Raw genomic sequence first — 115,343 nt, 5'->3', positions numbered from 1 at the left:
CTCCAGCACATCCTGCCCATCCAGGGTGATCGACCCGGAAGTGACGGTGTACTTGGGATGCCCGGCGATGGCGTAGGACAGCGTGGACTTACCGGAGCCGTTGGGGCCCATCACGGCGTGGGTCTCCCCCGACTTCACGGTCAGGTTCACACCCTTGAGGATCGGTACTTCCTCGTTCTCGGGGGTGAACACCGAGGCGTGCAGGTCCTTGATTTCCAGAGTCGTCATATCAGTTGGTTTCCGATTCAGTGATGGCCAGCTCTTTTTCGATGGCTTCGGTGAGGCGCTCGCGGACGGCGGGCACGGCGATCTTGGCGATGATCTCGTTGAAGAAGCCGCGCACCACCAGGCGGCGGGCCTGCTCTTCGGGGATGCCGCGGGCACGCAGGTAGAACAACTGCTCGTCGTCGAATCGTCCGGTGGCACTGGCGTGTCCGGCACCGGCGATCTCGCCGGTCTCGATTTCGAGGTTGGGTACCGAATCGGCGCGCGCGCCGTCGGTGAGCACCAGGTTGCGGTTGATCTCGAAGGTGTCGGTGCCGGTGGCCTCGGCGCGGATCAGGACGTCACCGACCCACACCGTGTGCGCGTCGGGCTTGTGGGACTTCGGATCTCCCTGCAGCGCACCCTTGTACAACACATCGGACTTGCAATTGGGATGCGCGTGATCGACCAGCAGGCGGGACTCGAAGAACTGCCCGTCGTCGGCGAAGTAGGTGCCCAGAAGTTTCGCGTCCCCGCCGGGCGCGGTGAAACGCACGGTGGCCGCGGTGCGGACCACATCGCCACCGAGGGTGACGGCGACATGGCTCAGCGTGGCGTCCTTGCCGAGCTTGGCGTGGTGCGCGCTGACGTGGACGGTGTCATCGGCCCAGTCGGCGATCCAGATGACCCCGAGCGCGGCCGCATCACCGACGATCAGTTCGACGTTGTCGGCGTAGACACCGCTGCCGCGCAGGTCGACGACGACGGTGGCGCGAGCGAGTTCCTCGACGCGGATCTGCAGGTGCCCGTAGGCCACGGTGTCCACTCCGGGACCGGCGATCGTGATCTCGATGGGCTCGGCCACCTCGGCGGCCCGGGCGACCGTCACGATGGTCGCCTGGTTGAACGCCGAGTACGCCTGTGCCGCAACGCGGTCGGCGGGCACGCCGCCCGCGCCGAGGCGCTCGTCGTCGCGCGCGACGGTCTCGACCGTGACACCGGGGCGCTCGCTGACCTCGATCGGCGCCGAACCGGTCGCCGGGGCCGAGCCGTCGTGCAGGCCGCGCAGCCGCTTGAGCGGGGTGAAACGCCACACCTCGTCGCGCCCGGCGGGCACCTCGAAGGCGTTGACGTCGAACGAGGCGAACTGCTCGCCCTTGTTGAGGTTGAGCACCGAGCCGCTCTTAGCCGAGCCCTCCACTGCCTGGGTGATACCTGAACTCACTTGATCATCTTCCCGTCGCGTCGCTCGCCCACTAACCGACCGCGCCTTCCATCTGCAGTTCGATCAGCCGATTGAGCTCCAGGGCGTACTCCATGGGCAGCTCCTTGGCGATCGGCTCGACGAACCCGCGCACCACCATGGCCATCGCCTCGTCCTCGGTGAGGCCGCGGCTCATCAGGTAGAAGAGCTGATCTTCGCTGACCTTGGACACCGTCGCCTCGTGACCCATCGTGACATCGTCCTCGCGGATGTCGACATAGGGGTAGGTGTCGGACCGGCTGATCGTATCGACAAGCAGCGCATCGCATTTCACGCTGGACTTCGAGCCGTGCGCACCCTTGTTCACCTGGACCAGCCCGCGGTAGGAGGCACGGCCACCACCGCGCGCCACCGACTTGGACACGATGTTGCTCGACGTGTTCGGAGCCAGGTGCAGCATCTTGGCACCGGTGTCCTGGTGCTGGCCCTCACCGGCGAACGCGACCGAAAGCACCTCACCCTTGGCGTGCTCACCGGTCATCCAGACCGCCGGATACTTCATGGTGACCTTGGACCCGATGTTGCCATCGACCCATTCCATGGTGGCGCCGGCCTCGGCGCGGGCCCGCTTGGTCACCAGGTTGTAGACGTTGTTCGACCAGTTCTGGATGGTCGTGTACCGCACTCGCGCATTGGGTTTGCAGATGATTTCCACCACCGCCGAGTGCAGCGAATCGCTCTTGTAGATCGGCGCCGTGCAGCCCTCGACGTAGTGCACGTAGGAGCCCTCGTCGGCGATGATCAGGGTGCGCTCGAACTGGCCCATGTTCTCGGTGTTGATCCGGAAGTAGGCCTGCAGCGGGATGTCGACGTGCACGCCCGGCGGGACATAGATGAACGAACCACCCGACCACACGGCGGTGTTGAGAGCGGAGAACTTGTTGTCACCGGCCGGGATCACGGTGCCGAAGTACTTCTGGAAGATCTCGGGATGCTCGCGCAGACCCGAGTCGGTGTCCAGGAAGATCACGCCCTGGGCCTCGAGGTCCTCACGGATCGAGTGGTAGACCACTTCGGACTCATACTGGGCCGCGACACCGGAGACCAGCCGCTGCTTCTCCGCCTCGGGGATACCCAGCTTGTCGTAGGTGTTCTTGATATCTGCGGGCAGGTCGTCCCACGTGGCGGCCTGCTTCTCGCTGGAGCGCACGAAGTACTTGATGTTGTCGAAGTAGATGCCGTCCAGATCCGATCCCCAATTGGGCATCGGCTTCTTGTCGAAGGTCCGCAGCGCCTTCAACCGGATGTCGAGCATCCATTCTGGCTCGTTCTTCTTGGCCGAGATGTCGCGGACCACCGCCTCGGACAGACCGCGCTGGGCACTGGCGCCGGCGACGTCGGAATCCGACCAGCCGTAACCGTAATTGCCCAGGGAGGCAATGGTTTCCTCCTGGGTCAATGGTGTCTCGGGGGTGAGGGTCATCGCGACACTCCTTGTGTGGTGGTGGAATCGGCGCGGGCTGCGTGCCGATCATCGGTGGGCTCGCCGGCGGTGGCCGGAGTCGAGCTCAGTGGAACGTGGGTGGTGCAGGCGAAATCACCGTTGCTGATGGTGGCCAGCCGCTGGACATGGGTGCCCAGAATCTCCGCGAAGGCCTCCTGCTCGGCCTCACACAGCTCCGGGAACTCCTCGGCCACATGCGATACCGGGCAATGATGCTGACAGAGCTGCACGCCGGGCAACGGCCCGGCCACCGGTGCCGTGGACGTCGCGTAACCGGCCTCGGTCAACGCCGCGGCGACCTCGTTGGCGGTCCGCTCGACGTCGCCGGTGGATACGGCATCGTCGATCCCGGCCAGCAGATCGTCGATCCGGCGGCGTGCGAACGTGCGCACGGCGTCATCGCCACCGATCTCCCGTAGCTGACGCATGGCCGCCGCGGCGAGATCGTCGTAGGCGTGGGTGAGCTTTCCGCGCCCCGCTGCGGTGAGCCGATAGCGCTTGGCCGGCCTGCCGCGACCGTTGTGCTGCCAGGCCGCCGCCGCACTCGCCTCGGCGTCACCGGCCTCGATCAGCGCGTCGAGGTGCCGACGCACGCCGGCGGCCGAGATACCCAATCGGGTTCCGATATCGCCGGCGGTGACCGGCCCTTCCAGCAGCAGCTGGACGATGGCACCGCGGGTGTGCCCATCGGTGGAGACCGAAGACAGCGCACCACCGGTGGCGGCGGAAGTCTCCGGACGTAATTTCACAACACCATTGTGACGGAATTCGATCGGCGCTTCCACCAAGGTAACCCTTACCCGGAAGGGTCGCTTGGCGGCGGCCGTTACGCTGCTCGAATGACCGCCCTCGGGTCCTTCAGTTCCGCGGTCGCCCGTTGGCATGCCGACGAGCGAGCCGTTGGTTCGCCGCTGAACAATGCCGAGGTCGTCTCACTGCGCCGGACCAGGGTTTTCGGCGCGACCGGGACGGTCCTGATGGCCATCGGCGCGCTGGGCGCTGGTGCTCGGCCCGTCGTCCAGGACCCGACATTCGGCGTCCGGCTGCTCAACCTGCCCTCGCGCATCCAGACCGTATCGCTGACCATGACGACGACCGGTGCGGTGATGATGGCGCTGGCCTGGCTGATGCTGGGCCGCTTCGCGCTCGGCCCGCACAGGATGTCCCGCAGCCAGCTCGACCGCACCCTGCTGCTGTGGTTGCTGCCGCTGCTGTTCGCCCCACCGATGTACAGCAAGGACGTCTACTCCTATCTGGCGCAGAGTCAGATCGCCCGGATCGGACTCGACCCGTATCAGGTCGGGCCGGCACCCGGGCTCGGGCTCGACCATGTCTTCACCTTGTCGGTGCCCAGCCTGTGGCGCGAAACCCCGGCGCCCTACGGACCGCTGTTCCTGTGGATCGGCGAGGGCATCTCGGTGCTCACCGGGGACAACATCGTCGCCGCGGTGCTGTGCCACCGGCTGGTGGTGCTCGTCGGCGTCGGCCTGATCGTCTGGGCCACCCCGCGGCTGGCCCAGCGGTGCGGCGTCGCCGAGGTCAGCGCGCTCTGGCTGGGTCCGTGCAACCCGTTGTTGTTCATGCACCTTGTCGCGGGCATCCACAACGAGGCACTGATGCTCGGCCTGATGCTGGCCGGCACCGAGTTCGCGCTACGCGGTATCGACGGAGTGCGCGCACACAGTTGGCGGCTGCCACCACACGCCGCCGCGATGCTCGCCGCGGGCACCGTGCTCATCACGATGTCCTCCCAGGTGAAGCTGCCCGCTCTGCTGGCGATGGGCTTCGTGGTGATGGCACTGGCCTGGCAGTGGGGTGGCACCGTGAAGGCGTTCCTCGCCGCGAGCTTCTCACTGGGCGCACTGTCCCTGGCGGTGATGGCGATCATCGGGTGGGCCAGCGGCCTGGGCTTCGGCTGGGTCTTCACCCTCGGCACCGCCAACGTCGTCCGATCCTGGATGTCGCCACCGACGCTGATCGCCCTCGGCACCGGCCAGGTCGGCATCTTGCTCGGCCTCGGCGACCACACGACATCGGTGCTCGGCCTCACGCGCGGTATCGGTGTGATGATCATCGCGGTCCTGGTGACCTGGCTGCTGCTGGCCGTGCTGCGCGGCCGTCTGCATCCGGTCGGCGGTCTCGGCGTCGCGCTGGGTGCCAGCGTGTTGTTGTTTCCGGTGGTGCAGCCCTGGTACCTGCTGTGGGCGATCATCCCGCTGGCCACCTGGGCCACCCGACCCGGTTTCCGCGGGTCCGCCATCGGTATCACGCTGGTGGTGGGCATCTTCGGGCCGACCGCGAACGGCGACCGGTTCGCGCTGTTCCAGATTCTGGACGCCACGCTGGCCAGCGCGGTGATCGTGCTGATCATCATCGCCATCACCTACCGGCATCTGCCGTGGCGCGCGCTGCCACCGCCGGGCCCCGACGACCCGCGACCCGGACCAGAGCCACCGGCTGCCAAACCCGACGCCTACGCTGAATCTCCGTGACCACCGGTTCTGACGCTGTCGTACGCCTGCTCGGGGTGACCAAACGCTACGGACCGGCCTCGGCACCCGCCGCCGTCGACAACCTCGATCTGGAGGTGCGTCGCGCCGAGGTGTTCGCCCTACTCGGACCCAACGGTGCGGGCAAGACCACGACCGTGGAGATGTGCGAGGGATTCCTGCGGCCGGATGCCGGCCGCATCGAGATCCTCGGCCTGGATCCCACGGCGGACAACGCCCGGCTGCGCGAGCGGATCGGGGTCATGTTGCAGGGTGGCGGCGGTTACCCGGCCGCGCGTGCCGGCGAGATGCTGAATCTGGTTGCCTCCTATGCCGCCGACCCCCTCGACCCGCAGTGGTTGCTCGACACTCTCGGCCTCACCGATGCCGCCCGCACCACCTACCGCAGGCTCTCCGGCGGGCAACAGCAGCGACTGGCGCTGGCCTGCGCCGTGGTGGGGCGCCCCGAGCTGGTGTTCCTCGACGAACCGACCGCGGGCATGGACGCCCACGCCCGCATCGTGGTGTGGGAACTCATCGAAGCGCTGCGCCGCGACGGCGTCACCGTCGTGCTGACCACCCATCACCTGAGCGAGGCCGAGGAGCTGGCCGACCGGCTGGTCATCATCGATCACGGCCGCACCGTCGCCGCGGGCACCCCCGCCGAGTTGATGCGCAGCGGAGCCGAGAACCAACTGCGATTCACGGCCCCACCCCGGCTCGACCTTTCGCTACTCGTCTCGGCGCTGCCGGAGAACTACCGGGCCAGCGAGACCACCGCGGGTGAGTACCTCGTGGAGGGGCGCATCGATCCCCAGGTGCTGGCCACCGTCACCGCATGGTGCGCCCGGGTGAACGTGCTGGCCACCGACATGAGGGTGGAGCAACGCAGCCTGGAGGACGTCTTCCTCGATCTGACCGGCCGGGAGCTGAGATGAGCACCAATCGTTTTGCCGCGGGGACCTTCTCCCCCGATCCCCGGCCCGCCGCTGTCGGTGCGATGCTGACCGCCCAGTTCGGCCTTGAGCTCAAGCTGCTGCTGCGCAACGGAGAGCAGTTGCTGCTCACCATGTTCATCCCGATCACCCTGCTGGTCGGCCTCACGCTGCTGCCGCTGGGCGAGTTCGGGGACAACCGCGCGGCGACCTTCACACCGGCCATCATGGCGCTGGCGGTCATCTCCACGGCGTTCACCGGGCAGGCCATCGCCGTCGCGTTCGACCGCCGATACGGGGCGCTCAAGCGGCTGGGCGCCACCGCGCTGCCGGTGTGGGGTGTCATCGCCGGGAAGTCGCTGGCCGTCGTGACCGTGGTCTTCCTGCAGTCGATCCTGTTGGGCGCCATCGGCGTCGCACTGGGCTGGCGACCGCCGGTCGCTGCCCTGGCGTTGGGAGCGATCGTGATCGCCCTGGGCACGGCGACGTTCGCCGCCCTCGGTCTACTCCTCGGCGGCACGCTGCGCTCGGAGATCGTGCTGGCGCTGGCGAACCTGCTGTGGTTCGTCTTCGCCGGGCTCGGCGCGCTGACCCTCGACGGCGGCCCGGTTCCGGCGGCACTGCGCTGGGTCGCCCGATTGACCCCGTCCGGGGCGCTGACCGAGGCACTGACGCAGGCGATGACGCTGTCGGTCGATTGGTTCGGGGTTGCCGTACTCGCCGGGTGGGGTGCGTTGTCGGCGCTGGCCGCGCTGCGCTGGTTCCGGTTCACCTGAAGCCGGTGATCACCCTTGGTGTCGACGGCTGGAAGGGCGGCTGGGTCGGCATCGAGCTGCGGGACGGCCGTTATCGCGGGGCACATGTCGACCCGCGTCTGGCCGCACTCATCGCGGCGGTGCCCGATGCCCGGGTGGTCGGCGTCGACATTCCGCTGGGTCTGCTCGACGACGCGGTGCGGACCTCCGACCGGGCGGCCCAGCGCCGACTGGGCGCGCGGTCGTCGAGTCTGTTCCTGATGCCGCCGCGGCCGGTGTTCGATGCACCCGACCATGCAGCCGCGTGCGTGACGGCAAGAGAAATCACCGGAGCCGGGATCAGCATCCAGACCTGGGGTCTACGGCAGAAATTCCTGGAAGCCGAGGCGCTGCACGCCGATTCCGCGCTACCGCTGTTCGAGGTACATCCCGAGCTGTCCTTCCGCGAGATGGGTCTGACGACCGAGGACGGCAAGAAGAAGAGCTGGCGTGGTCAGCGGGCCCGATTGCGTGTGCTGGCCCGGCACGGGATCGATATCCCCGAGGACCTCGGCGCCGCCGCGGGCGTCCCCGCCGATGACGTGCTCGATGCGGCCGCCGCCGCGTGGAGTGCGCAGCGCATCGCGACAGGGGTGGCGTTCAGCCTCCCCGACCCGCCGCAACTCGATTCGCGGGGGCGACCACTGGCGATCTGGTGTTGAGGCCGGGCCGCGTTCGTCGCCCCTACTACATCGCGTAGTTAGCGCTGCTCTACCATCGGATCCGTGGCTGTCGGACGACTCTTCCTGCGACTTGTCGACATGCTGCCGATGCCCAGCCTGGGCACCCAGCGCATCGCGGCCTTCCTGGTCATCCTGACCCAGGGCGGAATCGCCGTCACCGGTGCCATCGTGCGTGTCACGGCGTCGGGTCTGGGCTGCCCGACCTGGCCGCAGTGTTTTCCGGGGAGTTTCACCCCGGTGCCACATCCCGAGGTGCCCGGCATCCACCAGGCGGTGGAATTCGGTAATCGGATGCTGACCTTCCTGGTGGTGCTCACCGCGGCGGCCGCGGTCATCGCCGTGACCCGTGCCCGCCGCCGCCGTGAGGTCCTCTGCTATGCGTGGCTGATGCCGGCCTCCACGGTCCTGCAGGCGGTCATCGGCGGTATCACCGTGCTCACCGGATTGCTGTGGTGGACCGTGGCGATCCACCTGCTGGTGTCGATGGCGATGGTCTGGCTTGCGGTGTTGTTGTTCGCCAAGATCGGCGAACCCGATGACGGCACACCGACCGCGGTGGTGCCCAGACCGCTGCGGCAGCTGACGGCACTGAGCGGGCTGGCACTCTCGGCGGTCCTGGTGACCGGAACGATGGTCACCGGCGCGGGCCCGCACGCCGGCGACAAGAGCCCCGAGCGACCGGTACCCCGCCTGGAGGTGGAGATCACCACGCTGGTGCACATGCACTCCACCCTGCTGATCGGTTATCTGTCGCTGGTGGTGGGGCTGGGCTTCGCCCTGCTTGCCGTCGGCGCACCGCGGCCGGTGCGGATCCGGTTGGTCGCGGTCGTCGTGCTGGTGATCGCCCAGGGCGCGCTGGGCGCCGTGCAGTTCTTCACCGGTGTCCCGGAGGCACTCGTCGCGCTGCACGTGGCCGGAGCGGGCGCCTGCACGGCCGCCACCGCGGCGCTGTGGGCGTCGATGCGAGAGCGGCGGACCATCCCGGCGCCGAAACCCGTTGCGGCCTGAGCCCGCCATATCCGATCTCGTGTGATTGATTCACATCTTTCACATACACTTCCGTCATGACCGCCGGCCTCAGCGCGCACGCCCGGCGGGCGGCCATCGCCGCCCGGATCCACACCGACCGTGAGGTCGACTTCGCCACGCTGGCGGGCGAATTCGACGTCTCGGAGATGACGATCCGCCGCGATATCGAGCGGTTGGAGGAACAGGGCATCGCCCGCCGCGTCCTCGGTGGCGCCATCGCCTACGGCGGCAAATCCACCGAACCGTCCTTCGATGCGCGCGCCGCCGACTCCGCCGACGAAAAACTGCACATCGCCCATGCGGTGGCCGATCTGCTGCGCCCCCGCGAGACGGTGATCCTCGACAGCGGCAGCACGGTGCTGGCGGTGGCCCGCGCCGTCAAGGGCCGCAATCTCGGCCTGACGGTGATCACCCCCAGCGTGCTGGTCGCCGTCGAACTGGCCGACGAACCGGACACCACGATCCTGCTGACCGGCGGCAAGGTGCGCCCCGGTGAGCTGAGCCTGATCGGCGCCGAAGCCGAGGACTTCTATCTGCGCTACAACTGCGACACCTACGTCATGGGGATCGCCGGTGTCGACGGAAAGCGCGGAGCCTCCGAATATCACCGCGAGGAAGGCAACGTCAAGCAGGCCGCCATGCGGTCGGCGGACCGGGTGATCGTCGCCGCCGACGCGTCCAAGCTCGGGCGGGTGCAGTTGATCAATGTCGCACCGGTGTCGGCGATCTCGATCCTGGTCACCGATGGACCGTCGTCCCATCCGACCGTGGAGGCATTGCGCGCGTCGGGGGTCTCCGTGGTGTGTGTCAACGCCGAACGTTCAGCGTCGACGCGCTGAGACCCCGCCATCCTCGGCCCGCGCCACCGTCACGCCGGCCTCCTCGGCGATGAGCGCACCGGCGGCCCAATCGTGCACTGCCAGATCATCTTCGACGAAGGCGTCGAGGCTGCCCTGGGCCAGCAGGCACAGGTCGAGTGCGGCGGCCCCGAAGCGGCGCATATCCGTGTACCCGGTCATCACCGCCCCCAGATCGCGAAGCTGGCGGCGCCGGTGGCCCGGGTCATACGACAGCCCGGTGCCGAGCAGTCGCACCGAGGACTCCATGAGCGGTAGTGGCAGCGAGACTTCGCCGCCACCCGAATCGACCCGGGCGCCATACCCTTTTGCCGCGCTCCAGGTGGTGCCCAGGGCCGGCGCGCACACCGCGCCGGCCAACCAGGACCCGTCCACTCGTGAACGCGCCGCCACCGAGGTACCGAAGAACGGCAGGCGCCGAACGTAATTCGTCGTCCCATCGAGCGGGTCGACGACCCACTGAACCGGCCCCGTACCGATCTGTTCGGCCAGTTCCTCACCGAGCACACCATCATCGGGACGGGCCGCGAGCAGGATCTCCCGGACGGTCTGTTCGGCGGCGGTGTCCACCGCGGTCACCACGTCACCCGCGGCTGCCTTGGTGGTGATGGGTACCTGCGCACCCCAGTGCTGCATGCATACCGCTGCGCCGTGGCGCGCCGCCTCGATCGCCAGGAGCCGCAAGTCCTCGCTCATAACGAGGTACGGAATTCCTTGACCGCGTCCATCAATTCGGCGGCCCGCGACGCCACAGCGCGGTTCTCGAACTTGCCGTCCTCCTTGAAGTACGTGCCGACGACCGCACCGTCGGCGATCGACAGCTGTTCGGCCGCATTGTGGGCGCGCACCCCGGTGTTGACGAAAACCGGTACCGCTCCGGCGTTGTCCTTGACCACCCGCAATGCCTGGGTGTCGGTCGAGGCACCGGCGGTCAGACCGGAGACGCAGATCGCGTCCGGCTTGGTCGCGAAGACGGTGGTGGCCGTGACCGAGGCCAGGTCCCGCTGGGCCAGGTACACCGCGGACTCCGGCACGATGTTGAACAACAGCTTCACGCCGGCACCGCCGATGCGGGCCCGATGCCGGGCCACCTCACCGACGTTGGTGTCCCAGAGTCCGAAATCGCTGGCGTATACGCCGGTGAAGATCTCGCGCACCCACTGTGCGCCGGTGGCCACCGCCAGATCGATCGACGCCCGGCCGTCCCACAGCACGTTGACGCCATAGGGCACCGTGAAGTCCCCGAGCAGCTCGCCGATCACCCGGGCCATCGTGATCGCCGTGATCGGCTCGGTCTTGGTCAGGTACGGCAGGCTGAACTCGTTGGAGACCATGACGCCGTCGACACCGCCGGACTGCAGCGCATCCAACTCTTGCTTCGCGCGCTCGACCACGGCCTTGATCCCGGCCGCCGAGTCGAATCCGGGGTCGCCGGGCAGCGCGGCCAGGTGCAGCATGGCGATTACCGGCTTCTGCACGCCGAATACGTCATCGAGCCAACTGGTCATGGGGATTGCCTCTCCGCTTCATGGGTTTTCAGAGCTTCACGGGATGGAAGAGCGTCGCGATCAGATGCGCTGGTGGTTAAACCTATGTTACTTAATCACATAAATCCAGCGGGATTGCGTGATTATTCGTGATTGACGCTCACCTGTTGTGAGAATATAACAGAGTCAGTATTGTGGTCCCACCCCCAGAAACATCCAGCGACCGACCGAAGGGATGGCATGCCGGAGTTCACCATCGGCATCGATATCGGCACCACCGGCACCAAGACCGTGCTCGTCGACATCGCTCGCGCACGCATCATCGCCCAGGCGACCCACGAGAGCCGGCTGTTCTCGGACGCCCCGGGCCATGCCGAGGCCGATCCCGCCCAATGGCTGCGCAATGTCCATGCCGGAATCCGCGAGGTGCTGGCCGAGTCCGGTGTCGCCAGCGATCGCATCGCCGCGTTGTCCACCACCGGTATGGTCCCGGCCGTCATCGCGGTCGATCGCGACGGCGCACCAATACGGCGGGCCCTGCTACAGAACGACGCCCGCGCCACCGCCGAGATCGTCGAGCTGAAGAACACCCTGGACGACGCGACGGTCCTGCGCGCTACCGGTTCGGCCATCACCCAGCAATCGGTGGCGCCGACGGCATTGTGGCTGCAACACCACGAGCCGCAGCACTGGGCGGCCACCGCCCATCTCGTCGGCTCCTACGACTGGGCATTGATGGCGCTCGGCGCCCCCGCCCACGTCGAGCTGAACTGGGCGCTGGAGTCCGGGCTGGGCACCGTCGAGGGTGAGCGCTTCGAACCGATGTACACCGCGGCGGGGTTGTCCCCCGAGCTGGTGCCCGCGGTACTGGCGCCGGGTACCCAGGCCGGCGAACTGAGCGCCGCGGCCGCCGCGGCCACCGGACTGAATGCCGGACTTCCGCTCATCGTCGGCGGCGCCGATCACGTCCTCTCGGCCTACGCCGCGGGCATCAACACCGCAGGCGACTGGCTGGTCAAACTCGGCGGTGCCGGGGATATCCTGGCCGCCGCCGATACACCGGTCATCGACGCCCGGCTCTACCTCGATGCCCATCCGGTACCGGGCCGCTGGCTGCCCAACGGATGCATGGCCACCAGCGGCAGCCTGATCCGCTGGTTCCAGACGCTGTCCGGCGGTATCGACCTGGTCGCCCTCGACGATGAGGCCGACACCCGCAATCCGGCCGAAATCCTCTGCCTTCCCTACTTTCTCGGCGAGAAGAGCCCGCTGCACGATCCCGACCTGCGTGGCGCGTTCGTCGGCCTGGACCTGGCACACACCCGCGCCGACATGTACCGCTCGGTCCTGGAGGCGATCGCCTTCGGCTTCAAGCACCACACCGAAGTCTTCGCCGCCATGGGTGTCGGGTTGCAGCGTGCGCTGGTGACCAACGGCGGCAGTAAATCGGTGCTGTGGAAGCAGATCCTCGCCGATGTCCTCGACACACCGCTGTCGCCCGTCGTCGGGCACCCCGGTGCCTCACTCGGTGCGGCCGTCATCGCCGCGGTCGGCACGGGACTGCTGGACGGCTGGGACAGCACCGCGAAGTTCCAGACCCTCGGCGAGCCCGTCCTGCCCAACCCGAAGAACGTCGACCGATACGCCGAGGCCTACACCCAATGGCGCGAACTCGGCGACGTGCTCACCCCGATATCCCACCGCATCGCCCGAAAGGCCCGGCCATGACCACCCTCGACAACCCCACCAACCAGACCGCCGTCGTCACCGGCGCCGGCTCGGGGATCGGCCGGGCCATCGCCACCACCCTCGCCGAGCGCGGATGGCGGGTGGTGGTCTCCGATATCGATGCCGCGGCCGCCGAGCAGACCCGTGCAGGTCTCACCGGGTCCGGGCACGAGGCTTCCCGCCTCGATGTCACCGATGCCGCCGCCGCCTCCGCCCTGGCCGACGATGTGGCCGACCGCCTCGGCCTGCACGCATGGGTCAGCAATGCCGGCATCTCGGCGATGGCCCGTTTCGTCGACGTCTCGATCGAACAGCTCGACCGCAGCCTGGACATCAATCTCAAGGGCGTGTTCCTGTGCGGGCAGGCAGCCGCCAGGGCGATGATCCGGACCGGGGTCAACGGGACGATCGTCAACACCGCGTCGATGGCCGCCAAACAGGGCCGGGTGCCCTTCCTCGCCGACTATGTCGCTTCCAAGTTCGGCGTGCTCGGCCTCACCCAGGCGATGGCCTTCGAATTGGCGGCCAACGACATCACGGTCAACTGTGTGTGCCCCGGCTTTGTGGCCACCCCGATGCAGAGCCGCGAGCTGGAATGGGAGGCCACCCTCAGCGGCTCCACCCCCGACGGGGTGCGCCAGTCCTGGATCGACGCCACCCCGCTGGGCCGCCTGCAAACCCCCGATGACGTGGCACGGGCGGTGGCCTTCCTGGTCTCCGAGGACGCCCGCTTCATCACCGGCGAAGCACTGTCCGTCAACGGCGGTGCCTACATGGACTGAGACGTCGCCATCGCCTGGCCGATCCCCTGCACGCTCGATCCCCCGCTCGACCCCACGGACACAGAAAAGTGAGGACCATGAAAATACCGACCTCGCGCTGGTTGACCGCGATCATCGCCGCCACCAGCCTCACCCTCGCCGGCTGCGCAGGCAGCGGCGGCTCCGGCGAGCAGAGCTCCTCCGGCGTGGGCGATGTGCCCACCGACACCAACGCCACCGTGCGGGTGCTGATGGAGAACGTCCCGGATACCGATATCGTCAAAGGCCTTGTCGGACAGTTCAATCAGAAGTATCCCGGTATCAAGGTCGAGATCGAGACCATGACGTTCGACCAGATGCGCGACCGGCTGGTGTCCTCCTTCCAGGCCTCCGAGCCGGCCTACGACCTGATCGTGGTGGACAACCCGTGGATGGACGATTTCGCTGACGCCGGCTTCCTGGAGCCGCTGAACGACCGTATCGCCGCCACCACCGACTACCGGCCGGACGACTTCTTCGACTCGCTGACCGAGATCACCGATGTCGAGGGCACCACCTACGGTGTGCCGTTCTACAACTACGCCCTCGGCTACATCTACAACACCGGTGATCTCACTGCCGCCGGGCTGAGCGCACCGACCGATCTGGACGCGCTGGTCTCCACCTCACAACGCCTGAAGACCCCCGAACGCGCCGGTATCGCGATGCAACCCCAGCGCGGTTACAAGATCTTCGAGGAATGGGCCAACTGGTTGTTCGCGGCGGGCGGCTCGATCTACGGCTCCGACGGCAAGCCCACCCTGGACACCCCCGAGGCCGCCCGCGCGCTGGAGGCCTATATCGAGACCTACCGGACCGCCGCCCCTGCCAACAGCCTGTCCTGGGGTTTCGACGAGGCATTCCGTTCGGTCTCCGGTGGCAACGCGGCCTCGATGATCGGCTACAACTGGAACCTGCCCGCGCTCAACGATCCCGAGGGTGCCTCCGGCCCGCGAGCCGGCCAGTTCGCGCTGGCTCCCATCCCCGGCGGCAAATCCGCACTCGGGCTGTGGAGCTGGGCCATTCCGGCCAACTCCGGTGCCGCCGACGCGGCGTGGGCGTTCGCCTCCTGGGTGACCTCGCCGGATATCGACGCCGAACGCGTCGCCGACGGTGGTGCGGTCATCCGGCAGAGCTCGCTGACCAACCAGAAGGTGCTGTCCGACGGTTATGGTGCCGACTACTACAAGACCGTCGGTGAGATCCTGGCCGACGCGTCGCCGCTCACCCAGGGCAAGGGCGGCGAGGAGATGATCCAGGCTGTCGGCACCGAGCTCAACGATGCCGCCGCCGGGAACAAGAGCGTCGCCGACGCCCTGCGCGACGCGCAGGCAGCAGCGGAGCGGATCCAGCAGTGACCGTAGGGAATCCGGCGGTCCCGACCGGCATGCGGCGGGGGTGGCACCGATGAATTTCACGCGTGGCATGTTGATGCCGTTGCTCGCCCTGTTTGCCGTGGCCGTCGGATTCCCGCTCTGTTACGCGGCGTATCTGTCAGTGACCGACTACAAGCTGACCGATCGCGGCCAGCCCGACTTCGTCGGCGTCGCCAATTTCACCTCCGCCCTGTCCAATTCGGCGTTCTGGGAGGCCTTCGCCACCACCGGCGGCTACGTGTTGATCGCCGTCAGCGCCGAACTGGTGCTCGGTTTCGCCCTGGCGTTGGCCCTGCACCAGCAGCGCTGGGCCAAGGACCTGTCCCGGGCCATCGTGCTGGCGCCGATGTTCATCACTCCCATTGCCGTCGGCCTGATCTTCCGCTTCCTGCTCAATGACCAGATCGGCGCTGTCCCGGCGCTGTTGCACGCCGTCGGTGCCGACTACGACTTCTTCGGCGCCGGAAAGGCATTGCTGACACTGGCCTTCGTCGATGTCTGGCAGTGGACGCCGTTCATGGTTCTGCTGATCCTTGCCGGCCTGGAGTCCATGCCCAAGCAACCCATGGAGGCCGCCAAGGTCGACGGGGCCGGTCCGGTGTACCGGCTGCGCAGGGTTCTCATCCCGATGCTCGCCCCGGTGCTGACGGTGGCGGTGCTGTTGCGGGGCCTGGACGCACTGCGGGTGTTCGAATACGTCTACGCCACCACCCGTGGCGGGCCGGGCACCGAAACCCAGACCCTGCAGTTCTACATGTACCTGGAGGGCATCCAGTTCTTCCGGCTGGCCCAGGCCAGTGCGATGGCCTTCATCGTGCTGGTACTCGTGCTGGCCGTCATCGTGGTGGCCTTCCGTGCCATGGAGCGCAACCGCGCGGCGGAACGGAGCACAGCCCGATGAGCACAGCTCGCACCGGAGTGCGCCCGTTACAGGTGCTGCGGCTGGCATTTCTGACCGCGGCCTTTGTCTTCGTGCTCTTCCCGATCGCCTGGGTGGCGCTGGCCAGTTTCAAGACACCCGAGCAGATGTCGGAACCCTTCCTCATCGCCTTCACACCCAGCCTGGCCAACTGGCAGGCGGTGTTCGACTCCGGGGTGTTCGCCGCAGCGGGACGCAGCGCGCTGGTCGGTGTGATCACCGTGGCGATCAGCCTGGTGGTGGGCAGCATGGGTGCCTACGTGATCGCCAAGTACCGCGCGGGCGGATCGCTGACCCGTTTCGGGATGCTTGCCGCGCAGGTGGTTCCGCCGGCGGTGATGGTGTTCCCGTTCCTGACCATGGCGCATGCACTGCGGTTGACCGACACCATCGTCCCGGTCATCTTCGCGCATCTGTCCTTCGTCCTGCCGCTGGTGACCTGGTTCCTGATCGGGTTCTTCGAGGCCGTACCCGCGTCGCTGGAGGAGCAGGCTCGCGTGGACGGGTTCACCCGCTGGCAGGCCTTCCGGATGGTGGTGCTGCCGCAGGTGTTCCCGGGGATCGGCGCCGCTGGGATCTTCGGTTTCACGCTGTCCTGGAACGACCTGTTCTACGGGCTGATCCTGGCACCCGGAAACGCCGCGATCCTGCCGGTGGCGATCGCGAACTTCAACACCTTCCGCGGTGTGCAGATCGGCACCATGAGTGCGGCGATCATGATCGCGATCATCCCGGTCGTGGTTGCGAGCTTCTTCATCCAGCGACGCCTGGTCCAAGGGATCAGCGGCGGCGCGGTCAAGTACTAGACAAGTGAGGTTGCATTTTCCATGGCATCGGTGACGTTCACGGGAGTCGGCAAATCCTACGGATCGGCCACAGTCGTCTCGGATCTCGATCTGGAGCTGGCCGACGGCAGCATGACAGTCCTGGTCGGCCCCTCGGGGTGCGGTAAGACCACCTCGCTGCGCATGCTCGCCGGTCTGGAACAGGTCAGCAGCGGCACCATCCACATCGGCGACCGGGACGTCACCCACCTGGAGCCCAAGGATCGCGATATCGCGATGGTGTTCCAGAACTATGCGCTCTACCCGCATCTGACTGTGCGGGAGAACATCGCTTTCCCGTTGCGTGCCAAGAAGATCGGGCGTGACGAGGCACTGCGTCGGGCCGACGAGGTCGCCGAATCACTCGGTCTGGGAAAGCTGGTCGAACGCAAGCCAAAGGATTTGTCCGGCGGCCAGCAGCAGCGTGTCGCGATCGGCCGGGCCATCATCCGCGAGCCCGCGGTGTTCCTGTTCGACGAGCCCCTGAGCAATCTCGATGCCAAGTTGCGGGTGGAGACCCGCACCGAATTGCTGCGCCTGCAACGCAAATTGGGCATCACCTCGCTGTATGTGACCCATGACCAGGAAGAGGCGATGACCCTCTCGGACCGCATCGTGGTGATGCGCGAAGGTCGCATCGCCCAGGCCGGGCCGCCCGCGGAGGTTTACCGGCGACCGGCGGACACCTTCGTGGCGACTTTCGTCGGCAGCCCGAAGATGAACCTGATCGATGGCGCGGTAACCGGTGGGCAACTGCGCACGGATGCCGGCGTGCGGATCGATGTCGGTGGACCGGATGCCGCCGCGGTCACCATCGGGGTACGAGCCGACGATCTGCTCCTGACCCCGGACGCACAGGCCTCGGTGGTGGTCGAACTCGTCGAACTGCTCGGTCCGCGCGCCATCGTCACGCTGCGTGCAGCCGATCAGCAGCTGACCAGCGTGGTCGACGCGCCGGCTCTGAGCGATATTCCCGTCGGCACGCCCGTCGCCCTGTCCGCCCGCGACGTGCACCGGTTCGACGTGCAGACCGGTGTACGCCTCGCCGACTCGGCCTAGCGGTCCCGGTGCGACAGCGGACCGAGACCCAGCCGCTGTAGCGCGGATTCGACGCCCACGGCGTATTCGCGCTCGGCACGCTGCTTTTCGGTCGCCGGGAGCTGACGGAAGCCCAGGGACGGCTCGACAAGTTCCAGTTCCAGCAGCCGAGGATCCTCGGCGCCGCCGATGACGTCGACCCTGGCGTAGAGCAGATCGCCGGTGGCGATGCCGAACCGATGGGTGGCGGCGGCCACCGCGGCATGGCCGAGCTCCCACACCTCCTCGGCCGGGTCCGCGGACCCGAGCTTCTCGGCGGCGAACGTACCGGTCTCCTCGAACTCGGGCTCGCGCCCGGCGGGCGGCAGGATCGGCCCCTTCGTGAAGGCGTGCGAGGGTTGGCCGTTGAGGAAGACCAGCGCGGTCTCACCCACGGCGATGCGCGGGTCGTAGGGCTGCACCAGCACCGCCCGCCCGTCGGCCTGCAACCGGGCGGCGTGGGCCAATGCGGATTCGGCGTCGACGAACCGCTGAGCGCCCGCGGAACCGGCACCGACGGCGGGTTTGACCACCACCTCCCCGTCGGGCACCCGGACAGCCTGATCGGCCGCGAAGTACCGGGTCGGCACGATTGGCAGTCCGTCATCGGCCAGGTCCAGCAGATAGTGCTTATCGGTGTTCCAGGCGACCATCTCCGGTGGGTTCAGCAGATTGCGCACCGCCCGCGTCCAGGCCAGGAACTCACCGATGCGCTCGGTGTAGTCCCAGGTTGCGCGCAGCACCACCAGGTCGACTTCCAACGTCGCCGGATCGTCCCAGGCACACCATTGCACGTGCAGACCACGCCCACGCAGCGCATTGACCAGCCCGTCGTCATCGCTGTCCCCTTCGGGCAGGGCGGCACAACTGGCCAGAACGATGCGCGGATGGAAGAGATCAGGCCGGGCGAGCTTCACACGTGGATGATAGGGGGTATGCATGCCATCGAAGTCGCCCAGACCGGCGGACCTGAGGTCCTGACCTACGTCGAGAAGCCCGAGCCCTCCCCCGGCCCCGGCCAGGTGCTGATCCGCGCCGAAGCGATCGGCGTGAACTTCATCGACACCTACTTCCGGTCGGGGCTGTACCCGCGGGAGACGCCGTTCATCTCCGGCACCGAGGTATGCGGCACCATCGCCGCCGTCGGCGATGACGTCGCCGCGCTCAGCGTCGGTGACCGGGTGGTCACCGCCAATGCGGTCGGGGCCTATGCCGACTATTGTGTGGCCCCAGCCGATTTCGTGGCCTACGTGCCCGAGGGCGTGGCCCCCGACCAGGTGGCCTCGGCGCTGCTGAAGGGCATGACGGCGCACTATCTGCTCAAGTCGGTGTACGCGGTGCAACCGGGCGACACCATCCTGGTGCACGCGGGCGCGGGCGGGGTCGGGCTGATCCTGACCCAGTGGGCCACCAGCCTGGGCACCAAGGTGATCACCACCGCGTCGACACCGGAGAAGGCCGAGCTGTCCCGGCGGGCCGGTGCGGTCGAGGTTCTCGATTATCCCGAGGATGCCGAGCAGTTCGGCGCGACCGTCAAGAAGCTTTCCGGCGGCGGAGTGGCCGCGGTGTACGACGGTGTCGGCGCGTCGACGTTCGAGGCCAGCCTGGCCAGCCTTGCCGTGCGCGGAACGCTGGCGCTGTTCGGTGCCGCCAGCGGCCCGGTGCCGCCGTTCGACCCGCAGCGCCTCAACGCCGCGGGTTCGGTGTTCCTGACCCGGCCCAGCCTCGGCGCCTACACCCGGACCGCCGACGAATTCTCTTGGCGGGCAGGCGAACTCATCAATGCCATCGCCGACGGGTCGATCACCATCACCGTCAGCGAGCGTTACCCGCTGGCCGAGGCGGCCCGCGCGCACACCGATCTGCAGGGTCGCCGCACCGTCGGCTCGATCGTGCTCGTGCCCTAACGGCGCAGCCGGGCCACCCGGATCACGGCATAGACGAGGGCCAGCAGCACCAGCGCCGCGCCCGCCCACGGCAGCATCAGTCCGACGAGCAGGAACATATGGGTTCCGGTGTCCACCAGGGCATCCCAGCCCCGCTGGACCTGACCGAAGAAACCCTGGTACTGCCGAGGTGCCGGTCCGCCGGCGACCGGCGCGACAAGGTCCACGGTGATGGAGCTCAGCGCGATCTGATCGCCGAGTGCCGCCCGCTGGGCACGCAGACTGTCCAGATCCGCCTGGCGCTGCGACAGCGCGTTCTCGGCCTCGATCAGCGCCGAGGGGTCACGCGCGTCACGCATGATCGCCAATAGCCGATCCACCGAAGTCTGCAATGCCGCGATCCGGGCGTCCAGGTCGACGCGCTGGCTGGTGACGTCCTCGGCCCGAATGTCCAGCGCATCCACGGTGCCCAGGCCCTTGAGGTCCTCGATCACCCCGTCCAGTTTGTCGGCGGGCACGCGCAACATCAGCGCGACGCGAGCGGGGTCGGTCTCCGAGCCGCCGTACTCGGTGCGACTGTCGACGCGACCGCCCGCGTCACCGGCGATGCCGGCGGCCTTGTCCGCGGCGATGACCGGATCGCCCGGATCAGCCACCGTGACGGTCATGGTTGCGGTTTTGACGATGTCTCTCGGGACGGCCTGCGGTGCTTGCGGGGCCTGCGGCGCGGGCGCCTTCTGCGCCGGCCCGGTCAGCGGAGCCGGTGCCGCGGTGGCACCACCGGCCGCGAAGTCCTCGGCGGTGCCGGGTTGTCCGGGTGGCGCACCGCCCGAACATGCCGTCAACGCCAGCATCACCATGATTCCGGCCAGCCCCCGCACCGACCACTGCACCGTCATACCGCCAGATGGTAGCCAGCGCTCAGTCCACCGCGTCGGCGCGCGCCATCACGTCCTGATACTCGTCGAGGTCGATCTCCTCGGCAGTCACGGTCTTGTTGCCGTAGTACACGTCGCGGTCGATCTCGTCGTCGGCGTCGGCAACCAGCATCGCGACGAAGGTGTCACCGTTGACGTTGAGGAAGGTGCGGAAGATCCCCGCGAACCAGTCCACGGCGATCAGCAGGCCGACGGCTTGGAACGGCAGCCCCAGCGATGTCGCGAGGAACATCGCCACGACGGGGAATCCGCCGGGAACGGTGATGGTGCCCATGTTGAGCAGGATGGCCAACCCCATGCCGAGCACGATCTGCCCAATGCTCAGCTCGATGTCGCCGGCCTGCGCCAGGAACATGACCACGATCATGTAGTTGAGGACCGCCCCGTAGGAGCCCATGGTCAGCCCCACCGACAGGGTGAAGTTGGCCACCTTCTGACTCACCCCGACCTTCTCGACGGTGTTACGCAGCACCGTGGGGAAGGTCACCGCCGAACTGGTGGTGGTGACGGCGATGGCGGTCTGTTCGGTGAGCTTGCCCGGCAACAGCCATGGATTGAGCCGGGTCCGGACGGTCACCACGGCGACGAACACCACGAACAGGATGAGCACGCCGGCGAGAGTGGCGCCCAGATACTTCAGCGCGGTGGTCACCACGGCGAACCCGACATCGCCCGCCAACGCCGCCAGCAGACAGAAAACACCGACCGGGGCGATGTACATCACCAGCCGGATCATCGTCAGCACGATCTGCTGGATCTGGTCGACGAAGCTCAGCACCCGGGTGTCCCCGGTCTTGGTGACCTGGATGCGCAGCGCGATCCCGAACAGAAGTGAGAACACGATGATGGGCACCATGGTCGCCGTCGACATCGCGGCGAAGATGTTGGTGGAGACGAAGTTGAGCAGAGTGTCCTGCCAGCCGAGGGCCTCCTGCGCGGACTCCTGCAACCCGGCGTCGACGGGACCGGTGAACTCGATACCGGCCCCTGGCCGGATCAGCACGCTCAGTCCCCACGCCAGCAGCGCCGCGATCACCGAGAACCCGAGCATCCAGCCGAAGGTGCGGGCGGCGATCTTGCCGGTGCCGGTGCCGGTCATCGATCCGGTCGCGACGATCACCGATGCCATCACCAACGGGACGATCGACATCTGGATAAGCCGGATGAACAAGTCGCCGACGAACTTCAGGTTCGCCGCCCAGTCACCGACCGCCAGCCCGAACAGGATGCCGCCGATCGCGGCGACCCCAATCTGCATCGCCGGATGAGTCAGAATTTTCCGCATAGGTCCCAGACCATAGGCCCGGACGGCTACCGCGATATTTCGCCCGAGTTACGGCAGGACGGGCTAGAACAGTTGGGGCAGCGCCAGGGCCGAGTCGACCGCGAGCGCGCAGAACACCACGGCGAGGTAGTTGTTCGACTGCAGGAACAGTCGCAGCGGTTTCACCGGCTCACCGCGCTTGACCCCGGAGTAGAGCTGATGGGCCATGACCAGGAACCACACACCGGCCAGGGTGGCGACCGCGGCGTAGAGCCAACCGGTGGCCAGCACCAGGGTCAGGGTGGTGAGCACGGTCAACCAGGTGTAGATCAGGATCTGCCGGGTGACCTGGCGCTCGGTCGCCACCACGGGCAGCATCGGCACACCGGCGGCTTTGTAATCTTCCTTGTACCGCATGGCCAGCGCCCAGGTGTGCGGTGGCGTCCAGAAGAAGATGATGAGGAACATCACCAACGCCGGCCACTGGATGGTGCCGGTGACGGCCGACCAGCCGATCATCACCGGCATGCAGCCCGCTGCCCCGCCCCATACGACGTTCTGCGAGGTGCGACGCTTGAGCAGCAACGTGTAGACGAACACGTAGAACGCGATGGTCACCAGGCCCAGTACGCCGGAGAGCAGGTTGGTGGTCCACCACAGCCAGGCGAACGATCCGACGGTGAGCAGCAGCCCGAAGATCAGGGCGTTGCGCGTGGGTACCGAGGCTTTGGCCAGCGGCCGCAGCGCCGTGCGTTTCATGACCTTGTCGATATCGGCATCAGCCACGCAGTTGAGCGTGTTGGCGCCTGCCGCGGCCATCATGCCGCCGATCAGGGTGTTCAGGATGAGTACCGGATCGACGGTGCCACGGTTGGCCAACAACATGGCCGGGATGGCTGTCACCAGCAACAACTCGATGACGCGCGGCTTGGTCAACGCCACGTATGCCAACACTGTGGTGCGGATCCGACTCGGTTCCCTACTGACCGACCGGCGCTCGCGAATGCTCACGCAAATAACTCCTCGGGCAGCGGTCACGCGGGCTTCTACTACAGACGATGGTAGACCGCACCCCGATCGGCCCGACACCGCAGGGTCGGTTCCCGGGTGAATCCCACGGTGAACACTGTCCCCGCGGGCCCTGACCGGCCTGCGCCGGATGATTCGACGGCATTAGGGTGGTTCAGGTAGCCAGTCCACCGTTTTGTGAAAGTAGGAGTGAAGGTAGTGACCACCGTCGAAGAAATCTCTGCCCTCACACAACCGAACCATCCCGACGACTGGACCGAGGTCGATTCGGCCGCCGTGGATACCGTGCGGGTACTGGCCGCCGACGCCGTGCAGAAGGTCGGTAACGGCCACCCCGGTACCGCCATGAGCCTCGCCCCGTTGGCGTACACCCTGTTCCAGCGCCAGCTGCGCCATGACCCGTCCGACACCCATTGGATCGGCCGCGACCGCTTCGTGCTGTCCTGCGGCCATTCCAGCCTGACCATCTATCTGCAGCTGTTCTTGGGCGGCTTCGGTCTGGAACTGGAGGACATCGAGGCGCTACGCACCTGGAAGTCCAAGACGCCCGGGCACCCGGAGTTCCGGCACACCAAGGGTGTCGAGATCACGACCGGGCCGCTCGGCCAGGGCCTGGCCTCGGCGGTCGGCATGGCGATGGCCGCCCGCTACGAGCGCGGCCTGTTCGATCCCGATGCTCCGGCGGGCACCAGCCCGTTCGACCACTACATCTACGTGATCGCCTCCGATGGAGACATCGAGGAGGGCGTCACCAGCGAGGCCTCGTCGCTGGCCGGTACCCAGCAGCTGGGCAACTTGATCGTCTTCTATGACAAGAACCACATCTCCATCGAGCACGACACCGATATCGCGCTGAGCGAGAATGTGGCCGACCGCTACCGCGCCTACGGCTGGCACGTCCAGGAGGTCGAGGGCGGCGAGAACGTCGTCGGGATCGAGGCGGCCATCGCCGAGGCCAAGAAGGTCACCGACAAGCCGTCGTTCATCTCATTGCGCACCATCATCGGCTACCCCGCCCCCACCAAGATGAACACCGGCGGCGTGCACGGCTCGGCGCTCGGCGATGACGAGGTCGCCGCGACCAAGAAGATCCTCGGCTTCGACCCGGAGAAGAAGTTCGAGGTGCGGCCCGAGGTCATCGAGCACACCCGCAAGCTCGTCGACCGCGGCCGCGAGGCGCACGAGAAGTGGCAGACCGATTTCGACGCCTGGGCCCAGCGTGAGCCCGAGCGCAAGAAGCTCCTGGACCGGCTCACCGCAGAGGAACTGCCCGAGGGGTGGGACGCCGACCTGACGTACTGGGAGCCGGGTTCCAAGGCGGTGGCCACCCGTGCCGCGTTCGGCCAGGTTCTCAACGACGTCGCGCCGAAGCTGCCCGAACTGTGGGGTGGCTCAGCCGATCTCGCCGGCAGCAACAACACCACCATCAAGGGTGTGAAGTCCTTCGGACCGCCTAGCATCTCGACCGACGATTTCAGCGCCGACTGGTACGGCCGGGTGCTGCACTTCGGCATCCGCGAGCACGCGATGGGCTCGATCCTGTCCGGCATCGTGTTGCACGGTCCCACCCGCGCATTCGGTGGCACCTTCCTACAGTTCTCCGATTACATGCGTCCCGCGGTGCGGTTGGCCTCGCTGATGGACATCGACACCATCTACATCTGGACGCACGATTCGATCGGCCTGGGCGAGGACGGCCCCACCCACCAGCCGATCGAGCACCTCGCGGCGCTACGCGCCATCCCCAATCTGTCCGTCGTGCGTCCCGGCGACCCGAACGAGACCGCCTACGCCTGGCGCAGCATCATCGCCCGCGGCAACGGCAGCGGCCCGGTCGGTTTCATCCTGACCCGCCAGGGCATCCCGGTCCTGGAGGGCACCGATTCCGATGGTGTCGCCAAGGGTGGGTACGTGCTCGGCGGCGGTGACGCCACCGAGGCGGACGTCATCATCATCGCCACCGGTTCGGAATTGCAGCTGGCCGTGGAGGCCAAGAAGCTGCTTGCCGAGAAGGATGTGGTGGCGGCCGTGGTCTCGATGCCGTGCGTGGAGTGGTTCGAGAGCCAGCCCAAGGAATACCGCGACTCGGTTCTTCCGCCAGGTGTGTCGGCCCGGGTGGCCGTCGAGGCCGGGATCGCCCAGCCGTGGCACAAGCTCGTCGGAGACACCGGCGAGATCGTCTCGATCGAGCACTACGGCGAATCCGCCGACGACAAGACGCTGTTCCGCGAGTTCGGCTTCACCGCCGAAAACGTCGTCGCCGCCGCCGAACGCACCCTCGATAACTAGAAGGTAAGGCGAAACACCATGTCTCAGAACGAAAATCTGGCCGCACTCTCCGCCGCCGGCGTATCCGTCTGGCTCGACGACCTGTCGCGTGAGCGGTTGCAGACCGGCAACCTCGCCGATCTGATCGCCACCAAGAGCGTCGTCGGCGTGACCACCAACCCGTCGATCTTCCAGGCTGCGCTGTCCAAGGGTGATGCCTACGACGAGCAGGTCAACGAGCTCGCGGCCCAGGGCGCCGATGTGGATGCCACCATCCGCACCGTCACCACCGACGATGTCCGCAATGCCTGCGATGTGCTGTCCAAGACCTACGAGGCCACCGACGGCGTCGACGGCCGGGTCTCCATCGAGGTCGACCCGCGTCTGGCGCATGACACCGACAAGACGATCCTGCAAGCGATCGAGCTGTGGAAGATCGTCGACCGGCCCAACCTGCTGATCAAGATCCCCGCCACGCAGGCCGGTCTGCCCGCGATCACCGCGGTGATCGCCGAGGGCATCTCGGTAAATGTGACGCTGATCTTCTCGGTGGAACGGCACAAGGCGGTCATCGATGCCTACCTGACGGGCCTGGAGAAGGCCAAGGAGGCCGGCCACGACCTGTCCAAGATCCACTCCGTCGCATCCTTCTTCGTCTCGCGCGTCGACACGGAGATCGATGCCCGGCTGGAGAAGATCGGCTCCCAGGAGGCGCTCGATCTGCGCGGCAAAGCCGGCGTGGCCAACGCGCGGCTGGCCTATGCGGCGTATGAGGAGCTGTTCGGTGGCGAGCGGTTCGCCGCGCTCAAGGCCGATGGCGCCCGGGCCCAGCGTCCGCTGTGGGCGTCGACGGGGGTCAAGAACCCGGACTACTCCGACACCCTGTACGTCACCGAGCTGGTGGCGCCGAACACGGTGAACACCATGCCGGAGAAGACGCTGGACGCTGTCGCCGACCATGGCGTGGTCACCGGTGACACGGTCAGCGGTACCGCCGCCGAGGCGCAGGGTGTCTTCGACGCCCTGGTCGCGGTCGGGATCGACAAGGACGATGTGTTCATCACCCTCGAGGAAGAGGGCGTGGAGAAGTTCGAGAAGTCCTGGGCCGAGCTGATGGAGGCCACCCAGGGACAGCTCGACGCAGCCAAGAAGTAAGCCGCCAAGAAGTAGGCCGAGAACCGCCCCCTCTCCGACGCGACAGCAGAGGACACGCGATGAGCACAGCCGAGGCATCGACATGGCACAACCCGCTGCGGGACAAGCGCGATAAGCGCATGCCCCGTATCGCGGGGCCGTGTGCGGTGGTGATCTTCGGGGTCACCGGCGATCTGGCCCGCAAGAAACTGATGCCGGCGATCTACGACCTTGCCAACCGCGGACTGCTGCCGCCGAGCTTCGCCCTCGTCGGATTCGCGCGGCGGGACTGGGCCGACGAGGATTTCGGCCAGGTCGTCTACGACGCGGTCAAGCAGCACGCTCGGACCCCGTTCCGGCAGGAGGTCTGGGATCGGCTGGCGGAGGGTTTCCGGTTCGTCCAGGGCGCCTTCGATGACGACGAGGCCTTCGGACATCTGGCCGAGACGTTGCACACCCTCGATGTCGAGCGGGGGGTACCAACGGCAATCACGCGTTCTACCTGTCGATCCCGCCGAAGGCGTTCCCGCAGGTGCTCGAGCAGCTGTCCCGGTCGGGCTTGGCCGCCAAGGACGGTGACAGCTGGAGCCGGGTGGTCATCGAGAAGCCGTTCGGTCACGACCTGAAGAGCGCCGAGGAGCTCAACGGTCTGGTCAACAGCGTGTTCCCGGAGTCGTCGGTGTTTCGCATCGACCACTATCTGGGCAAGGAGACGGTGCAGAACATCCTGGCGCTGCGGTTTGCCAACGAGATGTTCGAGCCGATCTGGAACGCCCATTACGTCGACCATGTCCAGATCACCATGGCCGAGGACATCGGTCTGGGCGGCCGGGGCGGTTACTACGACGGTGTCGGCGCGGCCCGCGATGTGATCCAGAACCATCTGATCCAGCTGCTGGCGCTGACGGCGATGGAGGAGCCGGTGAGCTTCTCCCCCGCCGAATTGCAGGCCGAGAAGATCAAGGTGCTGGCGGCGAGCCGGCTGGCCGAACCGTTGGACCAGACCACCTCCCGCGGCCAGTACGCCGCGGGCTGGCAGGGCGGTGAGAAGGTGGTCGGGCTGCTCGACGAGGAGGGGTTCTCCCAGACCTCCACCACCGAGACCTTCGCAGCGATCACCGTCGATGTCGACACCCGTCGGTGGGCCGGCGTGCCGTTCTATCTGCGCACCGGAAAGCGGTTGGGCCGTAGGGTCACCGAGATCGCCCTGGTCTTCAAGCGGGCGCCGCATCTGCCGTTCGACGAGACCATGACCGAGGAACTCGGCAAGAACGCCCTGGTGATCCGGGTGCAGCCCGACGAGGGCATCACGCTGCGCTTCGGCTCCAAGGTGCCGGGCAATGCCATGGAGGTCCGCGATGTGAGCATGGACTTCTCTTACGGTTCGGCGTTCGCCGAGGAGTCCCCGGAGGCCTATGAGCGGCTGATCCTGGATGTGCTGCTCGGCGAACCATCGCTGTTCCCGGTCAATGCCGAGGTCGAACTGTCCTGGAAGATTCTGGATCCCGCGCTGGAGTACTGGGCGTCGCACGGCACGCCAGACACCTATGAGTCCGGGACCTGGGGCCCGGAGTCGGCATTCGAGATGTTGCGCCGCGTCGGACGCGAGTGGCGGCGGCCGTGACGGGTGCACGCGCGGAGAATCGAGGAGCTCAGCGATGATCATCGACCTGCCCGATACCAATACCGGTGCCATCAACAAGAAGATCGTCGCCCTGCGCGAGGAGGGCGGCGCGATCACCCTGGGCCGGGTGCTGACGTTGGTGATCGCTCCGGATACCGAAGCGGTCCTTGAGGATTCGATCGAGGCGGCCAATGCGGCAAGCCGCGAGCACCCGTGCCGGGTGATCGTTGTGATTCCCGGCGACCGGTTGAGCCTGGACGCACGCCTGGACGCCCAGTTGCGGATCGGCAGCGACGCCGGCGCCAACGAAGTGGTGGTACTCCGGTTGTCCGGCCCGTTGGCCAACCATGCCAGCAGCGTGGTCACCCCGTTCCTGCTGCCGGACACCCCCGTGGTGACCTGGTGGCCGGATCTCGCACCGCCGGTGCCTGCGCAGGATCCGCTGGGCACGTTGGCGATTCGGCGTATCACCGATGCCACCAACGGCGAGGATCCGTTGGCGTGCATCAAGAGCAGGCTGTCGGGTTACACCCCCGGCGATACCGATCTCGCCTGGAGCCGCATCACCTACTGGCGGGCCCTGCTGACGGCGGCGGTCGATCAGGCGCCCCACGAACCGATCACCCAGGTCGTGGTGTCCGGACTCAAAGATGAACCCGCCCTGGATATTTTGGCCGGTTGGCTGGCCGGTCGGCTGGACTGCCCGGTGACCCGGGCCGTCGGCGAGCTCAAGGTCGAGCTCACCCGCGCCAGCGAGACGATCACGCTGAGCCGGCCACAGGACGGTGTCACCGCGACGCTCACCAGGACCGGCAAGCCGGACGCCCAGATTCCGTTGGCGCGCCGGGAGACCCGCGACTGCCTGGCCGAGGACATGCGGCGCCTCGACGCCGATGAGATCTACTTCGAAGCACTCCAGGGAATCGATAGGGTGAGCTATGTCTGAGCAGGTGGTCGAGACCTATCTCGATGCGCAGGAACTCGCCAAGGCCGCCGCCGCGCGGCTGGTGGGAGTCATCACGTCGGCCATCGTCAACCGTGGCCGCGCCGACGTGGTGTTGACCGGCGGCACTGTCGGCATCGAGCTGCTGCGCCAGGTCACCGGTTACAGCCCGGACATCGACTGGGCGAAGGTCCATCTCTATTGGGGTGATGAGCGTTTCGTGCCGCACGACGACGCCGACCGCAACTTCCGACAGGCTCGCAAGGCGCTGCTGGAGAGCATCTCGATCCCCACCGAGAATGTGCACGCCATGGCCGCGTCAGACGGCGAGTTCGGTGACGATCCCGAACGTGCCGCACGGGCGTACGAACGGCTGCTTCCCGACGAGTTCGACGTCCATCTGCTCGGTATGGGCGGCGAAGGACACATCAACTCACTGTTCCCCGATACTGCCGCGGTGCGCGAAGCCGAACGGCTCGTGGTGGCCGTGACCGACTCCCCCAAGCCCCCGCCGCGGCGCATCACCTTGACCCTGCCTGCCGTGCGACGCGCCAAGGAGGTGTGGTTGGTGGTGGCCGGCGAAGAGAAGGCCGACGCGGTGGCCGCGGCGATCGGTGGGGCCGACGCGGTGGACGTCCCGGCCGCGGGTGCGGTGGGCCGGGAGAAGACCGTGTGGCTGCTGGACAAGGCGTCGGCGAGCAAGTTGCCGTCCTGACCGCGGCTCTTTCCTGACCTCGGCTCTCTCCTGATCGCCATTCTGACCTCGGCGCATCCGAGCTCAGCCCACCTCTGATCCGCGAACCGCCTGATCTCAGCCGGACCCGTTGTCAGTCCTCGGCCATCTGATCCGGCGAGCAGTCCGACCGACTGTCCGCCAGCGCTTCACCGTATCCGGCCAGGTAGTCGGCCACCGCACGCGCCGACCCGGGTTCTGGATGTAGCCGCGGGCTGCCGTAACAGAACTTCGCCATACAGAATCAGACGCACCTGCGCCCGATTCGGTTCCCTCAACCGCATACTGATTTCATGGCAGACAGAAGCGGTGGTCGGGCACGCCCGGCGACCAGGCGAATCAGGACGCTGACGCAGGCAGCGCTGAACGCCGACGCCACTGTCGTCCAGGTGGAAACTCTGCTGACCGATCTCGACCGCACCGTCGTGACGCTGAACAACTCGATCGGCGAGCTCGATGTCACGCTGGACCGTTTCAATTCGACGATCAACAGCATCGACGAATTGGCACCGCGGCTCATCGCGATGGTGGAACGCCTCGAGCTCATCGTTGCGAGAGTGGAAGCGATAGTCGAACTGGGCGAGACGATCGCCACCCCGATCGCGGTGACGGAGAGCGCAGTGCGTGGTCTGGTCTCCCAGCTGCGCCGGGCGGCCCGGCTCTAGTTTCGCCGCCCCCGGGCTCGGTCCGCGATCGGCCGTCCGGCCGCTATCACTGTGCAGTTTTCAAGGTACTTCGAGATCTGGTAGCGGCTTGGTCACGCGGCGGTCGGTAGGTCGGTCATGGTGCGGCGGGCGTGCGATCGCAGATGCTCCGGTTCGGGTTCCCCCGGCGTGCGGGGTGGGATGAACCAGGGATGGCGGTCTCTACCGAGGTAGACCCGCCAGCCACCGTGATGGATCACGCCGTGATGCAGCCGGCACAACAACACCCCGTTGTCCACACTCGTAGTGCCACCGGCGCTCCAGGGTTGGATGTGGTGGGCATCGCACCACGACACCGGCCGCCCACACCCAGGATGGGCACACCCACCGTCACGCACCCCGAGTGCTTTGCGGATCGCCGGGGTGAACAGCCGCTCGGCCCGGCCAACGTCCAGCGGTACTCCGGTGTGATCGACGATCACATTGGTCAACGTGGCATCACAGGCGATCAGGTCCGCGGTCGCGGCGCTGACCGGTCCGGCGAACCCGAGCCGATCGACTGTATCCTGACCGCCCTGCGCCACTGCCACCCCTGGTCGGATCAACGTGACGTGTGGCAGCACCCCGCCGGACATCGGCCGCCTCGACTGCGACAAATAGGTGCGCAACACCTGCCCGAGCGCCTCCGCCCGCCGCACGCCGATAGGTCGTGGGTCCGCCGACCCGTCGGGTTGCGGGACCGGTCGGCATAACGGATCCAGCGCCGCACAGAGTTCTTCCCCGGTTCCGACGTCCAGGTCGAGGGTGACTGCAAATCGGCCTTCGGCGTTCTGGACCAGGGTCATCTCATTCAGCGTGGTGTCTTCGGCGACCGGCACCACCCGCTCCTCGGTTGGCAGTTCCGCGACACGGTCGATGGCGATCGCCCGGGCCTTCGCTGCCACCTCGGCCGGGGTGGTCTGCACCATCAACGCGCGCACCACCGCCGCCCGATCGTCCTCGGACAACGGCACCCGCGCGTCGATATGGGTGACACCTTTGCCGACGGCGTCGGCGAACTCGATACCGATCCCACCCAACCGCTGCGCAGTCGTCAGCGACCCCAAAGACGGGGCCATCCGGCCGACCCGTACCGCGCGGGTCGCCGCACCCGGGGCCATGCCCAACAGCTTGAGCAGATCGGTGCCGGTGCGCAGGTGTCGCCGCCCCGGCACACCCGTCCGCTCAGCCGACGCCACCGCCGAAGCGATCACAAAATCCAGCAGATTCCGGGCGCTCACCGCCGCAACCAACACACCCAGTAACGCCTGGTCATCGACCACCGGCCGCGGACAATCCAGCAACCGACCCAAGCCCGGCCCGGCATCATTCTCCGTTGACACCGGAACAAGCTCATCGATCAACGCATCAACAAACGAATCCAGACAGGTGGCGTCCATAACGGATACCGACTTCCCCCACAGCACCCAACCAAGGGCACCATCAAACACACACAGCCCGCCCGACCCCCAGACAGGGACCGTCGAACCTCGCGGCGACCGAAGTCGCGGTCTGCGGCTCGCCAGATCCAAGGATCGGGAACCGCGGCGCATTCGAACTTATGTTCGAGTCTACGCCGAATATGGTTACCGTGCAAGCGTTATCTCGCGGAACATCGGTGACGGCCCGGGTGGTTTTGATGGTGGCACATCGCACTACCCCGAGTTGCGCAGAGCGCTGGCCAACCCACTCATCGTCAGCAGAATGCCGCGTTGCACCAGTTCGTCATCGTCCCCGGACCGGTATCTGCGCAGCAATTCCACCTGTAGGTGATTCAGCGGCTCCAGATACGGGAACCGGTTGAACACCGACCTGGCCAGCGCGGGATTGTCGGCGAGCAGGTCATCCTGTCCGGTGATCAGTCCATGCATCCGGACGGTGCGCTCGTGCTCGTCGACGATCTTGTCGAAGACCCTGGCCCGCAGCTCCTCGTCGGCGACCAGCTCCGAATAGCGGGCCGCCAGGCCGAGATCCGACTTGGACAGCACCTGGGCCATGTTCGACAGCACGGTACGGAAGAACGGCCATCGGGCGTAGAGGTCGCGCAGGATCTCCAGTTTCGCGTCGTCACCGGCGACGAACTGTTCGAAGGCGGTGCCGGTGCCGTACCAGCCCGGCAGCATCACCCGAGACTGGCTCCAGGCCAGCACCCACGGGATGGCCCGCAGATCAGAGATCGCCGTGGTCGGCTTACGGGAGGTCGGCCGGCTACCGATGTTGAGCGCACCGATCTCGCTGACCGGCGTCGAGGCCTTGAAGTACTCCACGAATCCCGGTGTCTCGTGCACCAATTCGGCGTATGCGCGCTGGGCGCGGGCCGCCAGGTCGTCGAGCACCCGGTAGGCGTCCTCGGCGTCCTCCCCGAGGCCCTCGACATCCAGCAGAGTCGACTCCAACGTGGCCGCCAGCAAGGTCTCCAGGTTGCGGTGGGCGATCCGCGGCTCGGCGTACTTCGCGGCAATCACCTCACCCTGTTCGGTGATCCGCAGCGAACCCTTCACCGCACCGGGCGGCTGGGCCAGGATGGCGTCGTAGCTCGGACCGCCACCGCGACCGACGGTGCCCCCGCGACCGTGGAAGAGCCGCAACCGGATTCCGGTCCGCTGCGCCGAATCCACCAGGTCCAGCTCGGCGCGATAGAGCGCCCAGTTGGCCGCCAGGTAGCCGCCGTCCTTGTTGGAATCCGAATAGCCGAGCATGACCTCCTGCTGGCCATCGCGGGCATCCACCAGAGCCCGGTAGACCGGTAGGTCCAGCGCGGCCTCCAAAATGGCCGAGCCGCGCTGCAGGTCATCGATCGTCTCGAACAACGGCACGATGCCCACCGGTGCGTGGACGGCGCCGTCGGTGGCAGCGAGTAGTCCGGCCTCCTTGAGCAGGACTGCCGCTTCCAGCATGTCTGATACCGACTGACACATCGAGATGATGTAGTTCGGAATGGCCTGCGGTCCGAACACTTTCACCGCGCGCGCGGCGGCCCGGACGATACCGAGCTCCTTGGCGGCCAGTTCGGACAACTCCGCACCGGGGCCCACCAACGGGCGGCGGGTGGCGATCTCGGCGGCCAGCAATTCGACCCGGGCTCCCTCGGGCAACGAGGCATAGTCCGGGTGTACACCCGCCCAGGCCAGCAATTCGGCGATCACCTGCTCGTGCACTTCGGAGTTCTGCCGCATGTCCAGTCCCGACAGGTGAAAACCGAAGACCCGCACCGCTTCCCGCAGTCGCGCCAGCCGATCATCGGCCAGCACGGCGGACCCGTTGTCACGCAGCGACGCATCCACGGTGTCCAGATCTGCCAGCAACTGCTCGGGCGTCTCGTAGGGCTCAAGGCCAAGGTCGAGCTCGAGTGCGGGCTGGTCATCGAGGATTCGCACGGCGGTCGCGGTCAGCCGGGCGTGGATAACCCGCAGCGCCCGACGGTAGGGCTCGTCGCTGCGGGCCGGCTCGGCACACGCATCGGCGAGTTCGGTCATCTCCTGGCTTGTCCGCACCAGCCGCGAGGAAAGCGACAGTTCCTGTTCCAGCGCACAGATCTCGCCGAAGTAGTGGTCGAAGGCCGTGTAAGCGGCGCGCCCGGTGGCCAGCCGTACCACCTCGGCGGTGACGTTGGGGTTGCCGTCGCGGTCACCGCCGATCCAGGATCCCGGCCGCAGGATCGGTTGTGCCAGCACCTCGGTGCCCGGCCAGCGTTGCTGCAACGCGTCCCGCACCTCGGCGTTGACCCGCGGGATGACATCCAGGAAAGCCGCCGGGTAATACCGCAGTCCGGTTTCGATCTCGTCGGAGATCTTCAGGCGCGACAACCGGACCAACGCCGTCTGCCACAACGTCAGGATGTGCCTGCGCAGTTCGGTTTCGATATCCCGGCCACTGTCGGTGCGGGTGTGCCCGTGGAGCCGCAGACGCATCAGTTCGGTGATGTGGTGCTGGGTGTCGAAGACCGTGCGGCGACGTGTCTCGGTCGGGTGCGCGGTGATCACCGGGGATACCAACGCACCGGACAACGCCTCGGTGACCTCGCTCGCGTCCAGTTGGGCGCCATCGAGTTTGCGATAGGTGGCGGCCAGGCTGCTGTCCTGCGGTGGCTCGCCGGCGGCCTCGTGTACGGCGCGGCGCCGCTCGCGGTGGATGTCCTCCGCGACATTGGCCAACAAGGCGAAGTGGGTGAAGGCGCGGATGACCGGGATCGCCTGGTGGACGTCGATATCTCGGAACAGGTCGGCCAGTTCGGCGCGGTCGATCTCGGACCGCCGGACCCGAAATGACTCGACCCGCGCCTTTTCGACGAGGTCGAAGATATTGTCGCCGTTCTGTTCTCGGACCGTGTCACCGAGAATCGCACCGAGCAGCCGGATGTCTTCTCGCATCGGCTCGGTGGCTTCACGACCGACGTTGGTGCGCTGCACCGATCCGATCGGCGCCAGAGTGCTGTCGGTGCTGTCTGCCATCACTCAATTATCGGTGCGCGGCGCCGATAATGCAGAGCCGGGGGGTCAGGCGTTGTATTTGATGCGCAGCGCCATGCCCACGATCGACACCAGCCAGATGCCGATGACGAAGAGGGTCAATCGGTCGAGGTTCTTCTCGACGACCGTCGACCCGGACAGGCTGGACTGCACGCCACCACCGAAGAGGGTGGACAGACCGCCGCCCTTGGCGCGGTGCAGCAGTACCAGCAGCACCGTCAACAGACTGGTGATGACAAGCACGATCTGCAGGGCGAGTTCCATGCCGGTCAGCCTACACGGAGGTGATTTCGGTGCGAAAACGTGCTCTGGACGCACGGGATCTCACCGAAATCACCTCGCCATCAGGGCAGATCAGGGCAGTGGCCCGCCGGCCGCGATGGCCGACAGGGTGGCGAACTGCTCGCCGTCCAGCGAGGCACCGCCGACCAGCGCGCCGTCGACATCGGTCTGCCCGACGATCTCACCGACATTCTTGGCGTTCACGGAGCCGCCGTAGAGCACCCGCACCGAGGCCGCCACGTCCTTGTTCGCCAACTCCGCCAACTCGGCGCGGATCGCGGCGCACACTTCCTGCGCATCGGCGGCGCTGGCCACCCGGCCGGTACCGATCGCCCAGACGGGCTCGTAGGCGATGACGACCTGGGCGATCTGGTCGGCCTTCAGGCCGGCCAGGGAGCCCCGCAGCGACTCCACGTTGAACTCGACGTGGTTGCCCGCCTCGCGGACCTCCAGGGATTCACCGATGCACACGATCGGGGTGAGGCCGTGCTTGAGGGCGGCGGCCGCCTTGGCGGCCACCAGCTCGTCGGTCTCACCGTGGTAGGTGCGCCGCTCGGAGTGTCCGACGACGGCGAAGGTGACACCCAGCTTGGCCAGGAACGCGCCGCTGATCTCACCGGTATAGGCACCCGAGTCGTGCTGCGAGACGTCCTGCGCACCGTAGGTCAGGCGCAGTTTGTCCCCGTCGACCAGTGTCTGCACGCTGCGCAGATCGGTGAACGGCGGGATGACGGTCACGTCGACCTTGTCGAAGTACTTGTCCGGCAAGGCGAATGCGATCTTCTGCACCAGAGCGATGGCCTCGAAGTGATTGAGGTTCATCTTCCAGTTGCCGGCGATCAGCGGCTTACGTGCCATGTCTCACGCCTCCAGAACGTCAATACCGGGGAGGGTCTTGCCCTCCAGATACTCCAGCGACGCCCCGCCGCCGGTCGAGATGTGCGAGAAGCCGTCCTCCGGCAGACCCAGCAGCCGCACCGCGGCCGCGGAATCGCCACCGCCGACGACACTGAACGCACCCTTGCCGGTGGCCCCGATGATGGCCTCGGCGACACCCTTGGTGCCCGCCGAGAACGCCTCGAACTCGAAGACACCCATCGGGCCGTTCCAGAACACCGTCTTGGCGTTGGACAGCAGCGCGCTGAACCGCTTGACCGACTCGGGCCCGATGTCCAGGCCCATCTTGCCGTCGGGGATCTGGTCGGCGGCCACCGTCTCGGCCGCGGCATCGGCGGCGAACTTCTCCGCCGCCACGATGTCCACCGGCAGGTGGATCACGTCACCGTAGGTCTCCAGCAGCTTCTTGCACGTATCGATCATCTCCTCCTGCAGCAGCGAGGAACCGACCGAAACGCCCTGTGCGGCAAGGAAGGTGAAGCACATGCCGCCGCCGATGACGATACTGTCGGCCTTGGTGGCCAGGTTCTCGATCACCGCGAGCTTGTCGGAGACCTTGGACCCGCCGAGCACCACGGCGTACGGCCGCTCGGTCGAGCTGGTCAGCTGCTCGAGCACCTTGACCTCGGTGTCGACCAGCGTGCCCGCGTAATGCGGCAGCAGCGTGGCGACGTCGTAGACCGAGGCCTGCTTGCGGTGCACGACACCGAACCCGTCGGAGACGAACGCGCCGGGGGTTCCGTCGGCGGCCTCGACGAGTCCGGCGAGCGCCTTGGCGAGCGCGAGGCGCTCGGCGTCATCCTTGGAGGTCTCCCGCGCGTCGAAGCGGATGTTCTCCAGCAGCAGCACGTCACCGTCGGTGAGACCTTCGGCGCGGGCAAGCGCATCGGTACCGACGACATCGCCGGCCAACTGCACGTGCCTGCCGAGGCGCTCCCCCAACGCCGCCGCGACGGGGGCGAGGGAGAACTTCGGATCCGGCTCACCCTTGGGGCGGCCCAGGTGCGCGGTCACCACGACCTTGGCGCCGGCCTCGGCGAGTGCCTTCAGCGTGGGGACCGAGGCGATGATGCGCCCCGGATCGGTGATGTTCCCGCTGTCGTCGAGGGGGACGTTGAGGTCGGAGCGCACCAGCACGCCCCGACCTTCAACACCGTCGGCGAGCAGGTCAGACAGTGATTTGATCGCCATGATCGCGAGCTACAGCGACTTACCGACCAGCGCAACCAGATCGGCGAGGCGGTTGGAGTAGCCCCACTCGTTGTCGTACCAGGAGACGACCTTGGCCTGGTTGTCGATGACCTTGGTCAGACCGGCGTCGAACAGCGAGCTGTGCGGGTCGGTGACGATATCGCTGGAGACGATCGGGGCGTCGTAGTACTTCAGGATGCCCTTGAGCTTGCCCTCGGCTGCGGCCTTCATGGCGGCGTTGATCTCGTCGGCGGTCGCCGACTTCTTCAGCTCGGCGGTCAGGTCGGTCACCGAGCCCGTGGGGATCGGTACCCGCAGGGCGTAGCCGTCCAGCTTGCCCTTCAGCTCGGGAAGCACCAGGCCGATGGCCTTGGCCGCGCCGGTCGAGGTCGGCACGATGTTGATGGCGGCGGCGCGGGCACGGCGCAGATCGCTGTGCGGGCCGTCCTGCAGGTTCTGGTCCTGGGTGTAGGCGTGGATGGTGGTCATCAGGCCCTTGACGATGCCGAACTCGTCGTTGAGGACCTTGGCCAGCGGGCCGAGGCAGTTGGTGGTGCACGAGGCGTTGGAAATGATGTTCTGGCTGCCGTCGTACTTGTCCTCGTTCACGCCGAGCACGATGGTGATGTCCTCGTCGCTGGCGGGCGCGGAGATGATGACCTTCTTGGCACCGGCGTCGAGGTGGCCCTGCGCCTTGTCACGCTTGGTGAAGATGCCGGTCGACTCGACCACGACGTCGACCCCGAGGTCGCCCCACGGCAGCGCCGACGGGCCTTCCTTGACCGAGAGCGCCTTGATCTTCTGGTCGCCGACGACGATGGTGTCCTCGCCCTCCAGGCTGACGTCGTAGGGCAGCCGGCCGAGGATCGAGTCGAACTTCAGCAGGTGCGCGAGCGTCGCGTTCGAGGTCAGGTCGTTGACAGCGACGATCTCGATGTCGGTGTTCTTGCCCGCCGCCTTCTGCGCGTCGAGGGCGCGGAAGAAGTTGCGTCCGATTCGACCGAAGCCGTTAACGCCTACCCGGATGGTCACGTGTCTCTCCTAGTTGTGGGGAAATCGCGGTTGTGGGAAAAATCGCGGTGAACTGCTCGCCCACCAGCCTAGTAGTGCCGGTTTCGGCGTGTGCACGCTGGTCAGGCGTCCTCGAGCAGATCGGGGGTGACCGCAGACTCGGTGTCGGGAATGCCGTCCTGTTTGGCCTTCCGGTCCGCCATCGACAACAGTCGCCGGATACGCCCGGCCACTGCGTCTTTGGTCATCGGCGGCTCGGCCAGCCTGCCCAATTCCTCCAGCGACGCCTGCCGGTGTTCAACCCGAAGCCTGCCGGCCTGGGCCAGGTGATCCGGCACGGTATCACCCAGGATGTCCAGCGCGCGCTCCACCCGGGCGGCGGCGGCGACGGCGGCCCTGGCCGAGCGGCGCAGGTTGGCATCGTCGAAATTGGCGAGCCGGTTGGCGGTGGCCCGCACCTCACGACGCATCCGCCGTTCCTCCCAGGTCAACCTGGTGTCCTGGGCGCCCATCCTGGTGAGCAGGGCGCCGATGGCCTCCCCGTCGCGCACCACGACGCGGTCGCTGCCACGCACCTCCCTGGCCTTGGCGCTGATGCCGAGACGACGGGCCGCGCCGACGAGAGCCAGGGCGGCCTCCGGGCCGGGGCAGCTGACTTCCAGCGCCGACGAACGGCCCGGCTCGGTCAGTGAGCCGTGGGCCAAAAACGCTCCGCGCCAAGCGGCTTCGGCATCGGCGACGCTGCCGCCGACCACCTGGGCAGGCAGCCCGCGCACCGGCCGGCCGCGCAGGTCCAGCAGCCCGGTCTGGCGGGCCAGGGCCTCTCCGTCCTTGGCCACCCGCACCACATACCGGGTGCTCTTACGGATGCCGCTTGCCGACAGCACGTGCACCACGGCGTTGTAGCCGTACAGGTCGTAGATGTCCTTGCGCAGGCGGCGGGCGATGATGCCGAGATCCACCTCGGCCTCCACCACAACCCGGCCCGCGACGATGTGCAGGCCCCCTGCGAACCGCAGTAGCGCCGACACCTCGGCGCGGCGCGCGCTGACCGAGCTCACGACCAGGCGACTCAGCTCGTCCTTGACCTCGGCCGTCATCGCCACGAGTCGTCCCCCCTTGGTGCGTTCATTGATCGCTGCCCGTGTTCTCCGTGTCGCAGGTCGCCCGGCCGGACCGGCGCGGGGGTTGTCGGTTGTTCGCCGATGACGCCGGGCATCGGTCCGCGCACCCGCACACCTTCCAGCGCGGCGGCCAGCATCGACGGGTCATGTAACTGTGTACCAGGTCGGGATACGTCGGCAAACTCGACTTGAGCACCCAAAAGTGCGGCGGTCCGCACCAGTTGCTCGCGCTCACGGTCGCTGGGCACCCGGCAGGCGTCGATGATGATCTCGTCGACGCGGAAGCCCGGCGCGTGCTGGGCGAGGACGTGGATATGGCGCTCGGCGGAGAATCCGGCGGTCTCCCCCGGCTCGGCGGCCAGATTGAGTACCAACGCCCGGCGGGCGGTGGTGGCATTGAGTGCCGCGGCCAGTCCGGGCACCAGCACGTGCGGGATGACGCTGGTGAACCACGAGCCGGGTCCGAGCACCACCAGGTCGGCGGCCATGATGGCGTCCACCGCCTGTCGGGTGGCCGGCGGATCACCGGGCAACAGCCGCACCCGGCGGACCTGCCCGACGGTGGTCGCGACCGCCACCTGTCCGCGGATCACCCGGAACATCCGCGGGTCGGATTCCAGCCCTGCCACGTCGGCCTCGATCTGCAGCGCCACCGGGCACATCGGCAGGACGCGGCCCTTGAGGTCCAGGATGCGGCCCAGCTCGTCGAGCGCGGCCACCGGATCGGCGAGCACCTCGCTCAGACCCGCGAGCAGCAGGTTGCCGATGGGGTGGCCGGCCAGGGCGCCACTACCGCCGAACCGGTGCTGGATGATCGTCGCCCAGAGGCGGCCATGCGGGCTGTCGGAGGCCAACGCCGCCAACGCCATTCGCAGGTCACCCGGAGGGATGACGTCCAGTTCGCTGCGCAGCCGGCCCGACGAGCCGCCGTCATCGGCGACGGTGACGATGGCGGTCACGTGCGGACTGAGCCGTCTGGCAGCCGACAGCGTCGCGTACAGACCGTGCCCTCCGCCGAGGGCGACGATGCGCGGTGAGCTCATGACGTGACTCTCACTCGCGTCCGAGGTCTCGGTGCAGTGCCCGTACCGTCAAGTTCGCGTCACCCTCCTGCAGCAACCCGGCCAGCGCTTCGGCGATCGCCACGCTGCGATGCTTGCCGCCGGTGCAGCCGATTGCCACCGTCATGTAGCGCTTTCCCTCCCGCCGGTAGCCGTCGATGACGACGCCAAGCAGTCGATGGTAGGTGTCCAGGAACTCCGCGGCCCCGTCCTGTCCGAGCACGAAATCCCGAACGGCCGGATGCTGGCCGGTGTGCGGTCGCAGCTCGTCCACCCAGTGCGGGTTGGGCAGGAACCGGACGTCCATCACGGTATCGGCGTCCATCGGCAGGCCGTACTTGTAGCCGAAGGACTCGACGGTGACATTGGTCTCGGCGACGGCCTCACCCCCGAACGCGCGCTCGATGCTCTCGCGCAGCGCGGGTACCGCCAGCTTCGAGGTGTCGATCACAAGGTCGGCGCCGGCCCGGACGGGGGCGAGCATCGCACGCTCGGCGGCGATGCCCTCGGCAAGGGTCTGGTTGCCCTGCAACGGATGACTTCGGCGGTTTTGTTCGTACCGACGCACCAGGATGTCGTCCGCTGCCTCCATGAACAGCACGCGCGGCGTGATCCCGCGGGTCGCCAGCTCGTTACGCACTGAGTCGAGATCACCGGTGAATCCGCGCGAGCGGACATCCATCACCAGCGCCAGCTGGGTGATCCGCGACCCGGCGTCCAGCCCCAGATCGACCATCCGGGCGATCAGCTCCGGGGGCAGGTTGTCGGCGACGTACCAGCCGAGATCCTCGAGCACCTTGGCGGCGGTGCCCCGGCCGGCACCGGACAATCCGGTGACCAGGACGACGTCGATTCCCGATTCTTCGCTCATGCCCTGGTAAGTCACCCCGTCGTTGTCTCTGATGTGGTCTGCACTGCCGCCTCGGCCTCGTCATGTGCCGTGTCGTCACGATCATTGTTCACATCGGCGCCCGGCGGGTCGGAAACGACCGGGGCGTCGCCGGCCGAATCGGATTCGACTCCCAGCGCCGCAAGGACAGCCTCGGCCGTGGCCACCCCGATACCGGGCACCGCGGTGATCTCCGCGACGCTGGCCGAGCGCAGCCGCGCCACCGAACCGAAGTGCGTCACCAGCGCCTTACGACGATGCTCCCCGAGCCCGCGCACCGAGTCCAGCGCCGAGGCCGTCATCCGCTTGGACCGCTTGGACCGATGGAAGGTGATGGCGAATCGGTGCGCCTCATCGCGGATGCGCTGCAGCAGATACAGCCCCTCGCTGGTGCGCGGGAAGATGATCGGCTCGCTCGGCGCACCTTCCAGGGCGGGGACCCACACCTCCTCGAGGCGCTTGGCCAGCCCGATCACCGCAACATCGGTGATGCCCAGATCGTCGAGGACCGCCTGGGCGGCATTGACCTGCGGCGCGCCGCCGTCGACCACGAACAGGTTCGGCGGGTAGGCGAATCTGCGCGATTTACCCTCGGCCACCATCGGCTGTTCGATATCGGCGACATGGCGGGCGAACCGGCGGCGGGTCACCTCGGCGATCGAGGCCACGTCATCGGAGCGGCCATCGCCGGCGGCCTCACGGATGGCGTAGTGCCGGTAGTCGGATTTGCGCGGCAGGCCGTCCTCGAAGACGACGAGCGAGGCGACCACATCGGTGCCCTGCACATGGCTGATATCGACACATTCGATGCGCAGTGGCGCGTCAGGCAATTCCAAGAAGTCCTGAATACTCTGCAGCGCAGCAGATCTCGCATTGAAATCACCGGCGCGCTTGAGTTTGTGCTGGGCAAGCGCCTCCTTGGCGTTGCGGTGCACCGTCTCGGCAAGTGCCTTCTTGTCGCCGCGCACCGGAACACGTAACCGGACCCGGGAGCCGCGCAGCTCACTGAGCCAGGTGGTCAATTCTTCGGCGTTGTCCGGCAGCACCGGCACCAGCACCTCGCGCGGGACCGGCGTGGTCGCATCATCCGCGGCGGACACGTTGCCGGTACCGCCGGCGCCCAATTCGGCCTGATCACCATAGAACTGGGTGAGGAACTGCTCGACGAGATACTCCTGGCCCGAGGCACCGGGCTCCGAAGACTTCTCCAGCACCCATCCCCGCTGCCCGCGCACCCGGCCGCCGCGCACGTGGAACACCTGCACGGCGGCTTCCAGCTCATCGTCGGCGAACGCCACCACGTCGGCATCGGTGCCGTCGCCGAACACGACGGTCTGTTTCTCCAGTGCGCGACGGAGAGCCCCGATGTCATCGCGCAGCCGCGCTGCGCGCTCGAAGTCCAGATCCTCTGCCGCGGAGTTCATCTGCTTTTCCAGATCACGCACCAACCGGTCGGTCTTGCCGGCAAGGAAGTCGCAGAAGTCCTCGACGATCTTGCGGTGGGCGGCGGCGTCCACCTTGCCCACGCACGGTGCCGAACACTTGTCGATGTACCCGAGCAGGCACGGCCGGTCGATCTGGCTGTGCCGCTTGAAGACCCCTCCCGAACACGTGCGGGCGGGGAACACCCGGGTCAACAGGTCCAACGTCTCGCGGATGGCCCAGGCATGCGCGTAGGGGCCGAAGTAACGCACACCTTTACGACGCGGTCCGCGGTAGACGAACAGTCGCGGATACTCCTCGTTGAGGGTGACCGCCAGCACCGGATAGGACTTGTCGTCGCGATACCGGATGTTGAAGCGCGGATCGAACTCCTTGATCCAGTTGTACTCCAGCTGGAGGGCCTCGACCTCGGTGCTCACCACCGTCCACTCGACGCTGCCCGCGGTGGTGACCATCTGGCGCGTCCGCGGCGCCAGCGCCGACAGATCGGCGAAGTACGAGTTGAGTCGGCTGCGCAGGCTCTTGGCCTTGCCGACGTAGATCACCCGGCCGTGCGGGTCGCGGAACCGATAGACACCGGGTTCGACAGGAATCGAACCCGGTGCCGGGCGGTAGGTCGCGGGGTCTGGCACAGGTCCAGGTTAGAGGCTGTCGATGACAGCGCAGAATGCTGCGCCTTTGGCCTCGTAGTTGCGGTAGAGGTCATAGCTGGCCGCCCCCGGGGAGAGCAGCACGGCGTCGATGCCGGGCAATCCCGCGGCCAGGCGCACCGCCTCATCGAGCCCCCCGACCCGGTGCGTCCGGTCGGGGTGCGCCTCGGCGAACTCGACCCCGATCAACGGCCCGTTGGTGGGAGCCTGGATCAGGGTCACATCGCGGGTGCCCGCGCAGAGGAACCTGTCGACCTGTCGGTAATCCAATGACCTGTCCATCCCACCCACGATCAGCGCGATACGGTCGTCGTCGGGCATCGCCGACAATGCAGCCACCACACTCTCCCCCGTGGTGGCCAGCGTGTCGTCGATCCAGCGCCTGCCCGCAGTGGTGCGCACCGTCTGCAGCCGGTGCGGCAGACCGGTGAAAGTGGCTGCCGCCGAATCGATCTCAGACTCGGCCACCGGCCTGCCGAGGACCTCGGCCGCCGCCGCGGCGGCCAAAGCGGCATTGACCGCGTTGTGCGGGTACGCCAACACCGAATCACCCGCCGGTCGATACACCTCCGTCGTCGACAGCTCACGCAGTGGGGGGAAATCCTCGATACCGATCCCACGTAACGCCGACGTCACCCCGGCCGTGGTGATCAGAACCCGTGCGCCGCGGGCGAATACCGCAGCCTTGGCCGAGTAGTAGGACGCGATGTCGCCATGCCAGTCGAGATGGTCCTGGTAGAGGTTGGTGATCACCGCCACCGCAGGCGAGGTGCTCAGCAGCGCGCACTGCTGGCTGGACAGCTCGGCGACAACCCATTGCCCGGCCGCCGGCGACAGGTCCGAGAGCGGCGTGCCGATGTTGCCCGCCGCGACGGCAGGCACACCGAGACCGGCCAGCAGATGAGCCAGGAACGACGCCGTGGTGCTCTTGCCCTTGGTGCCGGTGACACCGATCGTCTGCGCGCCGTGGCGGGCCATGTACCAGTCGGCGGCACTGGAGACCGGCGGACCGTTGCGCCGCATGTCCTCGTAGACCGGATGCTGCCACGGCACGCCGGGGCTGACGAATACGATATCGCAGTTGCGCAACGTATTCGGCGCATCGGGACCGTAGTGGACGGTCAGCCGCGGCATATCGGGTGCGCTGCCGTCGATCGCGCGGTCATCCACCGCGATGATGCGCTCGGCACCGTGTGCTGACGCCGTCCGGGCCATCGAGAGCCCTTCCTTGCCCAGCCCCCAGATACCGACGATGCGGCCCGCCACCTCAATCATCGAGCGACTTCGCATACCGGTCGGGCACATGATGGTGGGCGGGTCCGGTGTCGTGGTCGACAGCGATCGCGGCGAGTGCATCGCGGTGGCGACTGAACTCGGCGACCAGCGCCAGGTCCTGCCATTGCGGGTCGTCGAGCACCGCCAACATCGCCTCGGCAGCCTCGTAGTACTCCCCGACGCATTCGAACGGCTTGTGCACCCCGATGCCGAGGATATCGGCGAAACCATCACGGTTTCCGGCGTCGGCGAACAGGTTGCGACCGAAGATCTGCTCCACGCTCGCCCGGCCCAGCCGCGGGGCCAGAAGCACGAAGACGAACTGACATTTGGGACAGATGCCGCACCATGAGGTCGCGCGCCTGGCGGGATCGAGTGCGAACAGTCGGTTGCAGCTGGTGAACACGTCGAAGTACTCGGTGCAGCGCGCGAAGCGATCGGCGATCTGGGATTCGGACAGGCCGCGCAGCAGCGAGAAGTAACGGTCGGGGGCGAAGCCGTGCTGCGCCAAGGTGTCGCGCAGCAGCGTCTCGTAGGCCAAGCTCTTGGACCACTGGTGGTTGATATCGCGGCCGAGCCACTCGATGTTGCCGATGTTGGAGGACCGCTCGTTGGACAGCACGACGGGCCCGAATCCGTTTGCCTGAGCGACGATCAGTCCGATCACGCTGTTGATCGCCGTCACCGGCACGTGACCGTTGTAGGCCCCGTTCGCATTGGCCTCGATGAGCGCCCGATCGATGCTGCGCCGCACGTGCACGCTGCTCAACCCGCTGACCTCGATACACCGGTCGATAGGGGCATACCGGTTGACGCTGAACAGCATCGGGGCCATGCCGTGCCGACGCAGAGCTTCGATGCTGACGACCGAATCCTTACCGCCGCCGACCGGCACCAGTGGGGTGGCCCCGGCGTCGAAATCGTCGGCGACCGGGGTTTCGGCCGCCGAGGGCCCGTCGACCTGCGGGGTCAGCGCTGCAGGGAGATCATTTCGATACGCGAACTCCCCGAGACCGCCCTCGATCAGGGTGCGCAGATAGTGCTTCTCGAACTCGTGCGTGTCGAAGGCGATCTCGATCTTCGGGGGCGCGGCGGCCTTGTAGTAACTCAGCGCGCAGGTGATGGCGAGCAGCCGGGCCAACAGCGGGTGTGGCCGTGCGCCACCGAGGGTCTCGCCGAAATCGATCACCTCGGCGAACGTCATCGGCTCCGGTCCGCGCAGGGTGTAACCCAGCGAGAGCTTGCCCTCGTCGAACCCGTAGCCGTCGATCACCAATGCCTCGAAGGACTCAGGCCGGAACGTCATACATTCACCTCGAATCGGCGCACGCCGATGGCGGAGACCGGATGGACTTCGAATCGCGGCGAGACAAATTGCGCGGCGACGGCATTGCCGATATCGATGGGCTCGTCGGTACGTGGCATATCGGCCATCAGACCTGCAGCGATCGACAGATCGAGCACGTCGACACCGGTGCCGAAACGGCCCCGGTCGGTGTCGAAGATGAGGGCACCGCACTGCGGCCGCCCTATCAGGTCGCCCGACTCGTCTGCCACGTCGATGTATCCGGCGGCAGCCAGTTCCCGGCCGGCGAGATCGTCAGCGGCACGGCTGGTGGTGGCACCTGCCATCCGCCGCCAATGAGGCACCGAACGATACGGCCGCACGTCCAACGCGACGGGTTCGTCACGGCGGACATCGATCGTGGCGGCAGAGACCAGGAATTGGGTTTGTCCGTGAATCGGTACGACCAGCACATCGGCGGCAAGCACAGCGCCGGCTTCGGCCCGGTCGAGCAGACCGTCGAGTGCGTCGCTCAACGCATCCTCGGCGGGCATATCGGTGCCGTAGAAATCGGCGACCTCGGCCAGCCTGCGCCAGATCAACGCGGTCGCCGGTGGACGTCCGACCACCAGCGGTGCCGTCAGAGCGGGGTACGAGCCTAGGCCCGAGATCAGGGTCGGTGCTGTGACGAGCGGCACGCCGGCGTCGGCGATACCGTCAGCCGAGGCTGACACGAAATCCAAGGTACTCATCGACTTGTCGATCCTACCCGAGCGTCCGGCGGCGATACTGTAGCCATGGGCATGGGGCAGGTGCGCGTGGCCAGGCTCACCGAGACGGACTGGCGCGCTTTCGCGGGTATGCGATTGCGGGCGCTCACCGATTCGCTGGGCGACCGCAGTCCGCATTACCGGCATGAGAGCACATTCACCGCTGCGCAATGGCGCCGGCGGCTACGCGCGCACGCGCAGTTCGCGCTCGTCATCGACAATCGGGCGGTCGGTCTGATCGGCGCTCAGCGCCAGGGGCCGGAATCGGTGTACCTGTACTCGCTGTGGCTGGATCCGACCGCGCGTGGCCGCGGGCTCGGGCGCACGCTGGTCGCGGGAGCGGTCGATTGGGCGCGCAGCCAGCGGGTGCACCGGGTCACCTTGCGGGTCAACCGCGACAACGCCCCGGCGTTGGCGGTCTACGACAGCCTCGGATTCACCACGGTGTCCTGCGATGCGGGCGCGGATGATGACGCGCCCGAGGTCACGATGACGCTGACCGTGAATTGATCTGGTTCTGGTAGCGCCGCATGAGCGCGCGGACCTGATCCATCGCCGCCACGGCGCGTTCTTTGTCGACAGCTTGGATGGCCATCGCCGCGGTGTATTCGTCGTCTGCCAAGTCGATCCGCGCCCACCGGGCGCCGGGTGGGAACGACACGTCCACGACGTCGGGCCAGGCAATGAGTTTGTAGCCCAATGCGTTCCGCACGGCGATGCCGGCGGGTCCGACCCGCAGCCGGGGCCGCGCCAGTAACAGCACGCAGGATGCGATCACCAGACCCACGGCCGCGATGCCCACCTGGTCTGCGGTGCGGAACACCACACCGCTGGACCCGACCTTCAACAGGAATCCGACGGTGATGTGGGCGGCGGCGATCAGGAAGGCCGCGCCGTAGACGAAATACGGGGTCAGATGCGGCCGGACCTCAAGGTCCCAATCCTGATCGTCGGCCGACCGAGTCATGAGGCGAGGTCGCGCAGCACCAGCGCAGTCGACAACGCCGCGGCGGCGGCCTGAGCACCCTTGTCCTCGGTGGACTGGGGCAGTCCGGCCCGAGCCAGCGCCTGCTGTTCGGTGTTCGTGGTCAATACGCCGTTGGCCACCGGGGTGGACAGGTCCAGTGAAACCCGCGTGAGACCCTGGGTGACCGCATCGCAGACGTAATCGAAATGCGGTGTCTCGCCCCTGATGACGACGCCCAGCGCGACGACAGCGTCGTACTTGGCCGCGAGGGCCTGGGCGACCACCGGGATCTCGATGGCGCCGTGGACCCGCACGACCGCCGGGTCGGACACCCCGAGCTTGCTTGCGGCCCGTAGTGCGCCGTCGAGCAATGCGTCACAGATGGTGGCGTGCCAGGTGCTCACCACGATGCCCAGGGACACCGATGAGGCGTCCACATCCGGCAGGTCCGGGATGGCACCGGTATGCCCGCTCACAGCGCTCCACCGGGCTGAGCCTGGTCGTAATCCTCAAGACCGGCCAGGTCGTGGCCCATCCTGTCTCGTTTGGTCATCAGATAGCGGATGTTCTCGGCGTTCGCACGCACGGGCAGCGGTACCCGCTCGGTGATGTGCAGGCCGTACCCGTCCAGGCCCACCCGCTTGGCCGGGTTGTTGGTCAGCAGGCGCATCGACCGCACACCCAGGTCGACCAGGATCTGCGCGCCGATGCCGTAGTCGCGGGCATCGGCAGGCAGGCCGAGTTCCAGATTCGCGTCGACGGTGTCGGCGCCGGCGTCCTGCAACTGGTATGCCTGCAACTTGTGCAGCAGGCCGATACCGCGGCCTTCGTGCCCGCGCATGTACAGCACGATGCCGCGTCCTTCCTGCGCCACCATGGCCATCGCGGCATCCAGTTGCGGACCGCAATCGCACCGCTGCGAGCCGAACACGTCGCCGGTCAGGCACTCGGAGTGCACGCGCACCAGCACGTCGTGACCATCGAACTCGGCGCCGGAGATATCGCCGCGGACCAGCGCGACGTGCTCGACATCCTCGTAGATGGAGGTGTACCCGACCGCCCGGAATTCACCGTGGCGGGTGGGGATGCGCGCCTCGGCGACGCGTTCGATGTGCTTCTCGTGCTTGCGCCGCCACTCGATGAGGTCGGCGATGGAGATCAAGGCGAGCCCGTGATCGTCGGCGAAAACCCGCAGCTCCTCGGTCTGCGCCATCGAGCCCTCGTCCTTCTGGCTGACGATCTCGCAGATCGCACCGGCAGGCTGCAGGCCCGCCAGCCTGGCCAGGTCGACGGCGGCCTCGGTGTGACCGGGGCGGCGCAGCACGCCGCCGTCCTTGGCGCGCAGCGGCACCACGTGTCCGGGCTTCGTGAAGTCCTCGGCCACTGCCGTCGGGTCCGCCAGCACACGCATCGTGGTCGCCCGGTCGGAGGCCGAGATGCCGGTCCCGACGTCCTTCTTGGCATCCACGGTCACGGTGTAGGCGGTGCCGTGCTTGTCCTGGTTGACCGCATACATCGGCAGCAGGCCCAGTCGATCGCAGATGGCACCGTCGAGGGGCACGCAGAGGTAACCGGAGGTGTACCGCACCATGAATGCCACGAGCTCGGGCGTGGCCTTCTCCGCGGCGAAGATCAGATCGCCTTCGTTCTCGCGGTCCTCGTCGTCGATGACCACGACCGCCTTACCCGCCGCGATGTCGGCTACCGCCCGTTCGACGGAATCCAGCCGTGTCATTGTCGCCTCGTCATCGCTGGCCGAAACATGTCTGTGCCACCTTCATCAGTTCGTCTGCGCCCGTCCCGCAGCAGCAGCTGCGCAGGACGGACAGTTACACCAGTATGAACCACGGCCCCCCAACAGTTATTGCCCGCCGGTCCCCAGCGGGATCGACGGGCAACAACGCGGGCCTGAGGCTCAGAATGTGTACGTCACACTCACATAGGCCGGCGACCCGTCCGGTCGGACGTGGCCGTCGAAGTAACGCACCGTGAAGCTCTCGCTCGGGTGAAACCGGCCGCACTTGCCGGAGGTCGAGGTGTAGTTCACCAGGAATGCGCCGGTCCGGGTGCGGTATACCGACACCGAGCCGCGGGGGTTGTCCTGGACGACGTCGAAGGTGATGTCGTCACCGTCGGGATCGACCACCGTGGTGGTCCACGAAGCGGTCTTGAGCAGGGCGAGCCGTCCGCTCGTGCCGACGGTGCTCTGGGTCGGCAGCTGATTGTGCGGCAGCAGATGCACGGGCACCACCACCAGCGTGCCGTCCTCGGCGGTGACGGTGAAATGGTCGTGCTTGTCGGCTGCCAGGGCCGTGACCGCGGCCGCGGCGTGTCCGATCGTGGTATTCAAGGCGCTGGAGTAGGTGAACGTGCCGTCGTCGTTGACCGTCACCGAGCTGCCCTTGGCGGAGATGACGGTATTGCCGGGCAGTCCCCCACCCTCGACCCGCAATGGACGCCCGTCGGCTGCCGTCGCGACGATGCGTCCGCGTGTGGTCTGCACGCCGGCGGTGTTGACGACCGACTCCGTGAGCTGCGCGCAGCCCGTGACGGGAGACGTATCGGCGAGCGGTGGGCAGACCTGGACGGTCGCGACGGTGATGGAGCGTCCGAAGTCGTCGGTGCCGATGATGGTGAACGAGTCATCGGCGGTGATGCCGTGCCCCAGGCCGGGCGTGCGGGTGTAGACGTAGGTGCCGTTGCTGCTCACTTGCGCGCTGCCCTTGGCCGGCGGCCGACCGACGCCGAAGCTGATGGGGCCGTCGCCGTCGGAGGCCACCGACAGCCGACCGCGTTGCATGTTGGGCGTGACTGCGGTGGTTTCGGTGTCTATCCTCAGATGCGCGAGCGGCCGGACGACGATATCGGCGGTGCCGCCCTGATTGTCGATGGCGGTGACCACGAAGCGGTCGGTGTCCAGACCGGGGATCGCCGCCGTGGACACGGTGGGTATGAAAACGAATTGTCCGGTCGCCGGATCGAGCTGGACGAGGCCACCCTTGAGCGAGTATGCGGACTCGACGGTGGAATCGGCCGGGTTGCCATCATTGGCCAGCGAGTAGGTGAGTTTCGCACCATCCCACGCGGTGCCCTCGATATGTCCGACCACGACGCCGTTGGCATCGGGCATGCGCAGTCGCGCAGCCCCGGTGGGCGGCACGTGAGCGGTCGAGAGAGGGACCCGCACCTGCACCTCGACGCTGCGGCCGTAGAGGTCGGACACCGTCACCTCGAAGCTGTCGAACTTGTGCTCGTCCTCGCTGCTCATCCGAGCCACCTGCCGCGCCTGCACCGACGGTGTGTAGGTGAAGTGTCCCGATGTTGCACCGACCGACACCAGTCCGCCCTTGGCGGTCGTGAAGAGCGTCGGCCCGTAGCTGATCGCGCCGTTGCCCTGGTCCACCGCGGTGACGGAGCCGAAGATCGCGCCGGTGATCGGGTGCGGGTTGCCAACCTCGACGGCAGCGACCGGAGCCTCGTTGGCGCGCAACACGATCGGCGTGGCAAGCGTCCACGCCTGCGGACCGGAGCGGGGCACCGCGGTGATGCCGGTACCGGTCTCCGGACCGAGATGACGGCCCTTCGCCGCGTCGTACATGCGGTGCACATCGTCGATGGTGATGGCGCACAACTCCTTCTGCGTCGGCTCGAAATGGCAGCGACACGGATCAGTAGGTGTAGGTCCTGTCGCTGTAGAGGCCGTGGGTATCGGTGACTCGAAGAACGACGCTGCCGGCCGGCCCCTTGGAGAAGTAGCTACCGCCCGAGGAGGTGAACGTCAGCGTGTGATCGCCGTTGGCGCCGACAGCGAGCGAGGATGTACCGCCCAGGGTCGACAGGACGCTCAGCGCGCATCCGCTGTCGATGGTGATCGGATACCACTGCACCTCCTTGGCGCCGCCGACAAGGGTGCTGGTCTTCACACCACCGCTGGGTTGCGCGGGTGCTTCCCGCCTCGCGCCGCCCAACGCGGTATCGACCGGCAGGATCTCGACGACAATGTGCACCTCAGCCCGGCCGCCACGGTGGTCGAACACGTCAAGTGTGAAGGTGTCGACGGTGTCCCCGTAGTGCGCACTCGTCCGGGAGACCTGGCGGGCGGCCACCGACGGTGTGTAGGTGAATTGCCCGGTCCGCGTGTCCACTGTGACGACACCATCCTTGGCCGTGGTGCACTGCTGCGGCCCGAAGCTCAGCGGCTGCGCACCCTGGCCGACGATCCGTACCGCGCCGCGCACCACAGCGGTCTGCGGGTCCGGGGCGCGAAGATCGACCCAGGGCTGGATGTCTGCGACCGCTGATTCGGCGGTCTCACCCGAAAGGTCTTCGGTACGCGACAGTCCGTCGATCGTCATGACGCAAATCTCTTGGGCTGCTTTGCGGTCTCGGACACGGATTACCAGGTCTTCGTCACCGTGGAGGGGGTACCGGTCACGACGCCGTTGACCACCACGTAGTAGCCGTCGGAGACGGTCAGCCGGTTGCCACCCCACAGCGTGCTGGTGGCAACCCCACGTCCGCCGAAGGTGAAGCTCGATCCGTTGTGACTGAAGGTCAGGCTGTCACCGTCGTTGTCATCGACATTGACGAAGCTGACGTTGCCCAGCGCCTTGCTGCCGCCGGAGATCGTCGGGGTGCTGTTGATGGCGTAGATCGACAGCGACACGGAGTAGCTGGTGCTGCCGCCGAAACCGTCCACCGCGGTTGCCGTGAAAGAGTCGGCGACCGCGCTGCCCGACGCTCCGATCTTGGCCGCCCCGTGGTAGTAGGAGAAGCCCTTCTCGATGGTGTAGGTGAAGGTGCCATCGGCATTGACCGCGACCGTGCCGCCGTTGGCGGTGGAGAAGGACCCCGGCGTGAACGTGACAGTGTCCCCGTCGGCGTCGGTGGCCTTCAACGTACCGGTGGTGGTCTGTTTGAGTGTGCCGATGCCCAGGACCCGGTTGTCATCGATCGAAAAGCCGGTGATGACCGTGCTGCCGGCCACCGGCGCCGCGTTCGGAATCGCCGGCGCGACATTCACGGTCGCGATCGTCACCGTCTTGCCACTGGCGTCGGTGCCGAGGATGGTGAACGTGTCATTCGGAGTTGTCGAATGACCCAGCGCCGCGTTGCGGGTGTAGGTGTAGGTTCCGTCGGCATTGCGGACGACGGTCCCCTTCGTGCCCTGCGCACCTACGCTGAAGGTCAGCAGCGCTGCGTCGGCACCCGGCACGTTCAGGGTCACGTTTTGAATGTTGGCGCCCCCGTTGGTGACCGTCACCGGTGAGGGCGTTGCCTGCGCCACCGAGATGGTCGCCGTGGTGGTGCCGCCATGGCCGTCGGAAACCGTCACCGTGAACGTATCCGTGGTCGATCCCGATTTGGTCGGGATATAGGTGAACGAGTTGCCCGACAGCGTCACGATGCCGCCGTTGGTGGTGTAGGCCGAGCCACCGGTGGCTCCGACCAGGCTGTAGGTCAACGCGTCATCGTCGTTATCGGACCCGTTCAACGTGCCCCGCACCACGCCGAGTGCGTCCGAGCTGGCATTGGTCGAGACATTCGAGGAAGGCGTCGCGTTGAGCTTCTCGACCGGCACCTCGACCACGATCGTGGCGCTGGCGCCCAGCGCGTCGGTGACCGTGATGGTGAAGGTGTCCTTGACCGTCAGCCCGGTGGCCCCGACTGCAGCCGCACCGTGGAAGTAGCTGTTGGACTTGGTGATCGTGTAGGTGAAGGTGCCGTCCGAGTAGAACGACACCGAGCCGCCGTTTGCCGTGCCGTAGATCGCCGGGATGATGGAGCCACCCGGGTAGGTGATCGCGTCACCGTCGGCGTCGGCGGCGGTGACCTTGCCCTTGGTGCTCTGTGTGCGGATTCCCAGGAAGTCACCGCCCAGCGAGGATTCCGTGATCGTCGTCTGCCCGGCGGTCGGAGCGGCGTTGCTCAGGGTTGGCGTGACGGTGACCGTGGCGACGACGATGCTGACACCGCCGACGGTGCCGACGATCTCGAAGCTGTCGGTGGGACCGCCGGTGTGTCCCGCGACCGTGCGGGTGTATGTGTATGTGCCGTCGGCATTGACCGCAACGGTGCCCTTGCTGGGACCGTTGCCCGCGCTGTAGGTGAGTACACCCTGTTCGGCACCGGTCAGCTGCACCGCACCGGTGACGATACCGTTACCAGCCGACGTCGAGGTGGTGACGGGCAGATTCAAGTCGTGCGTGGTGACGGTGACGAGTGTGCTTGTCTGACCGCCCTTTCCATCGGTGACGTAGACCGTGAAGCTCGATCCGACGATCGCGCCGAGCACGCCGCTGTTCAGGCCCGGCACGTAGGACCACTTGCCGTTGGCGTCCACGGTCACGATCGCACCGTTGCCCAGCAGCTTGCTCGACCCGCCGCCGTAGCCGGTGACGCTGTAGTGCAGCGTGTCGTTGTCGTCGTCGCTGGCGCCGACGTTGCCGGTCGCGATGCCGGAGCCGCCGGCAATCACCGCACCGTCAAGGGGCTTGGAGGTGGGCCCGCTGTTCACCTTCGGCACCACCGACACCTCAGCCACCGTGATCGACTGGCCGCCAACGGTGCCCACGATCGTGAACGTGTCGGTCTCGTTCCAACCCGCCGTCGTCGCCGTATAGGTGTAGGTGCCATCGGGATTGACCGTCACCGTGCCCTTGGACGGACCACTGCCCACGCTGTAGGTCATCAACCCCTGCTCGCCGGCAGACAGCCCCAACCCACCGGTCACGGTGCCATTACCGTTGACCACCTTGGTGACTGGGATATCGAGCTCGTGGGTATTGACCGTGATCAGCGTGCTGGCCTGACCACCCTTACCGTCGGTGACATAAATCGTGAAGGTCGACAACGCGATCGAAGAGACCAACCCCCCGAGATCACCACTGTTCAAACCCGGAATGTAATGCCACTTGCCGTTGGCATCCACGGTCACGATCGCACCGTTGGACAACACCTTCGTCGACGCACCACCGGGACCATCGACGCTGAAATGCAACGTATCGCCGTCGGCATCCGAGGCATTCACCGTGCCCGAGGCAATACCCGAACCACCGATCACCGTGTCCCCACCCAACAACGGCGCGGTGGGCGCAGTATTGGACTTCGGCACCAACGACACCTCAGCCACCGTGATCGACTGACCGTTGATCGTGCCCACGATCGTGAACGTATCGGTCTCGTTCCAACCCGCCGACGTCGCCGTATACGTATACGTGCCATCGGGATTGACCGTCACCGTGCCCTTGGACGGACCACTGCCCACGCTATAGGTCATCAACCCCTGCTCAGCAGCAGTCAACGTCAACCCACCGGTCACCGTCCCGTTACCATTACCCGACTTCGTCACCGGAATGCTCAGATCGTGGGTGGTGACCACCACCGGGGTGCTGGCCTCTCCCCCCTTGCCATCGGTGACGTACACCGTGAACGACGAGGCCAGGATCACCCCGAGCACACCACTGTTCGGCCCGGGGATGTAGGACCACTTGCCGTTCTGGTCGACCGAGACGATCGCACCGTTGGCCAACACCTTCGTCGAGGCACCACCGTAGCCGGTCACGCTGTAATGCAGCGTGTCACCGTTGGCGTCATTGGCGCTGACGTTGCCGGTCGCGATACCCGACCCGCCCACCACGGTCACCAGATCGATCGGATCCACCGTCGGGGCGGCGTTGGACTTGGGCACCACCGACACCTCGGCCACCGTGATCGACTGGCCGCCAACGGTGCCCACAATGGTGAACGTGTCGGTCTCGTTCCAACCCGCCGTCGTCGCCGTATAGGTGTAGGTGCCATCGGGATTGACCGTCACCGTGCCCTTGGACGGACCACTGCCCACGCTGTAGGTCATCAACCCCTGCTCGCCGGCAGACAGCCCCAACCCACCGGTCACGGTGCCATTACCGTTGACCACCTTGGTGACTGGGATATCGAGCTCGTGGGTATTGACCGTGATCAGCGTGCTGGCCTGACCACCCTTACCGTCGGTGACATAAATCGTGAAGGTCGACAACGCGATCGAAGAGACCAACCCCCCGAGATCACCACTGTTCAAACCCGGAATGTAATGCCACTTGCCGTTGGCATCCACGGTCACGATCGCACCGTTGGACAACACCTTCGTCGACGCACCACCGGGACCATCGACGCTGAAATGCAACGTATCGCCGTCGGCATCCGAGGCATTCACCGTGCCCGAGGCAATACCCGAACCACCGATCACCGTGTCCCCACCCAACAACGGCGCGGTGGGCGCAGTATTGGACTTCGGCACCAACGACACCTCAGCCACCGTGATCGACTGACCGTTGATCGTGCCCACGATCGTGAACGTATCGGTCTCGTTCCAACCCGCCGACGTCGCCGTATACGTATACGTGCCATCGGGATTGACCGTCACCGTGCCCTTGGACGGACCACTGCCCACGCTATAGGTCATCAACCCCTGCTCAGCAGCAGTCAACGTCAACCCACCGGTCACCGTCCCGTTACCATTACCCGACTTCGTCACCGGAATGCTCAGGTTATGGGTGTTGACCGTGATGAGCGTGCTGGCCTCACCACCCTTACCGTCGGTGACATAGATCGTGAAGGTGGACAACGCGATGGCGCCGAACACCGGATCGCCGCTGTCGATGCCCGGGATGTAGTGCCAGTTACCGTTCTGGTCGACCGTCACGATCGCACCGTTGGCCAACACCTTCGTCGACCCGCCACCGGGACCGTTGACGCTGTAATGCAGCGTGTCACCGTTCTCGTCCGAGGCGTGCACGGTGCCCGAGGCGATACCCGAGCCACCGATCACGGTGTCGCCACCGATGAGCGGGGCGGTGGGCGCGACATTCGGCTTGGGGATCACCGACACGGTCGCCACCGTGATCGACTGGCCGTCGACCGTGCCCACGATGGTGAAGGTGTCGGACTCGTTCCAACCCGCCGTCGTCGCCGTATAGGTGTAGGTGCCATCGGCATTGACCGTCACCGTGCCCTTGGACGGACCACTGCCCAGGCTGTAGGTCAGCAGACCGGTGTTGGCACTGTTGCTTATCTGCAGTCCGCCCTTGACCACACCGTCGACGTTGGACGTGACCACCGGATCGATGTCCAGATCGGCGGACAGCGTGACCGTGGTGGTCGTGGTGCCGCCGCGACCGTCGGAGACGTGGACCTCGAATGAATCCAGCGTGAGGCCGCCGAGCAGGCCGGCCGGCTTCGGGATGAACGTGAAGGTGCCGTCGGTGTTGAGCAGCACGATGCCGCCATTGGCGCTGTGCCCGGAGGAGGCGCCGTTGGCGAGCGTGAAAGTCAGGTCGTCACCGTCGAAGTCGGTGGCGGCGACGGTGCCGCGGACGACGCCGTCGGAGTCCGGCAGCGCAACGGTGATGCCGCCGATCGGGTTGGAGTTGATCCGGTTGATGGTCACCGTGACCGACACTTCGACGACACCACCGTGGGCATCGTTGAGGGTTACGGTGAAGGTGTCGGTGCCGCCCTGCGACCGCGCCGCCAGGGTCGGGGTGTACATGTAGCCGAACGGCGTCACCACGACGACGCCGCCGCGCGGGGTCACCACATCGCCGGTCACGATGACGAGGTCGTCGTCGTCGTCCTTGACCTCGAAGGAGCCGGTGATGATGCCGGTGATCGGTTCGGTGGTGGCGGTGCCGACGGTGATCGTCGGCGGGGTGTTGGCGCTGACGATGTCGACGGTGACGACGGTCGGGAGCAGCGTGATGCCGCCGCGGCCGTCATTCGCCCAGATGGAAACCAGATCGGTTTTCACGCCGAGCAGTGCGGCGGCACCGTGCCGGGCTGCATCGGTCGGGGTGTAGGTGAACGTGCCGTCTTCGTTGCGAACGACGCTGCCCCACAGGGCCGAAGCGGTGTAGGTCAACGGATCGCCATCGGCGTCGGTGGCCGCCGCGGTGATGGTGACCTTGCCGGTGACGGGGTCGTATCCGGTCACCTGTGCGTGGCCGCCGGAGCCGAAGTACGGCAGGTTGTTGATGCCCAGGCCCGGGTAGCGGAAGGTCACCGTGTAGTACGCGTCGTTGCCCTCCGGGGTCAACGGATGGTCGAGGAAGCCCAGGCTGTCGTTGACCCGGACGGTGAACGTGACATCGGTGCCGTTGTTGAGGTCATCGAGCGAGTTGGGCACGAAGCTGAAGGTGCCGTCCGGACTCATCGTGATGAGGCCGTTGCTCGGCTGTCCGCTCAGGTCCACCGAGTAGACCAGTGGGTCGCCGTTGGGATCGATGCTCTTGAGTCTCCAGGTCAACGGCAGCGGGCCGGCCGACACCGTCGGCTCGCCCGGCAACTGGTTGGTGGCCAGCCGCTCGTAGCGGCTGTAGGCGGCCGTCACCAGAACCAGCGCACCGAAGGTGAACGGGGTCGGCTCACCATTCCAGTACGTGCCCTGCAACCCGGCGAACAGCGTCATCACCCAACCGGCTGCGACCTGGGTCGGGTTGAGGATCGGATCGGGGGCGTACGGCGGGAAGATGGCGTCGATGAATCCCGCCAGCGCATTGACGATGCCCATGAACGGTTCGAAGGCCGGGATCACCGGGGGCTTGGGCACGATGTCGATCTCGAACAACGCCGACGCCAGCGCCGGCGGCGTGGGCGTCGCGTCCGAACCGGCCAAGGCTGCGTACTGCGCCGAGTGACCCACCTCGGGAACGACCACCGGGGCGACCACCGGTGCATTGTCCGACGGGCCGTCGACGGTGCCGGTGGGCACCTCGGCGCCCTCACTTCCGGGCACGGTCACCGGCGGTTGGGCTGCGGGTTCGGTCGTGGCGCCGTCTCCGCCGGTCGAGCCGGTGCCTCCGGTGTTGCTGCCGGTTCCGGGTTGTTCGGTCGTCGTCTCGGTACCGGTCTCCCCCGTGGGGGCGGTGCCGGCGCCCTCGGCGGGTGGCTGCTCCTCCAGGATCGGGGTCGTACCGAGGTCACTGCCGCCCTCGGCCCCGCTTTCCGCACCGCTGCCAGCGGTGGCGCTGTCGTCGACCTTGTCGAGGAGCTTCTTGTCGATCGGGTCGTCGTCGTTCTTCTGGTCGTCGTCTTTCTTGTGATCGTCGGTGAGACTTCCGCCTCCGAGGCCACCGGTCCGGGTATCGGATCCGCGGTCGTCAGAGTCGTCGTCGGAAGCACCGAGCCCACCGCTCTTGACGGTGCCCGAGCCCGTCGCCCCGGACGCGCCGTTGTTGTCACTGGCTTTGTGATCGGTATCTGAGGCCGGTCCGGTCGACGGTCCGTCGGTGGTGTCCGCAGCGGCGACGGCTGGGGCGGCGGTGACCGCGAGACCGAGAAACGCCGCCACGGCGAACTCGCCGGCGCGCATCCGCTTCTTCGACGAATTCTTCCGATGGGTTGCCATGGTGCTCCTCGACATCGACCGCTGTGACGGGCCTTCGGCAGTCCGCAAGGAGCAGCCGAAGGGTATTGACTGCGGCGTAAGTTAACACGCTGGTCAATAACTGAAAAGCAACTTCGGCGGATGTTTTGTTAGGGATTTCGTTGCCTGTCGGCACTCCAGCGGACGCAATCGATCAATCCGGACGAAAAATTTCATGATCGAAAGGGTGCCGGGGGGCGCGCTAGCAACAAGGTCACATCCAACGCACAGGCAACGTGCCGGAACCTTTGCGTACCGCCCGTGCCAAACCGGCCGACGAAAGCACTGCCAAAGGGATCAAAACAGGTCGGTTAAGCTGCGCTTTCGACATGCGAAACGGTGCTGTCAAGTGATTCGTGCGGAGGCTCGGAGAGCGCACAAAAAGGTAAACACTTATTCGCTTTTAACTACGCGGCAATCACGTGTCAGGAACGGTCACAATCGCGCGCGGCGATACCGCCGGAACCGTCGACCGGCGAAAAAGTTTCTTCGCTTTCGGACCGGATCTCGGCGCTTCGCCGGATCTTGTGGAGCTGACCTTGCGACGTTGCTGTATCTGCGCGGAGCGGAGCGAACGCGTCAGCGCTCGCGTTCTCCCAGTAGCCGCTCGACGTACTTCGCAATCACATCAACCTCAAGATTCACAGGGGTGCCGACCTCCGCGGAGCCAAGGGTGGTCAGACCCAGCGTCGTCGGAATCAGCGAAACCTCGAACCAATCCGGACCCAACCCGGACACCGTCAGCGAGATGCCGTCGACCGTGATGGATCCCTTTTCCACGACATAGCGGGACAACGACGCCGGCAGCGACATCCGAACGACTTCCCAGTTCTCCGACGGTGACCGCGAGACCACCGTCCCGGTGCCATCGACATGTCCCTGGACTATGTGTCCTCCGAGCCTGCTGTTGACCGCAGCCGCCCGCTCCAGGTTGACCCGGCTACCGACGCCGACGGCGGCCAAGCTGGACCTGTTCAGCGTCTCGGCCATCACGTCGGCGGTGAATGCACCGTCCGGGCGAACTTCGACCACCGTCAGACATACGCCGTTCACCGCGATGGAATCGCCATGACCTGCATCGGAGGTGACCACCGGCCCCCGAATCACAAAGCGGGCGGCATCGGGCAAATCTTCCTTGCCGACCACTTCTCCGAGTTCTTCCACGATTCCGGTGAACATGCCCACAGGTTAGTGGGCTGCATGTATCGGACGTCCATCCAGAGCGCTCCACTACGATGCACAACATGCAGACGCGCCCCCGTGCAGTCCGAATCCTTCTTCCCGTTCTCGCCGCGATCATGGCCCTCGCATTCGTCGGCTGCTCGTCGAAGACCAATGACGCTCCACTCCCCGACGCCGCGACCTTGTTGACCGAGTCGGCGGCCACCACGCGCGCCCAACAGAGCGTGCATCTCGAACTCGCCGTGGGCGGTGAGATCAAGGAACTACCCATCGCCCACCTCAGCGGTGACCTGACCAATGCGCCCGCTGTGGCTGCGCAGGGCAGCGCCGACCTTCTCTTCCTCGGACAGAAGCTCACCGACGTCGGCTTCGTCGTCGTCGACGGCGATCTCTACGGTGCGATCACCAAGGGCGGCAACATGCAGAACTTCGGTCCTGCCGCCGACATCTACGACATCTCCGCGATCCTGAACCCCGACAACGGACTGGCCAACGTGCTGTCGAGCTTCACCGACGCCAAGTCCGTCGGCCGCGAGGCCATCGGTGGGTCGGATGCCGTCAAGATCACCGGCACCGTCCCGCCCGAGGCGGTCAACAAGATCGCCCCGCAGCTCAACGCGACCGCCCCGGCCCCGGGTACCGCGTGGATTCGTGAGGACGGCGATCACCAGCTGGCTCAGGTGATGCTGGAGCCGTCCGCAGGCAACACCATCACGATGACGTTGTCCGATTGGGGTAAGCAGGTCACCGTCACGAAGCCCGCGACCTGATGTCGGCGGCCACCAGCCACCGAGCCGGGGGGCGCGCGGGTACCAACCGCCGCTTGGCGATAAGTGCGGGTGGCCTCGCGGTCACCCTGGGTGCTCTCGACACCTATGTCGTGATCACCATCATGACCGACATCATGCGCGACGTCGGCATACCCATCAACCAGATTCAGCAGGTCACGCCCATCGTGACGAGCTATCTGCTCGGCTACATCGCGGCGATGCCGCTGCTGGGCAAGGCGTCGGACCGGTTCGGCCGCAAGTTGATCCTGCAGGCCGGCCTGCTCGGTTTCATGGTCGGTTCGACGGTCACGGCCCTGGCCGGTGATCTGACCACCCTGGTTGTCGGACGCACCCTGCTCGGCATCGCCAGTGGTGCGCTGCTGCCCGTCACCCTCGCGCTGGCCGCAGATCTCTGGTCCGACCGCGGCCGCGCCACCGTGCTGGGCGGTATCGGCGCGGCACAGGAACTCGGCAGTGTGTTGGGTCCGCTGTACGGCATCGCCGTGGTCTGGGCGCTGAACACTTGGCGCGACATCTTCTGGATCAACATCCCGATGGCGGCAGTCGCGATGGTGATGATCCACTTCAGTGTTCCGGCAAGGGATAAGAATCAGCCGCAGCAGAAGGTCGATGTCATCGGCGGAGTACTGCTGGCCATCGCGCTCGGTGCGGCCGTCGTGGGCCTCTACAATCCGTCGCCCGACGGCAAGAACCTGCTGCCGAGCTACGGCATCCCGCTGCTGATCGTCGCCGTGGTGACCATCATCGGGTTCTTCGTCTGGGAGAAGCGGGCCACCACCCGCCTCATGGAACCTGCGGGCGTGAAGTTCCGGCCGTTCCTCGCCGCACTGGGGGCATCACTGTGTGCCGGTGCCGCTCTGATGGTGACGCTGGTCAACGTCGAGTTGTTCGGCCAAGGCGTGCTCGGGATGGACAAGAACGAGGCGGTCGTCCTGCTGCTGCGCTTCCTCATCGCCCTGCCGATCGGCGCGCTGCTCGGTGGTTGGTTGGCCACCCGGATCGGTGATAGACCGATCGCGGTGACCGGCCTGATCATCGCCGCGTTCGGATACTGGCTGATCTCGCACTGGACCGTCGATGTCCTCTCTGCTCGTCATGACCTGGGCTTGTTCACGCTGCCGGCCTTCGACACCGACCTCGCGCTCGCCGGTTTCGGTCTCGGCTTGGTGATCGGTCCGCTGACGTCGGCGGCGCTGCGTGTCGTGCCCCCGGCCGAACACGGAATCGCCTCGGCCGCGGTCGTCGTATCGCGGATGATCGGCATGCTCATCGGCATGGCGGCGCTGTCGGCGTGGGGTCTGTACCGGTTCAACCAGATCCTGGCATCGCTGCCGGTGGTCAACACCACCAACATGATGGACGCCGGCAGGCAGCTGATGGAGAACACCCGGACCGCATACACCATGCAATACGGCGAGATCTTCGCCATCACAGCGGTCGTGTGTGTCGTGGGAGCACTGGCCGCAGTCTTCATCAGCAGCCGCGGTGCGGCCGTCGAGTCCGATCATGAAGACAGTGACACCACGAAAGCCACTGGGAATGCCGCGTTTCCGGCGTCACCGCAGTCCTGACCACTGAGCCGACCCACTGCACGCGGCCGGACGGGCTGCGTCACAGAAGGTAGCCCCACCATCGGCGACCGACATTGCTAAGGTCGCTGCGTCATGTCTTATCTGGTTGCCGATCGATGTGTGGAGCAGACGCCCCGCGTACCGGTGGCGACGCTCGATGCAGCCCACAGCAGGCGCCGCACGGCGGTCGTGGTCGGGCCGCTGAGGCTGCCGGCGCCGGACCTGCTCGCCGAGCGGCTTGCCGCCATGACCGCCGTAGGGCCGGTCGCTCGGCTCTGCCTGGACCCATCACCGGCGAGTACCCAATGGAGTCACGTCGATCCCGGCCGTGCGCCGCAACTGCACACGATCACGCAGACGACAGACCCGACCGACCTGCTCCACACGGTCCGCACCCTGGACGACCGAGCCGTCACGGTGGCCGCCGCCGGACAGTGGCTTGCGATCGATTTCAGTCACGGGCTCGGTGAGATCCCGCTCATCCACACGTTGCTCGACGTGCTGTTCGGGCTCACCGATCCGGGCGATGCAGCCACGTGGCACCGCTACGCACGCACGCCGCACCCACTGCGTAGCGCCGCCATGAAGACTTTCGCCGTGCACCCGGTGCGCGTCGCCAAACTGCTTGCCGCCGCCCGTCGTCCGCCGCTGACGGGCGGCAGCGACACGGGGACCGATGCCGGTGCGGGGACGGGATTCACCTGCTCGCCCACCACACGTTCGCTCGGCCTGACGGCTAGTCAACTCGGCGAGATGCGGGCGCGCCGCGACGCCGCGCTGCCCGGCGTCAGCATGGTGGCGCTGTTCACCTACGCGTTGCACCAGGCGTTCGGCCGCGCCGGCATCGGGCTGTCCGGAACGGTCAAGATACCTTTCGATGTCCGCCGCTACCTGCCCCGAGACAAGGACACACTCGGATCATTCTCGGCCGGACTGGATTTCACGCTCAACCCGGCGGATGGCCCGATCGCACTGCAACGGGCGATGACGCGGGCCAGCAGAACGGGTCGTCCGGTGGCGAATCTGTTGGTGGGCACTGCCAAAGCGCGCCGATTCAAGGATCGAGACGCCATCGGCCCCCTTCCTTCGCCGCCGGCTCAGTTGCTGCACTCCAATCTCGGCTGGGCGCAACGAAACGGTGCATGGCCATTCACCGACCGCAAGCGCGCCTGTATGTTGGTCGCTTCCGACCCGGCAACCCCAAGGGGTCTCACCGTCACGTCGGTCGGTGTCGCCGAAAACCTCTGGTTCACCGCCGAAATCCATCGCTCGGTACACGATCCGGACGCGGTGGCGCAGGCGTTGGCACTCCTTCCGCAGACCGTAGCCGACCTCACGCGCACCGACTGAGATAGTCTGGCCTCGAACCACATTCACCACACTGCCGCGCCCTGTCGCGTATCCCTGGAGTCGATGCCGTGCCACCCGTATCAGCGCACGACGGGCTCACCGTGTCCACGGTAAGCCTGTCGGTTGTCATCTGCTGTTACACCGCCGTGCGGCGGGGTCAGGTGCTTCTGGGGGTGCAATCCGCTCTCGACCAGATCGATGACGACGATGAGATCATCGTGGTGGTCGACCACAACGATGATCTACTTGCCGACCTGCGTAATAGCCTCCCCGAACAGATCACCGTCATTGCCAACGCCTTTGAGCAGGGACTGTCGGGAGCTCGAAACACCGGCGTCGCGCGGTCGGGAGGCGACGTCGTCGTCTTCGTCGATGACGACGCCGTGCTGGCGAGCGGGGCGCTCGATCACGCACGTGCCGCATTCGAGGATCGGAGCGTTGTCGCCATCGGCGGTGCGGTGCAGGCCCAATGGGCTGCCGGGACGGCCCCTCACTGGTTCCCCGACGAGTTCGGCTGGGTGGTCGGTTGCGACTACCGTGGACTTCCGGCCTCCGGCGAACAGATCCGTAACCCCATCGGCGCGGCAATGGCTGCACGGCGGGCGGCGCTGGTCGAGATCCAGGGGTTCTCAACAGAACTCGGGCGCGTTGGCGATCTCCTCGCAGGTTGTGAGGAAACACTGATGGGTGTCCAGCTGCACGCCAGATTCCCCGGCCATCGCATCATCCGGCACACCGGCTTCCAAGTCGATCATCATGTTCCGGCCGAGCGGGCCACCTTGGGGTACTTCACCCGCCGGTGTTACCAGGAGGGCCGGTCGAAGGCCGTGCTGACCCGGATCTCCGGCCGACAGGCCGCCCTGTCCAGCGAGCGCACTTACACCACCCGCATCCTGCCGTCCGGCGCCTGGCAGGCCCGCGGAAACCCCCGTCGCGTGCTCGCGATGGTCATCGGATTCGGCTACACCGCAGCGGGTTACGTGACAGGTCTGGCGCTGAGTGCACGATCCGCGAAGGCAGCGGCGTGAGACCGAGCTTATCGGCCCTCGGCAAGGGCTGCGCGCTGATCGTCGTCGGCACGGTGGTAGGTGCCTGCGCTCTGCTGGGCACCGCCGACACGGCCGACGGTGCTCCGCGCATCCTGTTGAACTCTGAGTTCGACGGCCCCGCCGGCGCTCCGCCCGACGGGATCTGGCAGATCGCTACCGGCGGCGGCGGCTGGGGCAACAACGAAGCCCAGATCTACGCCGACCATCCGGACAACATTGCCCTCGATGGCAACGGACACCTGGCCCTGACCGCGCGTCGGGGTGCCGATGGACAGATCACGTCGGCACGGGTCGACACCAATGGCAGCTTCGCGTTCACCTTCGGCCGTGCCGAGGCACGGATCGCACTGCCTGCGGGCTCGGGCCTGCATCCCGCGTTCTGGCTGCTCGGGGCCAATCTCGACCAGGTCGGCTGGCCGGCCGCCGGTGAGATCGACGTGATCGAGACGCTCAACCATGCCACCGAATGGCATTCGGGCGTGCACGCTCCGAAGAGCGGAACAGAACGCGGACAACAGATGTCGGCAACCGGCCCAGTCCCCTTCCCGCTCGCCGGAGTCTTCCGTACCTACTGGGTCGAACGCACGCCTGGTCGTATCGTCACCGGCGTCGACGATACGACCCTGCTCACGGTCACGCCGTTGAACCTCGAAGAAGGTGCCACGTGGGTCTTCGATGCGCCGTTCCAGCTGCTACTCAACCTCGCCGTCGGTGGCAACTGGCCGGGCCCTGCCGATGAGTCGACACCATTCCCCGCCACCATGCTCGTCGACTGGGTAAGGGTCACCGAACTATGACTACCGCTGTGACAATCGACCCCGTGATGGCACACGGCGGTGCCCCCGACGGTGCGCACGCGCGCTGGATCGGATGCCTCGACATCGACCGGGTGGGAGACCACAACGGTCGGATCAGCGTGAACATCACGCGATCGGACGGATATCGGCGGGCCCGGATCCTGTTGCGCGACCGGTCACAACCCATCGACTTCGTCGAGGCCGATATCGTCGGCGACGCCGTCACCCTGGACCTTCCGGGGTCAACCCCGGTGCTGGATGTGCCGGCAGCTGATCCAGCACCGCCGATATCGGTGGTGCTGTGCACCAGGGAACGGCCCGAGGATCTGGCCGGCGCCCTGGCATCACTGTCCGCCATCGACTATCCCCATTTCGAGATCATCGTGGTCGACAATGCACCGGTGACGGATGCGACGGCACGGGTGGTCGCTGCAGCCGGGGATGCCCGCATCCGACGCGTGCTGGAACCCACTGCCGGACTGTCCAACGCCCGCAATGCGGGTCTGCATGCCGCCCAGCATGACATCGTCGCGTTCACAGACGACGATGTCGTGGTCGACCCGTACTGGCTGCAGGGACTGGCTCGGGGCTTCGCCAGGTCCATGGATGTCGCCTGTGTCTGCGGAATGGTTCCCAGTGGGGAGCTCCGCACGGCGGCTCAGGTGTACTTCGACCAGCGGGTGTCTTGGGCCGGCACGTTGGCACCGCGCGCCTACTCGATGGCAGCACCGCCGCCCGACCTGCCACTGTTCCCCTTCCAGGTCGGCATCTATGGCACCGGAGCCAACTTCGCCATCAGACGCCGTGCAGCCTTCGAGATGGGCGGTTTCGACGAGGCGCTGGGTGCGGGCACCTCGACCAAGGGCGGCGAGGATATCGACATGTTCTTCCGGCTGGTGGCCGCCGGGCATACCCTTGTCAACGAACCGGCGGCCATCGTCTGGCACCGCCATCGCAGTGACAGCACCGCATTACTTGCCCAGGCGCGCGGTTACGGCCTGGGCCTCGGCGCCTGGTTGACCAAAGTGTTCTGTGAACCGACTCATCGCCGGCTGGCATTCTCGGTGGCGCGCAGACAGTTCCGGTCATCGGTGCGCGCGGGCGCAGGGTACGGCGCGATCATGATTCCGCCACCGGATCTCGGCGACAGCATCCCCCGAGCGATCGGCCGGACAGAGGTCCTGTCGGTTCTCGGCGGCCCGTTGGCGCTGTGGCGGGGACGACGCCAGGGTCGCCGCCGCGATCCGATGCGCCGGGCGGGCTGAGCCGGACCAGCTAGTCGGATGCCTTCTCCTGGTTGATACTCCGGAACACCAGGGTTGCGCCGTTTTCGTAGAAGACCGTCCAGTTCGGCGACGCCCGCAACGCGTCCTGCAAGAGTTCGATGGCCTCCGGGCGGTAATCACCGTAGTAGCGCACCGCCTTGTTCGACTGTTCGCTGAACATCATGTAGGCCATGTAGGCCTCCCGTGTTGCGTTGTCGTCCAAGGTGGCGATGTCATCGTCGGCGGGAAAGTTCGCCTTCAGTTCCGGCAGTCGCGGATCTCGGCCATCCCACAGGTCATAGGCGATCGCCTCGTCGAAATAGGGGTTGAACAAGGTCAGTTCGGCATAGTCCGCGTTCACCCGGGTGGGCATTCCGCTGGGCCGGATCATCACCAGTCGGGTGCGCGGATCGGCGCCCTCGGTGATCGAGTTCATCAGGTCGATCTGTGCGCGGGTTTCCACCACCATCGGCCACAGCGCCACATAGCCGTGCAGGCCCGCCAGCGAGAGCCCGCTCAAGCCGAGTACGGCGATCAGTCGACTCGCCGCCCCCCGCACGCCGACACGGCGGCGACCCACCGCACCGACCACGGCCGGTGCGATCAGCATCGCGCAACCCAGTATCGCGTAAAGATAGACGCGGAAGATCGCCTCGCCACCGTAGTTCTGCCCGAGCAGCAGACCGAAGGACGAGAACGCCACAATGCCCAGCGCCACCACCGGTTTCTTACGGCGCCACCGCCACAATGCACAACCGAAGGCAGTGGCCACGACCAGAAGCGACAAGGATCGGACCACGAACGAGGTGAAATCCTTGGCCGGCATCCCCGAACTGACGACGTTGCTGGTGGCATTGCTCACCGGACTGCTACCGGTGAACACCCCGTAGGGCAGCACCGCTTCGAGATTGAGCAGCAGATAACTGCCCACGATTGCGACCATCACCAACGAGATCCACCATGGTCGCGCGCGCCGCACCACGCATAACAGACACACGACGGCGACAGCCCAGAAGGGGGTCAGCTGATGGGTGGGCACCGCGGCGGCGAACACGACGATTGCCAGTACGCCGGCCGGGCGGCTGCGCGGTGAGGCCAGCAGTAGCACGATCATCCCGAAGACCAACACCAACGACCACGCCTGTGGCGAGAAGTAGTCTTGACCAACCCAATTGACCACCTCGGCCAAAAACGCCGCGGTGAGGGCCGTACGGCGGGACTGCCCGATCACCCGCGCCGCGCAATACACGGCGAGTGCGATCAGGACATGGATGATCGGCGCGAAGACATGGGCGATCGTGATCGGTTGCACGCCGGTGACATCGCTGAACCACGCGAACAAGACGAAGAAGGCCGACCACTGGGCGTAGATGTCGGTACCGTCCGGAGCGATTCGTCCGTGCACCAGGATGTAGTCGACAACCGCCAGATGTTTGTAGGTCCAGTCGTAGAGCGGCACCTCGGTGGCCACGAATGTGGTCACACGGGAGACGATGATGGCTGCTGCAACAGCCACCGCGGCCGGGATCAGCCGGCGGTCGCGCACCGCGACCAACAGCGCCAACGCGCACAGCACGATACACACCGCCAGCAGTGGCCCGGTGCCGGAGAACAGCAGTCCGTAGTAGCTGGCATCGGCGCCCGGCAGACCCGGTACAGAAAACGCCCAGATGAGGACCGCAGCAGCGCTGAGCACCAGCGAAAGGTGTTTGCGCACAATCGATCGGCGGACCGCCGCGGGGTTCGGGACCGTCCGCCAGCGCACGCCGGAGCCGGCACACCCCGGATTGCGGTAGTACCAGTAGCCGCTGCTGACACACACCGCGATGATCTGGGTCCACAGGATCTCGGGCGGACTCCAGCGGTAGGACCACATCGCCGTCATCGCCACCAGCGTGGTGATCGCGGCGCCGAGAACGGGAACCGTAGACAACAGCGCTCGCCGTGGAATCGGCACCCAGCTCAGCACAGCAGCACCGGGACCTACCGCAATGAACACGAGCAGAGCGATCCCGCGCGCCACGTCGGGCAGGCCCGTGAGGGCAACGACACCCGCCATTGCGCCGACCACCGCGAGATCGGCCATCCGCACCCGCAGCAGTGGCAGGCGGCGGCTCACCCCCACCTCTGGCCCACCGGAACTCGAGGTTCCCGAACCAGCTTCCAATGTGGCCGTCATCGACGAAACCCGTTGGCGATCATCGGGTGTGCCCGGATGGTTGGTCGGCTGATTCGTCGACGATGGCGGCGTGCGTCCTCGTCAATCCGGCGGTGCCCACGGTGATGACAGTGACCAGGATTCCGTAGATGCACAACCGCTGCACCCCACCGGGTCCGACAATGTTCACACCGCCGACATAGGCGAAGTACCCGATGAGGCCTGCCAGCGATGCGAGTACCGCGACCAGGCGCCGCTCCCCCGTCATCCGGATCGCCGAGCCGGTCGCGATCAAAAGGGCCCCCACCGACCCGAGGGTCATGAACACCATGATCGCGGTGAGATTGCCCGTATAGCTGACGTTCTGCGTGATCACACCGCTGACCGTCAGGCCGAGTCCCGCCGCCACGAGCAACAGCGCACCGGCCCGATCGGTCACCCGCTGGGCGAAAAGTCCGGCCGCGGTGAACACGACAGCCAAGCCGGCCACTACCAGGGCGATGTTCATCACCCGGTACAGCTCGCTGCACGGCCAGTTGCCCACCGGTCCACAGAAGGCGGTCCCCAGCGGGCCGAGCAGGTCCTCGTGGTAGCCGTAGAACCCACGCCAGGACGCGGACACCACCCACTCGGCGGCGAAAAAGATCAGCGGCGCCAAGGACACCCATCCGGTGAACCGGGACAGAACACTCGGACGCACTACCTCACCCTCCTCGGCCGCGGAGTCCTCGATTCGGCCCACGACGCCTCACCGATGACGAAAACGCCGTCACGGCAATAGAGTTCGACTCAACTGCTGGAGATTAGCAACTACGCCGACGAAACTGGCCGCTACCTCTACCAGTATGATCAGTATCACTACTTTGGGTAGGCTAACCAATCCAGAGCGGACTCAGTATCCTCCTCCTGGTGGCGCTAACGCCTCATTCGACCTCCCGCTAGGAACTCCGCCACATGCCCTCGATCGGCCGACCCGACACCCTCGAATCACGACCGACGTTCTCCTCGGCGGCGGATCTGGCTGCCCAGACTCCGGCGCTACCCATCGTGTCCGCGGGCCCGAGGCGTGGCGGACTCAGCATCGACATCGCCGCCGTCATGACCTCCAGCGCGGCCACCGGTGTCCTGGGATTCGTGTTCTGGACCGTCGCGGCCCGCGGTTATGACACTGCCGAAGTCGGCCGGGCGTCTGCCATCATCACCTCGGCGACGCTGATCGCGATCCTCGCCAATTTCAGTCTCGGCAGCCTGTACGAGCGCTTCCTCCCCCTGGCCGGTAATCGGACCAGGAAGATCGTCCGACAAGGCATGATGTTCGTCGCGGGCACGGCGCTGGTGTTCGGCGCGGTTTTCACCGTCGTCGGTCCACGCGCGCAACTCTTTCCGGATCTGGCCGAGATGCTGCTGTTTCCGCTGTGCGTGGTGATCCTGGCCATTTATGCCCTCCAGGATCAGATCCTGATCGGGCTCGGCCGGGCACGTACCATCGCCTCCAAGAACATCAGCCAATCCGCGGCCAAGCTGATCATCGTCGCCGCCATGATCCCGCTTGCCACCGGATCGGCGATCGTATGGTCATGGGTGCTACCGGCGGCCGCCATCACCGCGATCATCGCGGTCGTCGTCATCCGCCGGGAGACCGGTACCCGGGCCGGAACGGCAAACCTGCCCGACCGTCGCGAATTGGTCAACTTCTTCGTCAGTTCCTATGCCATCAACGCCATCAACGTGATCGTGCCGCTGTTGGTGCCGTTGATCGTGGTCGCACAGCTCGGCACCGAGATGAACGCGTACTTCTCGATGTGCTGGCTTGTGGTCAACACGCTGGGTGCGCTGATCGTGGCCACGGCCGCACCATTCATCGCGACTGCCTCCACCCCTGGCGCCGACGTGTGGGCGTGTACCAAGCGCTTTGTGTTGTTGTGCGGTGGATCTGCGGTCACCGGATGTGTGGTGTTGATGCTGGCCGCACCGTTCATCCTCGGCATCCTCGGACCGCATTATGCAGCCAACGGCACGACGTTGATCAGGACGATGGCCCTGGTCTTGCCTGCGGTGGCGTTGACGACCATCTACACCGCGCTGGCCCGGCTGCAGCGCAAGCTGCGGCTGGCCGTCATCTCCCAAGTGCTGCTCGGCGTGCTGGTGGTCGTCGGCGTCGTCCTGACCACGCCGGAGTGGGGCATCAACGCGGTCGGATACACCTACGTCGCAGGCGAACTGCTCATCACATTGGTGGTACTCGGCCCCACGATCGCATTGCTGCGTCGGGTGGCCGCCACTCCGAGTGGCCAGGCCCTCGACAGCCCGGTCCGAGCCACCCCGGTCCGGCCCGACCTGAGCCATGTCGCGCCGATCGAATTCGACTCGGTGAGTGAGCGATTCGTTGAGATTGCCGAAAACAAGCGCGACAGCGTGGCGGTGCGGACGGCGAACTCGTCCATCACCTACGGCGAACTGAACGCCGCCGCGACGATGTGGACACACGCATTGCGCCGGCGACACGACCCGGAAGCGCCGGTGGCCATGGTCGCCGATCTGAGCCCGCAGATCGCGGCGGTGGTTCTGGGAAGCTTCGCCGCGGGCGCACCGCTGGTGCCGTTGGATCCCGGCCTGCCCCGGGACCGGATCACCCACATCTTCGATGCCCTGCGGGAACAAGGCCGCCACGTCCGGACCGTCATTGTCGACGACTCGGGCCACGCAGGGGCTCAAGAGATAGCAAGCGGGTGCGACGTCTGGTCTGCGGACACACCACCGCAAGGAATGACTGCGCCGGGAACCTCGGCGACGCTGGACCGACAGCGGGTCACCAGCATCCAGTTCACCTCGGGCTCCTCTGGTGAACCCAAGGCCGTGCTGCATGTGCACGGAACCTGGTTGAGCGACTGGATTCTGCACCGTGACCGGTTCGGCATCATCGAGGACAGCCGCGTCGCGTTGTGCATGCCGGTGAGTTTCGCCGCTGGGATGAATGTTCTCGTCGGCGCCCTGCTCTCGGGCGCTCAGGTCATCGCGATCGATCCACGCAACAGCACACCGGAGGCGGCGATCGACCGGCTCACGGAGGTGGATATCGTGATGTGCACGCCGTCGTTTCTGCAGTCTCTGACCGAGGCAGCCTGTGGTCGCAGGCTGACCGGTGTGCAGCGCATCGTGACCACGGGAGAGCCGGTATATGGCAACGTCATCCGGCGTGCCCGAGAGCTCGCGCCACATGCCGTTGTGACGAACTGGGCCGGATCTTCGGAGACACTGGGCATCGCGCACTTCGACATCTGGCCCGAGGATGACGTCCCCGCCGGAGTCATTCCGGCCGGTATCGCCGTGCCGCACAAAGACCTGGGCATCGACGAGCACGGCAGGCTGACGGTCACCTCCCCGTATGTCGCGGCCGGATACCTGAGGGCAGACAGCGCCTCAACCACCTTCACGACCAATTCCGACGGCAGCCGCACATTCGTCACCAACGACCGGGCCAGAATCAATGAGGATGGCACGCTCGTCGTGCTGGGGCGGATGGATGCCGCCGTCAAGATTCGCGGATATTTGGTGGAGCCGGCCGAAGTCGAGGCTGCGCTACTCGACTGCCCAGGGGTTCGCGAAGCACTCGTCGTCGCCGACCAGCACTCGCCAACGCCGGCGCTGACGGCGTACGTGGCGCCCGATCCCGAAGTGCGCAGTCCCGCGGTAGCCGATATCCGCACCCAGCTGCATACTCGGCTACCCGCATGGATGGTGCCCACCCACGTGGTGATGCTGCAGGAGCTCCCCCGCAATGAGCGCGGCAAGGTCGACCGCCGTGCCCTTCCGGCGCCGACGCGCGGACCGATCACGTTGGCCGAGCCGGGACTGGAATCGGCCATCGCGACCGCCTGGGCCGAGGTCCTGCGACTCGACCAGGTCGGCAGGGACGAGAATTTCTATGCTCTCGGCGGCGACTCGCTGAACGTGCAGCGGATGATCGGCCTCGTCGGCGAACAGCACAAGGTCCGACTCACCGCATCGGATCTGGCCGCAGCGCCCACCGTCGCGCAGTTCACCGAGGTGGTCCGCACTCGGCAGGACGGAGATGCGCTCAGGCGAGACATCGGGATCCGGCCGACCACGATCGTCCTGCGGGCCCCGCATGAACACACCGAGTCGACGCTGTTCTGCTTCGCGGGAGCCGGTGCCTCGGCACTGTCATTCGTACCGTTGACCGACCGGCTCGGTGACAACATCGCCGTGATCGCCTTTCAGGCACACGGTCTGGAGAATCGTGGCTTCCCGGATTGGACCATTGGCCGGGCCGCCAGACGGCACCTACGCGATCTGTTGGCCCTGCAGCCAGCGGGTCCTTTTCGGCTCGCGGGGCATTCACTCGGCGCGTTCATCGCCATCGATATCGCGAACCGTCTTCGGGCACTGGGACATCAGGTGGAAGTGGTCACCCTGCTCGACCCATTCCTGCCCCCGAGGACCGTTCGCGCGGCACGGCGGGAGCTACCCGATGTCGGGTCCACGCTCCTGGAACAAGCTCCGGCGGCGCCACGCGAACTCTGGCGCCAGCGACTGTGGTTGCCCCTGGCCGGAATCCTCGATGGCACACCGGACGAGAAGGTGGCAGCACTACGCGAGGTGGGCGTCCGGGTAGGCCGATTACACCGCCCCCGCCCGTACCCGGGCCGGACGCTGTTGATTCTCAGCAGCTTCAACCGCGACGACGAACGTGTCTGGCCGCAGCTGTTGACCGGGGAGTTGTCGCTACAGCGGATCAACTGCGACCACGATTCGGTGGTGCGGGAGCCACATGTCGGAATGGTCGCGGAGATGATCCGCAAGCAACCGTGAGCAGACGGCCTCTATGCCCGGGGCAGCCCGAGTTCATGACTGTTTACGACGGATAAAATCTTTTGGCGGAAAGTCCGATCAAGGGGTGCATCCGATGGCACCGATCATGTTCGTAATCTGCTGCATTGGTCGATTGCGAGCTACACCAACAGTCTTTGAATTGGCTGTGAAAATGCCATTAGAGCAAGGCGCCCACTGCCGACGGCGACTCGCTAACCTAAACCGTCCCTGACGTTAATTACGTCTTCCTGAATTCCCCGGAGTGTGTCATGAAGGTCTGCGTCGTCGGTGCCGGTCCATGTGGATTGACAACCATCAAGCAGTTGCTCGATGAGGGCCACCAGGTCGTCTGTTTCGACAAAAGCACCGACGTAGGCGGGATCTGGTTTCGCCACGATGGTGACGATGACCGGATGAAGGCATACGACAGTCTGCAACTCACCATCTCCATGAAGCTGATGGCGTACTCGGATCACCCGTTCACCAATGGGCGCCGCTTCTATACGCGGGAGCGCTATCTCGGATACCTCAACGAGTACGCCGATCGGTTCGGGCTTCGCGATCACGTGCGCACAGGCTGTGAAGTCACCAGCATGGCGCGCACGCCCGATGGGTGGACCGTGCACGTGCAAGAGGGCAGCGCCCGCACCGTCCATCGGTTCGACGCGGTGGCGGTGTGTTCCGGACCTTTCAAGACCCCCAACCGGAATATCACTGGTTTGGAGGGGTTCTCGGGTGAGATCGTGCACTCGTCGGAATACCGCAACAACGAGCGTTTCCGGGACAAGCGGGTGTTGATCGTCGGATTGGCCGAATCCGGCGCTGATATCGTCCGCGAAATCGGTGATGTCGCCGCCGAGTGCACCCTGTCCATACGCTCATATACTTTTCTGCTGCCGCGTGTGGTGGATGTCAACCGCGCCACAGACCACGGAACGGTACGCGCGCACCACCACGAAATGTACCGTCGAGCCACCAAACGCCCGCTTGTGCTCGACACAGTGTGGGGACGAAATGGGCTCGCCAAATCGCTATTCTTGATCGCCTCCGTCATATACGGCATCACCGCAACAGCTTTCGATGCCGTCTTCGGCATCGGTCGTCGAGGCGCAAAAGACGAAGAGGGTCTCAACCCGATGGGCGAGCCATTGCTGCCGGCAAAGCTCGACGTCGCGACACTGGACAACGACGCGAATTGGGACATGATCCGGAAGTGGAACTTCCGATCGCACCCAGAGGGGAGCTGGAGTCAGCGCGCCATCTTCTGTAAGAACGTCAGCTTCATCCCGTCCATCGTCGACGGACGGGTTCTGGTCAACGATGCCGGAATCGACAGGGCCGAACGGAACACCGTCCACTTCAAGGATTCCGCGGCAGCTGAGTTCGACACCGTGGTCTTGTGCACCGGATTCACCCAAGACCTCGCCATCGGCGACTTGCAAGTGGTGGACGGTAACGTCCGAAACCTCTACAAGCACTTCCTCCATCCCGACCACCAGGGCACCGCCGCTTTCATCGGTTTCGTTCGCCCCTTCACCGGCGGCATCCCGGTGTGTGCAGAAATGCAGGCGCGATACTTCGCGCGGCTGTGTAGCGGCAAGCAGGCCCTCCCTGCGGACCTCGCCCGCGTCATCGAACGTGAAAAGGAGTGGGAGGAGTACTGGACGGCGCTTAGTCCCCGCCACACCGAATCGATACCGTCACAGGTCCTGTACTTGGACGCGCTGGCACGTGAGATCGGCTGCCTGGTGCCGTGGTGGAAGATGGTGATCAATCCGAAGTTGTTTGTACAGCTGTGGTTCGGCAGCTTCAACCCGTCTTGCTATCGGATCGTCGGCCCGCACAACCTCGGTGCATTCGCACTCGCTGACCTATATTCGGAGCCGGTAGCGAACAAGAGGGATACCGCCTTGCTGTTCGCGTTGCTCCAACTGGCGCCATCATTTGTGCATCCTCGGGATCTGATGCCCGAACCGAGGACGTCGACCACCTTGCGCTCCATAATCGTGTCCGATTCAACGACCAAGGTTCTGCCCGACGGCGGGCACGTCGCGGCCCATGCCTCTCGGTGATGCGCTGCAAGGCCTGACCACACTGGCGGTGGTGGTGCTCGGCTCCCTGATCGTCGGAAATGTGTTCAGCAGAGTGGGTCAGCCGCGGGTGCTGGGGCCGATCGCGGTGGGCATCGCCGTGGGCACGGTGGCGACCGCCTGCTCGGAAGCGTTCGATTTGACACTCATCTCCGCCTCCTCTGTCCACCTGCTCCAAGATGTGGGGACCGCAGGCCTGCTGCTGTTGATGTTCTCGGTGGGTGCCGAACTCCGGGGTCGACGGGATACAGCCCACATCCCGTCGAATTGGCACCTGATGCCGAGCGTTCTTCTCCCGATCGTGGCGTGCACGGTGATTGCCTGGCCTTTTGCCGACCTGCTCGTCGCGCCCGGGAGCGACGCGCCGTTCGGCTGGTTGTTCGTCGGGATTGCCCTTGGGGTGACCGCCGTACCCGTCCTGGCATTGATCATCAAGGACCTCGGTATCGGCGACCGGATCGAGACGCAGATTGCCCTGCGGGTCTCGGTTGTCACCGACGGTCTCGCGTGGTTGCTGGTGTCCGCACTGGTGATCGCCGGCACGAGTATCGGTGCGTTGTCGATCCCCGCTGTGGTGACGGGAGCAGTACTGCTGATGTCGGTGACGGTGGTGTTCCCGCAGTGCGTCCGGAGGGTCAATCCCTTGACCCGCGGCGGCCCTCGCCTCGTCATGATGGTGCTGTCCACACTCGCAGGAGCGGCCGCGACGCAGTTCTTGGGCTTTCATCCGGCAATCGGCGTCGTCATCGCCGGGTTCTTCTTTCCGGACGGGTCGGCGGAACAAGGCACACAGCAGATGCTTGCCCCGGTAGTCGAGGTCCTGTTGCCTGCGTTCTTCGTCATCTCGGCAATGTCTGTTCCACTGCGGGCGCTGCGCGAACTGGCGAGTTGGCCAGGATTCGCCTGCTTCTGCGCCTTGGGGATGGCGGCACTCCTATCGAAACTAGGCGCGGGCTTCATCTTCGGCGCAGTCAACCGTTGGCACTGGCGGTCTTCGGCCGGGCTCGGCGCACTCTTGAACTGCCGCGGCGTCACCGAGATCGCGATTGCAACAGTCGGATTCCACGCCGGATTGATAAGTGTGTACGCCTTTGCATTGCTTAGCGCACTGGCACTGCTCACCACGGCGACGACCGCGCCGCTGTATCGCGCGGTGGTCAGGCGACGACGTTCGCGCGAGCCGGCTAACGCGTCTGGCTCTCGATAAGCAGGGCAATGCCGTTGGCGGCCGCTTCGCGGAATCGGTTGCCCACTGACACACGGCATGTGAGCCCTGGGACTGCCCCCGGTTTGGTCGACTCCTCACCCTGCGAGGATTCGTCCTTGCTGATGACCGGATTCCCGTCACGGTGACCTGCCTGGTCCTTAGATTCTGGATCAGCGCCGGGGAGAACCGCGTCGCACGACAATGTTCCCAGGAACGCATCTGGTCGACCTTCGCCAAGAAACGTGGACTGAGCCGCCGATCCGGCCCACCGGTGCATGACGACCTCGTGCAACGACAGTCAGGCGCACAGGCACCCAACCAGGTCTGGCCGGCCGACATCACCGAGCACCCCACCGCTGGGTTCTAGTAGTCGTCGCAACACTGAGTCTGCTCGAACACGAGCGCCTCAAGGACCAGGCACGCTGACCTGGGAGCAAGGCGCCGAGATGTCAGAGCACCGCACCGTCGCGGCCGCGACCAACATGGATGTCTACTTCTTGCGAGCCTGCGTCTCCATGGCAGCGCGGAAGCAACGAAAACACGAACGGACTCTTGCGCCAGTACTTTCCGAAGGGAATCGACCTGTCGCATCTACCTGTCGACCACCTCGAAGCCATCGCCGACGAACTCAACAACAGGCCGCGAAAGTCACTCGACTGGCAGACTCCGACGGAACGGCTTGCTGCTTTAATAAACGCATCAGAGATGCGGAACGTTGCGACGAATCCTGGAATTCGAGCCGATGAAGGCAATCGACCTCTGTATCACCAAAGACGTCTACGCCAACCGGATCGTGGGGTACGCGATCGACTCGCGAATGAAGTCCACGCTGGCGGTGAAACGGATCGCGATGGGCCGCGCCGGAGCAAACGCGCACCCAGACGGCTCACCCCGATATAGTTCGAACTGTTCCACACACCAGTCACAACCGCGGTCTGAAATTCACGCACCGCGAGTCAACTAAACCCGCAGCAGTCCCCATCGCGCTGACAATGTCGAAGGCGCCCCTATCGCCGCCGAGCGCACAAGTACGGCCCCCTCAAACGAGGGGGCCGTACCCTTCTGCTGTCGTTAGCCGATTGCCTAGTCGCTGCTGGAGCTACCCGAGCTGCTCGACGAGCCAGCCGAGCTAGCCGAGGTGCTCGAAGGCTTGCTGTCCGACGTGCCGGACTTCGCATCCGCCTTCGCCGCCTTGTCGGACTTGCTATCCGCCTTGTCGGACTTGCTATCCGCCTTGTCAGTCTTGGCGTCCTTGTCGGACTTGGCATCCTTGAGGTCTGCCTTGGCGTCCTTGTCGGCCTTGGCATCCTTGATGTCAGCCTTGGCGTCCTTGTCGGCCTTGGCATCCTTGTCGGCCTTGGCATCCTTGATGTCAGCCTTGGCGTCCTTATCAGACTTGGCATCCTTGACGTCTGCCTTGGCATCCTTGATGTCGGCCTTGCTGTCTGCCTCGGCACCGGCGTCCGTGCTCTCACCGGTGGCCGCATCGCCAGCGGTGGTCTCCTCGGACACAACCGGCGTGGTCGGTTCGACGGCCGCGCCGCTATCCTCGGTGGCCGTCTCTTCCGCGGAGCCGGCCTCGTCGGCCGGAACCGAGGTGCCAGCCTCGGCAGTCTCGCCACCGGTGGCGGATTCTTCGGTGCCCGAAGATACGGATTCGACCGGCGTTGCACCGGAACCGGTTTCGACGCTGAGCGTCACTGTGTCACCCTCGGCGGCCAAAGCGGTCGACGACACCTTGCTGAGCGTCTCGGCGCCGCTCTCCACCGCTGGCTGTCCCGTCAGCGCCTTGAGCGCATTGGCGATGAGCGACGGATACTGCACCAGGAACGAATCGATCGGTCCGCCCGGCGTCAGCAAGCCCGGGAAGACATTCCAGTCCTCGGCGATGCTGGGGCTGTAACCGTTGAGGAACGCGCCGAGTACCTTGATCGGCAGGTTGACCGTGTGGCTGATCGCCGTCACCACATCGCCGGCCTGTGCCGCGGCACGGATCTCGTCCAGGCTATCGGTGAACCGGAAGATGGCGCTCACAAACGGAACCATGATGGCATGCGGGTAACCGGCCAGGGTGGTGTCGCCCACCAGTAGCGCATCCAGGATGGCCGCGATGGCGGGAGCGCCGACGTCATTGGCAACTTGGCCCGGCACGGCGAAGCTCGGGTACAGCGGCCAGCCCGCTGCGCCCAGACCGAAGATGAACCAGTCGTTGAGATGGGCGAAGGCTTCGGTGAAGTTTCCCGCCGCCAGCTCGCTGTTGGCCCGCTCCAGGACACCCGGCAGCAGTTCATTGTGCGCGGCCCAGCCGGCCTGCGACTGCTCCCACCCGGTCTGCAGAGTCGCCTGATGCTCGGCAAGCCGATCCTGCAACTGTTGGGCCACCGTCTCCGGGCGGAACAGCAGCACCGACAACTCGCGCTGGAGCTCCTCGTTGCCGAGGATCGCCGACAGATTGGGCAACAGGGTGGCCGAGATGTCGGTACCACGGTTGTTCAGGTTCGCGAAGGCCGTCGAGAACGTGGCACCGAGCACCGCGAAGGGATTCTCGAAGGCGACGAGCTCGACCGCGCGCTGCTGCGCGGCTTCCAACGCCGGCAGGTTCTGCGCGACGGGCGTAACGGCGATGACCGACGCGCCCGTCATCGCGACGGATGCGATAAGCAACCTCTTCTTCAGAGGCGTGGATGCCGATGGCGCAGACCAGAAGTCACGCCCCGAGGCCACGGGAACAGCGAGTGACACGGTTCTCCTAGATTGACTTGATTGATGATCGGTCAGATGTGACCACCGCGAATATTATTGCTGCACAACATGTCTTACAAGGCCTACGTCACCGATTCGGTAGAATGACTGAGAGTTCTATCAGGAAGCGCCGCAACGCAGTACAACCGGCATCAGCGTGGGGACAAGAGGGTGTCGTGCGCTTGGAGCACCGCGCAATCGAAGAGCATCAGCGTCTCGTCCCGGATCAGGGTGTCCATCTTCTTCCCGGCGACCGCCTCGTAAAGCGGTGCCAGGCCACCAGATCCGGGCAGCATCCAGTCATGTGGTTCGATCATGATGCAGGCGAACGAAGCGATGGCATCCGGCGAGGCTTGGCACACTTCGGATTCGGCGCCCTCGATATCGAGTTTGACGATGAAAGGCACTGCACCGGCAATGCCGTCGAGCAGCGTCTCCACCGTCACCGACGGGGTTGCACCCTTGTCGGCGACCCGATTCGCCCACGATCCCTCGTCACCGGCACTGAGATCCACCCCGTCGCCATGGCTCCACAACGCGGCGTGAACCGGCCTGATCCGCGGATGGTGAGCGCAGTTCCGCTCGATCAACCGCACGCAGGCGCCGTCGGGCTCCACGGCCAGAATCGTGGCGTCCGGGAAGTGTTCGGCCAGATACAGCGCGGAGTACCCCACATTAGCACCCGCATCGATGATCACCGGAACTCCCCCGGCGCGCGTGATTTCGGATGCCACCATATTGAGCCGCGTCATCCAGAACGGATGCGCGTCGTACTCGTGCGCGGTGAAGATCTGCGCCAGCACAAAGGGATCGCTGTCACAGGGTCGCACCGCCAAACGGTGCACTCCGCACTGGACCGTCACGGTCCGGGACATGCCCAGTGCCCGCCGCGTCACCAGGCTCACCGCCGCGGGCAGCCCGATACTCTGACTCAACGCAAGCGTATGACCCAGCTTTTCGCGCAACCTACTCATCGCGTGGAAGCAGCCGCTCGTGCCACTCCGGCACGGGTGGGGCGACGCCTGTGCTCCCGGCCGATCGTGCGCAGCACCCGCAATCCGTCGGTGACGGCATTGAGGTTGCTGCGTCCGTATATCCGCTTGCCTTCGAAGCTACTGACCTCCGTGATGGCGAGACCGTTGAGCGCGACCCGAACGTTGATGACGGTCTCGATCTCGAATCCGTCTCCCCACTGCGCCTCGGTGACATCGGTTCGAGGAAGATCCAACACGTTCAGGTGAGTCCGCCAGAATGCGTTGTAGCCGTAGCACAGGTCGGTGAACTCGGTTCCGAAGAGTCGGTTCACCAGCCAGTTCAATCCCTTGTTGCCTAACCTGCGCAGTTTGGTGATGTCATCACTACCACCCGCCTCGGTGAAGCGACTGCCCTTGGCGAAGTCCGCGCCTGCGGTCAAAGCGCCGACGAAATCCGGGATCTCAGCTGGGTCGGTCGACCCGTCTGCATCGATCATCACCACGATGTCACCGGTGCTGACCTCGAACCCACAGGCCAGCGCGTTGCCCTTGCCGCCACGAGTCTGGTTGACGATCAACGCCTCTGGCCACAGTTGCCGAGCGACGTCGATCGTGTTGTCCACGGAGTTGCCGTCGACCACCACGATCTGGTCCACCGCAGGCATCCGTTTGGCGACGTATGGCAGGTTCCGCGCCTCATTGCGGGTGGGGATGACCACAGTGACGGTGGGCCGGGCCGTACCGGGGGCATCATCGTCGATATCCGATCTGCGCACGGAGTCGTCATCGTCGCGATGCCCAATGAGTTTGCCGATCGCCGCGTGCGGGCGCATGGACATCGGCTTCATCATTTGCTCGACACCCGCGCCCTCCACCGTATCCGTCAAGGTGCTCTTTGCCTTTCGCATTCGGAAGACCCAGACATGCAGAGTGCAGACATCGTGCACATGCGGCCCACCGCTGTAGAAGTTTGGTTGCGAGAACGACATTAGCGAGCACTCACATGAAATTGTCAGCTACCTACTAGGTTATGACGTAGACCACAGCGCGCCCACCGATACGAAACCTTCTGCACATCAATGCATCACAGGATGATGCACTATCGCGACGATGGAACCCGATGAGTTACAGCTACCGTGCTCACCACTCCCATGTGGTCCGATCCCGGTAGCGCAAACCGCTCAAACGAAAGTGGCGTGAAACCGCGGGCCAGGATTCGATCGATCGCCAGCACCGGCGGAACAAGACGGCCGGCGGGAAACGTGGGCACCACGCCCGCACCCACATACTCAGCAGCATCCAGCAGCGGTGCGGTACCAGGACGGGATGAGTTGGCGATCAGTTCGCGGTACTGCTTGTGATCGTAGGTCGAGTTGAAATCCGCGCCGACCAGGATTGGATGCTGGTCGCTTTCGAACACCGGTCGCAGTCTCTTGAGCTCGAATACCCATTTCCAGGCCGGTTCCGGGTACGGCGGAAGTGGGTGCAGCGCGTACACGGCGGTCGCCCCCGCTCCCGGTACATCCGCCACCGCCCGCACGTTGTTCAAAACGAATCCGTCGAGTTCGGCGCAGTTGCGTAACGGATATCGCGAGTAGAGCCCCGCCCCACCGCCACCGGCACGGGGCCGCTCACACGCATACGGCAGCGTCCTACGTAGGCCCGCGGCAGACAGGTTTGTCACGGCTTGGTCGGTCAGCTCGATCACGGTCAGCAGATCGACGGCGCGCTCGGCCACCTCGGCACGCAGGGCGGTGGCATCCGCGCCACCGAGCCGAATGTTGGCCTGCATCAGTCGTATATGTGTATCAGCTGCCCGCACATCCGCCGTACCGCGATACAGCGGTACCTGCGTCGCCACACCGATTCCCAGCACGGCAGCCGCAGCCAAGGCCATCCAGCGCCGGCCGCCGACCACACAGGCAAGCAACGCCGCTGCCGCGACCAGCACGGCGATGGGTGTGAACGAGGCGGCCCAGGCCACCAGCGTGCTGGTCACCCCCACGAAGTGCGCTCCCACCCCGACAACCGCGATCACGAGCAAGAGCCCGCCGCAGAGTGCGGCGACCCGGCGAAACTGATGCACGATTCTGAGATCCGCGTTGTGTGGCCCGCGTTGTGTCGATCCTGGACCTGTCAGGCGGACCGGGACAACGGCGACAACTCACGGTCGGCAACGAGACCCAGCACATCCCGAGCGGACTTCGCCGCAAGTGCCGCACGCAGCGTCGCCGGTGCATCGCTGTGCAGCGGAGCCTCCACGCTCACCGGCACATCGTCGGGCAGCGCCCGCATCATCGACACCAGATCGATGCCCCCCGCACCCGGTAACAGACGCGCGCAGCGACCCTGATGGATGAGCTCCGCCATCGTCGCCGGCCGCTCGGCCGGCGCATCACAGATCTGTACGTACCGGATCCACTCACGCGGTAGCGCTTCCAGTTCGCCGGGATTGTTCCCGGCACGGTCATAGTGGATGGCATCGATCAACAAACCTGCCGGCACCGGGCACTGCGCGACGAGTGCGGCGCCCTCGGCCACGTTGCGCACCGCAGTCCAGGGCATCGGTTCCAGGTTGACAGTCATCCCGTATTCAGCTGCCAGGACGGATAGTTCGGCCAGATTGTGCGCAGCGCGGTGGTGATCCGGGTCATATCCGGTCACCAGGACCTCACTGGCCCCGAGAAAGGCGCCGGTCTCCAGGATGCCCTCGAAATCGGGGCGTACGTTCGTGTCCGGCACCAGCCGGACAACCTCGACGTCCAGTAGCTGAAGACCCGAATCATCAAGGCGACGACGGGTTTCTTTGATCAACGCCGTCATTCCGATGGTCGGGCGCACCGGCTCCTGATCGGTGGCGGGGATGAGTCTGAGCCCTACCGCGTCGAAACCGGCCTCGGCGGCACAGCTGACCAACTCGGCGGGATTCAGTTCCAACACCGTCAGCGGCGCCAGCGAAAGAAGACGTTCCGTGCCGGACCGTCGATGCTGCGCCACCATGACAACCGCCCTCTCCCCTCCGGCCCGATAGTTTCGAGCGGAAGTACCCTCACGCGAGCCATCATTGCGGATCCGGACAGAGATGTGGGCCCTACCTTTTACATCTCCGGCATTTCTGCCGGGGATGCCCGTGTTACCGGATCGGTGGATTCAGCAAATCAGCAGCGTTCCAGCCCGGGCCGCATGATCTTGGGTCCGTGGCTGCACTGCGGTCGGTCGTTGCCCACCCGCAGCAGGTCGAAGAACAACGTTTTCACGGCACGGGGGTTCATCGGGCTGATGCTGAGCCAGTCCTGCAAAGCAGTCATGCTCACGTCCTTTACTAGTGCTCATCACGCGCAACTCGTCGGTGAAGGGCGCTCACTTGAACTGTACCGGCGCAGCCGCCGAGGCGGCTGGTCGCGACACTCATCACACGCCGACTACCAGGCGATTCGGCCGACATCACATCGGCTAATCGATGTGGGGGCACTCACACCGGGCGGTCAATTGGGTACCAGGCTCAGGCGCACGTCTGGACCGAGCGGCTCGATGGCGTCGAAGCGCCACCGCTGCGCGCCCGCCATGTTCAACACACCGATGTCATCGACGGCGGTGATGGGACCGCCCAACAGGATGGGCGCCACATAGGCGAGGATCCGGTCGATCACGCCGGCCCGCAGGAACGCACCCGCCAACGTCGGTCCGCCCTCCAACAAGACCGCGGTGCGATCGGACAGCGCCCTGATGACCTCGTGTGGGTCATGGGTTCGGATCACCATCGTGCGCGTATCGTCGTTGAGAACATTTGCCTCCGAAGAGATTTCGCGCTCACCAACGACGACGCGCAGGGGTTGACGCTCAGCGAGACTGCCGTCCGGTCGGCGGGCGGTCAAGGTCGGGTCGTCGACGAAAACCGTTCCGGTGCCGACGATGATGGCCTCGATCGTGCCGCGATGCCGGTGAACGTCGGCACGGGCGGCCTCGCTGGTGATCCACTGACTGCTGCCATCGGCAGCCGCGCTGCGGCCATCGATACTCGTCGCGAACTTCCAGGTGACGTGCGGTAATCCGGTGCGCTGTTTGTGTAACCACTCTCGCAACGGTCCACCGGCCACCGCGCCGGCCTCGACACCGGATCGGACCACGACGCCGGCCTCACGCAGCCGTGCCGATCCGCCTGCCGCGATCGGATTGGGATCATCGACCGCGTAGACCACCTGTGCCACACCGGCGGCCAACAACCCGTCCACGCACGGCGGGGTGCGACCGTGGTGGTTGCACGGCTCCAATGTGACCACCGCCGTGCCGCCACGTGCCAGTTCACCGGCCCGTCGCATGGCGATCACCTCGGCATGCGCACCACCGGTGGGTTCGGTCGCACCGACACCGACGACCTCTCCCCCGGCATCCAGGATGACCGCGCCCACCGGCGGATTCGGGTACGTCGCGCCCTTCACCCGCTCGGACTGCTCGATCGCCAGCCGCATCGCGGCTTCGGGGGTCACAGCGTCAGGTGCGGAGAGGACGCCGCGGCCTGCCTACGCAACCGGGCCACCGCGTCGGCAGGATCCTCGGCGCTGTACACCGCCGAACCCGCCACGAAACAGTCCACCCCGGCCTCGGCGGCCTGTTCGATGGTGTCGGCATTGATACCGCCGTCGATCTCCACCACGATGGTCAGCTCACCGGCGTCGACCAACCGCCGGGCGGTGGCCACCTTGGCGAGCACCTCGGGGATGAACTTCTGGCCACCGAAGCCGGGCTCGACCGACATCACCAACAGAGTGTCGAACTCACGCAGGATCTCCAGGTAAGGCTCCAATGGCGTACCGGGCTTCACCGAGAGCCCGGCCTTGGCGCCGGCGGCACGGATATCGCGCGCTACCCCGACCGGGTTGTCGGTCGCCTCGGCGTGAAAGGTGACGTTGTATGCGCCCGCCTCGGCGTACGGCGGTGCCCAGCGCTCGGGCTGATCGATCATCAGATGGCAGTCCATCGGGATATCGGTCGCTTTGAGCAGGCTCTCCACCACCGGCAGGCCCAACGTCAGATTCGGCACGAAATGGTTGTCCATCACGTCGACGTGCAACCAATCGGCTCCCGCCACCGCGGCGACCTCGTCGGAAAGCCTGGCGAAATCCGCGGACAGGATGGACGGAGCGATCAGCGGTGCGCTGGGAGTGAGACCTGCCATGCCGGTCAGCCTACTTTTTGCCCACCCCGTCGCTGCGCTCGCCCTCATTACTTCCCGTCACTGCGCTCGCCCTCAACCCGCCGTCGACCCCACACGAAGTGCCGCGGCGAACATCGCGTCGGTGCCGTGCCGATGGGGCCAGAGCTGCACGTACGGTCCGTCGCCCAGGCGGTCCACCCCGGGGAAGAACTCGCGCGTGTCCAGCGCGGTCACCGGGTGCCTTCGCAACGCATCGGCGACCACACCGACGGTCTCTGCCAGATGCGGAGAGCAGGTCGCGTACAACACCACCCCACCGGGCCTGGTGAGGCCGATCGCCGAGCCCAGCAGCTCCCGCTGCAACCGGCCCAGTGCAGGCACATCGCCGGGCTGGCGCCGCCAACGCGCCTCGGGCCGACGCCGCAACGCGCCGAGCCCGGTACACGGCGCGTCGACGAGCACCCGATCGAAACTGCCGGCCGCCAAGCCGGTCTCACGCCCGTCGACCCGCAACACGTCGACCGGCAGTCCCGAGGTGTTCTGCACCACGAAATCGGCTCGGTGCTCGGCCGGTTCCACCGCGGTCACCCTGACCGCGGATGTGCCCGCCGACGACCTGATCAACGCGCCGATCAGGGCGGTCTTACCACCCGGGCCAGAACACAGGTCGAGCCACTGGCCACCGTCATCTCCTTCGAGGCTGGCCAGTGTCAGCGCGCGTGCCACCAATTGCGAGCCCTCGTCCTGCACCAGCGCGGCACCCTCGCGCACCGCGGCGATATCGGCCGGGTCGCCGCCCGGCAGATAGACCGCATAGGGCGAGTACCGGCCGACGGTGCCGCCGGTCTGCTCGGCCAGCTCGGCCGCGGTCAGCACGCCTGGCCGAGCGACCAGGTGCACCACCGGGCGCTCATCATCGCTGGCCAGCAGCGCATTCAGTTCACCGGCTTGGGCACCGAGCGCATCGACGAAGGCCTGTGCGACCCAGCGCGGGTGCGCATGCACGAACGCGGCATGACCGACCGGGTCGGTGCTCGCCGACGGTGCGAGCTCGGCTACCCAGGCCGCCTCGTCCTGGCCCGCGATCTTGCGCAGCACACCGTTGACGAAACCGGCTCGTACCGAATCGAATTCGATCCCCGCCTGGTCGACGGTGGTGTCCACCGCCGCATGCGCATCGACCCTGGTGCGCAACAGCTGATAGGCACCAAGCCGAAGCAGGTCCAGCAGCACCGGGTCGATGCGGTCGATGTCCCGGCCCGCGGCGGCGGCGATCACCGCATCCAACAGTCCGCGGACCCGACAGGTGCCATAGGCCAGCTCGGTGGCGAAAGCTGCGTCACGCCCACTGATCCCCCGCTCGCGCAGCAACGCCGGAAGTGTCAGGTTGGCATAGGCATCCCGCTCGGTGACCGCACGCAGGGTGTCGAATGCTGCCCGGCGGGCCGGGTCCAGCGGGCTGCGTTGCGGGCCCTTGCGCTGCGGACCGCGCTGGCCCTGACGATGCGGCGGTCGCCCGCCCCGGGCCTGTCCCGGGCGGCTCACAGCGCACGCACCGATGCGTCCGGCCGCGCCCCGCGCGCCCAATCTGCGGCGTTCATCGGTTTCTTGCCGGGAGGTTGAATCCAGCTGAGTACCACCGCATTCGAGCCGGTACCGATCCACACATCGCGCTTGCCCACCTCGATCTCACCGACGGCGAGCTCCTTGTCCTCGTCAGCGCGTACGGGTCCCACCTTCACCCGCACGTCGCCGATCATGGTCCACGCCCCCGGATTCGGCGTGACGGCCCGAATGCGCCGGTCGACGACATGGGCTGGTAACTCCCAGCGCACCCGCGCCTCGTCGACGGTGATCTTCGGGGCCACCGTGATCCCTTCGGCGGGCTGGCGCACCGGAGTCAGCGAGCCGTCTGCGATACCGTCCATCGTGGCCGCCAGCAGCCCGGCGCCCGAAACAGACAATCGGGCAAGCAGATCGCCGGCAGTGTCGGTGGGCGCGACGGTTTCGGTGACGACCCCGAAGATGGGTCCGGAATCCAGATCGCGTTCGATACGAAAGGTGGTCGCTCCGGTGACGGTGTCCCCGGCAGCGATCGCGGCCTGCACCGGCGCGGCGCCGCGCCAGGCGGGCAGCAGCGAGAAGTGCAGGTTCACCCAGCCGTGGGTGGGTACGGCCAGTAGTTCATCGCGCAACAGCGCCCCGTAGGCCACCACGGCGCAGGCATCGGGGGCCAGCTCGCTGAGTTCTGCCACGAATTCGGCGCTGTTGGGCCGCTCGGGTTTGAGCACGGGGATACCTCGCTCGGCGGCGAACTGCGCCACCGGGGACGGCGCAGGCTTGCCACGGCGTCCAGCTGCCGCATCCGGCCGGGTCAGCACCGCGATCACGTCGTGATTCTGGGAGTCCACCAGAGTGCGCAGCGATGGCAGCGCGGGTTCGGGGGTACCGGCAAAGATGAGACGCACCGCGTCAGTCTAGGTAAGCCGTGGTGTCTGATAGAACTCGCGCTCGCTCACCCCGGCTATCGGCGCGACGAACATCCACGGCATGGTGGTGATGAGTCGATTCGCCCCGGCCACCGCATCGTTGTAGTACTGACGCGCGAAGGCCAGCTTGTTCTCGGTGTCGGTCAGGTTCTGCTGCAGGTTGAGGAAGTTGTCCGACGAACCCAGTTGCGGGTAGCTCGCGCCGAGCGCGAGAACTCGGCCGACCGCGCTGTCGAGTTGGCTCTCGGCCGCACTGCGTTGGGTCACCGAGGCACCGCCGGCAGCGGCGTCCAATGCGGCGCCGGCCCGGGCCACCCGGTCGAGGACAGCTTGCTCGTGGGCGGCGAAGGTCCCAACGGTGTGCACCAGGCTGGGGATCAGCGACGCTCGCCGGGTCAGTTCGACGTCGATACCCGAGAGCGCCTCCGCCACCCGCAGATCGGCAGATCTGAGCTTGTTGTAGCCGACCACGATGACGACCAACACCGCCACCGCGAGCAGCAACACCAGAACGAGCACGGCCCTCACCATGAGCCTCCTCCTCCTCCACCGCCGCCACCGCCGCCGCCACCACCACTGCTGCCTCCGCTGCTGCTACTGCTGCCGCCGGATGAGGACGACTGCGATGCGGTATAGGCGCCGATCGACGACGACAACGCTGACTCGAAACTGTCGAAACTCGGCCCATCCGAGCTGAAACTCGACGGGCTGCTCGTCGCTGACGACGAGTTGTACCAATCCGGTTGCGGTGCAACCATACCGGTGCTCGCCTGATACTTCTGCGCCCACAGCGCCGCGACACCCGCCGCCACCGCGAAGGGGATATAGGCGGTGTAGAGATCCTTGCGGGCCGCGAAATCGAATCGGCTCTCCGCGGAATCGGTGGCCAGCACGCGGTGGAACCCGCCGGCCTGCGACCACAGCATGCGACCGGCCGCGGTCCGCCGCGTACCGATACCGTCTCCCCAGGAGGCGGCCGAGAACAGGAAAAAGACCGCGAACGGCAACGCCCACAACGTGGTCGGGAACCCCCACCGGCAGAATCCGCAGACCATCAGGATGGCGGCCAGTGCGTTGGCCGCGCGCAGCCACAGTTCGCTGCCCCGCTTCACGATCAGGCCTTCGTCGAGCGCCCACTTGCGCACCGCGTCGGCCATATCCGACTTGGCCTTGGTGAGCTTCTCCCCCGATTTCGCCGATTTCTTCGCCGAGAACGTCGCGCCGGGCCCCATCACCTTCAGTGCCGAACCGACGGCGACGGTGACCGGGTCGACATCGGCCCACGCGCCGGCTTGGGCGGTGCCCGTGACATCCCAGTGGTGCTCGTTGACCTGACGCAGCTCCACGAGTCGGCGTTCGGCCAGGTAGAACAGCGTCGCGGTGAGGCCGTGCTTGGGAACCGATTCGGTGCGGATGTACTCCACCTGGACCGGCCCGAGACCGGGCGGCGGCGCGTACTGCAGTCCGAAGCCGGGCGCGCGTTCGACGGTGCTGCGGAACCACAGCAGTGCGATCGCCCCGGCGAGTGCCGAGAAGCCCACCAACACCACCACCGGGGTGACCGATTGGCCGAGGATCCGGTCCCAGTGGTGGTTCCACGGCACCTCTGCACGCGCCGGCGTCGGCATGTCCATCCCTGCACGCACCGTCAGTGGGGTGTGCGGCGGGAGGTCCTGCGCCGACAGTGCCACCGTCCGGCCCTGCACGGTCAGGTCGGCGCACGCTCGGCCGACGCCGTATCCGATCGCGCACTGCGCGCCGATGACCGGCGCCGGCAGTGTGACGGTGATGTCCGCGTTATCGATACGGTTGTTCCACCCCGGGGCCACGACGTTCCAGAAGAACACCGTCTCGGCCTCGTCCCCACCCGTCCCGGACGGGAACTCCCGGCCTGCTCCGGTGATTCCCGGATCGAGCACCCCGGGCACCGAGTAACGGATCTCGTAGACATGACTGCCGGGGTCCAGGGTCCAGTCCGCATCGCCGATCTTGGCCACCCGGAACCGTTCCCGGCCCTCCCACAGCAACTGGTACGGCTCGGGGTCACCGTCGAGGAGCACCGATTCGATATCGGGCACCTGTCGCACGTTCGGGTTGTTCTGATTGGTGATGTCCCAGTAGCGGAAGATGCCGTGCCTGCCGGACGGAAAGTCCCCGGTGATGGTCTCGACGGCATGCAGTTCACCGTCGGCGGAGACCGTGTAATGCGCGCGGTACTCGGTGATACGCACCGGATCCTCGGCTACCCCGCCGTCATGTGCAGCGGCATTGTCGAACCCGGCGCTGAACACCACCGGCCAGAGCACGCCAAACGCGATGAGCAGCAAAGGGATCAGCATCTTGAACAGCCGTCCCATCACGCACCTCCCGCCGCGGTCGTCGCTAGCCTATGTGCAACGGGTCGATTTGGACGCGAACCGGCTCGTGATCGTGGCGCGAACTGAGCGAATTCACCGCCCGCCGCAACGCCGCGGCCAGGTCCAGCCCGCCGGATCGCGGGACCCGCACCAGCATGCGCGCCACCGGGCTGTCCACCGCGAGACCGGGCGGCCGGCGGGCCCCCGGCGGCAGGTCCACCGGACCCAGCGGCTCCGCGTCCTCGGGCAACTGTGCGGCATCAAGCAGGGCATGCACCGCCTCGGGCACCCCGTCGAGCACCGCGAGGTGCACCGCGGGCGGTAGCGCCACCTCATCGCGGGCGGCCAGTTCGGATTCGGCGTGCCCCAGCGGATCCCAGCGGATCAGAGCTTGCACGGTCGGGATCGCCGACTCGGCGATCACGGCCACCGTGCCGCCGTCGGCACGGCTGCGCACCAGTGCCGAGGCGGCCATCCAACGGCGCAGGGTGTCCTCGGCGGCACGTAGGTCCTGGCGGCCAAGCAGTGCCCAGCCATCGAGCAGCAGCGCTGCGCCGTACCCACCCTCGGCCACCGGTTCCGCACCGGGGGTTGATACCACGACGGCGGGCTTGGCGGGCACCGTCGAGATCAACGAATCTCCCCCGGAGGTGATGACGCTGGCACCCGGCAGCGCGCGGCCGAGTTCCTCTGCGGTGCGCCGCGCGCCCACCACGACGGCCCGTACAGCGTCGGAGCCGCAGTTGGCGCAGCGCAGCATCAGATCGGTGCGGGCGCACCACCGACAGACCGCGCCATGGGCGTCGCGCCCGGTGAGCTGAAGCGGGCCCGTGCAGTGCCGGCAGCGTGCGACGGTCCGGCACTTCGCACACGCCAGCGCCGGGATGTAACCGCGCCGGGGCACCTGGACGAGCACCGGGTGCCCGGCTTCCAGTGCTGCCCGCGCCGTCCGTAACGCCATCGACGGCAGCCGGGCGGTATGGGCGGCCGGGTCGCGGGCGTGATCGAAGGCGTTGTCGTCCAGCGCGACCACCCGAGGTGCGTACTGGCGCACCACGGCCCGGGTCGCCACCAGGTCGTGGGCCCACCGAGTACGCACCAACGCGTGCGCCTCGGCGGTGCGCGCATAACCACCGATGACTGCCGCGCAACGCAATTGGTGGGCCCTCAGCATCGCGACATCGCGCGCGTGCGGATACGGGGCGCGCGGCTCGGACAGCGAGTCGTCACCGTCATCCCAGACCGCGATGAGACTCAGCTCGGCGACAGGCGCGAACACCGCGCTGCGGGTGCCGATGACCAGCCGGGCCTGCCCCCGCAGCACCGAAAGCCAGCGCCGGTACCGCTGCGCCGGTCCCAGCCCGGCCGACAACGCCACCACTTGATCCCCGGCGAGCGGCAGCGCAGCTCGATGCACGGCATCGACATCACGCTGATCGGGCACGATGATCAACGCGCCGCGGCCGGCCTGCACGGTCACCGCGGCGATCTCGGCGAGCCGCTCGGCCCAGTTCTCCCCGGGCAGCGCCTGCCACACCGCGCGCGCGGCCCGGCCGTCACCCAAGGCGGCGACGAACTGTTCGCCGCGGCCGTACGCGCTCCACGCGGTGCTGTCGACAGGCGCGAGCTCGGCCCGCTCCGGTGGCGATGCGGGTTTCTCGGCCCGGGCATGCCGTGGAGGCACCGCAAGGCGCAACACGTCGGGTCGGGTCCCGGCATAACGCGCGGCCACCGCGTCGACCAGACGGCGGATATCAGGAGTCAACACCGGCTCGGGCGAGATGACCCGGTCCAGCCAGCCCAACTTGCCGGCATGGTCGGTGTCCGAACGTCGTTCGAGGACGAAGGCGTCGACCAGGCGGCCATGGAAACGCACCCGCACCCGGACCCCGGGCTGAGCGTCATCGGACTGCTCGGCCGACACCAGATAGTCGAAGTCCCGGTCCAGGTGCGGAACCGACAGCATCGGGACCACCCGCGCGATGGGTTCGTGCTCGGCGGGGTGTCGCGTCGTCGGGGTCACCGCACGCCCACTAGGCACGCGCCCCGCGTGCGCGACCGAAGAAGAACCCGGCGGTGATCAGGAACAGCGATGCCGCATAGGCCCACCAGATCGGGACAGCCAGCCGTTCGTCGCCGAGGACGAACTTGCTGATGCCGATCATCGAATCCGATACCGCGAAACACAGCGCGCCCAGCGCGGTCCAGCGCGTCGGCAACCGAGCCAGCAGCGCCGCGCAGACCATTGCCACGAGCACGGCCATGTACACCGTCACCGGCAGTGCCATGCCTTGCTCCAGCAGGGCCGGCCAGAACCACACCAGCAGCACCAGACAGGCCACCACGACCAACCCGGCCGCGATCAACCGGGACCGTTGCCGGGCCACCAGCGGGAGCAGCGCGGCCAGGAAGCACAGGTGCGCGATCAAAAACGAGGCCAACCCCAGCACGAACGACGGCTCCCACCACGGCATGGCCAGCAGGTAGTCCCCGGCTGCCGAACCGACCAGCGCCGCGATCAACCAGCACCGCTCTCGGGCCACCGGGTGCGTCCAGGCCGCCAGCGCCAGCAGCACCGCGGCGGACGCCTTGACCGCAGGTTGCAGCGCGAACTGCCCGGTGAGCTCGGCACCGGCGGGCACCCGCAGCGCGACGGTGATCAGGAAGACGCCGTAGCCGGCTCCCACCGCCACCGCGAGAGCCCACAGCAGCCGGGTGCGTCGCGCTGCGTACGGTGTTGCCATGCCTGAAACCGGTACCGACAGACCCGCCTTGGACCCCATCCTGGAGAAGGTACTGGAAGCGGTGCCGTTCCAATTGACCATGGACGGTGGCCCCGAGGCCGCCCGCGAGCGCTTCCGCGCGTTACCACGCCGGGAGGTGCACCCCGAGCTGCGCACCGAGGACCGCACCATCGCCGGCGTCCCGGTGCGGATCTACTGGCCGCCGACCCAGGACTCCTGCCCGCCGGTATCAATCCCCGGGTCGCTTCGCTCCTGCCCGCCGGTGGTGCTGTTCCTGCACGGCGGTGGCTGGGTGGTCGGCGATCTGGACACCTATGACGGCACCGCACGCGAGCACGCCGTCGGCGCCGGCGCGGTCGTGGTGTCGGTGGACTACCGGCTGGCCCCTGAACATCCCTACCCCGCCGCCGTCGACGACTGTTGGGCCGTGACGCAGTGGGTGGCCGCCCACGCCGACGAACTGGGCGCCGACGCCACCCGCATCGCCGTCGCCGGGGATTCCGCCGGCGGAAATCTGGCCGCGGTGGTCGCCCTGCTGGCCCGCGACGCCGGACTGGACCTGCGGATGCAGCTGCTCTGGTATCCGGCCACCACCTGGGACACCTCACTACCCTCGTTCACCGAGAACGCCGACGCGCCGATCCTCGGGCGCGGCGCCGTCGGCGGCTTCTCGGTGCTCTACGCCGGCGGTACCGATCTGAAGAATCCACCGGCAACGCTGGTTCCTGCCCGCGCGGCGTCCCTGGCCGGTGTCGCACCGGCATATATTGCGGTCGCCGGCTACGACCCGCTGCGCGATGACGGCGTCCGCTATGGCGAACTGCTCACCGACGCCGGGGTGACCGCACAGGTCCACAACGCCGAAACCCTGGTGCACGGCTATCTCGGCTATCACGGGGTGGTACCGGTCGCCACCGATGCGGTCGATCGCGGCCTCGCCGCGCTGCGGGCCGCGTTAGCCTGACGGCATGACCTCTGCGCGCCCGGCCGTCGACCCCGATCTCAAGGCACTGCTCGATGCGGTGCCCCTGGCGTTCTCCGTCGACGACGGCGTCGAGGTCGCCAGGGAGAAGTTCCGTGCGCTCAAACCACCGCCTAACATGCTGGTGCAGCTGCGTATCGAGGAGCGCGTCATCGGATCCGGTGAGCTGCAGGACATCCCGGCCCGGATCTACTGGCCGCCGGTCGACCAGCACGACAACCTACCGGTCATCGTGTACTACCACGGTGGTGGATGGGCGATCGGCGATCTGGACACCCACGACCACGTCGCCCGCGCGCACTCGGTGGGCGCCGAAGCCATCGTGGTGTCGGTCGACTACCGGCTGGCGCCCGAGCATCCCTTCCCCGCCGGGGTCGAGGATGCCTGGGCCGCTCTGCAATGGGTCGGTGAGCACGCTGCGGAACTCGGCGGCGATCCGAATCGCATTGCCGTGGCTGGAGATTCAGCGGGTGGGAATCTCTCGGCGGTGATGGCCTTGCGGGCCCGCGATGCCGGTGGCCCGCCGCTGGTGTTCCAGCTGCTCTGGTACCCGGTGGTCGTCGGCGACCGTTCGGCACCGTCGTTCATCGAGAACGCCGACGCCTACATCCTCAATCGGGATGTCACCAACGCCTTTCTGACCTGGTATCTGCCCGGGGTCGATCTCGACGACCCGGCCGGCCTGCCGACCGATGTGGCACCGGCCAACGCCAAATCGCTGGCGGGGTTGCCGCCCGCCTATATCGGTACCGCCGAGCACGATCCGCTACGCGACGACGGTGCGAAGTACGCCGAGATGCTGTCAGCGGCGGGGGTCACGGTGCAGCACAGCAACGAACCCACGTTGGTTCATGGCTTCGTGAGCCTGGCCCTGGCATCGGCCGTGGCGACCGAGGCCGCCGATCGCGGTATCGCCGCACTGCGAACCGCGCTCCATCCGTGAGTCCCATGACACCGGATATCCATACGCTGATCATCGGCGCCGGATTCTCCGGTATCGGTGCGGCCATCGCCCTGGACCGAGCGGAGCTGGGTGACTACCTGATCGTGGAGGCCGGCGCCGAGGTCGGCGGCACCTGGTACTGGAACACCTATCCCGGTATCGCCGTGGACATCCCGTCGTTCTCCTATCAATTCTCGTTCGAACAGAGTCCGGATTGGTCGCGCACCTATGCGCCCGGCCGGGAGTTGAAGGCGTATGCCGATCACTGTGTCGAAAAGTATGGGATCACTCCGCGGATCCGGTTCGACACCGAGGTCACCGGCGCACGTTTCGACACCGAGAACAACCAGTGGGTCGTGCAGACCGATGGTGGCAGCATCACGGCACGGCACCTGATCAATGCCGCCGGCGTGCTCAATGTGCCCAAGATGCCCGATATCGCCGGGGTGGGGACCTTCGCCGGGACCACGATGCACACCGCCCGCTGGGACCACGGCATCGACCTGGCCGGTAAACGGGTCGCCGTGATCGGCACCGGCGCCTCCGCGGTGCAGCTGATCCCGGAGATCGCCCCGATCGTCGAGCAGCTCAACGTTTTTCAGCGAACACCGATCTGGTGCTTCCCCAAACTCGACATGCCGCTGCCCGCCCCGGCACGCTGGGCCATGCGGTTACCGCTCGGCAGCGCCGTGCAGCGCGCGCTCAGCCAGGCCTATGTCGAGGTGACGTTCCCGCTGACCGCGCAGTACCACAGCGTGTTCCCACTCAGCGGCGGCACCCGGCGCCTCGGCCTGAATTATCTACGCCGCGAGGTCAAGGACCCGGTGCTGCGGGACAAGCTGACCCCGCGGTACGCCGTGGGATGTAAGCGACCGGCTTTCCACAATAGCTACCTGAGCACATTCAACCGGGACAATGTCGACCTGATCACCGAGCCCATCGCGGAGGTCACCCCGACTGCCGTGGTGACCTCGGACGGGACCGCACATGAGATCGATGTGCTGATACTGGCAACGGGTTTCGCGGTGCTCGACGTCGATTCGGGAACCTTCCCGCTGATCGGCGCCGACGGCCGATCGCTCGCCGAGTTCTGGACCGAAAACCGCATGCAGGCCTACGAGGGTGTCAGCGTGCCGGGCTTCCCGAACTTCTACAACGTCTGCGGACCCTACGGTTACGTCGGCTCGTCGTACTTCGCGCTGATCGAGACACAGACCCGCCATATCGTGCGGTGCCTGCGGGAGGCGGCCCGGACCGGCGCCACCAGGGTCGAGGTCCGCGAGGAGGCCAATGCGCGCTATTTCGACGAGATGATGCGCAAACGGCACCGGCAGATCTTCTGGCAGGACAGCTGCTCGTTGGCGAACAGTTACTACTTCGATCGCAACGGCGATGTGCCGCTACGCCCGGCGAGCACGCCCGAGGCGTGGTGGCGCAGCCGGAGCTTCCCGCTCGGGGACTACGCGTTCACGGCCTGATCTCCGACCACCAGACGCATGTACCCCCGAATCCGTGCGGATTCGGGGGTACATGCGTCTGCTCACGGAGAAGGTGACTAGACCGAGGCCTTGAGCTCGTCGACCTTGTTGGTGCGCTCCCAGGGCAGGTCCACGTCGGTGCGACCGAAGTGGCCGTAGGCGGCCGTCGGCGCGTAGATCGGACGCAGCAGGTCCAGGTCGCGGACGATGGCGCCGGGACGCAGGTCGAACACCGCGGTGATGGCCTTCTCGATGCGGGCCGGGTCCACGGTCTCAGAACCGAAGGTCTCGACGAACAGCCCGACCGGGGCCGCCTTGCCGATGGCGTAGGCGACCTGCACCTCGACGCGCTCGGCCAGGCCTGCGGCCACCACGTTCTTGGCGACCCAACGCATCGCGTAGGCGGCCGAACGGTCCACCTTTGACGGATCCTTGCCGGAGAAGGCGCCGCCGCCGTGACGGGCCCAGCCGCCGTAGGTGTCGACGATGATCTTGCGGCCGGTCAGGCCGGCGTCACCCATCGGGCCACCGAGGACGAACTTGCCGGTCGGGTTGACCAGCAGCCGGAAGTCCGAGGTGTCCAGGGTCTCGTGACCGAGCTCGTCGAGCACGGTGTTGACGACCTGCTCGCGGATGTCGGGTGCCAGCTGCCCGTCGAGGTCGATGCCCTCGGCGTGCTGGGTGGAGAGCACCACAGTGTCCAATCGGATCGGAGTGGTGCCGTCGTACTGGACGGTGACCTGCGTCTTGCCGTCCGGGCGCAGGTAGGCCAGCTTGCCGTTCTTGCGCACCTCGGTGAGGCGGCGCGCCAGCCGGTGCGCCAGCGCGATGGGCAGCGGCATCAGCTCGGGGGTGTCCCTGATCGCGTAACCGAACATCAGGCCCTGGTCGCCGGCGCCCTGCAGGTCCAGCGGATCGCCGGCGCCCTCGACACGCGTCTCGTGCGCGGTGTCCACGCCCTGGGCGATATCGGGCGACTGGCGGCCGATGCCGATGTTGACCCCGGCGGTCTCGCCGTCGAAGCCCTTGTCCGAGGAGTCGTAGCCGATCTCCAGGATGCGGTCGCGCACCGTCTGGCTGATATCGGCGAAGGCCTCCTTGGCCGAGGTGGTCACCTCACCGATGACGTGCACCTGGCCCGTGGTGACGGCGGTCTCGACCGCGACGCGGGACTTGGGATCTGCGGCCAGCAAAGAATCCAGGATCGAGTCGCTGATCGCATCACAGATCTTGTCGGGGTGTCCTTCGGTGACCGACTCGCTGGTAAACAAGCGACCTGCGCTCACGTGGCATCCTCCATTAGTTAGACAGACAAATCATTGGTGTGCTCATTGGCAGCCAACAGGTAAATCTTGATTGGCGCAACCGTTACCTGCACCGCGAAGTCACCGGTGTACGAGCGCTCCGATCGCATCCACGATACGGCTTGCCATCAGAGTCTTCGAACCGTGCTCCAACGCGGTTTCGGTACCGTCGGCCGACAGCATCCAGCCATCATTGTGGTCCACCTCGAACGCCTTGCCCTCCCCGACGGCATTGACCACGAGCAGGTCGCAGCCCTTGCGCTTGAGTTTGGACCGCGCATGGAACAGCACATCGCCGTCGGCGTCGCCGGTTTCGGCCGCAAACCCGACGATGACCTTCATATTGGGCAGCTGGCCGTCGGCTCTGGCCCGCACGGCGCCGGCCAGCACGTCATCGTTGCGCACGAGGTCCACCGAGGGCGCGCTGTCGTCATCGACGCGCTTCTTGATCTTGGCCGTGGCCACTTGAGCAGGCCGGAAATCGGCGACCGCGGCGGCCATCACCAGCACGTGCGCCTCCGGCGCCAGCTTGGTCACGGCGGCACCGAGCTGGGCGGCCGACCCGATGTGCACGACCTCGACGCCGGCGGGGTCGGCCAGCCCGGAGGTGTTCCCGGCGATCAGGGTCACGTCAGCGCCCCGCTGGGCCATCACCCTGGCGACGGCATACCCCTGCTTGCCGGAACTGCGATTACCGATGAATCGGACCGGGTCCAGGGGTTCACGGGTACCGCCCGCGGTGACGAGCACCTTCACACCGGTCATGTCGTAGGGCAGCGCGTCACCGCGCTCGAGCAGCAATCCGGCCAGAGTGGTGATCTCCTCGGCCTCGGGCAGCCGTCCCGGCCCGGTGTCGGCGCCGGTGAGTCGGCCCGATGCGGGTTCGAGCACGACGTTGCCACGGCGACGCAGGGTGGCGACGTTGTCGGTGGTGGCCGGGTGGAACCACATCTCGGTGTGCATGGCGGGCGCGAACAGCACCGGACATCGCGCGGTGAGCAGAGTCCCGGTGAGAAGATCGTCGGCACGTCCGGCGGCCGCGCGAGCCATCAGATCCGCGGTGGCGGGGGCGACCACCACGAGATCGGCCTGCTGGCCGATGCGCACGTGGGGCACCTCGTCGACGTTCTCGAAGACCCCGGTGTGCACGGGCTGGCCGGACAGCGCCTCGAAGGTGGCCGCACCGATGAATTTCAGTGCCGACTCGGTCGGCACGACGCGGACCGAATGGCCGGCCTCTTTGAGCTGGCGCACGACAGTGCACGCCTTGAAGGCGGCAATCCCGCCGGCAACACCGACGACGATCCGCTTCTGCTCCATGTAGCCGGAGGGCCTTACTGCTCGCCCTCGGCGTGCTCGAGCAGGTCGGAGTGGATCTCGCGCATGGCGATCGACAGCGGCTTCTCCTGCAGACCCGGCTCGACCAGCGGGCCGACGTACTCCAGGATGCCGTCACCGAGCTGGTTGTAGTAGTCGTTGATCTGCCGCGCGCGCTTGGCGGCGTAGATGACCAGCGCGTACTTGCTGGAGGCGCGGTCGAGCAGCTCGTCGATCGGCGGATTGGTGATGCCCAGCGGTGTGTCGTATGCGCTGGCGGCGTCGATGTTCTCGACAGGCGTGCTCACGAAATATCTCCCGGTGTAATCAAGATTCGGCGTTAGCGAAAATGTAGTTGACGGCTGTGTCGCAGCGCTGCCGCGTGGTGCGAGGCGCCATCGCTCAGTGGGCCACCAGCAAGGATACCAATTCCGAGCACGCTGACTCCAATTGACTGTTGACAACCACCACGTCGAAGTCGTCCTTGGCCGCGAGTTCCTGCCTGGCGGTCGCCAGGCGACGGGCCTGTACCTCCGGGCTCTCGGTGCCCCGTCCGGTCAGTCTCTCCTCCAGCGCCGCCCAACTGGGCGGGGCCAGGAAGACCGAGATCGCCTCGGGCATGGCTGCCTTCACCGCGCGGGCACCGGCCAGATCGACCTCGATCAGAACCGGCACGCCGGCGGCCGTCGCGCTGCGAACCGGGGCCGCCGGGGTCCCCGACCGATGCAGACCGCCGTGGATATCGGCCCATTCGAGTAGCTCGTCGTCGTCGATCAGACGCTGGAACTCGGCAGGCGAGACGAAGGTGTAGTCCACACCGTCGACCTCGCCGGGTCGCGGCGCACGTGTCGTCACGGACACGCTGAAATGCAGGTCGGGAATCCGGTCACGCAGGCAGCGGACCACGGTGGACTTCCCGACAGCGGACGGGCCGGACAAAACCACTACTGCGGCGTTGCCCGGCCCACCACCGGTATTCATTTGTTCGCTCAGGAGAAGTCGAACTTCTCCAGCAAGGCCTTGCGCTGACGATCGCCGAGGCCGCGCAGGCGGCGGGTCGGGGCGATCTCCAGCTCGGTCATGATCTCCTGTGCCTTGACCTTGCCGACCTTGGGCAGGGCCTCCAGCAGCGCGGAAACCTTCATCTTGCCCAAGACCTCGTCGGTCTCGGCATCGGTGAGCACCTGCTTGAGGTTGGTGCCGCCGCGCTTCAGCCGATCTTTGAGCTCGGCTCGCGCTCGACGTGCGGCAGCAGCCTTCTCCAACGCTGCCGCGCGCTGTTCGTCGGTCAACTGGGGAAGGGCCACGGGGTTCCTCCGTCTCTCGCCATCTGTTGTTTCATCACGGCTGGATCACGTAACCAGCCAGCGACGACGACCGTACCCACGCATCCTGACGAAAGCTAACCCCACCCCCGGGTAATCCGGCCAAAAGACCAGCGTGTACAGCGTGCGCCGAGCACACCGCGCCCCGTCGGACGCATTGCCGATCGGCCGTCTGCACGCCCGATGTGCCTGCATATCGCGGGTTTTCGCACCTCAACGGGGTTGGCGCCGGTTTCGGCGCGCGTCAACGAAGCCCGGGTAAACGCCGATCCTGGCGATGGAATGAGAAATTTTCGCTGGTCATGGCGTGTCGGGCGTGTCGGGCACCCGGCGCTACCGGTCGGTAGCGCCGCCGAGCGGGCACGGTCGCACCGGAGCCAGCCTCCCAGACGTACAACGGCCCGATCGGGGCGACAGCGGCACGCCAGGAGGCCGCACGGGGCACTCAGGCCAGCTGGGTGAGCTGCTCGCGCAGCCCGGAAACCACAGCCCGCATCGCCTCGACGTCCGGACCGGCGCGCAGGATCTCGCGCGACACCGCGGGCAGCACCCGCGGCCCCAGCCGGCCGAGGTCCTGAACCCGGCCGCCCTGTGCGCCGACTCCCGGTGCCAGCACCGGCCCCTCCAGCGCCGCCAGATCCGGCGGTTGCGCCAACGTGGCACCCACCACCACACCCACCGACCCCGTGCCGGTGCGGCGGTTCTCCGCACCCACCGCGTCGACGATCGTCTGTGCCACCGTGCGATCCCCTGCCAGCGCCCCCTGCAGGCCCGCGCCCTCCGGGTTCGACGTCGCGGCCAGCACGAACACTCCCCTGCCGTTGGCGGCGGCGACGTCGAGCAATGGGCGCAGGGACTCGAAGCCCAGATACGGCGACGCGGTGACGGCGTCGGCGGCCAGCGCGGTATCACCTGCCCAGGCCTGGGCGTAGGCCGCCATGGTGGAGCCGATATCACCGCGCTTGGCGTCGGCGAGCACCAGCACCCCGGCATCGCGCAGCGCCGCCATGGTCGCCTCAAGGACCGCGAAGCCTGCCGAGCCGTACGCCTCGTAGAAGGCCACCTGCGGTTTGACGATCGCGACATCGGCGAAGGCCTGCACGCAGATTTCGCTGAAGGTCCGCAGCCCGTCGATGCCGGTGCCCAGTCCCCAGGCGGTCAAAAGCTCCGGGTGCGGGTCGATCCCGGGGCACAGCGCGCCCCTGGCCGCGACGGCGTGGGCCAGGCGTGCCCCGAACGGGGTCATTTCTCGGCCAGTTGGCTGTGCAACTCCTGCAGCGAGCGCACCCCGATATCACCGCGGATCCCGGCTTCGATGCCCTGCACCGCGGCCGACGCGCCCTGCACCGTCGTCACGCACGGGATGTTCACCGACACCGCCGCCGAGCGGATCTCGTACCCGTCGATGCGTGGCCCGGAGTTGCCGTACGGGGTGTTGATCACCATGTCGACCTCGCCGGCGCGGATCACCTCGACCGCCGAGCGACGCCCGTCGCTGCCGGATTCGTTCTCGGTCTCGAAGTGCTTGCGCACCTCGTCACACGGAATACCGTTGCGGCGCAGCATCTCCGCGGTGCCCTCGGTGGCCAGCACCCGGAATCCCAGGTCGGCAAGCCGCTTCACCGGGAATACCAGCGAACGCTTGTCGCGGTTGGCCACCGAGACGAAGACGGTGCCCGAGGCGGGTAGCGAACCGTAGGCCGCACTCTGGCTCTTGGCGAAGGCGGTGCCGAAATCGCGGTCGATACCCATCACCTCACCGGTCGACTTCATCTCCGGGCCCAGCAGCGAATCAACCTGGGAACCATCGGCCTTGCGGAACCGATGGAACGGCAGGACCGCCTCCTTGACCGCGATCGGGGCGTGCGGGGACACCGTGGCCCCGTCGCCGGTGCGCGCCAGCACACCCTCGGCGCGCAACTCGGCGATGGTGGCGCCCAGCATGATCCGTGCGCACGCCTTGGCCAACGGCACCGCGGTGGCCTTGGAGACGAACGGCACCGTCCGGGACGCTCTCGGGTTGGCCTCCAGCACGTAGAGCACATCGTCCTTGAGTGCGTACTGGACGTTGAGCAGGCCGACCACGCCGATGCCGTGCGCGATGGCCTCGGTGGCCTGGCGGACCTTCTCGATATCGGTGCGCCCGAGGGTGACCGGCGGCAGCGCGCACGCGGAGTCGCCGGAATGGATCCCGGCCTCCTCGATGTGCTCCATCACGCCGCCGATGTAGACCTCGGTGCCATCGCACAGCGCGTCCACGTCGATCTCGATGGCGTCCTCGAGAAACCGGTCGACCAGCACCGGATGCTCGGGAGACAGTTCGGTCGCACGCTCGATATACCCCTGCAGGGTCTCCTCGTCGTAGACGATCTCCATACCGCGGCCACCCAGCACGTAGGAGGGCCGGACCAGCACCGGGTAACCGATATCGGCGGCGATGCGGCGGGCCTGCTCGAAGCTGATGGCGGTGCCGAAGCGCGGGGCGGGTAGGCCGGCGTTGACCAGAACCTCACCGAACTGCCCACGGTCCTCGGCCAGATCGATGGCCTCGGGCTTGGTGCCCACGATCGGCACCCCGGCGCGCTCCAGTCGCTCGGCCAGACCCAGCGGGGTCTGCCCGCCGAGCTGCACGATGACGCCGACGACGCCGGGACCGCCACTGCCCGAGTCCTGCTCGGCGTGGTAGACCTCCAACACGTCCTCGAAGGTCAGCGGCTCGAAGTAGAGCCGGTCGGCGGTGTCGTAGTCGGTGGACACGGTCTCGGGATTGCAGTTGACCATCACCGTCTCGAACCCGGCCTGGCTCAACGTCGTCGCCGCGTGCACACAGCTGTAGTCGAACTCGATGCCCTGCCCGATGCGGTTGGGGCCCGATCCGAGGATCAGCACCTTGGGCTTCTCGGCCTGCGGGGCGACCTCGGTCTCGGCCGCCGGATCGAGCTCGTAGCTGCTGTAGTGATACGGCGTACGGGCCTCGAACTCGGCGGCGCAGGTGTCGACGGTCTTGTAGACAGGGCGGATGCCGAGCCGCTCGCGCAGGGCGCGCACCCCGCTCTCGCCGGCGAGTTCGGGGCGCAGCGCGGCGATCTGGCGGTCGGACAGTCCGTTGTGCTTCGCCCGGCGCAGCAGCCACTCGTCGAGCACCGGGGCATCGACCAGTTCGGCGCGCAGTGCCACCAGACCGTTGATCTGGTCGACGAACCAGGGATCGACCCCAGATGCCTCGGCGACCTGCTCCACGGTGCCACCGAGGCGAAGGGCCTGCTCGATGTCGTAGATGCGGCCGTCAGTGGCGGTGCGCAGATCGGTGAGCAGTTCCTCGAGGGAGGCGTCGCGGTCGGGTCCGGTCCAGAAGCCGGCTCGCTTGTTCTCCAGCGACCGCATCACCTTGCCGAGCGCCTCGATGAAGTTGCGGCCCAACGACATCGCCTCACCCACCGACTTCATGGTGGTGGTCAGCGTCGGGTCGGCACCGGGGAACTTCTCGAAGGCGAACCGCGGCGCCTTGACCACGACGTAGTCCAGGGTCGGCTCGAAACAGGCCGGGGTCTCCTTGGTGATGTCGTTGACGATCTCGTCGAGGGTGTAGCCGATGGCCAGCTTGGCGGCGATCTTGGCGATCGGGAACCCCGTCGCCTTGGAAGCCAGCGCACTCGACCGCGAGACGCGCGGGTTCATCTCGATGACGATGAGCCTGCCGTCTTTGGGGTTGATCGCGAACTGGATGTTGCAGCCGCCGGTATCGACACCGACCTCGCGCAGGATCGCGATGCCCAGATCGCGCATCGTCTGGTACTCGCGGTCGGTCAACGTCATCGCCGGCGCGACGGTCACCGAATCACCGGTGTGCACACCCATCGGGTCGAAGTTCTCGATCGAGCACACCACCACCACGTTGTCGTGGTGATCGCGCATGAGCTCGAGCTCGTATTCCTTCCAGCCGTAGATGGACTCCTCGATCAGCACGTTCGCACTCGGCGACGCGGCAAGCCCGTCACCGGCCATCCGTTCGACATCCTCTGCCGAGTACGCCATACCGGAGCCGAGACCGCCCATGGTGAAGCTGGGGCGAACGACCACAGGCAGGCCGAGGTCGGCGACCGTGTCCCGCACCTCGTCCATGGTGAAACACACCCGGCTGCGGGCGGATTCGCCACCCACCTTGGCCACGATGTCCTTGAACTTCTGCCGGTCCTCGCCGCGCTGGATGGCGTCGAAATCGGCACCGATCATCTCGACGCCGTAGCGCTCCAGCGCCCCGTTCTCATACAGCGAGACCGCGGTGTTCAGGGCGGTCTGCCCACCGAGGGTGGCCAGCACCGCGTCGATCTTGTTGCCACGCTCGGCCTGCTGGGCGATGACCTTCTCGACGAAGCCCGGGGTGATGGGCTCGACATAGGTGTTGTCGGCGTATTCGGGGTCGGTCATGATCGTCGCCGGATTGGAGTTGATCAGGGTGACCTGCAGACCCTCGGCGCGCAGCACGCGGCAGGCCTGGGTGCCGGAGTAGTCGAACTCCGCGGCCTGGCCGATCAGGATCGGCCCGGAACCGATGACCAGGACGTGGTTGAGGTCGGAACGACGTGGCATTATTTCTCTCCCGCCTTGCGGCCCAACAGGTCGATGAACTGGTCGAACAGGTACTCGGCGTCACGCGGACCGGCCGCGGCCTCGGGGTGGTACTGCACCGAGAACGCGCTCCCGTCGATGAGCTTGATGCCCTCGACGGTGCCGTCGTTGGCGCAGGTGTGGCTGACGATCGCCCTGCCGAAATCGGTGTCGAATTCCTCGCCCGCCTCGCCTTCGAGGGCGAAGCCGTGGTTCTGCGCGGTGATGGCGACGCTGCGGGTGGCGTGGTCGATCACCGGGATGTTGATGCCGCGGTGGCCGAAGGTCATCTTGTAGGTCGAACGTCCCAGCGCGCGGCCCAGGATCTGGTTGCCGAAACAGATACCGAACAGCGGGATTCCGGCACCGAGCACCTCGCGGGTCACCCCGACGATGTGATCGGCGGTGGCCGGGTCGCCCGGCCCGTTGGACAGGAACACACCATCGGGGTTGAGCTCGGCGATCTGGGCGAACGTGGCGGCCGAGGGCAGCACGTGGGTGCGGATGCCGCGCTTGGCGAAGTTGCGCGGGGTGTTGGTCTTGATGCCGAGGTCGATCGCGGCGACCGTGAAGCGGTGCTCGCCGGCCGGGTCCACCGTGTACAGCGAGTCGGTGGACACCTCGCCGGCCAGATCGGCTCCCAGCATCGAAGGCTGGTTGCGCACCCGGTCGACCAAGGTGTCCACATCACCCGCGTCGGCGAGGGCCGCACCGGAGAAGATGCCCGCCTTCATCGAGCCGGCCGTGCGCAGATGCCGGACGACCGCCCGGGTGTCGATGCCGGCGATCCCGACGATGCCCTGGCGCCGCAGCTCATCATCGAGGGTGCCGGTGGCACGCCAGCTCGACGGTCGCGGTGAGGCATCGCGGATGGCATAGCCGGCGACCCAGATCTTGTCGTCGTGGCTTTCGCCGTCCTCGCCGTTCCAGCCGGTGTTGCCGATCTGCGGCGCCGTGGCGACCACGATCTGGCGGTGGTAGCTCGGGTCGGTCAGCGTCTCCTGATAGCCGGACATGCCGGTGGAGAACACCGCCTCACCCAGCGTCTGTCCGATCGCGCCGAAGGCGGTCCCGGTGAACACCCGGCCGTCCTCCAGCACGAGCAGGGCACGCTCCGCGGTACCGCTGCGCTTGTCGCTGACCGTCACTCGTCCTCCTTGACCCAGTTCTTTGTTTCTGTCCGGTCGTCGGGCCGGAAGCCGGTGTCGATCTCGGTACCCGACGGAAGTGTCCAGCGGATGGCCACGATGCCCTCGTGGGTGAGTGCCTTCCCGGCCATCGCCCGCTCACCGCGCACCGCGATGATAGATTCGTCGGGGATCCAGATGGGGCCGGTTCCGCTGCGCTGCAGCATGATTCCCTCCGGATAGCGGGTGAGCGCACCCTTGGACCGGAAGCCCAGTGCGGCCGCGGCCACCTTGTCGTTCCAATGCGGTGCGATGGTGCTGCCGACATAGAGCCCCTTGGTGGGCCCGGCCAGCGCAGGCCCGACGGTATCGGGCAGCGGGGGCAGGTTGCCGATCATCTCGACCTGCCGCTCGATGCGGTGTCGCCACCCGGTGAGCAGCCGACGGATGAAGAAACCGATCAGCAGGGCGATGACGGCCGCCAGGATGAGCGACCCGATCAGGGTGCCTTCATTCACGCGGGGCTCCGCCCGTTACGCGCAGTGATCTTGCCGCGCAACAGTGTCAGCGTCACCTTCGCCGGCAGTTCCATCGACTCGAACGGTGTGTTGTCCGACCGACTGGCCAACGACGATCCGGTGACCGTCCAGGTGGTGTTCGGGTCGACGACGGTCAGGTTGGCAGGCTCCCCCACCGCCAGCGGACGGCCCTGGTCGGGCAGTCCGACGATGGCCGCCGGCGCCTCGCTCATCACCCTGGCCACATCGCGCCAGCTCAGCAAGCCCGGTTGCACCATGGTCTCGACGATCACCGACAGCGCGGTCTCCAGACCCAGCATGCCGGGGCGGGCGTTGGCGAACTCGCAGCACTTCTCCTGTTCGGCGTGCGGCGCGTGATCGGTGGCCACGCAGTCGATCACGCCGTCGGCGAGTGCCTGCCGCAAGGCCTGAACATCACTGGCCTCGCGCAGCGGCGGATTGACCCGATTGCGTCCGTCATAGCTGGCCAGCACGCCGTCGTCGAGGAGCAGGTGATGCGGGGTGACCTCCGCGGTGATCGAGATCCCTTGCGCCTTCGCCCATTTGAGTAGCTCCACGGTTCCCGCGGTGGAAGCGTGGCAGATGTGCACCCTGGCACCGGCATCGCGGGCCAGGATCGCGTCACGGGCGACGATGGACTCTTCGGCCGAACGCGGCCAACCGGCCAGGCCCAGCTTGGCGGCGTTGGCACCCTCGTGCGCCACCGCGCCCACGGTGAGGCGCGGCTCCTCCGCATGCTGGGCGATCAGCACGCCGAGGCCACTTGCGTATTCCAGCGCCCGGCGCATGATCAGCGGATCATGCACGCAGATACCGTCATCGGAGAACATCCGCACCTGACCGGCACCGGCGGCCATCAGGCCCATCTCGGTGAGCTGCTTACCCTCCAGGCCGACGGTGACCGCGCCGACCGGGTGCACGTCGACGAGGCCGACCTGCCTGCCCCGATGCCAGACGTGGTCGGTCACCACCGGGCTGTCGGCCACCGGGTCGGTGTTGGCCATGGCGAACACCGCGGTGTATCCACCGAGTGCTGCTGCGGCCGAACCGGTTTCGATGTCCTCAGCATATTCGCGGCCCGGTTCGCGCAGGTGGGTGTGCAGGTCGACGAACCCCGGCAGCAAGATCTGGCCGGTGGCGTCGATCTCGGTGTCGGCGGCCTCGGACTCGATTCCCGCTTCGATCCGGGTGATCTGGCCGTCGGCGATCAGCACGTCGACGGGGTCGCCCGCACCGTAGAGGCGGACGCCCTTGATCAGCACACTCACGCCACCACTCCCACTCCGTCGGCGCCGGCACCCACCAGGAGGTGGAACAGCACCGCCATCCGCACATGGACACCATTGGAAACCTGTTGCAGCACCGCCGATTGCGAGGAATCGGCCACTGAGTAGGCGATCTCCATGCCCCGCAGCATCGGCCCCGGATGGAGCACCACCGCATGGTCGGCGAGCTGCGCCTGCCGCTTGCCGGACAGTCCGTAGAGCACCGAATACTCCCGTGCCGACGGGAAGAAGCCGCCGTTCATGCGTTCGGCCTGGACTCGCAACATCAGCACCGCGTCGGCGGCGGGCAACTCGGCGTCCAGGTCGTGCGATACCGTCACCGGCCAACCCGCCACACCCACCGGCAGCAGCGTCGGCGGGGCGACCAAGACCACCTCGGCACCGAGCGTCGCCAGCAGTTCGACGTTGGAGCGGGCCACCCGGCTGTGCAGCACATCGCCGACGATCAGGATCCGCCTGCCCGCGATGGTGCCGAGCCGCTGGCGCAGCGTCAGCGCGTCGAGCAGCGCCTGGGTGGGATGTTCGTGGGTGCCGTCGCCGGCGTTGATGACCGACGGTCCCTTCCCGTCTTCTTCGGCGGTCCACTCCGAGAGCTGCTGGGCAGCCCCCGAAGCAGGGTGCCGGATGATCAGCGCGTCGGCTCCGGCGGCGCGCAGCGTCAGAGCGGTATCGCGCAGCGATTCGCCCTTGGACACCGAGGATCCCGAGGCGCTGACGTTGATGACATCGGCACTCATCCACTTGCCCGCCACCTCGAAGGACACCCTGGTGCGGGTGGAGTTCTCGTAGAACATCGTGATGATGGTGCGCCCGCGCAGGGTGGGCAGCTTCTTCACCTCGCGACCCAGCAGTGCCTCACGGAACCGGTCGGCGTCATCGAGGATCGCCGTCGCCTCGTCGCGGGACAGCTCCGCGGCGGTCAACAGATGCTTCATGAGCGGTCAGGTCCTCCATACGGTGCGATCCGCACGCTGTCCTCTCCGTCGGGTTCCTGCAGGCGCACCTTCACGTTCTCGGCGCGCGAGGTGGGCACGTTCTTGCCGACGTAGTCGGCGCGGATGGGCAGCTCACGGTGGCCGCGATCGACCAGGACCGCCAGCTGCACGATCCGTGGGCGGCCGATATCGCGCAGGGCGTCCAGCGCCGAGCGCACGGAGCGACCCGAATACAGCACATCGTCGACCAGGATCACCAGCGCACCGTCGATACCGCCGGCCGGGATCGAGGTGGATTCCAGCGGGCGGGGCGGCTTGAAGTTCAGGTCGTCGCGGTAGAGCGTGATGTCCATCGCTCCGTGCGGCAGGGCCACCCCGGAGAATTCCTCGACCTTGTCGGCGAGCCGCGCGGCAAGCGTCACGCCTCTGGTCGGGATGCCGAGCAGTACCACCCGCGGGGCGTCCGGCGCGTCCAGCGCGGTCTTCTCGATGATCTGATGCGCGATGCGCGATATCGTCCGGCTCACATCCGCGGCGGACATCAATTCCCGGTCGGGGCTCGGTACTGCTTCGCCCACAGTCAACCTGGACCTCCTTCTCCGCCTCTCTGGACGGATCGTTAAAGGACGTCGAACTGCCGCAGAGCCTATCAGGCCGTCGCGGCGATTCCGTCCCGCAGTGATGTGCCCTTCGTCTCGGGCAGCGCCCAGGTGCACAGCACGCTGACGGCGACGAATCCGGCCATCATCAGGCCCACCGCCCAGCCGCCGAAATCGTCGACCAGCAGGCCGGCGACCAGCGGCGGCAGCGCGCCGCCCACGATGCCTGCCAGATTGAAGGCCAGTCCGGCGCCGGTGTACCGGTATCGGGTGGCGAACGTCTCGGGCAGGAACGACGCGATCGGTCCGTACGAGACGCCGAACACCGCGAAGGTGCCGCCGATGGCGAGCGCGAACAACGCCTCCGAACCCGTGTCGATCAGCGGCATCACGACGAACGCCCACGGCAGGGCGACGAGGAAACCGGCGAGGATGATCCGGCGCCGACCGTAGCGGTCGCACAGGATCGCCGATACCGCGGTGGTGCTCATCAGTGCGACCCCGGCGAGCACGCCGACGGCCAGGATCAGCGCGCGGGGATGTCCGATCGTCGTGCTGGCATAGCTGAGCAGGTAGGTGCCGCCCAGGAAGCTCATGGTGAAGATGCTCACCATGCAGCCGGCCGCCAACAGCACCTGACGCCACTGCAGACGGAGCAGTTCGGCCAGCGGGGCGCGGGGCACCTGCCCGCTTCGCCGTTCGTCGGCGAACACCGGCGTCTCGTCGATACGCAGGCGGATATAGAGCGCGGCGATGACGAGCAGACCGCTCAGCAGGAACGGCACCCGCCAGCCCCAGTCGAGGAACACCTGGCTCTTCTCCCCGATGGTGATGGCGACGGTGAAGAACACCAGGTTGCTGGCCGCCAGACCGGCACCGGCGCCCAGCTGGGTGAACATGCCGTATCGACCGCGTTGGGCCGTCGGTGCGTACTCGGCCGACAGCAGAGCTGATCCGGCCCACTCCCCACCGACGGCGAATCCCTGGCACAACCGCAGGCACAACAGCAGGATCGGCGCGGCGATCCCTATGGTGGCGGCACCGGGCACCAAGCCGACGCCGACCGTCGAGATGCCCATGATCAGCAGGGTGGCCACCAGCGTGCGCTTGCGTCCCAGTCGATCTCCGAAGTGGCCGAACACCGCGGCACCGACCGGCCGGGAGAAGAAGGCCGCGGCGAACGTGCCCAGCGAGGAGACGGTGGCCATCGTCGGCCCCATCTCGGGGAAGAACACGTGGGGGAAGATCAGCGCGGCGGCCGTCCCGTAGATGTAGAAGTCGTAGAACTCGATGGCGGTGCCCACGAAACTCGCGAAAGCCACCTTCCGCATCTGCATGTGGCACACGTTAACGTCAGCGGTGATGAACATCGACAACAACCACGCCTCCATCTCCGAGGCCATCGACGCAGGTCTGCTCGCCGGCGCGGTGACGCTGGTGTGGCATGCGGGCCGGGTCGTCCAGGTCAACGAGCTCGGGCACCGCGATGTGCAGGCCGGACTGCCGATGCAGCGCGACACCATTTTCCGGATCGCTTCGATGAGCAAGCCGGTCACCGTCGCCGCGGCGATGACCCTGCTGGAGCAGGGCCACTTCCGCCTCGACGATCCGGTGTCGCGATGGCTGCCGGAGCTCGACGGCTTGCGGGTGCTGATCGACCCGCACGGACCGCTGGACGACACCACGGCGCTGCGTCGACCCATCACCTTCGACGACCTGATGACCCACCGGGCCGGGTTGGCCTACCCGTTCTCGATCACCGGACCACTGGCCAAGGCGTACGGCCGGTTGTCCTACCGCCAGAACGAGCAGCGCTGGCTGACCGAGCTGACGAAGTTACCGCTGGTGCACCAACCCGGCGCACGGATCACCTACAGCCACGGCACCGACGTGCTCGGCATCGCCATCTCCCGGATCGCCGGCAAACCGCTGCACGAGTTGCTGTCCGAGCGCATCTTCGAGCCACTCGGCATGTCCGACACCGGTTTTGCCCTCAGCCTGGTCCAGCGGCGCCGGATGGCGACCATGTACGCCCTCGACGACAAGACGGGGCTGCGTGACGATGTGCTGGGCCCTCCGGCGCTGACCCCGCCCGAGTTCTGCACCGGCGGCGGTGGGCTGCTGTCGACCGCCGATGACTATCTGACATTCGCCAGGATGTTGCTCGGCGACGGCACGGTCGACGGTGTCCGGGTGCTCTCCCCTGAGTCGGTCCGGCTGATGCGCACCGATCGGTTGACCGAGGAACAGAAGAGTGACAACTTCCTCGGCGTGCCGTTCTGGATCGGCCGCGGCTTCGGGTTGTCGATGTCGGTGGTCACCGATCCCGCGCAGTCCGAGCGCTTCTTCGGCCCGGGTGGGCTGGGCACCTTCGGCTGGCCGGGCGCATTCGGCACCTGGTGGCAGGCCGACCCGGCCAATGACGTCATCGTGCTGTACCTGATCCAGAACTATCCGGACCTGACCTCCGATATCGCCCAGGTGGCCGGTAACACCTCACTGGCGAAACTGCGCATGGCGCAACCCAAATTCGTCCGCCGCACGTATCAGGGACTGGGGCTCTAGGCGGGTTCGAGCGCCCTGCGGGCATACGCCCGCACATCGGCGTCGACGTCCTTGAGCGCCAGTCCGAGTGCCTCCCGCGCGGCGGACTCCGAGTCGGCCCACCGGGTCAGACTCAGCACGGCGGCCTTGCGCACGTCCAGGTGGGTGTCGGACAGTGCCCGCGACAGCGTCGGCACCGCCAAGGGTGCCGACACCCCCGACAGCGCCTTCGCCGCGCCGACCCGGATCTGCCAGGCCGGTTCCGACAACGCCCGCTCGATGACCGGCACGTCGGCGTCGGCGGCGCCGAGCACCCCGAGGGCGGCCAGGGCGGCGGCGCGGACCAACGGGTCGTTGTCACCGAGCAGATGTCGCACCGAGTCGGCCCCTGCCCCCAGCGTGGCCAGCGCATTGGCCACCGCGATGCGCACCTCACGGCTGTCATCGGTGGCCGCGGCGGCCACGCCCTCGACATCGTCCACCGAGACCAACGCGCGCACCGCCTCGATGCGGACCCGTTGGTCACCGTCGGTCACCGCCCGGCGGTAGTCGGCCGCGACGCCGGCGCGCCGCGAACTCAGCACGTACACCGTGGCGGCGCGCACCACCGGATCACCGGAATCCAGATGCACGGCAACGGCATCGGGATAGGGCAATACCTCGACCAGCTCACGCACCGAGTCTGCTGCCTGCAGGCGCACCTCGCGGTCGTCATCGCCGAGCGCGGCCAGCAGCGCCGGGCAATACCCGTCCGGCAGGTTCTCCACCAAGGTCGCCACGGCGGTGCGCCGCACTCCGGGGTCGACATCGGTGAGGTACTCCGACAACTCGACCAGTGTCGGTTCGTCGAGGGCCAGCACCGCTGCGATGCGCGGCGACGGCGGCTGCACCGCAGGCTCGGCGATCCGCGACACCGCGGTCGCGGGCGCCTTGCCGCCGAACAATTCGGGCTGCTGAACTCCGACGGCCGGAGCGTCCACACTTTTCCCCGGCACGTGGTCCAGCCCGGGCACCGGCACCAGATATGGCGCGACCGGTCGCTTGAGGAACTCCATCTCTCCGGCGGCGTTCTTGCGCAGGTTCAGGTGGAAGCCCCACTCGTCGTCGTCGCGCATCGGCACGTCGGCTCGGTCATGGTAGAGACCCCAACGGGATTCGGTGCGGGTCAGCGACGACCGGGCCGCCATCTCGGCACAGTCGCGGATGAAGGACACTTCGACGGCACGCATCAACTCATGCGGGGTCCGCGCCCCGATTCCGGCCACCTCTTCACGCATCCGATCGAAGGTCTGCACCGCGATGGACAGTTTGGCGGCCGTCTTCGGCGGCGCCACATAGTCATTGACGAACCGGCGCAACTTGTACTCGACCTGCGGCTGCGGCGGCCCGTCCGGTTGACGCAAGGGCTGATAGATCAGGTCGTGGGCGGCGGCCAGCTGATCGTCCGGCAGCTCTGTCGGCACCGGGGTATCGGCCAGCGTGCCCGCGGCGTGCTCACCGGCCAGATCGCCGTAGACGAACGCGCCGATCATGTAGTTGTGCGGGACACACGCAAGATCACCGGCCGCGTACAGTCCGGGAACGGTGGTGCGGGCGTGCTCGTCGACCCACACCCCCGACGCGGAATGTCCGCTGCAGAGGCCGATCTCGGAGATGTGCATCTCGATATCGTGGGTGCGGTAGTCGTGGCCGCGGTTGGCGTGGAACGTGCCGCGGGTGGGCCGTTCGGTGGTGTGCAGGATGTTCTCCAGGGAGGTCAGCGTCTCATCCGGCAGATGTGACACCTTCAGGTAGATGGGACCGCGCGCGGATTCGATCTCGCTGTGCACCTCCGACATCATCTGCCCCGACCAGTAGTCGGAGTCGACGAAGCGCTCCCCCTCGGCGTTGACCTGGTACCCACCGAACGGGTTGGCCACATATGCACACGCCGGGCCGTTGTAGTCCTTGATCAGCGGATTGACCTGGAAGCATTCGATTCCGGACAGTTCGGCGCCGGCGTGGTAGGCCATCGAGTAGCCATCACCGGCGTTCGTGGGATTCTCGTAGGTGCCGTAGAGGTAGCCCGATGCAGGCAGACCGAGTCGGCCGCAGGGGCCGGTGGCCAGGATGACGGCCTTGGCGGCGACGGCCACGAACTCCCCGGTTCGGGTATTCAGCGCGGCCGCACCCACCGCCCTGCCGTCTCGTACGAGCACCCGGACCGGCATGAGCCGGTTCTCCATCTGGATCTTTTCGCGCATCGACCGTTGCCGCATCACCCGGTAGAGCGCCTTCTTGACGTCCTTGCCCTCGGGCATCGGGAGCACGTACGACCCGGAGCGGTGCACCTGGCGCACCGCATATTCGCCGTGCTCGTCCTTCTCGAACTTCACGCCGTAGCGTTCCAGCCGCTGCACCATCGCGAAGCCACGAGTGGCGGTCTGATAGATGGTGCGCTGGTTGACGATTCCGTCGTTGGCGCGGGTGATCTCG

At 66.6% G+C, this 115,343-nt stretch carries 93 protein-coding genes and 3 pseudogenes (1 of these 96 running past the window's edge); 35 read left to right on the top strand and 61 right to left on the bottom strand.

Annotated features, from left to right (window positions below; genetic code table 11):
- The 4 genes in view from sufC to PGN27_RS00465 are tightly spaced (at most 31 nt apart) and all read right to left on the bottom strand, a layout consistent with a single transcriptional unit that may run on beyond the window.
- A protein-coding gene (gene sufC, locus PGN27_RS00480; RefSeq protein WP_335324313.1) for a Fe-S cluster assembly ATPase SufC crosses the window boundary here: on the bottom strand, positions 1-228 show its start. It extends 537 nt beyond the left edge of the window; the window shows 228 of its 765 coding nt (coding positions 1-228); its start codon is at positions 226-228; its stop codon lies beyond the left edge, outside the window.
- 1 nt (position 229) lies between these two features.
- Entirely contained in the window at positions 230-1,429 is a 1,200-nt protein-coding gene (sufD, locus tag PGN27_RS00475) for a Fe-S cluster assembly protein SufD (RefSeq protein WP_335324312.1), read from the bottom strand.
- Positions 1,430-1,460: 31 nt separating this feature from the next.
- Positions 1,461-2,891, bottom strand: a complete 1,431-nt coding sequence (sufB, locus tag PGN27_RS00470; RefSeq protein ID WP_335324311.1) for a Fe-S cluster assembly protein SufB — start codon at positions 2,889-2,891, stop codon at positions 1,461-1,463.
- Positions 2,888-3,661: a helix-turn-helix transcriptional regulator gene (locus PGN27_RS00465; protein WP_335324310.1), complete on the bottom strand. Its 774-nt coding sequence runs from the start codon at positions 3,659-3,661 to the stop codon at positions 2,888-2,890. The genes sufB and PGN27_RS00465 overlap by 4 nt, the downstream gene beginning before the upstream one ends.
- Positions 3,662-3,751: 90 nt before the next feature.
- On the opposite strand from PGN27_RS00465, the gene mptB reads away from it, so the two are divergent.
- From mptB to PGN27_RS00435, 6 genes are all read left to right on the top strand, one after another.
- Complete coding sequence (gene mptB / locus PGN27_RS00460; RefSeq protein WP_335324309.1) at positions 3,752-5,404, top strand: polyprenol phosphomannose-dependent alpha 1,6 mannosyltransferase MptB; 1,653 nt, start codon at positions 3,752-3,754, stop codon at positions 5,402-5,404.
- Positions 5,401-6,339, top strand: coding sequence for an ABC transporter ATP-binding protein (locus PGN27_RS00455; RefSeq protein WP_335324308.1), 939 nt, complete (start codon positions 5,401-5,403; stop codon positions 6,337-6,339). Before mptB ends, PGN27_RS00455 begins: the two co-directional genes overlap by 4 nt.
- On the top strand, positions 6,336-7,112 hold the full coding sequence (locus tag PGN27_RS00450) for an ABC transporter permease (RefSeq protein ID WP_335324307.1): 777 nt from the start codon (positions 6,336-6,338) through the stop codon (positions 7,110-7,112). The genes PGN27_RS00455 and PGN27_RS00450 overlap by 4 nt, the downstream gene beginning before the upstream one ends.
- 5 nt (positions 7,113-7,117) lie before the next feature.
- Complete coding sequence (locus PGN27_RS00445; protein WP_335324306.1) at positions 7,118-7,792, top strand: DUF429 domain-containing protein; 675 nt, start codon at positions 7,118-7,120, stop codon at positions 7,790-7,792.
- A gap of 63 nt (positions 7,793-7,855) precedes the next feature.
- Positions 7,856-8,821 carry a COX15/CtaA family protein gene (locus PGN27_RS00440; RefSeq protein WP_335324305.1) on the top strand — a complete coding sequence of 322 codons (966 nt, stop codon included), beginning with the start codon at positions 7,856-7,858 and terminating at the stop codon, positions 8,819-8,821.
- Positions 8,822-8,877: 56 nt separating this feature from the next.
- The gene (locus tag PGN27_RS00435) at positions 8,878-9,681 is read left to right on the top strand and encodes a DeoR/GlpR family DNA-binding transcription regulator (protein WP_335324304.1); all 804 of its coding nucleotides are present in this window, start codon (positions 8,878-8,880) and stop codon (positions 9,679-9,681) included.
- On the opposite strand, the gene PGN27_RS00430 is transcribed toward PGN27_RS00435, so the two are convergent.
- Positions 9,664-10,395 carry an inositol monophosphatase family protein gene (locus PGN27_RS00430; RefSeq protein ID WP_335324303.1) on the bottom strand — a complete coding sequence of 244 codons (732 nt, stop codon included), beginning with the start codon at positions 10,393-10,395 and terminating at the stop codon, positions 9,664-9,666. The two genes, PGN27_RS00435 and PGN27_RS00430, sit on opposite strands and share 18 nt — an antisense overlap.
- The gene (locus tag PGN27_RS00425; protein ID WP_030135656.1) at positions 10,392-11,207 is read right to left on the bottom strand and encodes a BtpA/SgcQ family protein; all 816 of its coding nucleotides are present in this window, start codon (positions 11,205-11,207) and stop codon (positions 10,392-10,394) included. The genes PGN27_RS00430 and PGN27_RS00425 overlap by 4 nt, the downstream gene beginning before the upstream one ends.
- Positions 11,208-11,426: 219 nt before the next feature.
- Between PGN27_RS00425 and PGN27_RS00420 the strand changes: the two genes are divergently transcribed.
- The 6 genes from PGN27_RS00420 (at position 11,427) to PGN27_RS00395 (ending at position 17,892) form a co-directional block, all read left to right on the top strand.
- Positions 11,427-12,914: an FGGY-family carbohydrate kinase gene (locus PGN27_RS00420; RefSeq protein WP_335324302.1), complete on the top strand. Its 1,488-nt coding sequence runs from the start codon at positions 11,427-11,429 to the stop codon at positions 12,912-12,914.
- Positions 12,911-13,696, top strand: a complete 786-nt coding sequence (locus tag PGN27_RS00415; protein WP_335324301.1) for an SDR family NAD(P)-dependent oxidoreductase — start codon at positions 12,911-12,913, stop codon at positions 13,694-13,696. The genes PGN27_RS00420 and PGN27_RS00415 overlap by 4 nt, the downstream gene beginning before the upstream one ends.
- A gap of 77 nt (positions 13,697-13,773) precedes the next feature.
- Positions 13,774-15,072 carry an ABC transporter substrate-binding protein gene (locus PGN27_RS00410; RefSeq protein ID WP_335324300.1) on the top strand — a complete coding sequence of 433 codons (1,299 nt, stop codon included), beginning with the start codon at positions 13,774-13,776 and terminating at the stop codon, positions 15,070-15,072.
- 49 nt (positions 15,073-15,121) lie between these two features.
- Positions 15,122-15,991 carry a carbohydrate ABC transporter permease gene (locus PGN27_RS00405; RefSeq protein WP_335324299.1) on the top strand — a complete coding sequence of 290 codons (870 nt, stop codon included), beginning with the start codon at positions 15,122-15,124 and terminating at the stop codon, positions 15,989-15,991.
- Positions 15,988-16,815 carry a carbohydrate ABC transporter permease gene (locus PGN27_RS00400; RefSeq protein ID WP_335324298.1) on the top strand — a complete coding sequence of 276 codons (828 nt, stop codon included), beginning with the start codon at positions 15,988-15,990 and terminating at the stop codon, positions 16,813-16,815. The genes PGN27_RS00405 and PGN27_RS00400 overlap by 4 nt, the downstream gene beginning before the upstream one ends.
- A gap of 21 nt (positions 16,816-16,836) precedes the next feature.
- Positions 16,837-17,892: an ABC transporter ATP-binding protein gene (locus tag PGN27_RS00395; protein ID WP_335324297.1), complete on the top strand. Its 1,056-nt coding sequence runs from the start codon at positions 16,837-16,839 to the stop codon at positions 17,890-17,892.
- On the opposite strand, the gene PGN27_RS00390 is transcribed toward PGN27_RS00395, so the two are convergent.
- Positions 17,889-18,827, bottom strand: coding sequence for an ATP-grasp domain-containing protein (locus tag PGN27_RS00390; protein WP_335324296.1), 939 nt, complete (start codon positions 18,825-18,827; stop codon positions 17,889-17,891). The genes PGN27_RS00395 and PGN27_RS00390 overlap by 4 nt on opposite strands.
- A gap of 18 nt (positions 18,828-18,845) precedes the next feature.
- Between PGN27_RS00390 and PGN27_RS00385 the strand changes: the two genes are divergently transcribed.
- Positions 18,846-19,817, top strand: coding sequence for a quinone oxidoreductase family protein (locus PGN27_RS00385; protein ID WP_335324295.1), 972 nt, complete (start codon positions 18,846-18,848; stop codon positions 19,815-19,817).
- On the opposite strand, the gene PGN27_RS00380 is transcribed toward PGN27_RS00385, so the two are convergent.
- From PGN27_RS00380 to PGN27_RS00370, 3 genes are all read right to left on the bottom strand, one after another.
- Positions 19,814-20,647 (bottom strand): DUF4349 domain-containing protein, encoded by an 834-nt coding sequence (locus tag PGN27_RS00380; RefSeq protein ID WP_418888539.1) that lies wholly within the window; start codon positions 20,645-20,647, stop codon positions 19,814-19,816. The two genes, PGN27_RS00385 and PGN27_RS00380, sit on opposite strands and share 4 nt — an antisense overlap.
- A gap of 70 nt (positions 20,648-20,717) precedes the next feature.
- Complete coding sequence (locus PGN27_RS00375; protein ID WP_335324293.1) at positions 20,718-21,992, bottom strand: dicarboxylate/amino acid:cation symporter; 1,275 nt, start codon at positions 21,990-21,992, stop codon at positions 20,718-20,720.
- A gap of 90 nt (positions 21,993-22,082) precedes the next feature.
- Complete coding sequence (locus PGN27_RS00370) at positions 22,083-23,009, bottom strand: heme o synthase (RefSeq protein WP_335324292.1); 927 nt, start codon at positions 23,007-23,009, stop codon at positions 22,083-22,085.
- 216 nt (positions 23,010-23,225) lie between these two features.
- Here PGN27_RS00370 and tkt point away from each other — a divergent pair, with 216 nt between their 5' ends.
- From tkt to pgl, 5 genes and pseudogenes are all read left to right on the top strand, one after another.
- Positions 23,226-25,316, top strand: a complete 2,091-nt coding sequence (gene tkt, locus PGN27_RS00365; protein WP_335324291.1) for a transketolase — start codon at positions 23,226-23,228, stop codon at positions 25,314-25,316.
- An 18-nt stretch (positions 25,317-25,334) separates the two neighbouring features.
- On the top strand, positions 25,335-26,450 hold the full coding sequence (gene tal, locus PGN27_RS00360) for a transaldolase (protein ID WP_335324290.1): 1,116 nt from the start codon (positions 25,335-25,337) through the stop codon (positions 26,448-26,450).
- A 59-nt stretch (positions 26,451-26,509) separates the two neighbouring features.
- Positions 26,510-28,053 (top strand): annotated as a pseudogene (gene zwf / locus PGN27_RS00355) (glucose-6-phosphate dehydrogenase).
- 34 nt (positions 28,054-28,087) lie between these two features.
- A complete protein-coding gene (gene opcA / locus PGN27_RS00350) occupies positions 28,088-28,999 on the top strand; it encodes a glucose-6-phosphate dehydrogenase assembly protein OpcA (RefSeq protein WP_019513101.1) in 912 nt (303 codons plus the stop codon).
- On the top strand, positions 28,992-29,711 hold the full coding sequence (pgl, locus tag PGN27_RS00345) for a 6-phosphogluconolactonase (RefSeq protein ID WP_335324289.1): 720 nt from the start codon (positions 28,992-28,994) through the stop codon (positions 29,709-29,711). The genes opcA and pgl overlap by 8 nt, the downstream gene beginning before the upstream one ends.
- 112 nt (positions 29,712-29,823) lie before the next feature.
- On the opposite strand, the gene PGN27_RS00340 is transcribed toward pgl, so the two are convergent.
- The gene (locus PGN27_RS00340; protein ID WP_155944852.1) at positions 29,824-29,967 is read right to left on the bottom strand and encodes a hypothetical protein; all 144 of its coding nucleotides are present in this window, start codon (positions 29,965-29,967) and stop codon (positions 29,824-29,826) included.
- A gap of 55 nt (positions 29,968-30,022) precedes the next feature.
- Between PGN27_RS00340 and PGN27_RS00335 the strand changes: the two genes are divergently transcribed.
- Complete coding sequence (locus PGN27_RS00335; protein WP_335324288.1) at positions 30,023-30,394, top strand: ATPase; 372 nt, start codon at positions 30,023-30,025, stop codon at positions 30,392-30,394.
- Positions 30,395-30,486: 92 nt separating this feature from the next.
- On the opposite strand, the gene PGN27_RS00330 is transcribed toward PGN27_RS00335, so the two are convergent.
- From PGN27_RS00330 to PGN27_RS00270, 13 genes are all read right to left on the bottom strand, one after another.
- Positions 30,487-31,755 (bottom strand): HNH endonuclease signature motif containing protein, encoded by a 1,269-nt coding sequence (locus PGN27_RS00330; RefSeq protein ID WP_335324287.1) that lies wholly within the window; start codon positions 31,753-31,755, stop codon positions 30,487-30,489.
- Between the two features lie 312 nt (positions 31,756-32,067).
- Positions 32,068-34,863: a phosphoenolpyruvate carboxylase gene (ppc, locus tag PGN27_RS00325; protein ID WP_335324286.1), complete on the bottom strand. Its 2,796-nt coding sequence runs from the start codon at positions 34,861-34,863 to the stop codon at positions 32,068-32,070.
- A 45-nt stretch (positions 34,864-34,908) separates the two neighbouring features.
- Positions 34,909-35,145 (bottom strand): preprotein translocase subunit SecG, encoded by a 237-nt coding sequence (gene secG / locus PGN27_RS00320; RefSeq protein ID WP_030135676.1) that lies wholly within the window; start codon positions 35,143-35,145, stop codon positions 34,909-34,911.
- Positions 35,146-35,235: 90 nt separating this feature from the next.
- Positions 35,236-36,021, bottom strand: a complete 786-nt coding sequence (gene tpiA / locus PGN27_RS00315) for a triose-phosphate isomerase (RefSeq protein ID WP_335324285.1) — start codon at positions 36,019-36,021, stop codon at positions 35,236-35,238.
- Between the two features lie 3 nt (positions 36,022-36,024).
- A complete protein-coding gene (locus tag PGN27_RS00310; RefSeq protein ID WP_335324284.1) occupies positions 36,025-37,251 on the bottom strand; it encodes a phosphoglycerate kinase in 1,227 nt (408 codons plus the stop codon).
- A gap of 9 nt (positions 37,252-37,260) precedes the next feature.
- Complete coding sequence (gene gap / locus PGN27_RS00305; RefSeq protein WP_019513457.1) at positions 37,261-38,283, bottom strand: type I glyceraldehyde-3-phosphate dehydrogenase; 1,023 nt, start codon at positions 38,281-38,283, stop codon at positions 37,261-37,263.
- A 101-nt stretch (positions 38,284-38,384) separates the two neighbouring features.
- The gene (gene whiA / locus PGN27_RS00300; RefSeq protein WP_030135679.1) at positions 38,385-39,362 is read right to left on the bottom strand and encodes a DNA-binding protein WhiA; all 978 of its coding nucleotides are present in this window, start codon (positions 39,360-39,362) and stop codon (positions 38,385-38,387) included.
- Positions 39,359-40,429 (bottom strand): gluconeogenesis factor YvcK family protein, encoded by a 1,071-nt coding sequence (locus PGN27_RS00295; protein WP_335324283.1) that lies wholly within the window; start codon positions 40,427-40,429, stop codon positions 39,359-39,361. Before PGN27_RS00295 ends, whiA begins: the two co-directional genes overlap by 4 nt.
- Before the next feature lie 10 nt (positions 40,430-40,439).
- A complete protein-coding gene (gene rapZ, locus PGN27_RS00290) occupies positions 40,440-41,318 on the bottom strand; it encodes an RNase adapter RapZ (RefSeq protein ID WP_335324282.1) in 879 nt (292 codons plus the stop codon).
- An 11-nt stretch (positions 41,319-41,329) separates the two neighbouring features.
- Positions 41,330-43,411: an excinuclease ABC subunit UvrC gene (uvrC, locus tag PGN27_RS00285; protein WP_335324281.1), complete on the bottom strand. Its 2,082-nt coding sequence runs from the start codon at positions 43,409-43,411 to the stop codon at positions 41,330-41,332.
- A 9-nt stretch (positions 43,412-43,420) separates the two neighbouring features.
- A complete protein-coding gene (murD, locus tag PGN27_RS00280; RefSeq protein ID WP_335324280.1) occupies positions 43,421-44,704 on the bottom strand; it encodes a UDP-N-acetylmuramoyl-L-alanine--D-glutamate ligase in 1,284 nt (427 codons plus the stop codon).
- Entirely contained in the window at positions 44,697-46,010 is a 1,314-nt protein-coding gene (locus PGN27_RS00275; RefSeq protein ID WP_335324279.1) for a MurL-like N-terminal domain-containing, read from the bottom strand. The genes murD and PGN27_RS00275 overlap by 8 nt, the downstream gene beginning before the upstream one ends.
- On the bottom strand, positions 46,007-46,723 hold the full coding sequence (locus PGN27_RS00270; protein WP_335324278.1) for a hypothetical protein: 717 nt from the start codon (positions 46,721-46,723) through the stop codon (positions 46,007-46,009). Before PGN27_RS00270 ends, PGN27_RS00275 begins: the two co-directional genes overlap by 4 nt.
- 63 nt (positions 46,724-46,786) lie before the next feature.
- Between PGN27_RS00270 and PGN27_RS00265 the strand changes: the two genes are divergently transcribed.
- Complete coding sequence (locus PGN27_RS00265; protein WP_335324277.1) at positions 46,787-47,269, top strand: GNAT family N-acetyltransferase; 483 nt, start codon at positions 46,787-46,789, stop codon at positions 47,267-47,269.
- On the opposite strand, the gene PGN27_RS00260 is transcribed toward PGN27_RS00265, so the two are convergent.
- From PGN27_RS00260 to PGN27_RS00230, 7 genes are all read right to left on the bottom strand, one after another.
- Positions 47,244-47,726: a PH domain-containing protein gene (locus tag PGN27_RS00260; protein ID WP_335324276.1), complete on the bottom strand. Its 483-nt coding sequence runs from the start codon at positions 47,724-47,726 to the stop codon at positions 47,244-47,246. The genes PGN27_RS00265 and PGN27_RS00260 overlap by 26 nt on opposite strands.
- Positions 47,723-48,202 carry a 6,7-dimethyl-8-ribityllumazine synthase gene (ribH, locus tag PGN27_RS00255; protein WP_335324275.1) on the bottom strand — a complete coding sequence of 160 codons (480 nt, stop codon included), beginning with the start codon at positions 48,200-48,202 and terminating at the stop codon, positions 47,723-47,725. The genes PGN27_RS00260 and ribH overlap by 4 nt, the downstream gene beginning before the upstream one ends.
- On the bottom strand, positions 48,199-49,461 hold the full coding sequence (locus tag PGN27_RS00250; protein ID WP_335324274.1) for a bifunctional 3,4-dihydroxy-2-butanone-4-phosphate synthase/GTP cyclohydrolase II: 1,263 nt from the start codon (positions 49,459-49,461) through the stop codon (positions 48,199-48,201). Before PGN27_RS00250 ends, ribH begins: the two co-directional genes overlap by 4 nt.
- Before the next feature lie 180 nt (positions 49,462-49,641).
- Complete coding sequence (locus PGN27_RS00245; protein ID WP_335324273.1) at positions 49,642-51,357, bottom strand: VCBS domain-containing protein; 1,716 nt, start codon at positions 51,355-51,357, stop codon at positions 49,642-49,644.
- A 37-nt stretch (positions 51,358-51,394) separates the two neighbouring features.
- Positions 51,395-52,081: a hypothetical protein gene (locus PGN27_RS00240; RefSeq protein ID WP_335324272.1), complete on the bottom strand. Its 687-nt coding sequence runs from the start codon at positions 52,079-52,081 to the stop codon at positions 51,395-51,397.
- A 41-nt stretch (positions 52,082-52,122) separates the two neighbouring features.
- On the bottom strand, positions 52,123-59,109 hold the full coding sequence (locus tag PGN27_RS00235; protein WP_335324271.1) for a beta strand repeat-containing protein: 6,987 nt from the start codon (positions 59,107-59,109) through the stop codon (positions 52,123-52,125).
- A gap of 597 nt (positions 59,110-59,706) precedes the next feature.
- Positions 59,707-60,306: a riboflavin synthase gene (locus PGN27_RS00230; protein WP_141869775.1), complete on the bottom strand. Its 600-nt coding sequence runs from the start codon at positions 60,304-60,306 to the stop codon at positions 59,707-59,709.
- Between the two features lie 65 nt (positions 60,307-60,371).
- Between PGN27_RS00230 and PGN27_RS00225 the strand changes: the two genes are divergently transcribed.
- From PGN27_RS00225 to PGN27_RS00200, 6 genes are all read left to right on the top strand, one after another.
- Positions 60,372-61,079: an LppX_LprAFG lipoprotein gene (locus tag PGN27_RS00225; protein WP_335324270.1), complete on the top strand. Its 708-nt coding sequence runs from the start codon at positions 60,372-60,374 to the stop codon at positions 61,077-61,079.
- The gene (locus tag PGN27_RS00220; protein ID WP_335324269.1) at positions 61,079-62,671 is read left to right on the top strand and encodes an MFS transporter; all 1,593 of its coding nucleotides are present in this window, start codon (positions 61,079-61,081) and stop codon (positions 62,669-62,671) included. The genes PGN27_RS00225 and PGN27_RS00220 overlap by 1 nt, the downstream gene beginning before the upstream one ends.
- Positions 62,672-62,764: 93 nt before the next feature.
- Positions 62,765-64,021 (top strand): hypothetical protein, encoded by a 1,257-nt coding sequence (locus tag PGN27_RS00215; RefSeq protein WP_335324268.1) that lies wholly within the window; start codon positions 62,765-62,767, stop codon positions 64,019-64,021.
- A 68-nt stretch (positions 64,022-64,089) separates the two neighbouring features.
- Entirely contained in the window at positions 64,090-65,049 is a 960-nt protein-coding gene (locus tag PGN27_RS00210) for a glycosyltransferase (protein ID WP_335324267.1), read from the top strand.
- A complete protein-coding gene (locus PGN27_RS00205) occupies positions 65,046-65,867 on the top strand; it encodes a glycoside hydrolase family 16 protein (protein ID WP_335324266.1) in 822 nt (273 codons plus the stop codon). The genes PGN27_RS00210 and PGN27_RS00205 overlap by 4 nt, the downstream gene beginning before the upstream one ends.
- A gap of 26 nt (positions 65,868-65,893) precedes the next feature.
- On the top strand, positions 65,894-67,132 hold the full coding sequence (locus PGN27_RS00200) for a glycosyltransferase family 2 protein (protein WP_335325179.1): 1,239 nt from the start codon (positions 65,894-65,896) through the stop codon (positions 67,130-67,132).
- A 10-nt stretch (positions 67,133-67,142) separates the two neighbouring features.
- On the opposite strand, the gene PGN27_RS00195 is transcribed toward PGN27_RS00200, so the two are convergent.
- Both PGN27_RS00195 and PGN27_RS00190 read right to left on the bottom strand, forming a co-directional pair.
- A complete protein-coding gene (locus PGN27_RS00195; protein WP_335324265.1) occupies positions 67,143-69,251 on the bottom strand; it encodes a hypothetical protein in 2,109 nt (702 codons plus the stop codon).
- A gap of 79 nt (positions 69,252-69,330) precedes the next feature.
- Entirely contained in the window at positions 69,331-70,032 is a 702-nt protein-coding gene (locus PGN27_RS00190) for a hypothetical protein (protein WP_335324264.1), read from the bottom strand.
- A 212-nt stretch (positions 70,033-70,244) separates the two neighbouring features.
- Between PGN27_RS00190 and PGN27_RS00185 the strand changes: the two genes are divergently transcribed.
- From PGN27_RS00185 to PGN27_RS00165, 5 genes and pseudogenes are all read left to right on the top strand, one after another.
- A complete protein-coding gene (locus PGN27_RS00185; protein ID WP_335324263.1) occupies positions 70,245-74,123 on the top strand; it encodes an alpha/beta fold hydrolase in 3,879 nt (1,292 codons plus the stop codon).
- Between the two features lie 269 nt (positions 74,124-74,392).
- Positions 74,393-76,195 carry a flavin-containing monooxygenase gene (locus tag PGN27_RS00180; RefSeq protein ID WP_335324262.1) on the top strand — a complete coding sequence of 601 codons (1,803 nt, stop codon included), beginning with the start codon at positions 74,393-74,395 and terminating at the stop codon, positions 76,193-76,195.
- Complete coding sequence (locus PGN27_RS00175) at positions 76,182-77,420, top strand: cation:proton antiporter (protein ID WP_335324261.1); 1,239 nt, start codon at positions 76,182-76,184, stop codon at positions 77,418-77,420. The genes PGN27_RS00180 and PGN27_RS00175 overlap by 14 nt, the downstream gene beginning before the upstream one ends.
- A 169-nt stretch (positions 77,421-77,589) precedes the next feature.
- A pseudogene (locus PGN27_RS00170) lies at positions 77,590-77,775 on the top strand (IS3 family transposase); the annotation flags it as partial.
- Between the two features lie 64 nt (positions 77,776-77,839).
- Positions 77,840-78,113, top strand: a pseudogene (locus tag PGN27_RS00165) (IS30 family transposase); the annotation flags it as partial.
- Between the two features lie 390 nt (positions 78,114-78,503).
- Here the strand turns inward: PGN27_RS00165 and PGN27_RS00160 are convergent.
- From PGN27_RS00160 to PGN27_RS00095, 14 genes are all read right to left on the bottom strand, one after another.
- On the bottom strand, positions 78,504-80,063 hold the full coding sequence (locus PGN27_RS00160; RefSeq protein WP_335324260.1) for a hypothetical protein: 1,560 nt from the start codon (positions 80,061-80,063) through the stop codon (positions 78,504-78,506).
- A gap of 251 nt (positions 80,064-80,314) precedes the next feature.
- On the bottom strand, positions 80,315-81,097 hold the full coding sequence (locus tag PGN27_RS00155) for an FkbM family methyltransferase (protein ID WP_335324259.1): 783 nt from the start codon (positions 81,095-81,097) through the stop codon (positions 80,315-80,317).
- Between the two features lie 35 nt (positions 81,098-81,132).
- Positions 81,133-81,975, bottom strand: coding sequence for a glycosyltransferase family 2 protein (locus PGN27_RS00150; RefSeq protein ID WP_335324258.1), 843 nt, complete (start codon positions 81,973-81,975; stop codon positions 81,133-81,135).
- Between the two features lie 260 nt (positions 81,976-82,235).
- The gene (locus tag PGN27_RS00145; RefSeq protein WP_335324257.1) at positions 82,236-83,174 is read right to left on the bottom strand and encodes an endonuclease/exonuclease/phosphatase family protein; all 939 of its coding nucleotides are present in this window, start codon (positions 83,172-83,174) and stop codon (positions 82,236-82,238) included.
- Between the two features lie 98 nt (positions 83,175-83,272).
- Positions 83,273-84,136, bottom strand: a complete 864-nt coding sequence (locus PGN27_RS00140; RefSeq protein ID WP_335324256.1) for a sugar phosphate isomerase/epimerase family protein — start codon at positions 84,134-84,136, stop codon at positions 83,273-83,275.
- Positions 84,137-84,294: 158 nt separating this feature from the next.
- The gene (locus tag PGN27_RS00135) at positions 84,295-84,444 is read right to left on the bottom strand and encodes a hypothetical protein (protein ID WP_335324255.1); all 150 of its coding nucleotides are present in this window, start codon (positions 84,442-84,444) and stop codon (positions 84,295-84,297) included.
- 177 nt (positions 84,445-84,621) lie between these two features.
- Positions 84,622-85,605 (bottom strand): bifunctional diaminohydroxyphosphoribosylaminopyrimidine deaminase/5-amino-6-(5-phosphoribosylamino)uracil reductase RibD, encoded by a 984-nt coding sequence (gene ribD, locus PGN27_RS00130; RefSeq protein WP_418888538.1) that lies wholly within the window; start codon positions 85,603-85,605, stop codon positions 84,622-84,624.
- Between the two features lie 14 nt (positions 85,606-85,619).
- Positions 85,620-86,312, bottom strand: a complete 693-nt coding sequence (gene rpe / locus PGN27_RS00125) for a ribulose-phosphate 3-epimerase (RefSeq protein ID WP_335324253.1) — start codon at positions 86,310-86,312, stop codon at positions 85,620-85,622.
- A gap of 72 nt (positions 86,313-86,384) precedes the next feature.
- On the bottom strand, positions 86,385-87,836 hold the full coding sequence (locus PGN27_RS00120; protein WP_418888506.1) for an RsmB/NOP family class I SAM-dependent RNA methyltransferase: 1,452 nt from the start codon (positions 87,834-87,836) through the stop codon (positions 86,385-86,387).
- Positions 87,833-88,759: a methionyl-tRNA formyltransferase gene (gene fmt, locus PGN27_RS00115; RefSeq protein ID WP_335324252.1), complete on the bottom strand. Its 927-nt coding sequence runs from the start codon at positions 88,757-88,759 to the stop codon at positions 87,833-87,835. Before fmt ends, PGN27_RS00120 begins: the two co-directional genes overlap by 4 nt.
- A gap of 9 nt (positions 88,760-88,768) precedes the next feature.
- A complete protein-coding gene (locus PGN27_RS00110; RefSeq protein WP_335324251.1) occupies positions 88,769-89,311 on the bottom strand; it encodes a LemA family protein in 543 nt (180 codons plus the stop codon).
- Positions 89,305-91,137, bottom strand: coding sequence for a DUF2207 domain-containing protein (locus tag PGN27_RS00105; protein WP_335324250.1), 1,833 nt, complete (start codon positions 91,135-91,137; stop codon positions 89,305-89,307). Before PGN27_RS00105 ends, PGN27_RS00110 begins: the two co-directional genes overlap by 7 nt.
- Before the next feature lie 25 nt (positions 91,138-91,162).
- Positions 91,163-93,103: a primosomal protein N' gene (locus PGN27_RS00100; RefSeq protein WP_335325177.1), complete on the bottom strand. Its 1,941-nt coding sequence runs from the start codon at positions 93,101-93,103 to the stop codon at positions 91,163-91,165.
- 67 nt (positions 93,104-93,170) lie between these two features.
- Positions 93,171-93,881: a lysoplasmalogenase gene (locus PGN27_RS00095; RefSeq protein WP_335324249.1), complete on the bottom strand. Its 711-nt coding sequence runs from the start codon at positions 93,879-93,881 to the stop codon at positions 93,171-93,173.
- Between PGN27_RS00095 and PGN27_RS00090 the strand changes: the two genes are divergently transcribed.
- Genes PGN27_RS00090 through PGN27_RS00080 form a run of 3 tightly spaced genes read left to right on the top strand, consistent with a single transcriptional unit; the run spans position 93,880 to position 97,284 of the window.
- Complete coding sequence (locus PGN27_RS00090; RefSeq protein ID WP_335324248.1) at positions 93,880-94,845, top strand: alpha/beta hydrolase; 966 nt, start codon at positions 93,880-93,882, stop codon at positions 94,843-94,845. The genes PGN27_RS00095 and PGN27_RS00090 overlap by 2 nt on opposite strands.
- Positions 94,846-94,849: 4 nt before the next feature.
- Positions 94,850-95,806 carry an alpha/beta hydrolase gene (locus tag PGN27_RS00085; RefSeq protein ID WP_335324247.1) on the top strand — a complete coding sequence of 319 codons (957 nt, stop codon included), beginning with the start codon at positions 94,850-94,852 and terminating at the stop codon, positions 95,804-95,806.
- A 5-nt stretch (positions 95,807-95,811) separates the two neighbouring features.
- Positions 95,812-97,284, top strand: coding sequence for a flavin-containing monooxygenase (locus tag PGN27_RS00080; RefSeq protein WP_335324246.1), 1,473 nt, complete (start codon positions 95,812-95,814; stop codon positions 97,282-97,284).
- Positions 97,285-97,361: 77 nt separating this feature from the next.
- On the opposite strand, the gene metK is transcribed toward PGN27_RS00080, so the two are convergent.
- The 13 genes from metK to PGN27_RS00015 all read right to left on the bottom strand — a co-directional run bounded on the left by metK (position 97,362) and on the right by PGN27_RS00015 (position 111,661).
- Entirely contained in the window at positions 97,362-98,570 is a 1,209-nt protein-coding gene (metK, locus tag PGN27_RS00075) for a methionine adenosyltransferase (protein WP_335324245.1), read from the bottom strand.
- Between the two features lie 99 nt (positions 98,571-98,669).
- A complete protein-coding gene (gene coaBC, locus PGN27_RS00070; protein WP_335324244.1) occupies positions 98,670-99,908 on the bottom strand; it encodes a bifunctional phosphopantothenoylcysteine decarboxylase/phosphopantothenate--cysteine ligase CoaBC in 1,239 nt (412 codons plus the stop codon).
- Between the two features lie 14 nt (positions 99,909-99,922).
- Positions 99,923-100,213, bottom strand: coding sequence for a DNA-directed RNA polymerase subunit omega (gene rpoZ / locus PGN27_RS00065; protein WP_030135265.1), 291 nt, complete (start codon positions 100,211-100,213; stop codon positions 99,923-99,925).
- A 94-nt stretch (positions 100,214-100,307) separates the two neighbouring features.
- Positions 100,308-100,886: a guanylate kinase gene (gmk, locus tag PGN27_RS00060; protein WP_030135264.1), complete on the bottom strand. Its 579-nt coding sequence runs from the start codon at positions 100,884-100,886 to the stop codon at positions 100,308-100,310.
- A gap of 8 nt (positions 100,887-100,894) precedes the next feature.
- Positions 100,895-101,212 (bottom strand): integration host factor, actinobacterial type, encoded by a 318-nt coding sequence (mihF, locus tag PGN27_RS00055; protein ID WP_011894593.1) that lies wholly within the window; start codon positions 101,210-101,212, stop codon positions 100,895-100,897.
- Positions 101,213-101,675: 463 nt separating this feature from the next.
- Positions 101,676-102,476 (bottom strand): orotidine-5'-phosphate decarboxylase, encoded by an 801-nt coding sequence (gene pyrF, locus PGN27_RS00050; protein ID WP_335324243.1) that lies wholly within the window; start codon positions 102,474-102,476, stop codon positions 101,676-101,678.
- The gene (gene carB, locus PGN27_RS00045; protein ID WP_335324242.1) at positions 102,473-105,820 is read right to left on the bottom strand and encodes a carbamoyl-phosphate synthase large subunit; all 3,348 of its coding nucleotides are present in this window, start codon (positions 105,818-105,820) and stop codon (positions 102,473-102,475) included. Before carB ends, pyrF begins: the two co-directional genes overlap by 4 nt.
- Entirely contained in the window at positions 105,820-106,986 is a 1,167-nt protein-coding gene (carA, locus tag PGN27_RS00040; RefSeq protein WP_335324241.1) for a glutamine-hydrolyzing carbamoyl-phosphate synthase small subunit, read from the bottom strand. The genes carB and carA overlap by 1 nt, the downstream gene beginning before the upstream one ends.
- Positions 106,983-107,483, bottom strand: a complete 501-nt coding sequence (locus PGN27_RS00035) for a PH-like domain-containing protein (protein ID WP_335324240.1) — start codon at positions 107,481-107,483, stop codon at positions 106,983-106,985. The genes carA and PGN27_RS00035 overlap by 4 nt, the downstream gene beginning before the upstream one ends.
- On the bottom strand, positions 107,480-108,772 hold the full coding sequence (locus PGN27_RS00030; protein WP_335324239.1) for a dihydroorotase: 1,293 nt from the start codon (positions 108,770-108,772) through the stop codon (positions 107,480-107,482). The genes PGN27_RS00035 and PGN27_RS00030 overlap by 4 nt, the downstream gene beginning before the upstream one ends.
- Entirely contained in the window at positions 108,769-109,725 is a 957-nt protein-coding gene (locus tag PGN27_RS00025; protein ID WP_335324238.1) for an aspartate carbamoyltransferase catalytic subunit, read from the bottom strand. Before PGN27_RS00025 ends, PGN27_RS00030 begins: the two co-directional genes overlap by 4 nt.
- The gene (pyrR, locus tag PGN27_RS00020) at positions 109,722-110,303 is read right to left on the bottom strand and encodes a bifunctional pyr operon transcriptional regulator/uracil phosphoribosyltransferase PyrR (RefSeq protein WP_335325176.1); all 582 of its coding nucleotides are present in this window, start codon (positions 110,301-110,303) and stop codon (positions 109,722-109,724) included. Before pyrR ends, PGN27_RS00025 begins: the two co-directional genes overlap by 4 nt.
- Positions 110,304-110,374: 71 nt before the next feature.
- Entirely contained in the window at positions 110,375-111,661 is a 1,287-nt protein-coding gene (locus PGN27_RS00015; RefSeq protein WP_335324237.1) for an MFS transporter, read from the bottom strand.
- 25 nt (positions 111,662-111,686) lie between these two features.
- On the opposite strand from PGN27_RS00015, the gene PGN27_RS00010 reads away from it, so the two are divergent.
- On the top strand, positions 111,687-112,889 hold the full coding sequence (locus tag PGN27_RS00010) for a serine hydrolase domain-containing protein (RefSeq protein ID WP_335324236.1): 1,203 nt from the start codon (positions 111,687-111,689) through the stop codon (positions 112,887-112,889).
- Here PGN27_RS00010 and PGN27_RS00005 read toward each other — a convergent pair.
- A partial coding sequence (locus PGN27_RS00005; RefSeq protein WP_335324235.1) for a fumarate reductase/succinate dehydrogenase flavoprotein subunit occupies positions 112,886-115,343 on the bottom strand: 2,458 nt, incomplete at its 5' end. The two genes, PGN27_RS00010 and PGN27_RS00005, sit on opposite strands and share 4 nt — an antisense overlap.

Origin of the sequence: Mycolicibacterium neoaurum, from assembly GCF_036946495.1 — a bacterium.
GTDB lineage: Bacteria > Actinomycetota > Actinomycetes > Mycobacteriales > Mycobacteriaceae > Mycobacterium > Mycobacterium neoaurum_B.
Note: the sequence above shows the minus strand (reverse complement) of the source record. Positions and strands in the feature narration are given on the sequence as shown.

Excerpts from the sequence above, each read along its gene's own strand:
- sufB (WP_335324311.1), bottom strand. The coding sequence starts at position 2,891 with ATGACCCTCACCCCCGAGACACCATTGACCCAGGAGGAAACCATTGCC.
- mptB (WP_335324309.1), top strand. The coding sequence starts at position 3,752 with ATGACCGCCCTCGGGTCCTTCAGTTCCGCGGTCGCCCGTTGGCATGCC.
- PGN27_RS00450 (WP_335324307.1), top strand. The coding sequence starts at position 6,336 with ATGAGCACCAATCGTTTTGCCGCGGGGACCTTCTCCCCCGATCCCCGG.
- PGN27_RS00435 (WP_335324304.1), top strand. The coding sequence starts at position 8,878 with ATGACCGCCGGCCTCAGCGCGCACGCCCGGCGGGCGGCCATCGCCGCC.
- PGN27_RS00430 (WP_335324303.1), bottom strand. The coding sequence starts at position 10,395 with ATGAGCGAGGACTTGCGGCTCCTGGCGATCGAGGCGGCGCGCCACGGC.
- PGN27_RS00425 (WP_030135656.1), bottom strand. The coding sequence starts at position 11,207 with ATGACCAGTTGGCTCGATGACGTATTCGGCGTGCAGAAGCCGGTAATC.
- PGN27_RS00420 (WP_335324302.1), top strand. The coding sequence starts at position 11,427 with ATGCCGGAGTTCACCATCGGCATCGATATCGGCACCACCGGCACCAAG.
- PGN27_RS00415 (WP_335324301.1), top strand. The coding sequence starts at position 12,911 with ATGACCACCCTCGACAACCCCACCAACCAGACCGCCGTCGTCACCGGC.
- PGN27_RS00410 (WP_335324300.1), top strand. The coding sequence starts at position 13,774 with ATGAAAATACCGACCTCGCGCTGGTTGACCGCGATCATCGCCGCCACC.
- PGN27_RS00405 (WP_335324299.1), top strand. The coding sequence starts at position 15,122 with ATGAATTTCACGCGTGGCATGTTGATGCCGTTGCTCGCCCTGTTTGCC.
- PGN27_RS00400 (WP_335324298.1), top strand. The coding sequence starts at position 15,988 with ATGAGCACAGCTCGCACCGGAGTGCGCCCGTTACAGGTGCTGCGGCTG.
- PGN27_RS00395 (WP_335324297.1), top strand. The coding sequence starts at position 16,837 with ATGGCATCGGTGACGTTCACGGGAGTCGGCAAATCCTACGGATCGGCC.
- PGN27_RS00385 (WP_335324295.1), top strand. The coding sequence starts at position 18,846 with ATGCATGCCATCGAAGTCGCCCAGACCGGCGGACCTGAGGTCCTGACC.
- PGN27_RS00375 (WP_335324293.1), bottom strand. The coding sequence starts at position 21,992 with ATGCAGATTGGGGTCGCCGCGATCGGCGGCATCCTGTTCGGGCTGGCG.
- tal (WP_335324290.1), top strand. The coding sequence starts at position 25,335 with ATGTCTCAGAACGAAAATCTGGCCGCACTCTCCGCCGCCGGCGTATCC.
- opcA (WP_019513101.1), top strand. The coding sequence starts at position 28,088 with ATGATCATCGACCTGCCCGATACCAATACCGGTGCCATCAACAAGAAG.
- pgl (WP_335324289.1), top strand. The coding sequence starts at position 28,992 with ATGTCTGAGCAGGTGGTCGAGACCTATCTCGATGCGCAGGAACTCGCC.
- PGN27_RS00340 (WP_155944852.1), bottom strand. The coding sequence starts at position 29,967 with ATGGCGAAGTTCTGTTACGGCAGCCCGCGGCTACATCCAGAACCCGGG.
- PGN27_RS00335 (WP_335324288.1), top strand. The coding sequence starts at position 30,023 with ATGGCAGACAGAAGCGGTGGTCGGGCACGCCCGGCGACCAGGCGAATC.
- ppc (WP_335324286.1), bottom strand. The coding sequence starts at position 34,863 with ATGGCAGACAGCACCGACAGCACTCTGGCGCCGATCGGATCGGTGCAG.
- secG (WP_030135676.1), bottom strand. The coding sequence starts at position 35,145 with ATGGAACTCGCCCTGCAGATCGTGCTTGTCATCACCAGTCTGTTGACG.
- tpiA (WP_335324285.1), bottom strand. The coding sequence starts at position 36,021 with ATGGCACGTAAGCCGCTGATCGCCGGCAACTGGAAGATGAACCTCAAT.
- PGN27_RS00310 (WP_335324284.1), bottom strand. The coding sequence starts at position 37,251 with ATGGCGATCAAATCACTGTCTGACCTGCTCGCCGACGGTGTTGAAGGT.
- whiA (WP_030135679.1), bottom strand. The coding sequence starts at position 39,362 with ATGACGGCCGAGGTCAAGGACGAGCTGAGTCGCCTGGTCGTGAGCTCG.
- PGN27_RS00295 (WP_335324283.1), bottom strand. The coding sequence starts at position 40,429 with ATGAGCTCACCGCGCATCGTCGCCCTCGGCGGAGGGCACGGTCTGTAC.
- rapZ (WP_335324282.1), bottom strand. The coding sequence starts at position 41,318 with ATGAGCGAAGAATCGGGAATCGACGTCGTCCTGGTCACCGGATTGTCC.
- murD (WP_335324280.1), bottom strand. The coding sequence starts at position 44,704 with ATGATTGAGGTGGCGGGCCGCATCGTCGGTATCTGGGGGCTGGGCAAG.
- PGN27_RS00275 (WP_335324279.1), bottom strand. The coding sequence starts at position 46,010 with ATGACGTTCCGGCCTGAGTCCTTCGAGGCATTGGTGATCGACGGCTAC.
- PGN27_RS00265 (WP_335324277.1), top strand. The coding sequence starts at position 46,787 with ATGGGCATGGGGCAGGTGCGCGTGGCCAGGCTCACCGAGACGGACTGG.
- PGN27_RS00260 (WP_335324276.1), bottom strand. The coding sequence starts at position 47,726 with ATGACTCGGTCGGCCGACGATCAGGATTGGGACCTTGAGGTCCGGCCG.
- PGN27_RS00250 (WP_335324274.1), bottom strand. The coding sequence starts at position 49,461 with ATGACACGGCTGGATTCCGTCGAACGGGCGGTAGCCGACATCGCGGCG.
- PGN27_RS00240 (WP_335324272.1), bottom strand. The coding sequence starts at position 52,081 with ATGACGATCGACGGACTGTCGCGTACCGAAGACCTTTCGGGTGAGACC.
- PGN27_RS00235 (WP_335324271.1), bottom strand. The coding sequence starts at position 59,109 with ATGGCAACCCATCGGAAGAATTCGTCGAAGAAGCGGATGCGCGCCGGC.
- PGN27_RS00230 (WP_141869775.1), bottom strand. The coding sequence starts at position 60,306 with ATGTTCACCGGAATCGTGGAAGAACTCGGAGAAGTGGTCGGCAAGGAA.
- PGN27_RS00225 (WP_335324270.1), top strand. The coding sequence starts at position 60,372 with ATGCAGACGCGCCCCCGTGCAGTCCGAATCCTTCTTCCCGTTCTCGCC.
- PGN27_RS00220 (WP_335324269.1), top strand. The coding sequence starts at position 61,079 with ATGTCGGCGGCCACCAGCCACCGAGCCGGGGGGCGCGCGGGTACCAAC.
- PGN27_RS00215 (WP_335324268.1), top strand. The coding sequence starts at position 62,765 with ATGTCTTATCTGGTTGCCGATCGATGTGTGGAGCAGACGCCCCGCGTA.
- PGN27_RS00200 (WP_335325179.1), top strand. The coding sequence starts at position 65,894 with ATGGCACACGGCGGTGCCCCCGACGGTGCGCACGCGCGCTGGATCGGA.
- PGN27_RS00185 (WP_335324263.1), top strand. The coding sequence starts at position 70,245 with ATGCCCTCGATCGGCCGACCCGACACCCTCGAATCACGACCGACGTTC.
- PGN27_RS00180 (WP_335324262.1), top strand. The coding sequence starts at position 74,393 with ATGAAGGTCTGCGTCGTCGGTGCCGGTCCATGTGGATTGACAACCATC.
- PGN27_RS00175 (WP_335324261.1), top strand. The coding sequence starts at position 76,182 with ATGCCTCTCGGTGATGCGCTGCAAGGCCTGACCACACTGGCGGTGGTG.
- PGN27_RS00160 (WP_335324260.1), bottom strand. The coding sequence starts at position 80,063 with ATGACGGGCGCGTCGGTCATCGCCGTTACGCCCGTCGCGCAGAACCTG.
- PGN27_RS00150 (WP_335324258.1), bottom strand. The coding sequence starts at position 81,975 with ATGTCCATGCGCCCGCACGCGGCGATCGGCAAACTCATTGGGCATCGC.
- PGN27_RS00140 (WP_335324256.1), bottom strand. The coding sequence starts at position 84,136 with ATGGTGGCGCAGCATCGACGGTCCGGCACGGAACGTCTTCTTTCGCTG.
- PGN27_RS00135 (WP_335324255.1), bottom strand. The coding sequence starts at position 84,444 with ATGACTGCTTTGCAGGACTGGCTCAGCATCAGCCCGATGAACCCCCGT.
- ribD (WP_418888538.1), bottom strand. The coding sequence starts at position 85,605 with ATGCGGCTGGCGATCGAGCAGTCCGAGCGGGTGAAGGGCGCGACGTAC.
- rpe (WP_335324253.1), bottom strand. The coding sequence starts at position 86,312 with ATGGCAGGTCTCACTCCCAGCGCACCGCTGATCGCTCCGTCCATCCTG.
- PGN27_RS00110 (WP_335324251.1), bottom strand. The coding sequence starts at position 89,311 with ATGGTGAGGGCCGTGCTCGTTCTGGTGTTGCTGCTCGCGGTGGCGGTG.
- PGN27_RS00105 (WP_335324250.1), bottom strand. The coding sequence starts at position 91,137 with ATGGGACGGCTGTTCAAGATGCTGATCCCTTTGCTGCTCATCGCGTTT.
- PGN27_RS00100 (WP_335325177.1), bottom strand. The coding sequence starts at position 93,103 with ATGCTGTCGGTTCCGCACCTGGACCGGGACTTCGACTATCTGGTGTCG.
- PGN27_RS00090 (WP_335324248.1), top strand. The coding sequence starts at position 93,880 with ATGCCTGAAACCGGTACCGACAGACCCGCCTTGGACCCCATCCTGGAG.
- PGN27_RS00095 (WP_335324249.1), bottom strand. The coding sequence starts at position 93,881 with ATGGCAACACCGTACGCAGCGCGACGCACCCGGCTGCTGTGGGCTCTC.
- PGN27_RS00085 (WP_335324247.1), top strand. The coding sequence starts at position 94,850 with ATGACCTCTGCGCGCCCGGCCGTCGACCCCGATCTCAAGGCACTGCTC.
- PGN27_RS00080 (WP_335324246.1), top strand. The coding sequence starts at position 95,812 with ATGACACCGGATATCCATACGCTGATCATCGGCGCCGGATTCTCCGGT.
- coaBC (WP_335324244.1), bottom strand. The coding sequence starts at position 99,908 with ATGGAGCAGAAGCGGATCGTCGTCGGTGTTGCCGGCGGGATTGCCGCC.
- gmk (WP_030135264.1), bottom strand. The coding sequence starts at position 100,886 with ATGAATACCGGTGGTGGGCCGGGCAACGCCGCAGTAGTGGTTTTGTCC.
- pyrF (WP_335324243.1), bottom strand. The coding sequence starts at position 102,476 with ATGACCCCGTTCGGGGCACGCCTGGCCCACGCCGTCGCGGCCAGGGGC.
- carB (WP_335324242.1), bottom strand. The coding sequence starts at position 105,820 with ATGCCACGTCGTTCCGACCTCAACCACGTCCTGGTCATCGGTTCCGGG.
- PGN27_RS00025 (WP_335324238.1), bottom strand. The coding sequence starts at position 109,725 with ATGAAGCATCTGTTGACCGCCGCGGAGCTGTCCCGCGACGAGGCGACG.
- PGN27_RS00015 (WP_335324237.1), bottom strand. The coding sequence starts at position 111,661 with ATGCAGATGCGGAAGGTGGCTTTCGCGAGTTTCGTGGGCACCGCCATC.
- PGN27_RS00010 (WP_335324236.1), top strand. The coding sequence starts at position 111,687 with ATGAACATCGACAACAACCACGCCTCCATCTCCGAGGCCATCGACGCA.